We start from the raw sequence: 114,623 nt of genomic DNA on the forward strand, positions 1-114,623 counted from the left end.
GCGCGCCATCCGCCTGGTGCGCCATCGCGCCGGAGAATTCGGCATCGACCCGGCGCGGGTGGCAGTGTTGGGCTTTTCGGCAGGCGGGCACCTGGCCGGCAGCCTGGCGACGCGCTTTGCCGAACAGACCTATGCCCCGCGCGACGCGGCCGACGCGCTTTCGGCGCGGCCTGACCTCGCCGGGCTGATCTATCCGGTGATCACCTTGAGCGAGACATTCGTCCACGCCGGTTCGCGCGACAACCTGCTGGGTCCCGGCGCCACGGCGGCGGCCGCGCGGGCAGGCTCGGTGGAACAGCGGGTGGGCGCCGATACGCCGCCCACGTTCCTGACCGCCGCCTCTGACGATGGCCTGGTGCCGATCCAGAACAGCCTGGCCATGTACCAGGCGCTGCTGGCCAAGGCGCGGCCCTGCGAATTCCACGGCTTCGACCAAGGCGGCCACGGTTTTGGCGCGCGCCTGCCGCAAACCGTGCCTGCGCACGCCTGGCCCGACCTGTTCCACGCCTTTGGCCGGCGGCATGGGGTGTTCAAGGGCTGATCGCGAGGGTTGAGGGTTTCAGCGACCAGCCGAAGCCCTCACTGATCGACCGGCATTTCATCCATGCCGGGCGGGGTGGCGGGCACGGCGACTTCTACCACGCCATCGCTTTCGCGCACCGGGAAGCGGCGCAGGGATGGATAGGCGCCGCCGATGCAGTGGCCGTCAGCCAGGTCGAACCGCGCGCCGTGGAGCGGGCACATCAGCGCGCCGCGGCGGATGCGGCCGGTGGAAAGGCGCGCGGCGGCGTGGGTGCAGCGGTCGTTGACGGCCACGATCGCGTCTTCATGGCGCGTCAGCAGCACCTGCCAGCCGCCGACTGCGTGCACGCTGGCTTGGCCTTCGGCAATATGGTCTGCGCTGCCGATCGGGTGCCAGACTTGCTCTTCCACGGCGCGTTGCTCCTTGTCGGTGGTCGGTTGGTCAGATTTCCACCAGCGTCTTGCCGGTGGTTTGCCCCTGCATCAAGGCGATGAACGCGCCCGGCAGGCTTTCGAAGCCGTGGTGGACGTTTTCGAGCGGCACGAGTTGGCCCCGGCCGTGGAGATCATCGAGCATGGCCTGCGCCTCGGCCAGGCGATCGGCGTGGTCATAGGTCAGGAAGCCGCGCAGGGTCAGCCGCTTGACCACCAGTTGCCACAGCTGCGTCACGCCGTGGGGATGATCGGCATCATTGTATTGCGCGATCATCCCGCACAGCGCGATGCGTCCGCCTTCGCGCATGCGCGGCAGGACCAGATCGAGCAGCGGGCCGCCGACGTTGTCGAAATAGACATCGATGCCCTGCGGCGCGGCGGCATCGAGCGCGGCGGCCAGCGCATCGGGCGCCACGCGGTGGTCGATCGCAGCGTCGGCGCCCAGGCGCTGCACCAGCGCGGCCTTGTCTGCCCCGCCAGCCAGGCCCACCACGCGGCAGCCCATGGCGCGCGCCAGCTGCACCACCGTGCTGCCGGTGGCGCCGGCCGCCGCGCTGACCAGCACGGTATCGCCCGGCCGCGCCTGGCCCACCGCGACAAGGCCCACCCAGGCCGTTAGCCCCACCGGCCCCAGCGCGCCCATATAGGCACGCAGCGGCACGCCCGGTTGCGGCGTAACGCGTTCTAGCCCCAGCGCATCGGGCGTGATGACATAGTGATCGGACCAGGTGCCGAGCACGCGCACCAGCGTGCCCACCGGCCAATCGCCATGGCGGCTGGCCACCACCTCGCCCAGCGACATACCGGTGACCGGCGCATCGATCGCCACCGGCGGCAGGTAGGATGGGCGATCATCAAGGAAGCCGCGGATCGCTGGATCGACCGAGCCGACGCGCATGCGCACCAGCATCTGGCCATCGTCCAGCACCGGCATGGGCGTTTCCACCAGGGCAAAGCAATCGGGCGTGGGCACGCCCACCGGCCGGCGGCGCAACACGATGTGGCGCACCGTTGCGGGCAGGGCGGCCGTGGGGTGAGCAGCAGACGTCATCTGATCAGGCATCCGTCTTCCAGCGTTGTGTTCTTGTCTATCCATGCCTGATAGGCGCTTGGCCCGCCGTCGCGCTCTAGCTTTTTCGCTAGGTGGCGTGGCGCTGGGGCGGGGCGATGATGGCGCAATACCCAGCGGGAAGAGGAACGCCGGCCATGACGCCAGCCGAAATGATCGCCTTTGTCGATGAACTGTATGACCTGACTGCCACCGGGCAATGGGATGCCGTGGCCGCGCGGCTGACCGACGATTTCGTGGTGGTGGAGGCCGATGGCCTGCCCATGGCCGGCACCTATCGCGGGGTGCAGGGCCTGCAGGACCTGTTCACCAAAGTGATGGGATTGATGGATGTGGTGGCGATGGACCGGGTGGAAACCACCGCCGGCGCCAATCACGCGGTGACGATCCTGTCGCTGCGCTTTGCCGATCCCGCCCTGGCGCCGGCCGAGCTGTGCGAGCTGTTCCGTTTTCGCGATGGCAAGGCCTGCGCGATCATTCCCTATTACTTCGATCCGGCGCCAGTGCTGGCCGCCACTGCTGCCAAGCGCGCCGCGCTGGCCTGACCTCCAAGGACCATCCCGACCATGACCGACAAGCCCGACGACATCATGATCCTTGGCCCGGTGCGCACCGCCATCGGCGATTTTGGCGGCGCGCTGAAAAGCTTTGCCGCGGCAGAGCTGGGCGCGCGCGTGATGGCCGAGGCCGTGCGCCGCGCCGGGCTGACGCCGCAGGACATGGAGCACGTGGTGATGGGGCAGGTGATCCCGTCGAGCGGCAAGGACGCCTATCTGGCCCGCGCCGCCGCGCTCAAGGCCGGGGTGCCGGTGGAGGTGCCGGCCTTGACCGTCAATCGCCTGTGCGGATCGGGGCTGCAGGCGGTGATCTCCGCTGCGCAGATGATGCAACTGGGCGAGGCGGACATCACCCTGGCGGGTGGCGCGGAAAGCATGTCGAACACGCCCTATCACGATCACGGCCAGCGTTGGGGCCGCAAGATGGGCGATGCCACGCTGGTCGATGCGCTGGTGGAAACGCTGTCCGATCCGCTCGATGGCTGCCACATGGGGATCACGGCGGAAAATATTGCCGCGCGCCACGATATTTCGCGCGCGGACCAGGATGCGCTGGCAGCGCAAGGCCATGCCCACGCGCTGCGCGCGATTGCCGAAGGGCGCTTTGCCGAGCAGATTCTGCCGATCGAGCTGGTCACGCGCAAGGGCACCACGGTGTTCGATACCGACGAGCACCCGCGCGCTGGCACCACGGCCGAGGCGCTGGCGGGCATGAAGCCGGCATTCCGCAAGGATGGCACCGTCACCGCGGCCAATGCCAGCGGCATCAACGATGGAGCGGCGGCCATGGTCCTGGCGCGGCGCAGCGTGGCAGAGCAGCGCGGCCTGGCGCCGATCGCGCGCATCGTCAGCTGGGGCCACGCCGGGGTGGAGCCGGCCTATATGGGCATGGGCCCGGTCAAGGCCGTGCCGATTGCCCTGGCCCGCGCCGGGCTGACCCTGGCCGATATCGACGTGATCGAGGCGAACGAGGCCTTTGCCGCGCAGGCGCTGGCGGTCTCGCGCACGCTCGGGTTCGATAGCGAGCGGGTTAATCCCAACGGCAGCGGTATTGCCCTGGGCCATCCGGTGGGCGCGACCGGCGCGATCCTGGTGGTGAAAGCCGCGCATGAATTGCGCCGCACCGGCGGCCGGCGCGCGCTGGTCACGATGTGCATCGGGGGCGGGCAGGGTATCGCCATGGTCATCGAAGCGGCCTGATCATATGCAAGATTATTGAAAACGCCTTATTGCGTATGCGGTGGTGCGATTAAATGCGGTAGTGTATATCTCAGGGCCGGATATCGGCCTTGGGAGAATCACGCGCCATGCCGCTCGACCGATCGCGCCTTGCCCGCGACATTCTCGAAAGCCTGTTTCAACGCTGGCGCCGGCCGGTCGTCGGCAAGGGTGCGCCGGGCGTGGCTGCGGTGCCAGCCGATGCGCCGCTCATCGATCGTGCCGCAGCCCTGCTGGAAGAGCGCAGCCAGTCTTCGGGCGTGCATCTGGCGGCTGGCATCCTTGCCGATTATGCCGCGTGCGACGATGCCGGGCGCCACGCGTTCCTGCGCGCCCTCGCCACGCGCTTTGCCCCCGATCCGCAGGCCATTCGTGCGGCGCTCGATGCGCATGATGCCGATCCCGGCCCGGCGCGCCTGTCGGCAGTGACCCGGGCGGCAGAGGCGCCGCGCCAGGAGGTCTTGCGCCGGCTGAACCAGGCGCCGGCCGGCACGGCGGCGCTGGTGGCGATGCGGGCCGATCTGCTGCGCCACTTGCCGCAAGACCCGATGCTCGCGCCGCTGGAAGACGATCTCGTGCATCTGTTGCGCTCGTGGTTCAACCGCGGGTTCCTGGTGCTGCGGCGCATCGACTGGAGTAGCCCGGCCGATCTCTTGGAGCGGATCATCCGCTATGAGGCGGTGCATTCCATCGCCACCTGGGACGATCTGCGCGCCCGCCTGCTGCCGGCCGATCGGCGCTGCTATGGCTTTTTCCATCCCGCGCTTGGCGACGAGCCGCTGATCTTCGTGGAGGTGGCGCTGTGCGCGCAAGTGCCGGATTCGATCGGCGCGCTATTGGGGCAAGACCGCGCCGTGCTCGATCCGCAAGCCGCGCGCGTGGCGGTGTTCTATTCGATATCGAACTGCCAGGCGGGCCTGGCCGGGATCAGCTTTGGCCAGTTCCTGATCAAGCAGGTGGTCGAGGATCTCGGCGCCGAATTTCCCGGCCTGGAAAGCTATGTGACGCTTTCGCCGATCCCTGGCTTTGCCCGCTGGCTGCGGGATGCGGCGGCCAAGGGCGATGCGGCGGCCGGGCAGGCCCTGGCACAAGGCGCGCCCGATGCCGGCTGGGCAGGGGATGATCCCCGCCGCCACGCGCTGATGCGGCTGGGCGCGCGCTATCTGCTGGCCGAGCGCGATGGGCGCGGGCGGCTGCGCGATCCGGTGGCGCGTTTCCATGTCGGCAATGGCGCGCGGGTAGAGCGGCTGTGCTGGCTGGCCGACACCAGCCCGCGCGGGATGAAGCAATCGCTGGGGCTGATGGTCAACTACCTCTACGATCTTGCCAGCGTGGAGGCCAACCACAACGCCTATGCCCGCCACCGCGTGGTCAATGCCAGCGGCGCGATGCACGCACTCTTGGCGCCGGAGCGACACACGCATGCCAAATTGGTATTGCCAGCTGCCTGACCTGTTTTGCTGCTCTGTTAAGCCAGATGGTGGGCGCAACACGGCGTCTTGCCCGATCGCGCGCGGCATATGCAGCATTCTCGCCACATATTCGGCTTTGACTGCGGCGTGGCAACGCCGACTTTGACGCCTTTGCATGCATGAAACAGATGAATAACGATAAAATGAATTGATTTCCGTTCTCCCTAAAACCAAGTCAAGGATATTGGTAAGGCCAAAATGTGTGGCCAAATGAATGAGGGAGGAACCTGTGCGCACAATTACCATCGCGGCTTTGCTGTCGGCATCGATGCTGGCCGCACCAGCTGCCCTGGCCCAGTCCGCGGGCGCTGCTGACGCAGGTGGCGATGCCGTGCAGAACGGCGAGATCATCGTTACCGCGCAGCGCCGCAGCGAAAGCCTGCAGCGCGTGCCGGTCAGCGTTATGGCGCTGACCAAGGATGCGCTGGCGTCGCAGAACCTCAACGATCTGACCCAGATTGCCCGCGCTGCGCCCTCGCTGCAGGTGGGCGTGGACAATTCCTTTGCCGTGCGCGGCATCGGCACGCTGGCCTTTGCCGGCACGATCGACAGCAGCGTGGCCATCGCCATCGACGACGTGAACCTGGGCCGCCCCGTGCTCAACAGCCCGCTGCTCAACGATCTGGCGCGCGTCGAAGTGCTCAACGGGCCGCAAGGCCTGCTGTTCGGCAAGAATGCCTCGGCCGGCCTGCTCAACATCGTCACCGCGCGGCCCAAGCTGGGTGACTATTCCAGCTCGGCCAACCTCGAACTGCTCAGCCGCGACAAGCCCTCTGAATCGGGCAATGCCTTTGGCGTTATCGCGCGCGAGACGCTGAACATCCCGGTGACCGCCAATTCGGCGCTGCGGTTGAGCGGCCTTTATTCCTATCAGGAGCCGGCCACCACCCATGTCGGCGCCTATGCGCCCGGCTCGCGGCACGATCTCAATGCCACCAGCTTTTCCTTCAAGGGCAAATACCTGGCCGAGCTGACCGACCAGCTCTCGTTCTATGCCATTGGCGATTACAACGAAAACCACGGCATCGCCGGGATCTTCGACAACACTTATCGCCAGGTCGACGTAGCCAGCGTCAACCTGCCGTCGCTCAACTCTGTCGGGATCACGCCGGGCAGCCGCAATTTCCTGTTCGGGGGCGAAGCCAGCCAGTTCCGCGACATCAAGACCGGCGGCGCACAGGGCCAGCTGTCTTATCGCATGGCTTCGGGCATCGAGATCAGCAATCTGTTTGCCTGGCGGTTCTATACCCAGAACCAGGCGGTTGACGGCGATTACCTGCCCGGCAACGGCTTGAACACCAATGCCTCGCAATCGCGCTATGACCAATATTCCAACGAATTGCGCGTGGCGCTTCCGGCCGAGAACCGCTTGAGCGGCCAGGTCGGTCTCTATTGGTTCAAGTCGAAGCTCGATCTGGCGCGCCAGTTGGCCGGCAACAGCTACCTGCCGGATGCTGCCGTGCGCGGCTATCCCTTCTGCGTGGGTGCGGTTGCCGTTCCCGGCGCCAACCCGCCGACGTGTTCGCGGTCCAACGTGGCGCAGCTGGGCAGCGATCGCAACTATGTGCAGAACACGCAAAGCTATGCCGGCTTCGGCCAGTTGACCTACAAGGTGGTCGATGGGCTGCAACTGATCGCCGGTGGCCGCGTCACGCACGACAAGATCGACCTGGTCCTGTCGCAGAACCAGCTGAACTATTTCCAGGCGCTGGGCGGCCCGCGTGGCGTATTCTCGTCCAGCTACGCCAACACCGATTTCAGTTGGAAGGCCGGGGCGCAGTTCCAGGCGACGCCCACGATCATGGTCTATGGTTTCTATGGTCGCGGCTACAAGGGGCCGGGCTTCAACGATACGTTCCCCACCGCGACCGCCAATGTGGTGGTGCGCCCGGAAACTTCGCGCACGGCCGAAATCGGCGTGAAATCCAGCTTCTTCAACCGCAAGCTGACGGTCAACCTGTCTGCGTTCCATACCAAGTTCGACGATTTCCAGGTGCAGTCGTTCGACGCCACCCTGGCGACCTTCCAGGTGCAGAACGCCGCCAGCGTCACCTCGAAGGGGATCGAGGCCATGGTCATCGTGGCGCCGTTCACCGGCTTCACACTGACGAGTTCGGCCTCGCTGCTGTCTTCCAAGTTCGACAGCTTTCCCGGGGCGCAATGCTATCCCACGCAAACGACCTATGGGTGCTCTGCCACCCAGTCCACCTTCAATGCATCAGGCCTGACCTTGCCGGCCGCGCCGCGCTTCACCTCCAGCATGCTGGCGCGCTATGAAGTGCCGCTGGAAGGAACGGTCAAGCCGTTCATCCAAGGCAACTGGTATCACCGCTCGTCGATCAACTACACCGTCAACCAGGCGCCCGGCGCCACGGTCGGCCCGATCGACGTGTTCGGTGCCAGCATCGGTGCGAAGCTGTCCAACCGCGTGGAAATCTCGGTGTTCTGCAAGAACTGCACGAACGCGATCAACCCGACCTCGATCGGCGTCGATTCGGGTGACTCCAACGCCCGCAACGCGCGCGGCCAGGCGACGCCGAAGCTGTCCTACACCCAGCAGTTCGGGCTGGATTCGGTGCGATCGTTCGGCCTCAACCTTGCCATGAACTTCTAAGCCATTATCCGGTCAAGGCCCCTGCAGCGCCATCGCGGCGCTGCAGGTTGGTATTATTCCCCCCAGATTTTCCGTTCCACGCCATCGGGATCGCTCAACAGCGCCGGCACATGCTCCAGCACCATGGTGGCGTGTGCCCCGGCGTCATAGCCGTGCCAGGCGGGAAGCCCTGGACCGGCCGGTGCCTGTCCCTGCACAAAGCGCACCATCGCCCCATGCATGCCATCGGCGAGCGGCTGCTCTGCGGCCGAAAGGCCAAAGAACTGCGCCATGCCCGGCGATGTCAGGTGATCGAACGTGAACGGCAGATCGAGCACGTGGGGGCTGTGGCCCTTGAACGGCCCACCCGGCGCCGGAAACGCCAGGCGATAGCGCCACACCGGCGCGCCGCTGTGCGCATGGGCCAGCGCCAGGCGCAGGCACGGCATGCCGTATTCCTCGGCCGTGATCAGGCGCCAGTGGCGCTCTGCCGTGGAAAGATCGGGAAAGGCCTGGGCATAGGCGGCGTCGCGCGCCACCATCTCTGCGACCGTGGCATTGGACAGCGCCTGGGGCTGGATCGGCCCGGCGGCCTGTTCGGCGTTGAGGAACAGGCGGCTTTCATCGGCATTGCTGCCGATCAGCAGCGGCACGCGCGGTGCCTTGCCGGCGCGCAGACGCGCGAGCGGCACCAGCGGCAGCGCCTGGCCATCGACCACCGGGCGGAACGGGAAGTTACGCGGCCAGGCCGATCGCGCCGCGGCCTGTGCGGCCAGCAACTGATCGGTCGTGGCGGTCAGCAGGCGATCCGCACCGCCCAGCTTGGCCACGAACAGGCGGGCAAATTCCTGCGCTTCGGCCAAGGTGTGCACGGTCTGGCCGCCGCCGCTGAAGATCGCGGCGCGGGCATAGAGGCCATCGGCCATGGGCATGCCCATCAGCGTGCCGACGTTCTTGCCGCCGGCGGATTCGCCCGCGATCGTCACCCTCGCCGGATCGCCGCCGAACGCGGCGATATTGGCCCTGATCCAGCGCAGCGCCAGCACCAGATCGCGCATGCCGTTGTTGCCGCTGCCGGCATAGTCGCGGCCCAGGGCTTCGCCGGTTTCCAGGAAACCAAGCGCGCCGACGCGATAGTTGACCGTTACTGCGACCACGCCATCGGCGGCAAAGCGATCACCTGCTGTCAACGCCTCGCCGCTCCAGCCGCCTTCGTTGCCGCCGCCGTGGATATAGACCAGCACGGGATGGCGTCCCGGCGTGACCGGTGCCCAGATGTTGAGCGCCAGGCAATCCTCGGTCATCGTGCCGGCAAACGGCGTCATGCCGGGCTTTTGCGGGCAGACCGGCGCGGGCGCGGTGGCATCGCGCACCCCGGCCCAGCGCGGCGCCGGGCGCGGCGTGGCAAAGCGGGCGGCCTGGCCATAGGGAATGCCGGTGAAAACCCGCACGCCGCCGGCCAGCTTCCCGCGCACCAGGCCACTGCCGGTGGCGATGGTCAGGCCATCGCGGGCCTGCGGAGCGCGCGCGAGGGCGGGCGCAAAGGGCGGCGCGAGCAGCGCACCCGCGCCGATCAGGCCCAGCGCCTGGCGGCGATCGATCGTGGTGGCGCGCATGGTTCAGTTCACCTTGGCGGCAAAAAGGGTGGCATAGGTTTCGCGCAGGGCCTTTTTCTGGATCTTGCCCATGGTGTTGCGCGGCAGTTCGGGCACGAACACCACGCGGCGCGGCTGCTTGAAGCGGGCCAGCTGCCCCTGCAGCGCGCCCAGCACGGCTGCTTCGTCCAGCGCGGCATCGCGCGCCTGGACCACCGCCACGACGCCTTCGCCCATGTCGGGGTGGGGCACGCCGATCACCGCGCTTTCGGCGATGCCGGGGATGGCATCGATCAGCGCTTCCACCTCGGCCGGATAGACGTTGAACCCGCCGCAGATGATCAGATCCTTGGCCCGGCCGACGATCGCAACATAGCCGGCCGGATCGATCACGCCCATGTCGCCGGTGATGAAGAAGCCATCGGGGCGCAGTTCCTCGGCGGTCTTTTCGGGCATCTGCCAATAGCCCTTGAACACGTTGGGGCCGCGCACCTCGATCCCGCCGACCGCGCCCAGGGGCAGGACAGCGCCGGTCTCAGGATCGGTGATGCGCAGTTCCACGCCGGGCAGCGGCAGGCCGACACTGCCGGGAATGCGCGGCCCGTCATAGGGATTGGACGTGTTCATGTTGGTTTCGGTCATGCCATAGCGTTCGAGGATGGCATGGCCGGTGCGCGCGGAAAATTCCTTGTGCGTTTCGGCCGATAGCGGCGCCGAGCCAGACACGAACAGGCGCATGTGCGCAACCAGATCATGGGTGAACGCCGGCTCTGCCAGCAGCCGCGAATAGAACGTGGGCACCCCCATCAGCACGCTGGCGTGCGGCATCAGGCGGATCAGTTCGGCCACGTCGAACCGGGGGCACAGGATCATCGCGCTACCCGCCGCGATGGTGATGTTGGTGGCCACGAAAAGGCCGTGGGTGTGGAAGATCGGCAGGGCATGCAGCAGCACGTCGCCTGCGCCAAAGCGCCAGTAATCCTTGAGCGTGAAGGCATTGGAGGCCAGGTTGGCGCGCGTGAGCATCGCCCCTTTCGAGCGCCCGGTGGTGCCTGAGGTGTAGAGGATCGCGGCAAGATCGCCTGGGCTCGCGGCATATGGGGCCAGATCGGGCGCGTAATCATTGAGGCCAGCGGCCAGCGTGCCTTGCTCATCGGCGCCCAAGGTCAGCCGCGCGGGCACGCCGATTTCGGCGCACAGCGCGGCCATCGCGGCATCGTCCTGCGGGCGGTGGATGAACAGCGCCGGGCGCGCGTCTGCCAGGAAATAGCGCACTTCTGCGGCGGTATAGGCGGTGTTGAGCGGCAGATAGACCGCGCCGATCGCCTGCGCGGCCAGATAGGTCAGCAGGGCCGTGGGGCTCTTTTCCACCTGCACGGCCAGTCGGTCGCCCGGCTGCACCCCGGCGGCGCGGAACAGGCCGGCCATCTGTCCACAACGCGCCAGTGCGGCGCCATAGGTGATCGTCGAAAGATCGGGCAGGATCAGGAAGGGCGTATCGGGGGCATCCAGCGCACGGGCCTGGAAATTGGTGAAAAGGTCCTGCTCCATGCTCATCCCTTTGTGTGTCCGCGATATCGGCGCCGCGGCCGGTTCATATCCCGGCGGGGGCTCGGTGTGCTCTGTGGCACATACATGATGGTTGAATAGGCTTCTAGTGTATGCAAGATGTGTTGTGGAGAAAATTTGCGCATGCAGGATAATCCAATGAACTCCGTCGAGGAAGCGCCCGGCCTGCTCCTTTCCGAGCGGATCCGCATTGCCCTGGCCGACGAGATCACCGCCGGCAGCCTGGTGCCCGGCGCCACGCTGGACGAACAGCAGATCGGCGATCGCTTTGGCGCGTCGCGCACGCCGGTGCGCGAGGCGATACGCCAGCTGTCTGCCGTGGGCCTGGTGGAAATGCGGCCCCGGCGCGGCGCGGTGGTCTCGGGCTTTACCACCCAGCGCATCATCGACATGTTCGAGATGAGCGCCGAGATCGAGGCCATGTGCGTGCGCCTGGCGGCCTATCGCATGAACCCGATGGAGCGCAGCCGCCTGGCCCAGCTGCACGAGGATTCGCTGGCGATGGTGGAGGCGGGCGATCTCGATGCCTACGACCGCCTGAACTGGTCGTTCCACCAGGTGATCTATGAAGGCACGCACAATGCCTTCATCGCCGAACAGGCCATGGCCCTGCGCGATCGCATGGCCGCGTTCCGCCGTACCCAGCTGCGCGAAACCGGCCGCCCGGTGCGCTCGCGCGCAGAGCATGGCGACGTGGTGGCCGCGATCATGCGCGGCGATGGCGAGGAAGCCGCGCGCTGCATGCGCGCACACATGTTCAACGCCTCGATCGCGCTGGAGCGCTTTACCGCCAAGCGCGAGGAACTGGGCGGCGGCTGACGACACACACAAGCCGCTGTTTTTCAAAAACGATAATCGGGAGAGGGCAAGGCTATGGCAATTTATGGGACGGCGCTTCTGGCGCTGTGCACGCTCCTGGGGGCGGTGCTGGGGGAATTGCTGGGCCATGTCCTGCATGTGAAGGCCAATGTCGGCGGGGTGGGCCTGGCCATGTTGCTGCTGATCGCGGCCAAGGCCTGGCTGGCGCGCCGTGGCAAGTTGACGCCGGGCCTGCGCCTGGGCGTGGAATTCTGGGGCCTGATGTATATCCCCATCGTGGTGGCCATGGCCGCGCAGCAGAATGTGCTGGCGGCGCTGGAAGGCGGGCCGATGGTGGTGATCGCCGGGATCAGCGCGGTCACGCTGTGCTTTGCCTTGGTGGCCGTGCTGGGCCGGGTGATGGGCGGCCGCCATGGGTGATATCGTGCAGAAGATCCTGGCCGATCAGGGCTTGGTCTTGGCCTTTGCCGTAGTCGGCGGGCTGATGCTGGCCAGCGTGGCGGTGTCGCGCCATCTCACCGGCGGGCGCATCCACGCCAGCGCCATTGCCATCCTGGCCGCGCTGGCCCTGGCCTGGTGGGGCGGGGTGCTGACCGGCGGCAAGAAGGGCCTGGCCGATGTGCCGGGCCTGGCTGGCCTGGCCTTGATGGGCGGCGCGATGCTGCGCGATTTTGCCATCGTTGCCACCGCGTTCGAGGTTGACGTGATCGAGGCGCGCAAGGCCGGCTTGATGGGCGTGATCGCGCTGGCGCTGGGCACGATCGTGCCCTTTGTCGTGGGCGTGGGCGTTGCCTGGAGCTTTGGCTATCGCGATGCCGTGTCGCTCACCACGCTGGGCGCGGGCACGGTTACCTATATCGTCGGCCCGGTGACTGGCGCGGCGCTGGGCGCTTCGTCTCCGGTGATTGCCCTGTCGATCGCCACCGGCGTGCTCAAGGCCGTGTTGGTGATGACGTTCACGCCGATGGTCGCGCGTCTGATCGGGCTCGACAACCCGCGCAGCGCCATGGCCTTTGGCGGGCTGATGGGCACGGTCAGTGGCGTGGCGGGTGGCCTTGCCGCCACCGATGCGCGGCTGGTGCCCTATGGCGCGCTGACCGCCACGTTTCACACCGGCATCGGCTGCCTGGTGTGCCCCTCGATCTTTTTCCTGATCGTTCGCGCACTGGCCTGACTGCGTATACAGCGCGGTATGGCTGGGTCGCCCGCCAGGTGTTTGACGCGCCGGGCTGGGCATGTCGTGCGCGCTGTGTGCACATAAATGCCACATCACCCAAAACTGGCATACACTATGCCGATCAGGGTTTGACAACGCCGTCAGCGTGAAATACAAAATTACGAAATAGCCGCATTCGGTATGCCCAATCGTGCAGCGAGCCACGAATCAGCATACAGAGCTTGCGCGGTGAACCGGGTTGAGGGTGTGATGGGGGCAAAATCTGCCGGGGCCGAAGGCTGCCCGGCCGGCGCGTGCGCCTCCCTCATACCAGACATAGAAAAATGCCTGATGGGAGCAGACGCATGACAACCACCTTTGCCATGCCCACCGTATGTGGGCCGAAAATTTCCGCAGCGATTTCGCTGGGCGCGCTGGCGCTGGCCTTGGCCATGCCGAGCGCGGCACTTGCCGCTGCGCCAGCCGCGCCGGCTGCCCCTGCGGCTGACACGCTGCCCGCCGGCGTGACCGACATTGTCGTCACCGCGCAAAAGCGCAGCGAGCGCCTGCAGGATGTGCCTGTCGCGGTCAGCTCGGTCAGCGGTGACATGCTCAAGGCGGCAAACCTTACAAATATCACCGATATTCGCTTCCTGGCGCCCAGCGTGCAGTTTGCCGAATCCAACAGCGTGCGCGGCGAAGGCTTTGCCATTCGCGGCGTGGGTACGTTCGCCTTTGCCGATGGCACCGAACAGAGCGTGAGCGTGGTGGTCGATGGCGTGGTGCTCGGCCGGCCGGGCATGGGCACGGGCGATCTTGCCGATGTGGCGCAGGTTGACGTGCTGCGCGGCCCCCAGGGCATGCTGTTCGGCAAGGGCGGTTCGGCCGGCGTGGTCTCGATCTCCACCCGCAACCCGACCCAGAACTTCGAAGGCAGCGCGCGCGTGTCCTACGGCACCGACAACGAGACCAAGCTGGAAGGCGTGCTCAACGTGCCGCTGACCGAAAACCTCGCCTGGCGCACCACCGGTTATTTCAACCACCGCGATGGCTTCATCAACAATGTATACACGGGCCAGACGCTCGGCGGGCAGAGCGAGGGCGGCTTCCGCACCAAGCTGCTGTTCAAGCCGGATAGCGACCTGTCGGTGCTGGCCTCGTTCGATTGGGGCCACCATTCCTCGGCCTGCTGCCAATCGGTGATTGTCGGCACGGTGGGCGCGGCGGCCAACAATTATGTGGTGCAGCGCCTGGCCGCCTACAATATCGTGCCCAGCCTGGATAACCGCGAAACCAATGTGGGCGGTCCGGTCTATCTCAACATGACGCAGTGGGGCGGCTCGCTGCAGATCGACAAGTCGATTGGCGATTACACGCTCACCTCGATCACCGCGTTCCGCCGCTGGGTGCTGCACGACAACACCGACACCGGCTTTACCGATACGCCGTTCTTCCCGGTCAACGGCGCCGATGAAGCGCAGCAGCAGTTGACCCAGGAACTGCGCCTGGCATCGCCCAAGCGCGGCCTGGTCGATTACGTGGTGGGCCTCTATTACTTCAACCAAAACCTCAAGGCGGCCTATCCGCAGCAGGGGCAGCTGGGCCTGCCGGCGTCCACCGCGGTCTATAGCCGCAAGGCGCAGCCCGATATCCAGACGCTGAACTATGCCCTGTTCGGCCAGGGCAACATCAACCTGACGCCGCAGTGGAAGCTGATCGTGGGCGGGCGCTATACCCACGATGACCTGACCATGATCCGCTACAACCGCACGCTGGTCAGCCCCACCGACAATGCGTTCCCCGGCGCGCCGCCGCTGGCGTTTGACCAGACCACCTATCCCAGCAATCGCAAGGCCGACAATTTCAGCTACAAGCTGGGCACCGAATACAAGATCACCCCCGATGTCATGACCTATTTCACCTATTCCCGGGGATACAAGGGGCCGGGCATCGGCCTGGTCAGCGGCTATTCGCTGGGCCAGCCGCTGTTTTCCAACCCGGAAATTCCCACCAACTATGAAATTGGCCTGAAAACCGCGTGGTTCAACCGCCGCCTGGTGTTCAACATCGATGCCTTCACCACCGACATCAAGGATTTCCAGACGCAGATTTCCACGCCGTTCATCTTCAACGGCACCAACCTGGCGATCCTGCAGATCGCCAATGCCGGCAAGGTCCGCTCGCGCGGGATCGAAATGGACTTTTCCGCGCGGCCGACCGACCGGCTGACGATCAGCGGGAACGCGGCCTATATCGATGCCAAGTTTGCCTATTTCCCCAACGGCACGTGCAACTATCCCACGCAGCCCGGCTGCTTTGTCAGCACCACGATCCCCGGCACGACCACCACCGTGCCGGCCACGCGGTTCTTCAACAACACCGGCAACGTGCTGCCCAACAGCCCCAAGTTCACCTATTCGCTCAACGCCAATTATGACGTGCCAGTGACCAGCGAAATCACCGGCTTCATCAAGGCGAACTACAACTATCGCAGTTCGGTGAACTTCAGCGCCAACGGCGATCCGCTGACCTTCCAGCGCGGCTATGGCATTGCCGGTGGCCAGATTGGCGTGCGCGATGCCGATGGGCGCTGGAACGTGGCGGTGTTTGCCCGCAACCTGTTCAACACCCGCTTCGTCACCGCGATCAGCAACAACGGCAGCTATCAGACCGCCTGGCTCACCACGCAGGCCATGCGCACCATCGGCGTGCTGGGCGACGTGAAGTTCTAAGCGGCCGGCCGCGCGCGGGTTCCGTGGAGCCGCGCGCGACGGCCCTTGGCTCAGGCGGTGTGCTGGCCGGGCTGCACATCGCCGCTGGGCAGGATCGCGTCGGCCTCGCCGGCTTCCTCGTATTCGTGGGGGAAGCGCCGCTTGTGGCGGATCGAGGCATAGAGTGAGAGGCCGATGATCACCGCGCCGATCAGGCCGGTAACGATCTCGGGCACGTGCACACGGATGCTGATCAGCATGATCACCGCAAGCGCGACGATGGCATAGAAGGCGCCGGGTTCGAGAAAGCGAAACTCGCTCAAGTGCCCGCCGCGCACCAGGGCCACGGTCATCGAGCGCACGAACATCGCGCCGATGCCCAGGCCCAGCGCGATCAGCAGGATATCGTTGGTGATGGCAAAGGCGCCGATCACCCCGTCGAACGAGAACGAGGCATCGAGAAACTCGAGATAGACGAACGCCGCCGCGCCCGAGCGGACCACCTTGCCGGTGGCAGCATCTTCTTCGCCGCCCATCAGGTCACCGAATTTCTGGACCGCGAAATAGGTTGCCACGCCGGCGAGGCCCGCGATCAGGAACGTCTGCTGTTCGCCCGGGTGCAACCAGAACGAGAGCGCGCCAACCACGATCGCGGTGACCAGATAGGGCGCCAGGGGCAGCCGCGCGAAGGCCGCCAGCGGCCGTTCGATCAGGCCGATCCAGTGATGTTCGCGGTCGGTATCGAAGAAGAACGAGAGGCCCACCAGCATCAGGAATGCGCCGCCAAAGCCGGAAATGCCCACATGCGCGCCGGTCACGATCGCTTCATAGCGCGCATGATCGGCAATCGCGATGCGCGCCGCTTCCCATGGAGAGACGAGCGCGGCGACCGAGACGATCAGGATCGGGAAGACGATGCGCATGCCGAACACGGCAATGATGATCCCCCAGGTCAGAAAGCGGCGTTGCCACAGCGGGTCCATGTCCTTGAGAATGGAGGCGTTGACCACGGCGTTGTCGAGGCTGAGCGAGGTTTCCATCACGCCGAGCACCCCGGCGATGAACACCATCGAGAGCGCCGGGCCAAGCAGCCCGGTCTCGACATAACCGAGCACGCCGGCGAGGATCAGGCAGACGACCGTGAAGATCATCGAGCCGCGAAAGGCTTGCATGGGAATGACGCTTTCTTGTTGCACTATTGGGTCCCGCGCCGGGCGGGCCGGCACGCGTGCTGCGTTAACGGATCGTCGGCGCGGCGCCAACCAACGCTTCACCATGAAAAAAGGCGCGGGTGCCGAATTGTCCGGCACCCGCGCCTCAGGCGGTCCTGCTGATCGGGCGCGGTGCGCCGGTCAGAAGTTCTTGGTCAACGAAATCTGCACCGTTCGGGGCAGCGCGCCAAAGCCCATGAGATCGGCATGCAGCGCATTGGCCGTGCCGGTGCCGCTGCCGGTGAGCGGCGCATCGACACCGCCGTTGATATATTGCTTGTTGGTCAAGTTCTTGCCGATGATCGCCACCTGCCAGTTATCGTCGCTTGCGCCCAGGCGCACGCCCACGTCGAGCACGGCATAGGCGGGATTGCGCGAGAACTGCTCGCCAAAGCCGGAGACGAGATACGACGCGCTGTAGCGCGTATCGATGTTGAGCCCGGCCTTGAGGCCATTGCCCACCGGCGTTTCATAGTTCGCGCCCAGCGTGCCGGTCCAGTGCGGGGCCATGCCCAGCGGCTGGCCCGTCAGGTTCTGGCGCGCGCCGGTGCCGCCTGCGGCGATCGGGGTGCCGGCGGTGGTCAGGTTGCAGCCTTCGGCAATGCTCTGCCCGCCAAAGCACGGCGCGACGGGGAAGTTGCTGTAGGTGGCATCGTTGTAGTTCATGCTGCCATGCACGTTGAGGCCCGACACTGCGCGCGGAGCAAATTCGAACTCCAGCTCGACCCCCTTGGTCGTGGCATCGGCCGTCAGCGTCTGGAACGCCACCTTGACCGAGTCGAAATAGTCGGTCTGCAGGTTCTTGTACTTGTAGGAATAGATATTGAGGTTGAGGCGCAGCTGGTGATCGGCCAGCGTGCTCTTGATCCCGCCTTCAAAGCCCTGCACGGTTTCGGGGTTGAACACGAAATCGGCCGCCGGGTTGGCCGAGGCGAGCGAATAGATCCCGCCGTTGGAGAACCCGCCCGACTTGTAGCCCGTCTTGTACGAGGCATAGACCATCACGTCTTGCAGCGGCTTGTAGGTCAGCGAGAAATCGGGCGACCAGTTGTTGAACACCTGGTGCGCGGTCACCTGCGAGCCGGCCCCCATCGGCCAGACGCCGATGAACGTGGGGCTGGTATAGGGCTGGATGAAGAAGCTGTCCTTGGTTTCGTGGGTATAGCGCACGCCGGCATCGAATTCGACCTGGGGCACGATTTTCCAGATCGCCTGGGCAAAGCCGGAAATGGTCTGCCCGCGGGTATAGCTCGATTTGGTGCCGTCCTGGTACTGGTTGATCCCCTGGCTCGGGATGTTGTTATAGCTGTAGCTGACGAACTGCGCGAAATCGCGGCGGGTCTTTTGATAGAGCACGCCGGCCATCAGGTTGACCGGGCTGTCATAGTGGGTGAGGGCGCGCAGCTCGTTGGAAAAGGCCTGCCAGCTGGAGTTTTCCGTGGCCCAGACCGAGCTAGCGCTGGAATTGAATTCGCACGCGCACAGCCACTGGTTGTTGTTCCAGTTGTAGTTGGTCACGTTGGTGATCGTGACCTTGTCGAGATCATAGTTGAAATTGTTGGTGACGGCGGCGGATTTGTAGCGGTTGTAGAGGCTGCCATCGCCAGCATAGGGAAAGTTCTTGGCCACTTCGCTCGGCAGGTTGTTCTGGTGCGTCACGAAGTTGTAGCCGCAGGTATAGCCGTTGATCTGCGTCTTTCCGGTGGGGCAGTTGTACGCCACATAGTTATAGCTGGAATTGTTGGCCTTGTTGTAATCGAACGAGGCCTTGAGCGTATCGGTCAAGGCGCTGCTCGGTTCGTATTTCAGCGTTACGCGGCCGAGGAATTCGCGGTTGCCCGGCTGGTTGCTGCTGGTGGGATACGAGGTGTAGGTCGGGCTGGGCGTGGGCGAGAGCGGATAGGTGATGGCAAAGGGCTGCGACACGTTGTCATAGTAGCCGCCCCAGGCCTTGGTGCCGCGCACCGCCACGCGCAGGCCCAGATCATCGGTCAGCGGGCCCGATGCCACGCCTTCAAGCTGTGCCTGCTTGGCCTTGAATTCATAGCTGGCCTTGGTGCGGAACTGCCAGGTGGGGGTGGGATCGGCGGTCTTGATGGAAATGACCCCGGCCGTGGCGTTCTTGCCGAAGAACAGCACCTGCGGGCCCTTGAGCACTTCCACGCCGGCCAGGTCGAAGAACCCTTCTTCCAGCACGCGGCCCTGGCCGTAATAGACCCCGTCGACCACCGTCGCCACCGATTGCTCGATCCCGATCGACGTGGAGGACGAACCGATGCCGCGCAGCGCGATCTGCGCAGCCGATCCGTTGGAGGCGTGGCCCACGGTAAGGCTGGGCGTGGCGGCGGCGATCTTTTCGATGCTGGTGATGTCACGCTGCACCAGGGTCTGCGCGGAAATGGCCGTGACGGCGACCGGCACCGACTGCGCGCTTTCCACCCGCTTGCGCGCGGTCACGATGATTTCAGCAAGGCCGCTTTCGTGTTCGGCGGCAGGCGGTGCATCGGCTGCTGCGGGCGGTGGCGCTTCGGCGGCGAGGGCGGCGGTGAACGGAGCAAGGGCCAGCGGGCCAAAGGCGGCCGCAGCCATCAGGCAATGGGCTTTGCGAGGCATGGTACTCTCCCTGGCGAGCGCTGTGGTGCGCGTCTGTTGTGCGTGGCTGGGGTATGGTTGAACTGTTCTGGTCCCAAGCCTTGAGGTTAAGCCACGAGCGCCGCGCCGCGCCTGCCTCCGACAATGGATAGGCCTAATCCTTTGACTAGGTGGCGTGAGCCCGGCGCAGCGGGCAGCACATCGGCCAACGAACCGAGAGGATGATGGCTGGCCATGGCGCAGAACCGCTTCTGGAGATTGGATGCGCGCCCGCAGGGCCACGATTTTGCCAGCGCCCTGTCGCTCTGCACCGAAACGCTGGCGCCGCTGGGCGATGGCGAGGTGCGGATCGCGGCCGAATACCTGTCGATGGATGCCGGCACGCGCATGTGGATGAGCCCGCGCACCGATGGCTATCAACCGCCCCTGCCGCTGGGCGCCAAGATGATGGGGGTGGTGCTGGGCCGGGTGTGCGAGAGCCGCGATCCGCGCTTTGCCCGTGGCACGCTGGTGCGCGGCTTTGGCCAGTGGGCGCAGTTCAGCACCGTCATGCCCGATCCCGCCGGCCTGGTGGCGGTGGACGATGACGTGGCCGATATCCGCCAGCATTTCGGCGCGCTGGGGATGAATGCCTGGACCGCTTATGTGGGCGTGGCCGAAGTGCTGGGCCTGGCCGCCGGGCAATGGCTGGTGGTGTCGGCCGCCGCCGGGGCCACGGGCAGCCTGGCCTGCCAGATCGGGCGCAACCTGGGGCTGCGCGTGATCGGCATTGCCGGCGGGCCGGACAAGTGCCGCTATCTGCTGGAAACCCTGGGGGTTGACCAGGCGATCGACTACAAGAACGAGGATGTCGCCGCCCGCCTCGCTGCAGTCGATGGCGGAGTGCACGGCTATTTCGACAATGTCGGCGGGCCGCTGCTCGATGCGGTACTGCCCAACATGGCGCATTATGGCCGCGTTGCGGTATGCGGGCTGGTGGCAGGCTATGATGCCGACAAGCCGCTGCCCGGCCCGGCGCGTTTCGACCAGATCCTGATGCGCCGGCTGCGGGTAGAGGGCTTTTTCATTCCCGATTTCCTGCATCGCGGCGCCGAATTCATGCCGCGCCTGCGCGCCTGGTTCGACGCCGGCAAACTGGTGGCGACGATCGATGAAACCGTGGGCCTGGAAAACACCCTTATCGCCTATGATCGCATGCTGACCGGCAAGAGCCTGGGGAAAGTGGTGGTGAAGCTGTGACGCAGACAAGGCTGGCCACCCTGGCCGATCCCCTGACCGACTACGTTGCGCGGCGCGATATCACCGATGCGCTGCACCGCTATATGCGCGGGCTGGACCGGCTGGACGAGGCGCTGTTCCGCAGCGCGTTTCATTCTGACGCGCAGATCGATTGCGGCGTCTATGCCGGTGATCTTGATGGGTTCGTGACTTTTGCGTTTGGCTTTCTGGGGCAGATGCAGGCCAGCCACCACATGCTGGGGCAAAGCCGGATCGCAATCCACGATGCCGCCCGCGCCAGCGGGGAAAGCTATTTCCAGGCGTGGCACGGTATCCGCGACGCCGATGGCGCTCCGCGCGATCTGTTCATCGCTGGCCGCTATATCGATGCCTATGCCTGCCGCGACGGGCAGTGGTGCATCGTGCGCCGTACCCTGATCAGCGAATGGGCGACCGATATGGCCGCCACCGGCCAGGCGCACATGAATGCACCGCAAACCCTGCGCAGTGCGCGCGGCGGCCACGATCTCTCCGACAGGCCCGCCTGGTAGGCCCGGTTTACGGGCGCAGCTTGTTCTGCGCCACGCTCACCGCGATAAAGGCCACGATCCCGATCGGAAACCACAGGCCAAACTTGTGGGTCAACAGACCGATCGCAGCACAGATCAGCAGCGCGCCAAAAGGTGTGAGGTTCTTCATGCTTGCTGTCGTAACGTATTGAAATGTGCTTTGGCCACCGTAATTTCCGCGTGCCGAGCCGAACGCAGGTCAGCGTTGTGGCGTCACACCTTCCAGGGTGGCGATGCGGGCGCGCAGGCGGGCTATCTCATCCTGGAGCGGCTGGGTGATCTGCGCCAGGTCTGCCGCGCCGAACCGGGGCGTAATGTGTTGCGGGCAGTTCCAATCGAACCCGACGATGTCGATCACAAACGCACGCTCGCCGATCGCGGCATAGTCTGCGGGCATCAGCGCCGCGACATCATCGGGGTCGCTGGTGGTGCGGGCATGGCCGATCAGTTTCAACCGGCGCCGCGCGGGATAGTCCATCAGGAACAGGCAGACCCGATCGTGGGCCGCGAGGTTACCGGTCGAGAGGAACTGCCGGTTGCCCTGATAATCGGCAAAGCCGATGCGGTTGCCGGAAATCCGGCGGAGAAAGCCCGCCGGCCCGCCGCGATGCTGCATATAGGGCCAGCCGTGTTCACTGATGCTGGCGATATAGAAGCTGTCACGCGCGGCGATGAAGTCGAGCTCACGCGCCGTGAGGATGTCCGCGTCGCCCGCTTGCGCTTCCATGCGCGCATAGGCGGTGCGCGAGCCGTCCTGCTCTTGCAAGGCGCGGGAGTGGGGGCCGAACATGGTTCGCAGGAATGTCTGTGCCATCAGGTCTCGTCCTTGGTAACCGTGTCGGGCGCGGTCCCTGCGTGCGGGGAAGCGGCAAGGGCGGCCAGCAACGTGGCCTGGAGCCGCGCAACGATGCGTTGGAACGAGGCCGCCTCGTCCAGCGCCCGTGCCAGCACGATCGCGCCCTGGATGCCCGACACCGCTTCTTCGGCAAGCGCGAGCGCCAGGCCCTGTCGTACCCCGCCTTTTTCCAGGCATTGGGCCAGCGCCTTGATCCAGCGCGCAAAATACCCTGCCAACTTACCGGAAAAGGCCTGGCCGGCGCTGTTGAGGCCAAGGCACCCGACGATGCACACCCGCCTGCCCGATCGGAAGTAGGCGGTCACTTCAGCGAACATGGCGATGATCGCCGCTTGCGGGTCGGGCCCATCCTCCAGCGGCTGGAAGATCGCATCGACGAACCAGGCGTCGATATTGTCGAGCACCGCCGCCATCATTTCCTCCTTCCCGCCGGGGAAGAAGTTGTAGAGGCTGCCTTTGCCCAGGCCCGTCGCCTGGGACAGCACGGCGAGGCTCGCGCCCTCGAAGCCGTGCTCGCGGAATGCTTCGGCCAAGGCCGGCACCGCGCTCTGGCGATCGGTGAGCACGCGCCGGGTTTTCACAGGCCAAGCTCGCTCAGCGACGGATGATCGTCGGGCCGCCGGCCCAGCGGCCAGTGAAACTTGCGGTCGGCCTCGGCGATCGGCATTTCGTTGATGCTGGCGTGGCGGTTGGACATCAGGCCATCTTCGGCAAACAGCCAGTTCTCGTTGCCATAGGCGCGGAACCACTGCCCGCCATCGTCGCGGTATTCATAGGCATAGCGCACGGCGATGCGGTTGCCGGTGAATGCCCACAGTTCCTTGATCAGGCGGTATTCTTGTTCCTTGTTCCACTTGCGCGTGAGAAAGGCCTGCGCCTCTTCGCGGTTGGTCGCGAACTCAACGCGGTTCCGCCAGCGCGTGTCGGGGGTATAGGCCAGCGCCACCTTGGCGGCATCGCGGGTGTTCCAGCCATCTTCGGCCAGGCGCACCTTTTCAGCCGCTGTTTCGGCGGTGAACGGGGGGAGGGGGGGACGGGACACGTCTGTTCCTTTCGGGAAGCCGGCAGCGGTTCCAGCAGCGAGAGCCGTGGATGCAAGACCAGCATTGCAATGATGACGATGGAGCGATCGATCGCTCGACTCAGCACGACTGTGCCTTGTACTGATCAGTACATCATTTGACCGAATGGTACAAACGGAATTTCGTGCTGCGTTCGCGTGGTGTCAGGCCTTGGCCATGATCTGGGCCTTGTGCTCGGCCTCGGCCGTCTCTTCCTGGCCGCGCTGCCGGGCGAAATGGCGGATGATCCATTCGCGGAACAGGTAGATCGCCGGGTCTGAAAGATCTTCGGCATGAAGCTTGAGGTAATAGCCATAGCCATCGCCGGCCACCGCATCGTAAGGCATGACCAGGTTTCCGGCGGCGATTTCGGGGCCGAACATGTCGATATCAGCCAGGACCACGCCCGAGGCGCCAATGGCATAGCGCACAGCGGAAAAGGCAGTGTCAAAGGCCAGGCCATCGGTGCAGTTGAGCGTGAGACGCTGCTGGTCTGCATAACTGCTCCACAGCAGGCCGCGAGGTTCGTTATCCAGCTTCACATGCAGCAGTTCTGCGGAATTGAGGAATTCCTCCAGAGACTTGCCCTTGTGTTGTTCCCATGTGGCGGGCGAGCACAGCGGCGCGACACGCACCATCCACAACAGGTCGGTGACCATGTCGCCCACGTTGGGCCGGTCGAACACGATCGCCATGTCGAGATTGCCCGGCGGCGCGCCCGTGGCGTTGGAGGTGGACACATCGATGCGGATCTCGGGATGCTCGCGGCGGAAACCGTGGATCAGCGGCAGCGCCGTCTGATAGAGCAGCGAGGGCGGGATGTGCACGCGCAAGGGGCGGCTTTCCATGTCCTGGTTGCGCACCACGTTAAGCGTCTGCTCCATGCGGTCCAGACACTTGCTGACCACGGGCAGCAAGACTTCGCCCGCCGGGGTCAGCTTGAGGCCCGACGCACTGCGTTCGAACAGCGGCTTGCCGATCAGGTCTTCCAGGCTGCTGACATGGCGGCTCATCGCGCTTTGCGTCACCGTCAGCGCCTGGGCGCCGGCGGTAAAGCTCAGGTAGCGGCCCACCGCCTCGAACGCGCGCAGGGCGTTCAGCGGCAACCAGCGGCGATTGATGAGCCCGTTCGGTCCGATGGTGGTGGCTCCCGTTCTTGGCAGTCCGCCCGGCCGGAAAATGCCGGCACGGCCGAAAATGCGCGTTTCCTTGATCTGCGTCAATTCCATCGGATTTTTGTCGCGCGCCGGCCACGGCGAAAATCGCATGCGGGCATGACTTAATCGGATTCGCGAGAGCCGCGCCCCCCGTGCCAAGACCCATGGTGCCATTTTGAAAGGACGCACAAGGGTGAACCTGGTCGACATCAAGGCCAAGCTTGACGAACGCCGCCCCGGGCACAGCCTGCCCCAGGCGCTGTACAACGATCCGGCCATGTTCGATTTCGACATGACCGCGATCTATGGCCGTTCGTGGCTGATGGCCGGTTTTACCTGCGAACTGCCCGAGGCGGGATCGTGGTCCTCGCTCAAGGTCGGGCGCTGGCCGATCCTGATCGTGCGCGACAAGGGCGGCGCGATCCGCGCGTTCCACAATTCCTGCCGCCACCGCGGCGCGATGCTGTGCAAGGAAGGCACCGGCCGTTCGCCGCGCCTGGTGTGCCCCTATCACCGCTGGACCTACAACCTCGATGGTTCGCTGCTGAGCGCGGCGCGCATGCCGGCAGATTTCGACAATGCCGATCATGGCCTGCGCGAAGTGAAGATCGAGATCGTCGCCGGCGTCATCTATATCTGCCTGGCCGACGATGCGCCGCCGTTCGAAACTTTCCGGCGCGAGATGGAAGCCCTGCTGGCGCCGCATGACCTGGCCAATGCCAAGGTGGCCCATGTCGAAAGCCTGACCGAATACGCCAACTGGAAGCTGGTGCTGGAAAACGGGCGCGAGTGCTATCATTGCCAGGCCTCGCACCCCGAACTGGCGCGCACGTTCCCGGTCAGCGCATCGTCGTATTTCGAATTTGGCGAGGCCGATCACGCCGCGCAGTTCGAGGCGCGGATGCAGGATCTGGGCCTGGCCATGGGCCCGGTGGGCGAGGATTGGTGGCAGGCGATCCGCTTCCCGCTCAACCCCGGTATGCAGACCATGTCGATGGATGGGCAGCCGCTGGTGGCGCGGCCGATGGTGGCGGCGGGCGATGGCGACGTTGGCTCGCTGCGCTGGGCGCTGGAGCCGCACAGCTTTGCCCACGCCGTGGGCGATCACCTGTTCTTCTTCAGTGCCATGCCGGTCGGCCCGCGCGAAACCGTGGTGACGGCCAAGTGGCTGGTGCACAAGGATGCGGTGGAAGGCGTGGACTATGACCGCGCCAAGCTGGTGGAGCTGTGGAACACCACCAACCTGCAGGACAAGGAACTGGCCGAAAACAACCAGGAAGGCGTCGATAGCCCCGGCTACACGCCTGGCCCCTATTCGCCCGAGGCTGAAGTGCTGGTGGTGCGGTTCGTCGATTGGTATTGTGCCAAGGCGCGCGAATACCTGGATATGCAGCTGGGTGCCGCGACCTCCGATGGCGCTCCTGTGGCAGCGGCCAAGGATCTCAGCCATGCCGCATGATGCCGGCGGCGTGCGGCCCGAAACCCTGGCCGTGGCGGCGGGCTATGATCCGGCCCAGGCGGGCGGCGCGGCCAAGCCGCCGGTCTATCTGACCAGCACGTTTGTGTATGAATCCGCCGCCCAGGCCAAGGCCATTCACGAGGCCTATTTCGATGGCACCGGGCCGGAAGTGGGCCAGACGCACCATATCTATGCCCGCCTGGGCCATCCCAACCTCGACATGCTGGAAAGCCGGCTGGCGGCGGTGGACGGGGCAGAGGCGGCCGCGGTATTCGCCTCGGGCATGGCGACGCACAGCGCGATCGCGCTGGCGCACTTGCGCCCAGGTGACAGCGTGCTGCATTCCCGCCCGATCTATGGCGGCACCGATGGCCTGCTCAACCAGTTCATGCCGCAATGGGGCGTGACCACGGTGGACATCATCGATGGCTGCAACGCCGATCACGTGCGCGCGCAGGCCGATAAGGCGCTGGCCGCCGGGCCGCTGGCGATGATCGTGATCGAAACCCCGGCCAATCCCACCGCCGCGATCACCGACCTGCCGATGATCGTCGCCCTGGCGGACGAGATCGGTGCGCGCACCGGCCGCCGCCCAGTGGTGGTCTGCGACAATACCCTGCTTGGCCCCTTTGCCCAGCGCCCGATCGCGCTGGGGGTGGACCTGTGCATGACCTCGCTTACCAAGTATTGCGGCGGGCATAGCGATCTGCTGGCCGGCGGTGTTTCGGGCAAGCTGGACCTGATCGTACCGCTGCGGCTGCTGCGCACCACGCTGGGCAGCCACCTTGACCCGTTCACCAGCTGGCTGGTGCTGCGCTCGATGGAAAGCGTCCACGTGCGGTCGGAACGTGCGATGCACAATGCCCGCGTGATCGCCATGTTCCTGCGCGATCATCCCAAGGTGGCCGGCATTACCTATCTGGGCTTCCTGCCCGAAGGATCGCCGCAACGCGCGGTGTTCGATCGCCAGTGCAGCGGTGCGGGATCGACCTTTTCGTTCCACCTCAAGGGCGGCGAGGCCGAGGCGTTTCGCCTGCTCGACGCGCTGCGCCTGATGAAAGTGGCGGTCAGCCTGGGCGGGTCGGAAACGCTGGTGTGCCATTCGGCCAGCACCACGCACTATGCCGTGGCGCCCGACAAGCGCCTGGCCGGGGGGATTACCGATGGCACCATCCGCATGTCGGTGGGGATCGAGCATGAGGACGACCTGATCGCCGACCTGGCGCAGGCGCTGGAGGTGGTGTGAGCGTGGTGGACAGCAACAACGAAGGTTTCACCGGAACCGATGCCCACGCCGTCAATGGCAAACTGCCTGGCGCCGATGCGCATTACGACCTGGTCGTGGTCGGCGCCGGGCCGGCAGGCCTTGCCGCCGCGCTGGAAGCGGCCGCGAACGGCGCCAGCGTGCTGCTGGTGGATGAGCACCCGGTCTCGGCCGCGCAGATGGGCAACGACGTGCCCTATTGGTTCGGCGGGCGGATGACTGGCGCGGTGGCGGCCAAGGCGCGGATGATCGAGCAGGTGTTCATGGCCGAGCCGCTGTTCGAGCAGGCGTTCGACGCCGGCATCGATGTGCAACTGGGTGTCTATGCCTGGGGCCTGTGGCGCAACCGCGCCAATCTGGGCGCGCTGCCCGAGCCGATGCTGGGTCTGGCCGATGAAGAGCGTTCCTGGACCGTGGGGTTCAAGGCGATCGTCCTGGCCACCGGCGCGCGCGATCTGGCGCTGGCGTTCGATGGCTGGGCCCAGCCTGGCGTGATGGGCGCGCAGGGGCTGCATGCCCTGCTCACGCGCTATGACGCCTTTGCCGGGCGGCGTCTGGTGGTGCTGGGCTCGGGCGATCTGGCGCTCGATACTGCGCAACTGGCACTGGACAAGGGGCTGGAAGTTGCTGCCCTGGTCGAAGTGGCAGACGCGCCGCAGGGCGACGCGGCCAAGGCGGCGGCGCTGCAGGCGGCGGGTGTGCCGATCCGCTGCGCCAGCGTGATCCGGGGGGCGCCCAGCGGCATCGATGGCGTGCGCGCGGCGTTGATCGGGCCGGTTTCGGGCGAGGGGCCGGGCGAAACGCTCGAATGCGACACGATCTGCATGGCGGTGGACGTGGTGCCGGCGATCGAGCTGCTCGACGTGGCCGGTGGCCGCATCGTGACCGACAGCGCGCGCGGCGGCCATGTGCCCCAGGCGCTGGCCGGTATGGCGCTGCCCGATGTGTTTATCGCTGGTGATTGCGCCGGGCTGGGCCATGGGCGTGAGGCTGCCGCCGCGCAGGGCCGCGTAGCGGCGCGCCAGGCGCTGGGTCTGGATGTGGCCACGCCCGAATTGGCGGCGAACGAAGCCGATCGGCTGGTCTATCGCCAGGCATGGCTGCGCGCGCTGGTGGCCGCCACGCCCGATACCGTGCACGTGTGCCAGTGCGAGGAAGTGAGCCGCGCCGATCTTTTAGGAGTGCAGCCGCCGCAGTATCTCGCCCGGCCTGAAAAGCTCGGCTGCCGCAGCCTGGAAACGCTGCTGCACGATGGCCCGCCCGACCAGGAGCAGATCAAGCGTCTGACCCGTGCCTGCATGGGCGCCTGCCAGGCCCGGCGTTGCCGCGAGCAGGTAGGCATGCTCTTGGCGATGGGCGCCAACCTGCCGATCGACCAAGCCCCGCGCGCCGGCTGGCGCGCCCCGGTGCGGCCCCTCGCGCTCAAGGTTCTGGCCGACTGGGACGAGGCCGAGGCGATGCGCGAAGGCTGGGACGTGTGGTTCGGCATTCCCACGCAGTGGACGCCCTATCGCGACATCGGCACCGAGCGGGAGGCGATGCACCGCGAGGCGCTGGGCGGCAACATGCACCTTTGATGACGACGGGACGCGACATGACGAAATCGGCAAATGGCGCCTCGGTCATCGTGATCGGCGCAGGGGTGACGGGCCTTTCGGCGGCATGGTGGCTGGCCCGCTCGGGCGTGGACGTGATCGTGCTCGACAAGGGCGTGGTCGGCTGGGAAGCCTCAAGCCGCAACGGCGGCGGCGCCTCGCACTATCAAAGCCCGCTGTTCGATGAAGAACAGCGCCTGTGGCCGATGATGGATGAATTGCTCGGCTATCCCACCGAATACCAGCGCGAGCGCGTGATCATTGCCGTCAGCGAGCGGCAGCTGCACCACTATCACTATATCGCCGGCATGTGTGGCGACATGGGCTATCAGGTGGACAAGATCGACGCGCAGCAGGCGCGCGAGATGGTGCCACTGGCGGGCGACAATTGCCTGGGCGGCATCCACCTGCGCTTTGGCGGGCATGCCAACCCGCAGCGCACGGTGCAGGCCTATGCCTGGGCCACGCAGGATCTGGGCGGGCGGATCATCCAGCATTGCCCGGCGCTGCGCATCGAAACCAGCGCGGGCCGCGCCACCGGCGTGGTAACGCCGCAGGGCACCTTGTCGTGCGACGCGCTGGTGGTGGCGGCCGGGCCGCAGATCTCCGGCCTGATGGCGCCGCTGGGCGTTGACGTGCCGCTCGCCGCCGCGCGTGCGGAAATGATCGTGACCGAGCCGGCGCCGCTGATGCGCTGGGGCGGGGTGGATGGCAACGGCCTCTATGGCCGGCAGACCCTGCGTGGCAACCTTGCCTATGGCGGCGGGCCGCACGAATGGCTTGAAACCGATCCTGCCGGCCCCACCGCGCGCCCATCGACGCCGCTGGCGCGCAACCTGGCGCGGCGCGTGGCCGAACTGCTGCCGGGCGCCGCACATCTCAACGTGATCCGCTCGTGGTCGGGCATCATCGAGAACACGCCCGATGGGCGCCCGATCATCGACCGGCTGACTCACCCCGAAAACGTGACCATTGCCACGATGTCGGGCGTCGGCTTTGGCCTGTCGCCGGCTTCGGGCCATGCCATCCGCGATCTGGTGATCGATGGGCAGGTCAGCTTTGCCGAGATCGACAAGCTCGCCCTGTCACGCTTTGCCGACCTGGCGCCCGATTGGCGCAGCCAGCGCGGGTGGGAGGCCTTGGCCAGCGCGGCGTGAGGCGCTGGCCAATGTCCGTTTGTCTTTGCGCGATCGCGCGGTAGTAAGGTTTCCCGCGCAACCACCCTGCGCGCCTTCCTGCTGTTCGAAAGTTGCACCCCCATGCGCGCATTCCTGTCATTGGCAACGGCTTCCCTGTTTTCGCTCGCCATCGCCGGCCCTGCCCTGGCGCAAGGCGCCGCCCCGGCGGCCGATGCCCCGGTTACGCCGATGACGCCCGATGTGATCGCGCATTTTGACCAGGTGCTGCCCTCGGCCGATTTCATCCGGCGCGAGGCGATGGTGCCGATGCGCGATGGCACCAAGCTCTATACCGTGATCGTGATGAAGAAGGGCACGCGCGGCGGCCCGATCCTGCTCTCGCGCACGCCCTATGACGCCTGGGGATCGACGCACCGCGTGGCGAGCCAGCGCATCGTCGATATCCTGGAAACGATGGACGCCGAATTTGCCGAAGACGGCTATATCCGCGTCTATCAGGACATTCGCGGCATGCACCGTTCCGAAGGCACCTATATCATGAACCGGCCGATCGCCGGGCCGCTCAACAATACCGGCATCGATGAATCGACCGATGCCTATGACACGATCGACTGGTTGGTGAAAAACGTGCCGGAAACCAACGGCAAGGTGGGCGTGATCGGCTCGTCCTACCTCGGTTTCACCACGCTGATGGCCGAAATCAATCCGCATCCCGCATTGAAGGCCGCCGTGCCGGAAAGCCCGATGGTCGATGGCTGGATGGGGGATGACTGGTTCCACAACGGTGCGTTCCGCGTCACCTCGTTGAGCTATGCGACCACCCAGGTGGTCAACAAGGGCGATGGCGGCGGCGATTTCGCGCTGGGCAAGGGCGATGATTACACCCGCTGGCTGGAAGCGGGATCGGTGGGTGATTTTGCCGCCAAGCTGGGCATCAGCCAGGTTCCTGGCGTGCGCAAGTGGCTGGAAAACCCCGCTTACACTCCGTTCTGGTCGGAACAGGCGGTCGACAAGTGGCTGGCCGCCCGCCCCTTGACCGTGCCGACCATGCTCGAAGTGGGGCAGTGGGACCAGGAAGACAGCTATGGCGCGCCCGCAGTCTATCGCGCGCTGGAGCCCAAGGACAAGAACAACGACATGGTCACCCTGGTGATCGGCCCGTGGCGCCATTCGGGCGCGAACCACGGCGGATCGAGCCTGGGCGCGCTCGATTTCACCGGCGATACCGCGCACGAATGGCGGGTGAAGTATCTGAAGCCGTTCTTCGATCACTGGCTCAAGGATGCGGCCGATCCGCACACCCCGCCGGTGCTGACGTATGCCACCGGGATCAACCAGTGGCAGGAAAGCCCACGCTGGCCGATGGGCACGGGCCAGGCGCTCTACCTTGGGGCCAATGGCAGTGCCGGCTTTGCCAAGCCGGGCGTGGCCGGGCATGACGATTATGTCAGCGATCCGGCCCACCCCGTGCCGTTCATCCCGCGCCCGTTGGACATGGACGATGGCGCGCAGTGGAAGCCCTGGCTGGTGCACGACCAGCGCTTTGTCTCCGGCCGGCCCGACGTGGCCGAATGGCAGACCGCCACGCTCGACAAGCCGGTGCACATCATGGGCGCGCCCGAGGTGGACCTCTATGCCGCCACCACCGGCACCGACAGCGACTGGGTGGTCAAGCTGATCGACGTCTATCCCAACGACGTGCCCGAGGCCGCCGACCAGGGCGGGCGCCCGTCGATGGCGGGATACGAGCTGCCGATCGGCATCGAGATTTTCCGCGGCCGCTATGCGCAAAGCTTTGCCAAGCCCGCGGCGCTCAAGCCGGGGCAGGTGGTGCACTATCATTGGGCGCTGCCCAACGTGAACCACGTGTTCCTGCCGGGCCACAAGCTCAAGGTGCAGGTGCAGTCCACGCTGTTCCCGCTCTATGACCGCAACCCGCAAACCTTCGTGCCCAATATCATGTTTGCCAAGCCCGGCGACTATCGCAAGGCCACGCAGAGCGTGTGGTTCGGCGGCGACAAGGCCAGCGCGGTGGTGCTGCCGGTGGTCGCCGAATAGCGGTTTCCTGCGCTGGCGGTGGCCTTTTTGGGATCCCCGATGCTGTGTCGGCTGGGGGCAGGGAGCGCGTGCGCGGTAGCGTGCCAGCGCTTTCGCGCCCAGGGCCGATATGGCACAGTGGCGCGCAATCCCAAGCCTGTGGCAGACGCGAGGCGTTCAACCCGCTTCGCCTGCTGCGGCGCCGAAGGGAAGGTACGAAGGACTGGCTAACTTGCGCATCGATAAACCCAGGGGGGACAGGGGCCGTAGCCCGGCCGAGACCCCGGAGCCCCCGGTTCATCGCCTCAACCTCAACCTGCTTTATCCGCTCGACGCGATTCTTCATGCGCCGACGCTGACCGAGGCGGGGCGACGGGTAAGGCTCAGCCAGTCTGCCATGAGCCATGCGCTGCGCCGCCTGCGCGACCATTTCGGCGATGACCTCGTCATTCATCATGCGGGTGGGGACCAGCAATTGACTTCCCTCGGCATGGCGCTGCGTAGCGAGGTTCGCCGCGTGTTGCGCGATGTGGACGGGACACTCAACTTCGCATTGTCGTTTGATCCGTCGACCAGCACGGGTACGATCACCGTTGCCGCATCCGACGTGGTCGAGCAGATGTTGCTTGGCCCTGTGGTCCAGCGCCTGTTGGCGGCCGCTCCCGGCCTCGCGATCAACATCGTTCCGCTGGATATCGATGTGCCGCAACGCGCCCTGGATCGTGGCGCCGACTTGCTGTTGCTGCCGGCCGAACTGGCATTGCCCGACCTGGAAACGCTCCCCATCCTTACGGAATATATTTCCTGTCTGATATGGAGGGGCCATTCCGAACTTGCCGACCGGTTCGACATAGACGAGGCCCAGTATCGCGGCGCGCGCCACGTCATTGCCGGCGACGAGCGGATGCTGACCATGACGGTCGATCGCAGCACGGCCGACCTGCTCAAAGCACGTCGCATTGCGATGCGCACCAGTTCGCAGGCTGCCCTGCCGGGGATCATTATCGGCAGCGATCTGTTGGCGACCGGCAGCAGTTGGCTGTTTCAGTACTTCGCTTCGATCATGCCGGTCAGGGCCGTCGCGGCGCCATTCGTGCAGGAAGGCGTCGTGACCGTGGCGCAATGGCCAGCCTATCGGCGACGGGATCCCATGCTCGCCTGGTTCGTGGCCCAGATCGAGGCCTACGTCGCACTGTTTTCAGCCAACGTCAGGGCCAGAGATGGCCATTGAACGTGTTCATGCCCGGCATGAACACTTCGAATTTGCGCGTAACCCAAGTGACGCATAGCTTCGGCTTCGACAGCAAAATCCCGCTGGTGCCAAGGGCGCCAAGACAGGGAATGCCGTCGCGCAGGAGGACGGCCGCGGTCGCACCCGATCGGGAAGCGACTGATCTTTCGCCGTAAGGCGAGTCCGTTTTTTGTCACAGGGTCTTGGGTTCACCGGACGGGCAACTGCGCCCGTCTGGGGATGGCGCTCGACCGTGGGGGGAGGGAGTTGCATCGTGCACATGACTGCTAAACGCCGTTATCTTTTGAGCGCCGCAAGCCTGGGTATTCTCGCGCTGGGGGGCGCCGCAATGCCTTCGACTGCGTCGGCGCAAGGTGCGCAGGCCAGCACGGCCATCGACCTGCCAGCAATGCCGATGGCCGAAGCGCTTCAGGCGATTGCAGCGCGAACGGGTGAGCCGATCAATTACGATCCCGATGCGGTCAAGGGCCTGACCTCGCGGCCGATACGCGGTGCGACGGATGCGCAACACGCGGTCCAGGCGGCGATCAAGGGCAGCCACCTTGTGGTCATGCCGGGGTCACAGGAAGGGCTGGTTGTCGCCAACGACATCATCGTTACCGCCCGGCGTGACGAGGCGGAAACGAGCGTGCTCGTCCGCCAGGCGACCACGTCCGATCGCAACGGCCTGGGCCTGCGCAATCAACCGCGCAACACCCAGGTCATTACCGCCAAGACGATCGAGGAGCAGCAGGCCCTCAACATCACCGATATTCTGCGCAATGCCGGCAGTGTTTCGGTGCTGTCCAACAGCCCGAACAGCGGCGCCAGCTATACGATCCGCGGTTTTTCCGCCGCGGGCCTGGTCAATGGCCTATCGACGACATCGCAGTACGGTGTCAGCGCGGGTGCGGATCAGCCGGTCGCCAATATCGAGCGGGTCGAAATCCTGAAAGGCCCTGATGCGCTGATGGCCGGCTTTGGGAACCTGGGCGGCAACGTCAACGTGGTGACGAAAAAGCCCAGCGCCGAGCAGCGCCTTGCCGTCAGCTTTGATACCGGGTCGTTCGGGCTGGTGCGCGGCGTGGTCGATGGCAATAATGCGATCACCGCCGACAAGAAGCTGTCGGCGCGCTTCATCGCCAGTGCGCAGACGATGGATCATAACTATGGTGGCTATACCGGTGACAAGAGTTGGCTGGTTGCGCCTTCGCTACGCTACAAGGACCGCCTGACCGACATCATCATTGGTGTCAGCATCAACGAGGCGACGAGCGGTATTGGCGCGTTCACGCTGTTCGACAACAAGACGCGGCAACTCATCGATCGCGACCCGTCCCGGCCGATCTACGCGGCCAACCAGGGCATCAAGATCAACACCAACCGCTATTACTTCGAGGCGACGCGGCAACTCGTGCCCGGCATCGACCTCGTCGCGCGTGGATCGCACGATGATACCCTGTTAACGACCCGGGCCGCCAGCGTCGGCTACAGCCGCCAGGGCGCGTTGATAGCTGACACCCAAGGGTCGCAGCAGGATGGCTCGTCCAACGCGCTGGACACCTTCCTGCGCATCAAGACTCAGCCTGCCAAGGGCCTGAAAGCCAATTTCAACCTTGGCTACAACTACAGCGATGGTTCGGCCGCGCAGCGCAGCGGGCTGGTCTATAACCGCGCCACCAACCCATCACTGGGCGCCAATACTCCCTTGGTCGTGATCCCGTGGTCCTCGTTCGGCAACGTGCAACTTATCAGCGGCGGCAAGCAGAACGGCGTCTATGGCCAGGCCCTGATCGAGTTCTGGAAGCTCAAGATTCTCGGCGGCGTGCGCAAGAACTGGTTCGAGACTACGTCACAGACGTTCTTTGCCGTGCCTTCGTCCGTGCTGATGCAGCGCAAGAACGGCACCTCGCCCAGTGCCGGCATTATCCTGGATGCCACCCCCGACCTTTCGATCTTTGCCAATTACGCGCGCGGCGAGCAGGCCACGTTCACCGCGGCCAAGGACGGCAGCATCCTGCCCAATGTGATCACCACCAACAAGGAAGCGGGCATCAAGCTCGATCTCTTCCACAAGCGTGCGACGATCAACGCGTCGTATTTCGATATCCAGCAGGATAACATCATCATTCGCGATCCGGCTGACCCCACCAACCTGTTGCCCGGACCGGGCCAGCGCGGCCGCGGCGTGGACCTGAACATTGCCGGACAGCTGTTGCGGGGGTGGACGGTGCTGGCATCGCTTACCCGCACCAATTACAAGCTGTTGACGACCAATGCCCTGCAGACCGTCGTCGCGCAGCAACCGCGCGATACCTACAGCGTCTATTCGACCTATCGGACAAAGCTTTCGGACGACCTCAGCGGCGGTGTGGCGGCGGGCCTGTACGGACGATCAAGTTCCTTTGCCAATCTGCTGGGACAATATGTCGTGCCGGCGTCGCGGCAGGTGGACGCCAACGTGTTCCTGAGCTTCAAGGGTTTCAACCTCAATCTGGGCGTCCGCAACGTCTTCGATCGGCGGAACTACGGCTCGGCCTCGGTCTATACCTACGTGCCGGTGGGCGAGCCGCGCACGGTGCGTCTCAGCATTTCCAAGCGCCTTTTCTGACTGGGTATAATCGAGCGATGATGCCACCGCCTGCCAATGTCGAGGAGGCCCGCCACGAAGCGGGCCTCCAGTCCAACCAACCGGCACGGGAGCGCTGGGCCCACGCGTGGCGGTTGACCACGCGATACTTCGTGTCCGACGATTGGAAATGGGCGTGGTTTCTGGTGGCGTGCTATTGCGCGATCGAAGTGGGCACGACCTATGCGCTGTTGTTGGCCAATCAATGGCAGCGCCACTTCTATGATGCGATCGAGCAGCGCCAGGGTGGGCTGTTCCTGTCGCTGGTTCTTGCTTTCGCGACCATCATTGCAATTCAGATTGGCACGGCGACTGCCCACAATATCGTCGGCTGGACGCTGTCGATCCGGTGGCGGCAATGGCTGACGAACTGGTATCTGGGCCGCTGGTTCGCGCGCGATCGCTTTTACGAGATCGAGCGCCTGCGGATGATCGACAATCCCGACCAGCGCATCGCCGAGGACGTGAAGGAATTCACGTCCATGGGCCTGATCTATGGCACGTCCCCGCTCAGCATCCTGGTTTCGCTGGTGTTCAGCCTCATGCGGGCGATCGCGTTTGCCGCCATATTGGTGCAGACGGCGAGACCGCTTGCCATTCCCTTGTTTGGCTACCGCATCCCGCTGCCCGGTGGCGACCTTGTCTGGTTCGCCATCGGCTATGTCCTGTTCGGCACGGTGCTTATCACCTGGATCGGCAAGCCGTTTGTCCGGCGGCGCATGCGGGAGCAGCATTACGATGCCGATTTCCGCAGCGAACTGCTCCACGTCCGGCGCAACAGCGAACAGATCGCCTTTTCAGGCGCCCAGGGCATCGAACTGCACGGCCTTCGCCAGACCTTCGCCAACATCAGGCGCAACTGGTATCGGCTGATGCTGGCCAATGCCGGGTTGCAGGCGGGGCAGAGCGTCTATCAGCAGGTCATGGCGATCGTGCCGCTGTTCCTGACAGTGCCCAAGTATTTCGCTGGCGCCATTACGTTCGGACAGGTGCAGGCCGCCCGCGATGCCTTCACACAGTTTTCCAGCAACTTGTCTTATATCGTTCTCGGCTATCCGGGCATCGCGCGCCAGATCGCCAACTTCAACCGCTTGAAGGCCCTGGACGACGCGATCGATCACGAACGCCCGCGGGGCATCGGCTTTGCGCCGGGTGGCACGCCGGATGGCGTGGCCATCAGCGCAACCGGCTTGATGCTGCGCCGCCCGAATGGGGAGCCCCTGCTGTCGGTGGCGGACTGGACGATCCGCGACGGGGAGCGCTGGGTGATCGAAGGGCCTTCGGGTACGGGCAAGACCACGCTGCTGCGCGCCATGGCTGGCCTCTGGCCCGACGGGACGGGCCAGGTGGCGATGACCCGGCGTGGCACAGCGATGCTGGTGCCGCAGCGGCTCTACCTCCCGCTCGGCACGCTCAAGAACGCGATCTGCTTTCCCGATCGGTCGGAAGATCATGACGACGCGACCATCGCGGCATTGCTCGAACGCGTGCGGCTCGACGCCCATGTCGCGGACATGCACGCGCTGCGCATGTGGCAGGACGAACTGTCGCCAGGGGAGCAGCAGCGCGTGGCGCTTGCCCGCATTCTGCTGCAGCGGCCCAGCCTGCTGGTGCTGGACGAGGCGACGAGCGCGCTGGACGCCGACAATGCAGCGTATTTCTATCAAGCAGTCCTGGATGCGATGCCGCACGCGACCATCGTCAGCGTCGTCCATAACGAGCGGTTGGCGGCCTATCACACCCACCGCCTGACCCTGCATCATGGCCATGCCAGCTTTGCGCGGGTTGAGGGCGCGGCATGACCGCTTTGTTGACCCACGATGAGGCGGCCTTGCGCGATGCGGCGCAGTGGGCGGTCGAACAGGCGGCCAAGCGCGGCGCGCGGGCGCGCGCCTCGGTTCGGCATGAGGGCATCGCCAAGACGGCAGTGCGCGATGGCGAGATCGAGATGGCCGAGCGCAGCGGCAGCCAGAGCCTTGGCTTGACCGTGTTTCACAATGGCCGCCGGGGATCGGCCTCGACCGCGGGATTCGACCGGGCGGCGATCGACCGCGTGGTGGAAGAGGCGATGCTGATCGCCGCGCATGTCCAGCGCGATCCCGATGCCGATCTGCCGCCGGCCGATCGCCTGGCCTTTGCCGGCCCCGCACCGTTGCTCTATGGCGACAGCCCGCGCAGTGCCCAGGCGATGCTGGAAGCAGCGCGCGCGCTGGACCGGATTACCGCCGAAATCGCTGCGTCGGACAGCCGGCTGCGCGCCGGGGAGTCCGTGGCCTTGGCTACCGAGGGCCTGTGGGCCCTGGCGACCAGCGACGGGTTCTGTCGCACTGCATTGCGCTCCAACGATGCGCGCTGGACGGTGATGCTGGCGCAGGACGATGGTGGCAGCATTTCCGATTTCTGCCAGTCGCAGGAACGGCGGATTGAGGCCCTGATCGCGCCCGAAACGCTGGCGCGCGACGCGGCGGCGCGCGCGCGCCGGGCACTGGGTGCGCGGGCCGTGGGCAGCCGCCGTTGCGCGGTGTTGTTCGACCCGCGCACGGCCGCAACCCTGATCGACATCGTGGCTGGCGCGCTGAACGGGGCATCGCAATATCGGCGCATGAGCTTCCTGCCAGACCCGGTGGGGCGCTGCGTGGCCGCTGCGCATCTGGACCTGCGCGAAGATCCGTTCGAACCTTTGGGGCTGGCAAGCGGCGGCTTCGATAGCGAGGGGATCGCCGGCTCCTCGCGCGCGATCCTGCGATCGGGTGTTGCCGAGGGCTTGTTCCTGTCAAGCTTTTCCGGCCGCAAGCTGGGAATGGCATCGACGGGCAACGCCGATGGCTATTACAACCTTGCACTCACCAGCACGGCCGAAAGCGGCGATTGGGCCGCGATGCTGCGGATGCTGGGCAGCGGGCTGGTCGTCACCCACTTCCAGGGCGGAAAGACCGATCCTGCCAGCGGCAACTGGACGCAGGCAGTGCGGGGCTTCTGGGTCGAGGACGGCGAAATTGTCCATGCCGTCACCGACGTGACGCTTGCGGGCACTGTTCCTGCCATGCTGGCCGCCATTCGCAAGGTCGGGCGCGACGTGGCGCGGATCGGGGCGATCCGTACCGGCTCTATCCTGATCGACGACATGCAATTGGGGGGCAGGGCATGAACGGCGGCGACATTGCGCTCGACCGCGCGCGGGCGCGGTTGTTCGAACCGGCCGGGCTGGACGAGGCGGCGATCGGCCGCGCGCTGGGCGAGCTGGCTAGCGGCGGCGCCGATCTGGCCGATCTCTATTTCGAAGCAAGCAGCACGCGCAGCTGGCAGCTTGAAGGTGGCCGCGTGTCCCAGGGTATGTTTGCGATGCGGCAGGGGGTAGGCGCGCGAACGGTCCACCGGGGCGAGGTGCGCTTTGCCCATTCGGCCGATATCCGCCCGGGCGCGCTGCTCGATACGGCGCGTGCGGTAAGAACGCTGGCACCTGGCGGCGATGTCCAGCGCCATTCACCCGGTGTCGCACTCAGCCGCCGCACCGCCGGCCATGCGCTCTATCCCGCGCTCGATCCTGTCGCGGTTACGGAAGCCACTGCCTGGATCGCCATTCTGGAGCGGATCGACGAACGCGCTCGTGGCCAGGATCATCGCATCGTGCGGGTCGATGCCAATGTCCGTTTGACCGACACGACGGTGCTGGTTGCAGATGCCGATGGCCTGCTGGCGGGTGATGTTCGGCCGATGACCATCCTGTCGATGATCGTGATCGCGGAGCAGGGTGGCCGCCGCGCACGCGGGCAGGCGGGACTGGGACGGCGGGCGGGGCTCGATGGCTTCGATGCCGCCGCGATCGACACCATGGTCGCGACGGCGACGCGTATGGCGCTCAACAATCTCGAGGCGATCCCAGCGCCCGTTGGCGAAATGCCGATCGTGCTGGGGCCGGGCTATCCCGGCGTGCTGTTTCACGAGGCGGTGGGGCACGGTCTGGAGGGCGATCACCATCGCAAGCATCTCTCTGCCTTCGACGGCAAGATGGGCGAGCGGATCGCCGCGCCCGGTGTGACCGTGATCGATGACGGCGGCATCCCAGGGCGTCTGGGATCACTCGGCATCGACGACGAAGGCACCGCGCCCGATCGCACCGTGCTGGTGGACGACGGCGTGTTGACCGGGCTGATGCAGGACCGGCTCAATGCCGGGCTGATGAATGCCCGCTCGACCGGGAATGGCCGCCGCCAATCCTATGCGCACTTGCCGCTGCCGCGCATGACCAACACGTTTCTGGCGAACGGCCACGCGGACCCGACGGACATCATCGCCTCGATCGATCGTGGGATCTACGCCACCGAATTCGATGGTGGGCAGGTCGACATTGTCACCGGTCGGTTCAACTTCACCACGATCGAGGCCTGGCTGGTCGAAAAGGGCCGGTTGGTTGCGCCCTTGCGCGGCGCCACATTGATCGGCGTGGGTCATGAGGCGCTGCGCCACGTCTCGATGGTCGGCAATGACCTCGCGCTCGACAGCGGCATGGCGACCTGCGGCAAACAGGGCCAGTCGCTGCATGTCAGTGTCGGCCAACCTACGCTGCGCATCGACCGGATGATGGTCGGTGGGCAAGCCGGCTGACCTTATTTCCCCCCGAAAGGATCACTTCATGCGCAATGCCAACGAGCAGGATTTCGACGAGATCGTCATGAACAGCGACAAGCCCGTGCTGGTCGATTTCTGGGCGCCCTGGTGCGCGCCGTGCAAGGCGCTCGCTCCGACGCTCGACGAGATAGCCGAGGAATATGCCGAAGAGATGGAGATCGTGAAGGTCGATATCGAGGCCAATCCCGGCCTGGCCGAACGTTTCGAAGTGCGCGGCATTCCGCTGCTGATGATCGTGAAGGACGGGGCGGAAACCGCGCGGACGTTTGGCACCCTGTCGCGCAGCCGCCTCGACGCCTTTGTCGATGCGCATGTGGGAGCAGAGTAAGTGGCGGTGATTGCGTTTCACGGCGACCCCCTGGTCAAGGCGCAGGCGCTCGATCGCCTGCAGCGGCATGTCGCAGCGGGTAGCTTCGTCTATTTCCCGGCCTGGGAAAACGGAAACGCGAACGTTATCGGTGCGGTCGTCGAGGCCGATGATACGCCCGCTTATGCCGAGCGGCTGGGATACCCGCTTGCCTTGGCTGAGACCCTGCCGATGCTGGTCAACGGCTTTCGTCCGCAGCCTGAGGCGGTGCGTTTCGCGCTAGCCTGGCTAGAGCGGACACCGGTGGGCGCGGATCTTACGACGATCGTTTCGCAGCTCGTGCTTGACCTGCTCGCCAACGCGGACCTGGTGAAGCTGACTGAACGATATCCCGATGTCGAGCAGAGCCGGCAGGCGATCATGGCGCTGCACCGCCGCGCGATCGACGGCGACGAACCCGATCGCAAGACGTGGAAAGCCGCGCGCCTCGCCGCCGTTGCTGCGACGGATGCTGTAGATGAAGCGGCGCTGGAACGCCGGGCCGCACAGGTCGTGGAAGCTGCGGCTTGGCCGGGCACCATGCGGACCGTGCTGCGCGACACGCTGAACGGGCTGGGCACCGCCGAACTCCATCTGTCCCTGTCCGAGGCTGGCTGGACCGAGGAAAACGAGAGTCGCGTCTTCCATATTCGCCAGCAGGCAGAGACCGACGGATACAAGGCCGAACTTTCCGGGCTCGACCGCGTGCTGGCGATCCTGGATGCCGATCATCCGGCGCTGGCAGAGCAATTTCGCGTGCGGCTGGATCTCATGGAGGAATCGAGCGCGCGATATCGGGCCCTGGCCTGGAAGGCGATCGAACGGATGGAACAAGCGCCGATCGCCGCAACACGGCTTGCGGCGCAATGACGCTGGAACACGAAATCGCGGGGGGCGCCGGGGTAGACAGCCGGCACAGCAAGGTCTTGATCATCGGCTCTGGCCCGGCAGGATATACTGCGGCCATCTATGCCGCGCGAGCGGCGCTGGCGCCCACGCTGGTCGAAGGGCCGCAGCCCGGTGGGCAATTGACCATTACCACCGATGTCGAGAACTGGCCCGGCGACGCCAGCGTGCTCGGTCCCGATCTGATGGCGCGAATGGGCGAACAGGTGCGCAAGGCGGGCGTCGACGTGGTCGGCGACGTCATCGTCAAGGTCGATCTTGGGCGGGCGCCGTTCCTGGCAATCGGTGATGGCGGCGTACACTATACCGCCGACACGATCATCATCGCCACGGGTGCGTCAGCGCGCTGGCTGGGGCTGGCCAGCGAGGCCGAATTTCGCGGGCGCGGCGTATCGGCCTGCGCGACGTGCGACGGATTCTTTTATCGGGGGCGGATTTGCGCGGTGGTCGGCGGCGGCAATACGGCGGTCGAGGAGGCACTGTACCTGACCAATTTCGCTGAGAAGGTCTATCTGATCCACCGCCGCGACACCTTGCGGGCCGACCGGATCAACCAGGCGCGCCTTCATGCCAATCCCAGGATCGAGATGGTCTGGAACGCTGAAGTGGCCGAGGTGCTGGGCAACGGCGCTGGTGTAACCGGCGTGGCCCTGCGCGACACGCGTGATGGCGCGGTATCGCAGCTGGCGGTGCATGGGCTGTTTGTCGCGATCGGCCACGATCCGGCCACCGCTCTCTTCCAGGGGCAACTGCACATGGACGAGGAGGGCTACATCCTCGTCACCCCCGGTTCCACCGCAACCAGCGTGCCCGGTGTGTTCGCGGCGGGTGATGTGCAGGACAAGCAGTTTCGCCAGGCCGTTACGTCTGCCGGCATGGGCTGCATGGCTGCACTGGAAGCCGAGCGCTACCTGGCCGGGCACAACCGCCATGCGATCGCAGCCGACGGCGCCGACACCGGCCTGACGGTCTGAAAGGGACATCGATGACAACGAACCCGCTGCTCGATACGCTGGCACTGCCGCGTTTTGAGGATATCCGACCTGAACACATCGTACCCGCGCTTGATCAGGCGATTGCCGAACACCGCGCAGTGGTTGCCAGGATCGTCGAGACCCGGCCGACCCGATTTGCCGAGGCATGGATGCCATTGGAACGCGCCGACACGGCGATTGCGGGCATCTGGTCTGCCGTGTCGCATCTTCACGGCGTTGCCGACACGCCCGATCTACGCGCGGCCTATGCTGCCGGCGAAGTGCTGCTGGTGGAAAACCACCTTCAGGTCATGCAGAACGAGGCGCTCTATGCTGTGCTGGTCGCGCTGACCCGGACCAGCGAGTTTGCCGGGCTTGCCGATGCGGATCGCGCCGCCGTGCTGCACAGGGTCCGCGACTTCACGCTCGCCGGCGTGGCCCTCCCGCCTCAGGATCGCGCCCGCTTTGCCGCGCTTTCGGTGGAACTGTCGCAGCTCTCGACCGCGTTCGGCAATGCTGTGCTCGATGCCACCGACGCCTGGTTTGAACATATCGCGGACGAAGCGCTGCTCGCCGGGCTTGCAGATACGGACAAGGCGATGTTCGCCGAGGCGGCGCGGGCCAAGGGCCTTTCGGGGTGGGTCGTCACGCTGCAGATGCCGAGTGTCAGCGCCGTCCTGACTTTCGCGGCAAACCGCGACCTGCGCGAGCGGGTCTATGCCGCCGCCGGCACGCGCGCCTCTGATCAGGGGCCCCATGCCGGGCAGTTCGACAATTCGCAGCGGATCGCCGATATCCTCGTGCGGCGCCACGAGGCTGCCCGGCTGCTCGGCTTTGCCGACCCGGTCGAATGGTCGCTTGCCACCAAGATGGCGCCAGGCGCGGGCGAGGTCATTGCTTTCCTGCGTGATCTTGCTGACCGCGCGAAACCTGCCGCAACGGCAGAGATCGCTGCGCTGGCCGGCTATGCGGCGGCATATCTGGGCATCGCCGACCTGCAACCGTGGGACATCGCTTATGTCAGCGAGCGGATGCGCGAGGCGCAGTATGCGATCGACGAGCAACAGGTGCGTGCCCATTTCCCGGTGGAGCGCGTCGTCGCGGGCTGGCAGCGGCTGCTCTGCCGCTTGTTCGGCATTCGCCTGACTGCGCGGCCCGACATTGCCGTCTATCATCCCGATGCATGCTATTACGACGTAGCCGACGAACAAGGGACGGTCTTCGCGGGCGTCTATGTCGATCTGCATACCCGCCCGGGCAAGCGCGGTGGTGCCTGGATGGCGCAGGCGCGGCCCCGGTTGAACGACGGCAATGTCCGGCGCGTGCCGGTTGCCTACCTCGTCTGCAACTTCGCGCCGAAGACGCACGATGCGCCTTCGCTGCTCAGCCACAAGGAGGTTGTCACCTTCCTGCACGAGACCGGGCATTGCCTGCATCACCTGTTCACGCGCGTTGACCGCCCCAACATTGCCGGCACCAATGGGTTCGAGTGGGATGCAATCGAACTGCCCAGCCAGTTGATGGAGGATTTTGCGTGGCATCGCGCCACGCTGCGCGACATGTCGGGCCACCATGAAACCGGTGCGTCGTTGCCCGATGCGGTGTTCGACACGCTCGTTGCCGCGCGTCATTTCCTGTCGGGCATGTTCATCGTGCGCCAGGTCGAATTGGCGCTGTTCGACCTGTTCCTGCATCTCGGAACGCTGGGAAGCGACCCGATCGAGGTGATCGCGGCGGTGCGCGACGAGGTGGCCGTGGTGCATCCACCGGCCTGGCACCGCTTCCCGCATGCTTTCACCCATATTTTCGCGGGCGCCTATGCATCTGGCTATTACAGCTATCTCTGGGCAGAAGTGCTGGCTGCCGACGGGTTCCAACGCTTTGCCGAGGCCGGCACGATCGATCGCGCCACGGCGGAAAAGCTGCGCGACGACATCCTCGCGCGGGGTGCCAGCCGTTCGGCAGCGGAAAGCTTTCGCGCGTTCCGGGGGCGCGATGCGCAGCCGCATGCGATGCTGGCGCGGCACGGACTGGTCCGTGTGTGATTGCCGTTGCGGGCGGCGTCCTTGTGGGCGTCGCCACGCATTGGCCTTTGCCACGCGCGCTCCAACTTCCCTCCACATTTCCTCCATTGAAGCTCGGTACGGCGGGCCGGCTCAACGCGAGGAAATCCCATGGCGACAAGAGAAGGCCCGATAAAGTCGACACGCACGCCGATCTGGATCGGATTGGGCGGCGCCGGCGCAGCCTTGCTGGCCAGCGTCATCAATCCCCTGCTCGGCTCGGAAGCCAACGAGCAGGTGCAGATCTTTTTTAGTGAAACCGCGAAGTACATCGCCTTTGCGACTACCTTCTTCGTGGTGTTCTGGGTGCTGCTCGACAAGCCCCTGAAGAAACGCAAGCTGTCGCGCAAGCCTTGGCCCAAGCCCAGCCAGGTGTTTCGCGAGGCGCTGTTCAGCACCTGCACGCAGGTGATTTTCATTGCTGTCGATATCTGGACGGCGTTTCTCGTCCCGGCATCGGAAAAAAACAGCTATAGCGACATCGCCACCCACGGGTGGGCCTATTACGCGATGATCCTGTTCTTTGTGTTCGTGATCCACGATGCGTATTTCTATTGGATGCATCGCATCATGCACCACCCGAAGCTTTATGATCGGGTGCACAAGGTTCACCACGAGAGCACCGACCCGACGCCTTACTCGGCGTTCCACTTCCACCCGCTGGAGGCGCTGGGCGAAGCAGGCGCGGCGGTGGCCATGCTCCCCCTGTTTCTCCTCTTGCCGTGGCACGTTTCGATCCCGGTGGTCTGGGGGCTGGGCCAGCTGGCGTTGAACGTGATCGGCCACCTTGGTTATGAAGTCTATCCGTCCTGGTGGCTCAAGGTTCCGGTGCTGAAGTGGAAGAACACCGCGATGCATCACTACATGCATCACCAGATGGTCCGCGGAAACTATGGATTGTATTTCCGCTGGTGGGACAAAATCTGCGGGACCGAGTTCAAGAACCTAGAAACCAAGTATGACGCCCTGTTCAAGGACGCCAAGGTGGCCGAAGTTCCAGCCGGCCAGCCGGCGGGCCAAGCCTGATCGATACTGCTCGCTGCTGCTTGCCCGACGGAAGGCAGCAGCAGCAGCGAGAAGTCTCACTGGCGGGGCAACCCCGGCGCGGCGCCCAGCCCGCGTGGACAAATCCAGCGCTTCGGGAACGACCGAAAGTGGCGGCTGGCTGCCGCATGCGCGATGACGGCAGCCGAGGTGCAAGTTATCAAGCTGGACCCCGGACTTGATCCGGGGGCCAGCTGTTCTGCGTTGTGCAAAACGCCAGCATGGCCGCAACTGGCGTTTCCGGGCATCGCATTCGTCCACAGACCCTAGTCGTCCTGCGACAGTCTCACGACGACCTTGCCGATGGCCGAACGGTTGGCCAGCCGCGCGATCGCGGCGCCGCCTTCGGCGAGGGGGAAGACGCGGTCGATCCGTGGCTTGATCTGTCCGTTCTGCCACCAGTGCAGCAGTTCGCGCACATGGGCGCGATGGCGTTCCGGTTCGCGGGAAACGAAGCCGCCCCAGAAAACGCCGCGCACGTCGCAGGCTTTCAACAGCGTCAGGTTGAGCGGCAAATGCGGTATCCCCGCCGGGAAGCCGGTGACGAGGTAGCGACCTTCCCAGGCAATGCTGCGGAGCGCCGGCTCGGCATAGTCGCCACCCACGGGATCGTAGATCACATGCGCGCCGTGTGGGCCCACGGCCGCCTTGAACGTTTCGGCCAGCGCCCTGGACGCGGCCTTGTCCAAGGGGCCTGATGGATAGATCACCGTGCTGTCGGCCCCGGCCTGGCGCGCGGCGGCGGCCTTTTCCGCGCTGGAAACGGCGGCGACGACCGTGGCGCCAAGCGCCTTGCCGATCTCGATCGCAGACAGGCCGATGCCGCCCGCCGCGCCCAGGACCAGCAGCGTTTCACCAGCCTTGAGTTGCCCGCGATCCTTCAGCGCGTGGATCGTGGTGCCATAGGTGAACACGAGCGCGGCGCCTTCGACCGGATCTGCGCCGTCGGGCAGGCGGATGGCCGAGGCGGCGGGAACGATGACCTGTTCGGCCAGCCCGCCCCCAAGCGTGATCGCGATCAACCGATCGCCGATCGCCCAATCCTCCACGCCCTCGCCCAGCGCATCGACGACACCGCAAACCTCCGATCCCGGTGCGAAGGGGCGGGTTGGCTTGAACTGGTACTTGTCCTCGATGATGAGCACATCGGGATAGTTGATGGCGCAGGCGATGACGCGGATCCGCAGTTCCGATCGACCGGGCTGCGGTGTTGGCAGCTCGGCCAGTTCCAGCGTTTCAGGGCCGCCGGGCGCGCGCGAGATTAGCGCCTTCATCACAGCACCTCGAACAGGCCGGCCGCGCCCATGCCGCCGCCCACGCACATCGTCACGACAACGTGCCGCGCACCGCGCCGCTTGCCCTCGATCAACGCGTGACCGACCATGCGTGCGCCCGACATGCCATAGGGATGGCCGATCGAGATGGCGCCGCCATTGACGTTGAGCCGGTCATCGGGAATGCCCAGCGTGTCGCGGCAATACAGCACCTGCACGGCAAAGGCTTCGTTAAGCTCCCACAGCCCGATGTCGTCCATGCCAAGGCCGAACCGTTCGAGCAGCTTGGGCACTGCAAAGACGGGGCCGATGCCCATTTCATCGGGCTCTGTGCCGGCCATTGCCATGCCGACATAGCGGCCGAGCGGCGTGAGCCCGCGATCGGCAGCCAGCCTGGCTTCCATGACCACGCAGGCCGAAGCACCATCGGACAGTTGCGATGCATTGCCCGCGGTGATGACGCCGCCTTCGACCACCGGCTTGAGCGCGGCGAGCCCGTCTGCCGTGGTCTCCGGGCGATTGCCCTCGTCCTTGGTCAGCGTGACGTCGCGGTGCGAAATTTCGCCGGTGGCCTTGTCGGCAACAGCCATCGTCGCGGTTACGGGTACGATTTCCTGGTCAAAGGCCCCGGCGGCCTGGGCCCTGGCCGTCTGTTGCTGCGAGCGCAACGCATAGGCATCCTGCGCGGCGCGCGAGATGCCATAGCGCTTGGCGACAATCTCGGCGGTCTGAAGCATCGGCATGTAGATGTCTGGTACCATCGCGAGCAGCGCGCGATCGGGTTCCACCCGCATTTGCGGCGTCTGCACCAGAGAAATGGATTCAACGCCGCCGGCAACGACCACGTCCATGCGATCGACGATGACCTGCTTGGCAGCCGTGGCGATCGCCATGAGCCCGGAGGAGCATTGCCGGTCGATGGTGAGGCCCGAGACCGTTACCGGCAGGCCAGCGCGCAAGGCGGCGGTGCGCCCGATCGTGTGCTGCACGCCCTGCGGCAAGGCAGAGCCGATGATGCAATCGTCAATTTCGGCCGGGTCCACTCCGGCCCGCTCGACGGCGCTGCGGATCGCATGCGCGGCGAGCGTGGGGGAGGGGGTGGCGTTGAACGCGCCGCGATAGGCGCGGCCGATCGGCGTACGGGCGGTGGAAACGATGACGGCTTCGCGCACGAGAATCTCCTGATTTTTCAAATCGTGAATTGGGTGAGCCACATGGCGGCAAGAGCAGGCTTGGCGTGCCCCTCGATCTCGATCGAGACATCGAGTGTCTGCTGAAAGCGGCCGGGCGCCTTCTCGGTGATGTCGACAAGTGTCGACGCCAGGCGAATCCGGCTGCCAGAGCGAACCGGCGAGATGAACCGCACGCGGTCCAGCCCATAGTTCACGCCCATCTTGACAGGCGGCATGGCGGGGCGCGTGATCGAGCCATCGAGCCAGGCGAGCAATGACAGGGTGAGGAAGCCGTGCGCGATCGTGCCGCCGAACGGCGTTTGCGCCGCGCGCGCCGGATCGACGTGGATGAACTGGTGGTCGTGCGTCGCGTCGGCGAAGAGATCGATCATCTTCTGATCGACGATGACCCAGTCCGAATGGCGGGTGATGCCGATCTCTGCCTGGATGGCAGCGGTAAAATCGGTCATGCGAATGCCTCTTCCGGCAGGTTGCGCACCAGATCGCTGTGCGTGTCGACCACGCGGAGCCACGCCAGCCCCTGTGGCAGTTCGGTTTCGGCCATGAAACGGCACGCAGCGAGGATGCCGGGGCGCAGCGGACTATCGACGGCGGCCTTCCCGGCCTGGTCCAACCACAACCACATCACGACACCGTGGCCGAAGGCGCGCAGAAACAGCGTCGCATCGTCAAAGGTGTCAGCGCCGCTGCGCTTCTGCAGCCCGGCAATGGTCTGTGCCAGTCGGTCCCAGAAGGCAGTCAGGGCAGTGGCGCAACCGGCCAGGGCGCTATCCGCGCATACCGCCGTGGCGGTGATCCTGTCGCGCAGCATGGCAAGGCCGCGCCCGTCGGAAAACAGGATCTTGCGTCCCAGCAGGTCGATCGCCTGGATGCCCGTGGTGCCTTCGTGGATCGGGTTGAGGCGGTTGTCGCGGTAGAGCTGCTCGACATCGAAATCGCGCGTGTAGCCGTATCCGCCCAGAACCTGGATGGCGAGGTCGTTGGCGGCGAGACCGAACTCGGACGACCACGTCTTGGCCACCGGGGTGAGCAGCGCGAGCAGCGCCTCTGCATCCTCGCTCGCCTGATCGACAAGGTGCGCGCAATAGAGGCAGAGCGCGATCGCACCCTCGGCATAGACCTTTTGCCGCAGGATCATGCCGCGAACGTCGGGATGGTCGATAATCGGCAGCGGATCGCCGCCCTTGGTGCCGACAGCGCGGCCTTGCACCCGTTCGCGCGCATAGCGCAGCGATTGGCGATACCCGCGATAGGCCAGGGCGGCCGCGCCCATGCCAACCCCGATCCGGGCCTCGTTCATCATCATGAACATCTGGGCCAGCCCCTGGCCCGGCGCGCCGACGCGCCATCCGATCGCGCCCTCGCGCTCCCCGAAATTGAGCAGGCAGTTGGACGTGCCGCGAAAGCCCATCTTGTGGTTGAGCCCGGCCACGACGACATCGTTGGGCGATCTATCCGCAAGCCATTTGGGCACGATGAACAGCGAGATGCCCTTCGATCCGGCCGGAAGCGCGCCATTTTCGTCGGTGATCTTGGCGAGGACGAGGTGGACGATATTCTCGCTCACATCCTGGTCACCGCCCGAAATCCACATCTTGTTGCCGGTGATCCGATACCGGGCGCCGTGCTCGTCCTCGCCATCGGGGGTGGCGCGGGTGCGGATATCGCCCAGGCTCGAACCGGCTTGCGGCTCTGACAAGCACATCGTGCCAAACCAGCGCCCTGCGATCTGCGGCCGCGCGAACCGCGTGATTTGCACGGGCGTGCCGAACGCGGTGATGAGACGGGCATTGGCCGTCGTCAGCATCGGATAGGCAGAGGTCGACACATTGGCTGCGGCAAAGACCGCGTACAGCGCCAGCGACGTTGTCGTGGGAAGACCGAGCCCGCCCAGCTCTTCGGGGAAGCTGATGCCGAACAGGCCGAGTTCGGCATAGCGGGCCAGGGCCTGCTTGATCGCGGGCAGAATATGCACGCCATCGGTATCGAGCGTTGGTTCCTGGAGGTCGGCCTGGCGATAGTGCGGCATGAATTCGTCTGCCGCGAGCTTGTGCGCCATTTCCAGCATGGCGAGGAACGTGCCATGGTCATCCCCGCCCAGTGCATCCAGCCAGTCGCCCAGCTGGAAGGCAAGCAGTGCAGCCGAGGGCAATGCGTCGCTGCTCATCAGGCGTGCCCCAACGCGATGAAGCGGCCAAGATGATGGTCTTCGTCGCCGAGCTGGTGGCCAATCATCGTCAGCCGCTTGGCGTAGTGCGAGAGTGGCAGCTCCCACGTCATGCCGATGCCGCCGTGCATCTGGATGGCTTCCTCGGCCACCAGCGTGCCGACGCGGCCGATCGTGTACTTGGCGGCGGAGACGGCACGCTCGCGGGTGCGCCGATCCTGGCCCAGCGCATCGGCGGCACTGATCGCGGCAGAGCGCGCCAGCTCGATCTCCAGCGCCACGGTGGCCATGCGGTGTTGCAGCGCCTGGAACTTGCCGATCGGCACGCCGAACTGCCTGCGCGTGCGCAGGTAATCGAGCGTTGCGGTCTTGAGCACGTCCATCACCGCGACGGCCTCCCAGGCAAGCGCGACGATGCCGGCGGCGATCGCCTGCTCGATGAGGGGGTAGCCGTCCTCGGCCACCAGCGTGGCAGGCGTATTATCGAGGACCAGCTCGCCGCCGCGCCCACCATCGACCATGGGATAGCCGCGCACCTGGGCGGCCGCCTTGTCGAGAAGGAACAGGCCGATGCCGGCTTCATCGCCCGGTGCGCCGGCGATCCGCGCCGAAACGAGAATGCGATCGGCCGCCTCGATCTGCGGGACAACCGCCTTGCGACCATGGAGCGCCCAGCCCTCGCTGTTGGGCAAAGCATGGGTTTCGACGTCGTGGAGATCGTACCGGCTCTGCGGCTCTTCATGCGCAAAGGCGAGCAGGGTGGTCCCGGCGATCACCTCGGCCAGCACCTCGGCCAGCAGCGCGTCCTGCCCGCCCGCTGCCTTGGCCAGTGCCTGGCCGGCGATCAGCGTGCCAAGGAACGGCTCGACCACGAGTGCCTTGCCCAATCCTTCGAACACGGCCGCAATGTCAAAGCCGGTGCCGCCAAAGCCGCCCGCTTCCTCGCCGAACAGGGCACCCACGACACCCAGTTCCGCCAGTTCCGCCCAATGTGTGCGTGACCAGCCTTCGGGCGACGCGCTGATCTTGTTGCGGATGTCGAACGGGTAACGCTGCTGGAGGTAGCGGCCGAGCATGTCGGCCAGCATCTGCCGATCTTCGCTGTGGTGGAAATACATGGCTCAGAGCTCCAACAGGGCTTTGGTGATGATCTCGCGCTGCACTTCGTTGGAGCCGCCGAAGATCGAGAGCTTGCGGTTGTTGAAATAGTCCACCGCTACTGGCGCGGCATAGTCCGGCCCAATCGGCGCGCCGTTGAAGCCCTCGTCCAGCGCCTCGCTGACAAAGGGCTGGGCGTATGGCCCCAGCGCGCGCCGGGTGAGGCTGGTGATCTCCTGGCGGATCTCGGTGCCGCAGATCTTGAGCATCGCGCTCATTTCCAGCGGCGCCGACCCGCCGCTTCCCGAAGCGGCCAGCACGCGCAGGTTGGTGAGCTTGAGGTTCTCGAGGTTGATTTCCAGCCGGGCGAGACGCGCGGCGAACAACGGGTCTTCCGCGAGCGGCCGGCCCCCCTTGCGCTGACTCTGCGCGATTTCCTTGAGGTGGTTGAACGCCGCCATCGAGCCGCCAACCCCGGCCAGGCCCGCGCGCTCGTAAGTCAGCAGGTATTTGGCATAGGTCCAGCCCTTGTTTTCCTCGCCAACCAGGTTTTCCGCCGGCACGCGCACATCGGTGAAGAACACCTCGTTCACCTCGTGCTCGCCGTCGAGCAGGATGATCGGGCGAACTTCGACGCCAGGCGTTTTCATGTCGATCAGCAGGAACGAGATGCCCTCCTGCTTCTTGCCCTCGGTCGAGGTGCGCACCAGGCAGAAAATCATGTCGGCATACTGGCCAAGCGTGGTCCAGGTCTTCTGGCCGTTGACGACGTAATGGTCGCCATCGCGCACCGCGCTGGTTTTCAGGCTGGCAAGGTCAGAGCCGGCGCCAGGTTCGGAATAGCCTTGGCACCACCAGTCGGTACCGTCGAGGATACGCGGCAGCCAATGATCCTTTTGCGCCTGCGACCCATATTTGATCAGCACCGGGCCAAGCATCGAAACGCCAAACGGGACGATGCGCGGTGCGTGGGCCAGCGCGCTTTCGATGTCGAAGATCGCCGCTTGCGCCACCGACCAGCCGGGGCCGCCATATTCCTTGGGCCAGTGGTTGGCATACCAGCCGCGCTCGTTGAGGATGGCGTGCCATTCGACCATGTCCTGCTTGGTGAGCCGCTTGCTGGTGCGCACCTTTTCGGCGATGCGCGTGGGCAGCCGATCCTTCAGGAAAGCCCTGACTTCCTCACGGAAAGCCATTTCCTCGGGCGAGAAGTGGAGATCCATCAGATCAACCTTTCAAACAGGCCGCCATGCGGCTGGCGGGGGGCAGGGGCAGGGCGGAGGCCGCCGCGACAAGCGGAGCAGGGCATCAGGCCACGCCCGCCTGGGCGTTATCGGCATGGGTGGCGCGGATGAGCTTCTTGTCGATCTTGCCGACGCTGGTGCGGGGCAAGCCCTCGACCACGGCAAAGCGCTCCAGCTTGGCATAGCGGGTGATGGTGCCTTGGCTGATCGCTGCCTCGATCGGCGCGTTGAGCGTTTCGAGCGTCAGCGCGGCGCCGGGCCGTACGACCACGACCGCCAAGGGCCGCTCGCCCCATTTGGCGTCTGGCATGGCCACCACTGCCACTTCCACCACACCTTCGGCAGTGGCGACGAGTTCCTCCAGCTGGATGGAATCGATCCATTCCCCGCCGGTCTTGATCACGTCCTTCAGCCGGTCGCGGATGCGGATGTAGCCATCGGGATCGATCGTCGCGATGTCCTGCGTGTGCATCCAGCCGCCGTGCCACAACGTTTCCGAGGCCTTGGCATCGCCGGTGTAGCAGGGGGTAAGCCAGGGCGCGCGCAGCACCAGTTCGCCGCGCGTCTGGCCGTCATGCGGCAAATCATTCATGTCATCATCAACGATCCGCGCAGAAATCATCGGGGCCGGGACCGTTGCGGTCAATGCCTGGATTTCTGCCGCGTCATCGCCTTCGGTGCCGGGGCGGATACGCGCGACCGAGACCAGCGGCCCGGTTTCCGACATGCCGTACCCCGCGATCAGACGCATGCCCTTGCGGCGCCCTTCGGCGCAGAGTTGCGGCGACAATGCCGATCCGCCCACGGTGATCGTCCAGCCGCTGACATCGGTGCCGGTCTTTTCGGCCGCATCGAGCAGCATCCGCAGGATGGTCGGCACGCAGTGCGAATAGGTCACCTTGTGCTGCGCGTGCAGCCGGCACAGCATCTCGGGCTCGTACCGACCCGGATAGACTTGCGTCATGCCCAGCATCGTCGCGACATAGGGCACGCCCCAGGCATGGACGTGGAACATCGGCGTCAGCGGCATGTAGACGTCTTTGTAGGCAAAGCCGGTGCCGTCGGCCGCGCCGAACGGCGCGTTGCACGCCAGCGTGTGGAGGACCAACTGGCGGTGGGTAAAGCACACGCCCTTGGGATTGCCGGTGGTGCCGGTGGTGTAAAAGGTGGTGGCAACGGCGTTTTCGTCGAAGTCCTCGAACGGATAATCCGGCGAGGCTGCGGCCGACAGCGCTTCGTACTCGCCCTTGGCAAAGGCCGGCAGCGCGCCTTGCGTGCCATCCATGATGGCGACCACTGCCTTTACGCCGGGCAGCGATGGCAGCACGGCTTCAACCAGCGGAAAGAAATCATGGTGGACGAGCAGGATCTCCGCCTTGGCGTGGTTCAGCGTGTAGGCAACCTGCGGCGCGGGCAGACGCACGTTCACCGTCTGCAGCACAGCGCCCATCATCGGAACGGCGAAATAGGCCTCGAGATAGCGGTGGCTGTCCCAGTCCATCACCGCGATCGTCATCCCCTGCTCGGCACCCAGGTCCGCCAGCAGCGAGGCGAGCCGGCCGACCCGCCCGGCAAACTCGCGATAGGTCCAGCTGCCCTGGTCGCGATAGACGATCCGCCGGTCGCTCGCCGTGGTCAGGGCACTATCGAGCAGGTGGCGGATGGTCAGCGGGAAGCGATAGGCCTCGGTCGCCGGTTCAGCGAAGCGTAGCGGCATGATGCTCTCCTCTTGTCTTGTCTTTTTTGTGCGTCGCTTATCGGTCGAGCGGCTTGCCTTGCGCGGCGCAGTCCAGCAGCAGCGGCGAGAGCGTGAATTCGGCGCCCAGCGCTTGTTGGTAGCGTGTCAGGGCCTGCGCGATCTTGTCCAATCCGACCGTGTCTGCCCAGAACATCGGCCCGCCCTTGTGACGCGGCCAACCATAGCCATAGTTCCACACGACATCGATGTCCGAAGCGCGTTGGGCGATGCCTTCTTCCAGGATCTTGGCGCCTTCGTTGACCATCGAGTACAGCGTGCGCACCATGATTTCCTCGTCGGAAATATCGCGCGGGACGATGCCAGCCCTGGCGCGGAAATCATCGATGATCGTCGCGACGACAGGCGATGGCGTCGGCCGCCGCTTTTCGTCGTAATCGTAGAAGCCGGCCTGCTTCTTCTGGCCCCAGCGGCCCTCGGCGCACAGCGCGTCCTGAAGGCTTTCGATGCGGCTGGGATCGCGATGCCAGCCGATATCGACGCCGGCGAGGTCAGCCATCTGGAACGGCCCCATCGGCATGCCGAAGTCGGTATGCACGCGATCGACCTGTTCCGGCGTGGCGCCTTCCAGCAGCAGCGCGTTGGCGTTGGCCTGGCGCGGGATCAGCATGCGATTGCCGATGAAGCCATAGCAGACCCCGGCCACAACCGGCACCTTGCCGATTTTGCGCGCGATATCCATGCCGGTGGCCAGCGCATCGGGCGCGGTTTTGGCGCCGCGTACCACCTCGACCAGCTTCATCACGTTGGCGGGCGAGAAGAAATGGAGGCCAAGCACGTCCTGCGGGCGCGTGGTTGCCGCCGCGATTTCGTCGATCGAGAGATAGGAGGTATTGGACGCAAGCATCGCGCCCGGCTTGGCGATGCCGTCGAGCCTGGCAAAAATCTCCTTCTTCACGTCCATGTTTTCATAGACCGCCTCGATGATGAGGTCGCAGTCGGCAAGCGCTGAAAAGTCGAGCGTCGGGGTGATCAGGCCCATCGCCTTTTCGACCTGCTCGGCGGTGAGCCTGCCCTTGGCGGCAGTCGCCTCATAGTTCTTGCGCATGACGCCGATGCCACGGTCCAGCGCATCCTGCGCCATCTCGACCATGGTTACCGGGATATTCGCCGAGAGGAAATTCATCGAGATGCCGCCGCCCATCGTGCCCGCGCCGATCACGCCGACCTTGGTGATCGGGCGGAGCTGGATATCCTTGGGCAGGCCATCAATCTTGGCCGCGGCGCGCTCGGCGAAGAAGACGTGGCGCAGCGCCTTGGACTGCTCGCCGGCGACGAGTTGCTGGAACAGCGCGCGTTCCTTTTCCTGCCCTTGGTCGAGCGGCAGTTCGGTTGCCGCCTTCACCGCCGCGATGCAGGCTTGGGGCGCGTCGAGGCCCTTGATCTTGCGGGCATTTTGGGCCGCAAACTGTTCAAACACTGCCGGATCGGCCGAAACCGAACGATCGCCGGTGCGGCGGGGCGCAGTGAGCGTGCGGGCATAGGCGATCGCCTCGGCGGCAAGGCTTTCGTCACTTTCGGCCAGTTTGTCGACGAGCCCGGCCTGCGCCGCCTTGCTCGCCGCGATCGGCGTACCCGAGACAATCATGCCAAGCGCGGTTTCCACGCCGACGAGGCGCGGCAGCCGTTGCGTGCCACCGGCACCGGGCAGGATGCCAAGCGAGACTTCGGGCAGGCCCAGCCTGGCCTTGGGGCTGGCGATCCGGTAATGCGCGCCCAGCGCCACCTCCAGCCCGCCGCCCAGCGCCATGCCATGAATGGCGGCGACCACCGGCTTGGCGCTCGCCTCGATCGCATCGACCACCTGCGGCAGCCAAGGATCGACCGGCGGCTTGCCAAACTCGGTAATGTCGGCGCCACCCGAGAACATCTTGCCGGCGCCGCGAATGACGATCGCCTTGATCGCCGGATCGCCCTGCGCATCGGCCAGCGCCTTGGCCAGCCCCTGGCGGACCTGCGCCCCCAGTGCATTGACCGGCGGGTTGGCCATGACAATCTCGAGGACGTCGTCGTGAAGCTTGGTCTCGATCATGGGATATCTCTCGTCAGAAGGACGTCTCGCCCAGGCCGCGCGGCCGGGCGAAGGGATGGGAGGAGGAGAGGCCGGCATCGACGACCAGGGCATGGCCGTTGACGTAGCTGGCCTCGTCGGACGCGAGGAATGCGACCGCGGTGGCGATCTCGATGGGCTGGCCGCCGCGCTTGAGCGGGTTTAGTTGGCCCAGCTGGTCGCTTTTGCCCTTGGCACGGGCGCGTTCGTAGAATGACTGGGTCATGCCCGTCTCGATCAGGCCAGGGCACACCGCATTGACGCGAATGCCCGATCCGCTGAGCTGCTGTGCCGCGGTCTGCACAAGATTGATCACCCCCGCCTTGGATGCGGAGTATGCCGGGCCACCCGCGCCGGCCCGCAGCCCTGCGACCGAGGCGGTACAGATGATCGCACCGGCGGTTCCGGCATCGAGCATGGCCTTGGCGCCATGCTTGATCGCAAGGAACGGACCGATCAGGTTGACCTGCAGCAGGGCCTGCCAATCCTCCGCCGACTGGTCGAAGATGCCGGCCATGCCGCCGCTGATCCCGGCGTTGGCAAAGATCACATCGATTCCGCCATGCGTCTGGATTGCGGCGGCGATCATCGCGATGACATCGCCTTCATTGCCCGCGTCCCCGCGCATCGCGGTAATCGCGGAATGGGCGGCAGCCGTCGCTTCCACGCCATCGGAAAGGTCGACCGCCAAAACCCTTGCGCCTTGTTCGGCAAACAGGATGGCCGCGGCGCGGCCAATTCCCGATGCCGCGCCGGTGACGAGGACACTCTTGCCGGCAAACCGCGCGTTCACAGGCCGCCCCGGATAGTCGTGCCACCGTCAACGACAATGCCCTGGCCGGTGACATAGGCGCCGGCTTTCGAAGCGAGGAAGACCGCCGCGCCCGCGATCTCGTCGGGCTCGCCAATGCGGCCGAGCGGGGTGACGCGCTTGAGCGCGGCCTCTGCCTCCGGGTCTTCCCACAGCGCCTTGGCAAAGTCGGTGCGGATCACCCCGGGTGCGATGGCGTTGACGCGCACGTTGTGCCTGCCAAATTCGATCGCAAGGTTGCGGACCAGCTGGAAATCGGCGGCCTTGGACACGTTGTAGGCGCCGATCACGTCGGACCCGATCAGCCCGCCGATCGAGGAGACGATCACGATCGCGCCGTTCTCGCGCTCGATCATTTCGGGCACGACCATGTTGACCAGCCAGTGATTGGCCAACACGTTGTTGTCGAAGATCTTGCGGAACTGCTCGTCGGTGATCCCCGCCATGGGCCCGTAATAGGGGTTGGAGGCCGCGTTGCAGACGAGGATGTCGATCTTGCCGAACCGCTGGCGCGTTTCCGAGACCAGCGCCTGCAGCATCGCCTTGTCAGAGATGCTGGCAGCGATGGCGATGGCGCGTTCCTCGCCATGCGTGGCGTTGATGGCGTTGGCAACTTCCTCGCAAGCCTGCTGCTTGCGGCTGGAGATCACCACCTTGGCACCGGCATCGGCATAAGCCTCGGCGATGGCGCGGCCAATGCCGCGCGACGATCCGGTGATGATCGCGACTTTGCCGGTCAGATCGAACAAGTCCATGTTTATCGCTCTCCTTATGCGGTGGCGCCGGCCTGGCGTGCTTGTGCCCAGGCGGCCTGGGCCAGCGGCCGCAATTTGGCGACGGCTTCTGCGGCCCTGCTGCTCGAGGCATTGCCATCGATCAGACGCTTCTTGATGCCCTGGACGATGCCGACCAGGCGGAACAGGTTGTAGGCAAAATACCAATGCAGATCGGGCAAGGCGTCTCGCCCGCTTGCCGCGCAATAGCGGTCGACCATGGCACCAAGCGGGGGCAGCCCTTCGGCCGCGAGATCGAGGCCGGCGAGCCCCGACCGCCCGTCACGCGGCATCGCCCAGTTCATCGCGAAATACGTGAAGTCGGCCAGCGGATCGCCGATCGTGGTCAGCTCCCAATCGAGCACCGCTGCCACCTTGGGGGCAGTGGGGACATAGATCAGGTTGTCGATCCGGTAGTCGCCGTGGATGATCGCGGTGCGGGTCTGCGCGGGCACTGTACGCGGCAGCCAATCGATCAGCTTGTCCACCTCGGCAATGTCGTCCGTCTGCGCGGCGCGATACTGCTTGGTCCAGCGCTGGATCTGCCGCTCGAAATAGTTGCCCGGCGGTCCGAAATCACCGAGCCCGACGGCCTGGTGATCGATCGCGTGAAGCGCCGCCAGCGTATCGACCATCGCCTCGTAATAGGCATGGCGATCGGGCTTGGGGATATCGGGCAGCGTGCCATCCCACAGCGTGCGGCCCTCCACCAGTTCCATCAGGTAGAAGGCGGCACCGATCACGCTCTCGTCCTCGCACAGCGCAATCGGACGGGGCACGGGAAATCCGGTTGGGGAAAGGGCCGAGATCAGGCGAAATTCACGGTCGACCGCATGGGCCGACGGCAGCAACTGGCCAAACGGCTTGCGCCGCAGCACGAAATTTCCGGCCGAGGTTTCGATGCGGTAGGTGGGGTTGGACTGCCCGCCGGCAAACTTCTCCACCGCGCGCAGCTCGGCAGAGGTGGCCTGTTTCAGCCATCCCGCCAGCTTGTCCTGGTCGAGATCGCTCATCGCGCGGCGTCACGGTATTTGCCGAGTTCCGCGCGGGCGATGGCGCGGGCGTGCACCTCGTCAGGGCCGTCGGCAAGGCGCAGCGTGCGGATGTTGGCCCAGTCTGCCGCCAGCTGGAAATCGCCCGAGACGCCAGCGCCGCCATGGGCCTGCACGGCATCGTCGATGATTTTCAGGGCCATCATCGGCGCCTGCACCTTGATCATCGCGATCTCGTTGCGGGCGGCCTTGTTGCCGGCGCGGTCCATCATGTCGGCCGCCTTGAGGCATAGCAGCCGCGTCATCTCGATGTCGATGCGGGCACGGGCGACGCGTTCCTCCCACACACTGTGTTCGGAGAGGCGCTTGCCGAACGCGGTGCGCGATACCAGCCGCCTGGCCATGGCCTCCAGCGCCTCCTCGGCGGCGCCGATCGTGCGCATGCAGTGATGAATGCGGCCCGGCCCGAGCCTTCCCTGGGCAATCTCAAAGCCGCGGCCCTCGCCCAGCAGCAGGTTTTCCGCCGGCACGCGCACGTCGGTCAGCGTAACCTCGGCATGGCCGTGGGGGGCGTGGTCATAGCCATAAACCGACAACAGCCTCTCGACCTTCACGCCGGGCGTATCGACATCGACCAGGATCATCGCCTGCTGGCTGTGCGCGGGGGCATCGGGATCGGTCTTGCCCATCACGATCGCCAGCTTGGCGCGCGGGTCGCCCATGCCAGACGACCACCACTTGCGCCCGTTGATCACATAATGATCGCCGTCACGCCGGATCGAGGTGCGGATGTTGGTCGCGTCGGACGAGGCGACCTCGGGCTCGGTCATCAGGAACGCCGAGCGGATGGTGCCCTCCATCAGCGGCTTGAGCCAGCGATCCTTCTGCGCCCGCGTGCCATAGCGGTGCAGCACTTCCATGTTGCCGGTGTCGGGCGCCGAGCAGTTGAACACTTCCGAAGCCCAGCCAATGCGCCCCATCTCTTCGGCGCAGAGCGCATATTCAAGATTGCTGAGCTGCGTTCCCTCGAACACGAAGCTGTCGTCCACATGGCTATGGCCCGACGCCGGCGGCATGAACAGGTTCCACAGCCCGGCAGCCTTGGCCTTTGGCTTGAGCGCCTCGATCGTTTGTGATGGCGTCCAGCGATCGCCGGTGTTCACCTCCGCCCCATAGGCTTCGACCTGCGGCCTGACGTGCGCAGCGATAAAATCGCGCACCGCGCCTTGGAAGTGCCGCTCACGTTCGGTGAAGGTGAAATTCATGGATCCTCTCCAGAGGCTGGCCGACTCAAGGGCCATACCCTAAGTTCTAATTATGCCTGACCATGACGCATCTCTGCAGACCTGTCCAGCATGACTCGACAAGCAAAACGAGATATATTGCGTAAAATCGGCACGGCTCGTCGCTTTGTCAAAACTGACCCGATATTCGAATCGCAGTTTGGGGCGGTGCAATCTGTGGGTCGACAGCCGCGGCGCGAGTGGCGATAAGGCATGCATGTGCGACACCATCCCCCCCATGCCTGGCGCGGAAACCGGCGCTGCCTTGGTCGATAGCGCGACCCGCTTTGACAGGCAGAAGCAGCGCATCGTCGATGCGGCGACGGCGCTGTTGAACGACAAGGGCATGCGCGGGATGACGCTGTCTGACGTGGCGACCGAGCTGGGCCTGAGCACGACCAGCGTGACCTACTACTTCCGTCGCAAGGAGCAGCTGCTGACGGCGGTGTTCGAAGACACGCTCGGCCGGCTGGCGGCGATGGTGGATGCAGCGCAGGCAGAGGCGACGCCCCGCGCGCGCGTTGCCCGCTACGTCGAACTGCATTTCGAGCACTTTGCGGGAACCCTGCGTCAGTCGGAGCGGCCGCTGGCAAACCTTTCCGAAATTCGCTCGATGGACGAGCCGGCGCGATCATCGCTGATCGAGCAATATCGCGGCACGCTGCGGGCGATCCGCAGTTTCTTTGGCCCGGCCCGCGATGCCTCGCACCGCGACGTGCTGATCGCGCGCGCGCACATCCTCAACGAGGCGCTGCTATGGCAGCGCACATGGCTCGGGCAGTTCGCGATCGGGGACATGCCCAATGTCCGGCAGCGTTTTTTCCGGATTCTCGACGGCGGTATCCTCACGCCCGGCACGGCCTGGGACGTTCGCGTGTTCACGCCGGGGGCGGTAACCGATGCGGGCGACCAGGAAAGCTTCCTGCGCGTGGCAACGCGTTTCATCAATGCCACCGGCTATCGCGGCGCGTCCGTCAAGCGGATCATGGCGGAATTCAATCGCACCAAGGGCAGCTTCTACCATCATCTCGATTCCAAGGATGATCTGGTCGTCGCGTGCTGGCGGGCCAGCCACCGTCGCCTGGCCGATTTGCAGACCAGGGCCAGGGCCGAGCAGGCATCGGCGTGGAAGCGGCTTTCCGCTACGGTGCAGTCGGCGCTGCAGTTGCAGTTTGCCGACGAGTTCCCGCTGCTGCGCGTGACGGCCTATCAGGCGATGCCGCCTGCGGTCCGCGCGCTGGCGCTGCGCTATGCCCAGCGCACGGCGCTCGGCATGATGGGCGAACTGGTGGAGGGCATGGCCGAAGGCGCCGTTCGCCTGGTCGATCCGTTCATTGCCGCACAGTTTCTGCTGGCGGCCATCAACGCGGCTTACGATCTGCAGGGGTGGCGCAAGGATCGCTCGCTGGCCGTGGTGATGGACGCCTACAAGTCGGTATTGGGCAACGGCTTGTTCGCCCCGGAGTGAGGGGAGGGCATTTTCCGCGCCGCTCGGCTGGCTTGTATAATATAGTCAGGGCTATAATACCTGCGGCCATGTCGCAATCGCTGGGCAACACTGCATGACCGAGTCCGGGCCCCTGGTGCTGGTCGTCGAGGACGAGCAGAAAATCGCTGACATCATCCGGGCCTATTTCGAGCGCGAGGGCTACCGCGTGGTCCGCGCCGCCGATGGGGAGGAAGGCGTCCAGAACCACTACCGGCTGGCCCCGGACCTCGTCATCCTCGATGTTAAGCTGCCCAAGCTCGATGGGTTTCAGGCCTTGGCGCGGATGCGCGCGCATTCCGACACGCCGATCATCATGGTAACCGCGCTGGGCGAGGATTACGAACGGCTCGCGGGGTTGCGCATCGGGGCAGACGACTATGTCGTCAAGCCGTTCAATCCGGCCGAACTGGTGGCGAGGTCTGCCGCCGTGCTGCGCCGGGCAAGGTCGCAAAGTGTGCCGCAGCGGCTGCGGATCGGGGTGATCGAGATCGATTGCGATGCGCATCTCGTGTCGGTTTCCGCAGGCGAGGGGCCGCGCCGCCTGATCGAGACGACCATCACGCAATTTCGCTTGCTCGAATATCTCGCCCGCGCGAGCCCGCGGGTGGTCGGTCGCGGCGCGCTGCTCGATGCCTGCCTGCCGGAAGGAGAGGCGCTTGAACGGACCGTCGACAGCCACCTGTCGAAATTGCGGCGCAAGCTGGAGATGGCCGGGGCCGGTGACGTGCTCGAAAGCGTGCGCGGCGTCGGCTATCGATTGTCGGCGCGATGATGTGGCGCACGCTGCGCCTGCGCACGCAACTGGCGGCGGCGATGATCCTGGCCATCCTGCTGGCCATCCTGTTCGGCTATGTCGGGCTCAATCTCTTCGCGCGATGGCAAGAGCAGATGATGCTCAATGCACTCGATCCGGTTGCGCGCCAGACGCTGATGGAGGTCAACGCCGGGGGAAGGCCGCCGGCGGCAGCCGCTGTCGCGCTCTACAAGGAACGGGTGCGGATCGCGCAGACCATCGACCACGAACAAAGCGTGCTGCTGATCGGATTGGCTGCGCTGGCATCGATGTTCGGCATCGCGGTTGGCCTGGCGCTGGCCACCCGCCTGGCCCGCCCGATCGAGGCAGTGAGCCACGCGGCGCGCGCGATCACCTCGGGCGATCTATCGGCGCGGGCGGCCGAAGGGCCGCCTGGCGCGGGCGAGCTACGGCAATTGCTGTCTGATTTCAACAGTATGGCCGAGGCGCTGGAAGCCTATGACCGTGATCTGCGCGAAGGCTCTGCGGCCATCGCGCACGAGTTGCGCACCCCGCTGACGATCTTGCGCGGGCGGCTGCAAGGCCAGCTGGATGGCGTGTTTGCCACCGATGGTCCCGCGATCGCGGCGCTAATCCAGGAGGTGGATCTGCTCGCGCGCATCGTTGAGGATTTGCAGACGCTCAGCCTGGCCAATACCGGCCGTCTCGAACTGAATGTGCGTTTGGCCGATATGGCGCTGCTCGCCGCCACGCACCTGCACGCCCTCGAGCCGATCCTGGCCACGGCCGGTATGCGCCTGGAAACGCGCCTCGCGCCGACCCTGGCCGAGATGGATGAGCAACGGCTGGGACAGGTCCTGCTCGCGCTTGTCGACAACGCCCGCCGGCATGCCGCAACAGGTGGGGTGGTCGAAGTCGAAACGAAAATTGACGGCGCCAGCGCCTTGCTGATCATTACCGATCGTGGTCCCGGTCTGCCGTCGCACGAGCCCGATCAGGTTTTTCGCCGCTTTTGGCGGGGTGAACCGTCGCGCAGCCGGGTGCACGGAGGCAGTGGCCTTGGCCTCGCAGTGGTGAAAGCGGTTGTCGAGGCGCACGGCGGGACAGTCCTGGCAGGCGACCGCCCGGATGGTGGCGCGGTGTTCCACGTACAGTTGCCGCGGCAGCAAAGGCGGGGCAAAGCCTGATACGCTGCCCCGCCGTGGCCAAACCGGCAGGACCTCAGCTGTCGTAACCGGGCAAGCGGCGATCGAGCTGGCGCAGGAAACCCGGCCAAGCCAGCATCGCCGATTTTGCGCGTCCGGTACTCACCTGCTGCCGCACTTCTTCCTGCGCAGCGGCCGGCGCGAGCATCACCTTGTCCCGCCCGATCGACAGCGCAGCCACCTGCTGGGCACATGCCTTTTCAAGGTAATACATGCCGAGCCACGCCTCTGCCGCCGTTTCTCCCACCGCAAGCGTGCCATGGTTGCGCAGGATCATGGTCTTCTTGTCCCCCAGGTCGGCGACGATCCGCTCGCGCTCCTCAAGATTGAGCGCGATCCCTTCATACCCGTGGTAGCTGATCGAGGGCAGCGCGATGAGCGCATGCTGCGTCAGTGGCAGAAGCCCCTCGCTATGGGTGGACACGGCAACGCCGTGATCGGAGTGGAGGTGCATGACGAACCGGGCGTCTTCGCGCGCGCCGTGGATCGCCGAATGGATCGTGAAGCCGGCCGGGTTGACCTTGTATGGCGTCGGCTCGATGATCTTGCCATCCAGATCGATCTTGACCAGCGACGAGGCCGTGATCTCTTCGAAAAACATCCCATAGGGATTGATCAGGAAGTGGTGATCATCCCCGGGCAGTCGCGCCGAAATGTGGGTATAGATCGCGTCATCCCAGCCGTGCAGGGCGACAAGCCGATAGAGCGCGGCCAGCTCTACGCGGATCTGCCATTCCTGCGATGCGGTATCGGTCTGTGCGGCTGTCCGGTCTGCCGGGGCGAGCGTGTCCATTTCAGTTCTCCTGTCCATCAATCGCTATCGTTATTGCAACCGCGGCGCTGATCCCGGCTGGGCCTCGCCGCGCCCAGTTTCCGGGCCGCTATGCGTAGTGCGCATGCTACCGCACCGGCTTGACCCAATCAATAGCGATAGCTATTAATATGAGCGCCCGCCGCTTTGCCGGCCCGGAACCGCATTTCACAGGGTCAAGATGGCCGAGGCGCTGGGGCAGGGGCGGTGTTTGGCCACAGCAAAGGACAGCGATAGCATGGGGCTGGGTAACGCAGCGCGGATAATGCCGCGCGAGGACGCGATCGATCCCGATCTGCCGATCATCGATCCGCACCATCATCTTTGGCAGGATCATCCCGAAAGCCACTATGCGGCAAAGGCGGTGCATCCGTTCAACGATATCTTTGTCCAAGACCCTGTGTATCTGCGCGACGAGTTCGTGGCGGACTTGCGCACCGGCCATAACATCATCGCCACGGTCTATGTCGAATGCGGCGCATTCTACCACGAACACGGATCGGAGAACGATCGCGCGCTGGGTGAGATCGAACGGGTCGTGGAAATCGCGCAGGTATGCGCGGGCGATCCTTGGGGAGGCCAGCCGTGCGCGGCGATCGTGGGCTATGTCGATCTGACCAGCGATGATGCCGCTGCGGCGCTGGCGCGCGCGAAAGCGGCCGGCGCGGGCAAGCTGCGCGGAATCCGCAACATCGGCCCGCATGACGACGAACGCGTACTCGGCCCGGTCGCCCCAGCGCCCCGTGGGCTCTATGGCAGCGACGCCTTTCGGCGCGGCTTTGCCGCATTGGCCGAGGCAGACCTCTCGTTCGATGCCTGGGTATTCGCGCCGCAGATCGGGGAAGTGACGGACCTCGCCCGTGCGTTTCCGCACGTGCCGATCATGCTGGATCACGTTGGCACGCCGCTGGGAATCGCCCGGCATCGCGGCACGCTGGCAGCGACCTTTCCCGATTGGCAACGCGCCATCCGGGAACTGGCGACCTGCCCCAACGTCTACGTCAAGTTGGGCGGGCTGGGCATGCCCTTCACGATGCTCGACGGCCTCGGGCCTACGCAACGCGTTGGCTCTGAGACTCTCGCGCGCCTGTGGCAGCCCTATATCGAAAGCTGCATCGAAGCCTTTGGGCCGGACCGTGCGCTGTTCGAAAGCAACTTCCCGGTCGACCGCTGGGGCGCAGACTATGTCGAAATCTGGAACGCGTTCAAACGTCTGACGCGGTCCGCCTCGGCAGACGAGAAATCGTGGCTGTTCGCGCGCTCTGCTGCCAAATTCTATCGTCTCGACGTTCCCATCACCTGACATACCGTCGACCGCCAGGAACGGTCCTGTTGCGCGCCCAAATAAGAAGGCCTGCCCCGGCATGCGGTCGGAGCAGGCCTTCTCGCGACGGCGGTCTGCGCGCCTGCGTATCAGGCGGGGATCACGCCAGCCGCAGGCAGAACCGCTTCTGCACCGGTTCGGTCACTTTCCAGGTTCCGGTGAACCCTGCCTCGACCATGAAGGCATCCCCGGCCTTGACGCTGACCGTCTCGCCGCCATCCGCAGTCAGTTCGATCGCGCCTGCGATCAGATAGATATATTCGTGATAGGGCGTGTTCTCGGAATGCCAGGTGCCGGTGGTGGAATGCCAGGTCCCGGTCACCATGGTCTTGTCTGCCGTCTGGAATTCGAGCCACGTCTTCATCGTGGGAGACCCTTCGACAGGTTTCCAGTTGTCAGACGGGTTGGGATTGAAGAGCCCGGTTTCCGGGGCCGAAATTGCAACGCTCATATCGCATCCTTTTCATACGTGCTTGGGCAGGTTGATTTGGAATTGTGGGAGAAATTATTCAGCGCGGCGCTGCGCAGGTTTACCCCTGGCTGGCGTAACCGAGCACGGCTTTAACCTCGACGAACTCGTGGAAGCCGAAATCGCCCCATTCGCGGCCATTGCCGCTGCGCTTGTAGCCGCCGAACGGCGCCATCAGATCGCGGGCGCCATTGATCGATACCTGGCCCGCACGCATCCTGGCTGCCACCTTGCGCGCCGTGTCAATATCTGCCCCGCTGACATAGGCGGCGAGCCCATATTCGGTGTCGTTGCCGATTTCGATTGCCTCGTCGAGCGTCTGGTAGACCATGATCGACAGGACGGGACCGAAGATTTCCTCCCGCGCGATGGTCATGTCAGGCGTCACGTTGGCGAACACCGTGGGCTGGACATAATAGCCGTTGTCCAGGCCTTCGGGGCGCGCGACCCCGCCGGCGACCAGCGTGGCGCCTTCATCGATGCCTGACTGGATAAGCCCGCGAATCTTGTCGAACTGGGCCTGCGAGGCAACGGGGCCGATCTGGGCGTTGCCATCAGGCGGCCCGACCGTGATGCTGCTTGCGGCAGCCCGCGCACTCTCGATCGCTTCGGCCATGCGCGCGGCCGGCACGAGCATGCGCGACGGCGCATTGCAGGACTGGCCGGAGTTGATCATCATGCCCTGCACGCCGCCGGCAACGCTTTGCGGCAGATAGGCATCGTCGAGCACGATGTGCGGGCTCTTGCCGCCCAGTTCCTGCGCCACCCGCTTGACGGTTGCGGCAGCGTTGCGCGCCACTTCGATGCCTGCCCGCGTCGATCCGGTGAACGACACCATGTCGACTTCGGGATGCGAGGAAAGCGGCACGCCCACACCAATGCCGTCGCCATGAACCAGGTTGAACACACCAGCGGGAAGCCCGGCGGCCTCCAGGATCTCGGTGAAGATCTGCGCGGAAAAGGGTGCGATCTCCGATGGCTTGAGCACCATGGTGCAGCCTGTGGCAATGGCCGGCGCCACTTTGCAGGTGATCTGGTTGAGCGGCCAGTTCCACGGCGTGATCAGCCCGCATACCCCGATCGGCTCGCGCGCGATCAACGTCTGCCCGCGCTCCTGCGTGAATGGAAACGTCTTGAGAATTTCCAGTGCGGTGGCGAGGTGTGCCAGCCCGATCTGCACCTGGGCATTGCGCGCCAGCGAGACCGGCGCACCCATTTCCTCGGTCACGGCTGCGGCAAGATCGTCGGCGCGCTTCTGGTATTCCGCCAGAATGCTGCCCAGGATGGCGAGCCGGTCTTCCCGGCTGGTGGCAGACCAGCCAGGAAAAGCGCGCCGCGCTGCGTGAACGGCCTTGTCGACGTCGGCAGCGGTGCCCAGCGCAATACGGCCGGCGACAGCCTCGGTCGCGGGATTGAGGACATCGAGGGTCTCTTGGCCTGCCGGTTCAACCCATTGGCCGTCGATGTAAAATCGTGTGTACTCGCGCATGTCGGCTCCTCTCAAATCGGCGTGCCCGCGGTTCATCCGAACCAGGCGGGGGTGGTTGTGTATAGAGTAGCTATAAATATCGTTGTTGGTCGTGCCGGCGCTGCGACGGCAAGGCGTTGTGCAGTCAGGAAGCTGGCACCAGGCGAAGCGGAAAGCGCTCCATCTGGCCCATGGCGTGCGCCGGAATCCATTGCGGCGCTGCCGTTCCGGGGGTGAGCGTCAGGCCGCGGGCCATTACCGCGTCGAGCAGCACTTCGATCAGCATCACGGCCACATACCGGCCAGGGCAAATGTGCTGGCCACCGCCGAACGTCGTGCTGCCCTTGCGCGAGCGATCGAGGTCGAAGCGCAGCGGGTCGGCCACAGCCGCTGGGTCGAAGCCGCCGATGCCCCACATCAGCGAGACGATCGCGCCGCGGGGAATGCGAACACCCGCGAAGATGACCTCCTCCATCGCCCAGCGGGGCAGGTGGATCACGGGCGGCTCGATGCGCAATGCTTCGAAGATGGCACTGGTCACAAGTTGCCGGTCAGCAACCACCCGCGCCAGGGCGTCTGGATTTTTCAGCAGCGCGAACAGCGTGTTGGCGGCGGCAAGAGCCGCGGTATGAAAACCGTCGATCAGGTTGCCGGCCAGCATGGCGCCAACATCGCGCGGAACGATTCCCGCCTCGTCGGGATCGTCCGGCAGGTCGATCCGCCGGAGGTCGTCGGCCAAGGCAACGACGAAGAGATTCTCGCCCCGACGAAGGCTGCGCTCGGCCGCTGCCCTGATCACGCGCCAATATCCGCGCATGGCGTTGTCGAGCACGATGTAGTCTTCGGCGTTGCGGTTGAAGTGAAAAAGCCGGGTCAGGTCCTGCGTATAGGCCTGCATCGCCACGATTTCGTCAGCGTCCATCTCCAGCATGCGGCCCCAGAACCCGCAGGTGAGCCGTTCGGCGACGTCGCTCATGACGTCTATCTCGCCAAAAGGCGCAAGATCATCGAGGATTTGCTGTACGGTTTCCTCCGCCACCGGCCGCATCGCGCTCACCTCTCTGGGGCCGAGGCGGGAAACCAGCGCCTTGCGCACCGGCCGATGGATCGGCGGATTGGCGGTGAAGACCTGGTTTGCCACCACGCGCGCGACTTCGGCACCCAATGGCGGCGTGGGATCGTCCATCCGCGTGAGCGATTCGCCAAACAGCACCCCGGCGGGAACGTTGCCGATCTGGGGCAGGGCGCCCAGTTTCTGCAAATCCGCATTGCGGAAAACCGCCAGGTTCCCGTCCTGGTCCTGAAGGAAACGAGGCTCCGGGCCGGCAAAAACGCGCTCTGCAAAGGGGCGGATGCTATCGCGGCCGCCGGTGAAACCGAACTCGGCAAGCGTTCCCAGGCTTCCGATCTCGACACTGTCCATTCGTCGCATCCCTTCTCGTCAAGCGCAGCGGCAGAGTAGCGCATGCAGCCGACATAAACAATAGTCTGGACTATTCTATTGGCTGCGGTATCTGTGCATCTGGATGGAGCGAATCGTGCCTTTGAGAGGCGCTTTCGGCGGCGCGTTTCGCGCAAGGAGGGCTCATGAGCGATCAGACCGAAAAGCAGGCAAGAAACCAGCTGGCAGAGGCTTACCGACGGGTTGTGGACCTCGGCCTGACCGAGCTGTCTTCGGGAAACCTGAGTGTCCGTTTCGGTAATGGCATGCTTATTTCACCGGCGGGCGCTGATGGCGACAATATTTGCGAAGAGAGCATTGTCTATGTCAACGCATCGGGGGACTGGGACAAAAGTCTCAATCCGTCGAGCGAGTGGCAGTTGCATGCCGGCATATATCGCAACGATGTCAATACCACAGCAATCGTGCACACGCACTCCGACAATTGTGTTGCGGTGTCGTGCCATTGCCATTCGTTGCCGCCGTTTCACTACCTTGTCGGCTTGTTCGGTGGGGACGACGTTCCGTGCGTGCCGTATTCGACCTTTGGCAGCGAAACGCTGGCGCAAGATGTCTCGCACGCGCTGATCGACCGCTACGCCTGCCTCATGGCCAACCACGGCATGACCGCGCGCGGGCCTTCGATGCCCATTGCGATGATGTTCGCCCATCGGCTCGAGATCCTTTGCCGGCAATATCTCCTGGCGCAGCAGTTGGGTGAGCCAAACCACCTGTCGGCCGAAGATATGGATGCGTTTCGAGAAAAGATCTCGAAGATTTCCTACGGACGATAGGGTATATCTTCTTCAGGCGGAATTTTCCGTAACCGACTGAAAATCATATACGCCGCTGGCTTTTGCTGAAAGCTGATAGGTGCGTGATTTTATTATGTCGATCGTAGCGGATGATTTCTGTCGCTTCGTTGCAAATGGGGTTGGCCTGATTCGATATTTCCGACCTTTACGGAAAGCGAATTGACAATCTCGCAAGCTCAAAATTACATAGTCCACACTATCATTGTCGAGGTTTCTATGGATCGTACTGCCGATCGCGATCTCAAGGCTCGCGCACTCAAGGTCATTCCCAACGGCATGTATGGCCACGAGGCGGTGCATGCGCTGCCTGCCACGTTCCCGCAGTTTTTCGAGCGAGCGGAAGGCGCATACATCTGGGATGCCGATGGCAACCGCTATCTTGATTTCATGTGCGCCTATGGGCCGAGCTTGCTGGGGTATCGGGATCAGCGGGTGGACGCGGCGGCCGCTGCGCAGGCGGCAAAAGGCGACACCATGACCGGACCATCGCCGGTGATGGTCGATCTTGCCGAAGCACTGGTTTCGATGGTGACCCATGCGGACTGGGCGATGTTCTGCAAGAACGGCACGGATGCCACCAGCATGGCGATGGTCGCCGCCCGCGCGCAAACCGGCAAACGGATCGTGCTCCTGGCCAAAGGCGCCTATCATGGCGCGGCGCCCTGGTGCACGCCCAATCCCGTTGGCGTCGTGGCCGAAGATCGCGCCATGCTGCGCTATTACGAATACAACAATGCCGAGAGCCTCGAGGCCGCGGTTCGCGATGCCGGCGAAGACCTGGCCGCTATTTTCGCCACGCCGTTCAAGCACGATGCCTTTTTCGACCAGGCGCTGCCCGATCCGGTCTATGCGCGCCGGGCACGGGAGCTGTGCGACGAAACCGGGGCGATGCTGGTTGTCGATGATGTGCGCGCCGGTTTCCGGCTGGCGCGGGATTGCAGTTGGTCGCTTGTCGGCGTGCAGCCCGATCTGAGCTGCTGGGGCAAGGCCGTGGCGAACGGACAGCCCTTGTCCATCCTGCTGGGATCGGATCGCTGCCGCAAGGGCGCTGGCTCGATCTACGTCACCGGCTCCTATTGGTTCGCGGCCGTGCCGATGGCAGCCTCGCTCGAGACGCTGCGCATCATCCGCGAGAGCGATTACCTTGAACAGATGATCCGCATGGGTGACCGGCTGCGGGCCGGGTTGGCCAGCGCTGCCGAGCGGCACGGGTTCGGCCTGCGCCAGACGGGGCCGTCGCAAATGCCGATCATGCTGTTCGACGACGATCCCGATCTGCGCGTCGGCTTTGCCTGGGCAGAAGAGATGCTGCAGCGCGGTGTCTATATTCATCCCTGGCATAACATGTTCATCGCCGCCTGCATGACGGAAGCTGACATCGATATGGCGGTTGCTGCGGCGGATGGGGCGTTTGCCGCGACCCGGGGGCGCATGGCCGAGTTGCAACCTTCGCCGGTGATCCTGGCAATGGCAGCAGCGAAAGCTGCGGAAGAACTCCAGGCCCTGGCCTGAACGCATGCTGCGAGGAACAACCATGGACCAGTCGATTGATCTTCTCACTGTCGGCCTGCTGACAGTCGATATCGCGGTGCGGCCGGTGAACGAGTTGCCGCCGATCGATAGCGGCATGTTGGTGGAATCGATCCTGCTCTCCCCTGCGGGAACGGCCGGCGGGGCTGCCATGGTCGCCGCAAAGCTCGGGCTGAAGGTCGCCCTTGCATCGGCAATCGGTGACGATCTGCAGGGAGTGGCGGTTCGCCATGGCCTGGAAAAGGCCGGGGTTGATCTTCGTTTCCTCGTCACCAACGAGCAGTTTCCCACCTCCTCGACGGTGCTTCCCGTGCGCAGCATCGGCCAACGTTCGACCTATCATATGGTCGGCGCGAGCATGGTCACGCCCCTGCATGAGGACCTGGCAGCGGCGCTGCCCCAGATCCGGGCCATTCATTGGGGAGCGGTAAACTTCCCTGGCATTGGAGAACAGGCCGTCGCGATCCTGAAGGCGGCAAAGGCGGCGGGCGCGTTCGTGACCTGCGATCTTGTTTCCCCGCGTGAGGGGACGATGGAGGATCTTGCCCGCATCCTGCCTTATGTCGATCTCTTCATGCCGAGCCTTGCCGAAGTGCTGCACCTGCACGGCAATGACGATCTGCGCGCGGCAGCCGATCGGTTCATTGCAATGGGCGCGGGGGGATGCGTCTTCAAGCTTGGCCACGAAGGCGCCATCCTGTTGAAGCCGGATTACGCGGTGCAGGTGCCCGCTTTGCCCATCGATCCTGTCGACACGACAACCTGCGGCGATTCCTTCTGCGTGGGGTTCCATGCCGGGCGGCTGCGCGGCCTTGATGAAGAAGCGTCGCTTTGTTTCGCGACGGCAACCGCGGCGCAAGTGGCGATGGGCTTGGGCACTGTCGGCGCGCTGTCCAGCTTTGACGAAACCATGGCGCTGTCGCGGAGTGTTGGCGCGTCTTCCTAGCGATTGCTGGATATTGCCCGGCACTGCGGATAGTGGATCAGGAGGTAATCTGAAAGTTCAAGGAACAGCGATGGCACGGCCGAGAAGAGCAAAGAGCGGGAGCGACCAGGATGTCGAACTCAATACCAAGCTCGCGCCGTCGCAGGATCGCTCCAAGGTCACGTTTGAAATCATTCTCAAGGTCGCCGGCGAGTTGCTTGGCGAGGTGGGCATCGAACGTCTTTCGACCAATATGATCTGCGAGCGTGCGGGACTGACCCCGCCTGCGCTTTATCGTTATTTCCCAAACAAGTATGCCATTCTCAGGGAGATGGGCGATCGGGCGATGAAGGCCGAGGATCGTGTCGTGTTCCGCTCGATCGCGACCGGGCAGCTCGGTTTCGATGGTCCGCTCGAGCAGGTTGTCGAACATCGCCTGGATCTTTTGACGAAGGTGCGGCGGGCAGCGCGCAGAGTTCCGGGCGGCGAATGGATCTTGCGGGTCATGCGGGCGGTGCCTGTCTTGCAAGAGGTGCGGATCGGCTCGACGCAGGCTGTTTCCGACGTGCTCTTTGCCAAGCTCCACGCGCAATATCCCGGCGTGGACGAAACGCGGTTGAGAGCCGCGACCCTGCTGAGCACGGCGCTGGGCAGTGCGACGAATGATCTGATCTCCGACATGCCCGAGTGGGGCGAGGAGATCGGGCGCGAGTACGCGAACATGGTCAGTCTCTATTATCGCAACCTGCTGGGTGTGACCGTCGAGGCAGCAGCAGGCGACGAGAAGGCAAGTTGACCCAGGGCGGCGGTGGGCTTTGCGCGCCACCCGATGGCTATACTGTGTTGCCGATGCCGACGGAGCGAAGTTTGGAATAATAGTACCTTGACCTTGCAAAAAGGAGCGGCACGGTGACAGCAGATAGCCAGGCGAACGCGGGGCGAAGCGCCTCCAGCCGGGGCGCAATGGCAGCGGCGCTCTTGATCGGTACGGTCGGGCTCGTCATTGCCGGCGTCCAGCCGGTTTTCTTCGGGGCGCTGCTCGCCGCTGACCGTCTTTCGGCGGCCCAGGTGGGCCATGTCGCGGCAGCCGAACTCGTCTCGATCGGCATAGGCGTCGTCATTGCCGAGTCGTTTCTCGAGCGCGTTTCGGTCTGGCTCTCCACGCTCGTTGCCCTGGCGCTGGTCGCGTCGCTCAATCTCGCAACGGTTTGGACCAGCGGCTTGGGCGTTCTTTTCGTGCGTGGGCTGGTCGGCCTGTCGGCGGGTGTGCTGGTGTGGATGACCACCGGCGTCATTGTCCGCTCCGCGCGCCCTACGGCGTTGTCGGCTGCGTTTCTGTTGACCCAGGCGATCGTTCAGTTCGCAACCTCCACCGGCCTTGCCATCGCCGCTCCCAATGCCCGCGATGGCGTGCCGGTAACGATCGCCGTCCTGGCGGTCGTCGCGATGCTGCTGGTTCCATTGCTGCCCAAGCGCTTGAATCCGCTGCCGCGTGATCCCGCGCAGGTATCGGGTCTGCCCCCGCTGCGGGGGTGGGTTGTCCTGGCGGCGTCGCTCTTGATCCAAAGCTGCATCGTTGGGGCATGGGTCTATTTCGAGCCGCTTGGCCGCCAGGCCGGCATGACACCGCAGCAGGTTGCGTTTGCGGTGCCGGCGTCGCTGGGGGCGCAGGTGGTGGGCGGCTTTGCCGCGATATTTCTTGCCCGGCGCCTGCCCTGGTTTGTCTCGCTGATCGTCTCGAGCATCGCATTGAGCGCCGTGCTGTTCATTTTGTCCACTCCGCCAGGGGCCACGGCCTTCTTCGTGCTCGAAACGCTGTTTGGTGCGGTATGGATTTTCATCACCCCATTCCTGACGCCCTTGTCGATCGAAAACGACCCGACGCGCCGCACGGCACTGTTGGTCCCGTCCGCGGTCCTGGTCGGATCAGGGTTGGGGCCGCTCGCTGCATCCACGCTGGCTGATGATGCCAGTGCGGGCCGCGTGCTTCAGCTGTGCGCATTGCTGGCCATTGGCGCGACTCTGCTCATCGTCGGTCTCTATGTGACGCGATCACGCGTCGCAGGCGGCCAGGCCGCACCCCATGCATGATCGTCAGGCAGGTCGAAAGCGGCCGAAAATAACGATTGCATAGACTATCATAATATAAGGGATTCGGCAGTGCTCGGGGCTGCTTTTCAGCAGCGTCGCGGGCCTGTGCCACAGCGTCACCGATCCTGCAGCGATCATTCGTGATTCGATTCGCCAAATTTGTGGTGACATCGCCAGGGCGCGCCAGTCTGGCAGCGAGCCTGCAATCCGCAGTGATCATACTATAGTGCTGTAAATACGCACAAAAAGTGGCGATTCTACAGCGATCGAGTCGCCCTTTTGCCGGGTTTGGACGCGCCATCGGCGGTCCTGCTCAAATCGGGGCGACGGCGATAATTGCTGCGTTTGGGCACCGGGAAGGCGATACGGGATAGCTGGATTTTCGGCGGTCTTGTGCGGGTTGCGATGGGTCCAGTCACGCTAAATCCACCGCCCCATTATTCCCCTATTGCCAAGGTATGTCGAACATGTTTCAATAGCACTAGCTATCGCAATGAGGCCGCATTCGCCCACTGCGAAAAGGCCACGGTCCACAACAAAATATGAGGGGGGCTTATGTCCGAGCAGTTGCTAAATCGAACGCTGTTGATGACGAGCGCGATGATGGTTCTGGGATATGCTGGAAGCGCTGCCGCCCAGGCGGCCCCTGCGACCACGGCGGTAGCCGTGGCCCCGGATTCCAACCAGGTCGGTGTGATCGTGGTCACAGCGCAGCGCCGAAACGAAGATATTCAGAAGGTGCCGGTATCCGTCCAGGCGCTGTCCGGCCAGGACCTCCAGTCGATTGGCGTCAAGAGCACCGAGGATATCGCCCAGGCGACCCCGAACCTCATGATCCAGAGCCCCATGGGGGTCGGCAATCAGCCTTTGATCAGTATTCGCGGCATTGGCCTCAATGACTTTGACAGCAACAACGCTGGCCCCAACGGCGTCTATATTGACGATGTCTATATCAGCGCGCCCTCGGCGCAGAGCTTTGCGATTTTCGATCTCGACCAGGTGCAGGTGCTCAAGGGGCCGCAGGGCACGCTCTATGGGCGCAATACCAGCGGCGGCGCCCTGCTGTTCACGTCGAAAAAGCCGACCGACCAGCTGACGGCCGACGTCCATATCGAGCAGGGCAACTATAACACCACGTTTGTCACCGGCGCGGTCGGCGGGCCGATTACGGACAATCTCAGTGCGCGCATTGCGGTCGTCTACAATCATTCCGATGGCTTCATGCACAACGACTTCTACGGCATTTCCGCCAATGGCACGAACAGCAAGGCCGTGCGCGCACAGTTGCTGTGGAAGCCGACGCCGAACCTGAAAATCCTGCTTAGCTCGACCGCCGGCCTGGTCAACAACGTGCCCAACGAATATCGCCATATCGGCACGTTGAAGCCTGGCACGCAAAGCGATCCGGCGCCGGTGGTGTGCTCGGTCACCGATGCCTATGCCGGCAACTGCGTCGATATGTTCGGCTTCGGCACGCCGTCCAACTTCTATCGCGGCCAATACAACCGCACCCAGTATCTGCGGAACCTCAATCTCAACGAAACCGCCCGGATCGACTACGACCTCGGCCGCGTGACGTTGACCTCGATTTCGGCCTTTCAACACAACGACAAATACTTCCCCGAGGACAGCGACGCCAACCCGGCCAATCTGGTCGAAGCGACATTTGGCGTGAAAACCAACACCTACACCGAGGAATTGCGTGCGGCGTACACCTCCGCAAAATTCAACTGGGTGTTCGGCCTGTACTACCTCCACGAAGATCTCCGGCAGGATCAACCGCTTGATCTCTTCATCGATGGTGATCTCTACGGCGGCTTCGGCATTCCGGCCGGCGCCGGCAATTTCGATGGCATCGCTCAGCGTGCCTATGACCACAGCCATCAGAAAACCGATTCCGTGGCTGCGTTCGGCCAAGCCGACTATACGCTGGGCAACGTGACGTTCACGCTTGGGGGCCGGCTGACTCACGAACGCAAGACGTTCGAGTATGACGCGTCGCGGCAATACCAGTCCGGCGGTCGCGGCAATTTCGGCCCGCTGGAAGGGTTCATTTCTTCGGACCAGACCCAGACCAACACCAACGCCACCTGGCGCGCTGCGGTCAGCTATCGCCCGACCGATGCGATCCTGACTTATGCCAGCGTCGCAACCGGTTTCAAAAGCGGTGTGTTCAACGGCAGCTTCCTGAGCAGCGACCCCGAGCAAGCGCTGTTTCAGCTGCAGCCGGTCAAGCCCGAGCGGGTGACAGCCTATGAAATCGGGGCGAAGACGAGCTGGTTTGATCGCCGGCTGATCTTCAACGTTGCCCTGTTCTACAACGACTATATCGACGAGCAGATCTTCGCGCAGGTTCCGCAGACCGTGAACACCGCGGCCGGGCCGATCCAACAGATCACACAGGTTCTGGCCAATGCCCACAAGGCACGTACCGAGGGCGTCGAGGTGGAACTGACCGCCGCCCCTGTTCGCGGCTTGACCTTCACCCTGGCGCCGGCGTGGCTCAATGCCAAGATCATCAGCGCAGGCTTGCCGATGTTCGAGGGCGCCACGCCGCTCGATGGCAATCGTCTTGCCAATGCGCCCCGGTTCAGCTTTTCCGGAACCGCCAGCTACAAGATTCCGCTCGACGCGTTGAATGGGGATCTCAATTTCCGCTGGAATTCAAGTTATCGCAGCTTCCAGTATTTCGACTCGACCAACGACCCCTATATCACCCAGAGCGGGTACTGGATTCATAACCTGAACATCGTTTACCAGAACAAGCATGGCTTCGATATCGGTGCTTATGTCCGCAACGTTGCCAACAAGAAGTACGCGATCGGCGCGGCCGACCAGACGGCGCCGTTCGGGATGATTACGCAGACGGTCGGGGCGCCGCGCACCTATGGCGTGCAGGTTTCGTTCCATTATTGACCATCGTTGCAAGCATGGGTCGGCCAGGACGTGTGATCCCGCCGGCCCATGCGTGATGGATCTTTTGCAGGAGTGTTCGGCACGATGCCCTGGATGGCTGTTCGCGCTGCTGCGCTGATCGTGGCTGCCTTTGCGGCAGGAGCGCCGGCGGGCGCACAGGTATGGCGGGCGAGTTGGACGGCATCACCCGCGCCGTCGTTGCAGGCGGGCCCGGGTGTTCCGCCGGAAGTCGTTAGTCCGGTCATCGCGAACCAGACGATCGTTCAGGTCATCCGCCTGAGCGCGGGTGGCGATGCGGTTCGCCTCCGCCTGTCCAACGAGTTCGGTGCGGCGCCGTTGCACATTGGTCGCGTGACGGTTCGCCTGCTCGATGCGGCAGGGGCGAAGACGGTTGGCGAGCCGCGGGTGGTGACCGCCAATGGCAACGCCGACTTTACCGTGGCGCCCGGATCACCGCTGGTCAGCGATGCCATCGCGATCCGCGTTCCCGCGCGCGCCCAGCTCAGCGTGGCGATATACGTCGCAGACGAGAAGGTCGCATGCACGTGCCACGCCGATGGGCAGGCCTATACGCTGCTCTCGCCACCCGGCGATTACACCACGCGTGCGTTTACCCCGGCGTCCCGCTCTCCGGCGCGCCCGTTCTTGACGGCGGTCGAGGTGCAGGGCCCACCGGGCCGGGTAATCGCGGCATTGGGGGACTCGATCACCGACGGCTATATGTCGACCCCCGGCGCCGACCGACGGTGGCCAGACTTTTTCGCCGCGAGACTGCATGGCACGGCGGACCTTGCGTCTGCGGCGGTGGTCAACGTGGGGATCAGCGGCAATCGCGTCCTTGCGCCTGATCCTGTGGCGATCTTCGGGGTTCCAGCCCTGGCGCGGCTCGATCGGGATGTGTTTGCCATGACCGGGGTTACCGACCTGATCGTGTTGGAGGGTATCAACGATATCGGCAGCGCGCCCGAAACGCCGGCCGCCGCGCTGATCGCGGCCTATCAACAGATCACCGCGCGGGCCCACGCCCATGGGATCAAGGTTCACCTGGCGACCATACCGCCGTTCGAAGGCGCCGACTATTATTCCGAGGCGGGCGAAGCGACGCGGCAGGCGGTGAACGCCTGGATCAGAAACAACCCCGGCGATGGCCCCGTGATCGATTTCGACGCGGTTATACGCGACCCGCTTCGTCCCAAGAGGATGCGAACGGATCTGCAGTCGGGCGACTGGCTACATCCCAACGATGCGGGCTACCAGGCGATGGCCGATGCCATCGCAATAGACATGTTTCGGAAATAGTGGACAAGCCCGGCGCGGCGATCGATCCGCGCCGGGCTCGCGGCCTTATTCGGCAGCCTCGATCAGCCTGGCAACACGGCGGCGGGCCAGCACGGCGCCCTTGTCGATCGGCAGCATCTTTGGCCCCAGCGACCACAGGTCCGGCGTTCCCATCTGCCGCTGGACCTTCTCGATCATCGGTTTGTCCTCGACCTGGAAAGCGTGGATCAGCTGTTCGCGCAGGACAGCGTTGAACGCGGCGTCATCGATCAGGAAATTGCGCGTGTTGCAGCTGAAATAGTGCGTGCTGGTCAGCGTTTCGGGCGTCATGTTGTGCAGGTTGAGCGTGTCGATGCCGCGCTCGGGCTTGCCCACCGGATGCCCGCCAGCGCGCAGGACCATCAGCGCCGGCGCATACCAATCCACCTCGGTCCACAGTTTGGCCGGCGATTCCAGGTTGAAGGCCGGCGGCGCATCGTCGCTGTCCGAACGCCAGGCGATGGAGAAGTGATCGGCATGTTCTTCCACTGTCGACTTGGCCCGTGTGTTGAACCCGCTGCCCAGGCTGCTGGCGTGCAGATAATCGGCGTGGCTCAGATCGAGGATATTGTCGGCGAGCAGTTCGTAGTTGGCCTGGACCGCGGTGTGCAGGCGCAACTGTGCCGTTTCCGGCGCGGCATCGATAAAGGAAAGATCGGGCAGCAGGTTTTCGTCCGGCTCTTGTTGGCCGACCCAGATCCACACCGCCTTATGCCGCTCCAGCACCGGGAAACTGGCGACCGCAAGCGTCGAGGTCGCCGCGCCGTGCGGGTTGCGGACGCATTGGCCGGCGGTATTGAACACCAGGCCGTGATAGGGGCACGCGATGGTGTCGCCTTCCCGCTTGCCTTCGCTGAGCGGCGCAAAGCGGTGGGGGCAGCGATTGTCGAGCACGGCCATCTTGCCGGCGTCGGTGCGGAAGGCGACCATGGGAATATCCAGCACCGTGCGGGTCAGCACGGCACCATCGGCAATTTCATCGGCCCAGGCGAACTGATACCAGCGGTTTTGAACAAAGCGAGCCATCACGTCATCTCCACTGCTGCGTTGGGTGCCGTGTGATCGGCCACGATCGTGCGCTCCTCGACCACGAACAGCGCTTCCTGCCGGCGGTCCAGCAGGCCAGAAAGGTGTGATTGGGGTTCCTCGATCACCGCGCGATAGGCATCGATCGCGCGCCACGTGTCATCACTGTCGAACCACAGGCTTTCCACCCCGGCAAAGGGGCTGAGCGGCGCATTGGCGATGAAGTTGGCGGGAAGGTTGGCGTCGGCCTCTCCCGCGATGCTGATGCTGCGGGTCATGCGCCGGAGGAACGGGGCAAGGGCCGGATGATCGGCGATGCGGCCGGCTTCCTGCGCCCAGGCCTGGGCAAACGCGGCAGGCGGCGACGCGTGGTTGCTGGCAATGAACCGCATGAGCTTGAGTGGGGCGGCGCCCGGCGCGCGCACGCCAACCTCCTGAGTCCGGGTGGCCAGCAGGATGATGGCACTGTGGCAGACGAAGTTGAGCTCGTCGGGCTGGATGGTTTCGCGGTAATAGGGATCAGCGATCGAACGGGCAAACGCTGCCCCGTCGGGAAAGCTGATCTCGCTGAACGAGTCAAAATCAGGCCCGGCCACCCATCCTGCCGCATGGGTGCCATAGACTGCATCGAGAACGTGATTCTGGATGTAGCTCGTCATGTAGCCGGGGTTATGCGCCACCGTTGCACCATGAACCTGCTCGGCATAGCGGGAATAGTCGCGGTGAGTCATTCCCGCGCGGCGGCGCCCGCCGATGATCATCTTCAGCATCACGTTCTCTCCGGCTTGATCAGTACTTGTATCCAAGGCGCACGCCATACGTCCGGGGCGGGGCATAGACCGACGACAGCACACCGCCGGCTGGCGCCACGTACTGCGTGAACAGTGGCACCGCCTGGTTCGTGATGTTGCGAACATAGCCGGTGATCGACCAGCGTTCGTCGGTCGATCCGAACGTGGCCGAGGCATCGAATGTCCAGAACGAACCGCTGTTCTGCTGCGCGAGATATTCGAAACCGACGACGCTGTTGGACCGGTAGCGGGCATCGCCGTTCAGCACGAGCTTGCGATCGCCGAGCGGAATCGTCTGCTCGATCCCGCCGTTGAGCGACCAGCGCGGCGAATTGTAGCTGGGCTTGCCGGCGCAATCGATCGCGTAGACAGCCGCGCCGCCCGCAGTTGTCGGCGTTACGGCACAGCCCACGGCCGGCGGGGGTGAAGCCGCATCACGGGGCGTGTTGTAGGTATAGCTGGTGGCCTTGGCGTCGAGATACTGGACCGTCCCGCTCAACCGCGTGTTGCGCGTAACCAGAACCTGCGCTTCCACATCGACACCCTTGATGGTCGAGGTGCCGATGTTCTCTGTAAAGTAGTTGGTGGCGTTGTTGGCATCCAGGCCATAGTGCGACACCTGCTGGTTGCGATAGCGCCAGTGGAACAGCTCGATGTTCAACTGCACGCGGCTGTTGAAGAACCGGTTCTTCGAGCCGAGCGTCCACGCCTCGACATATTCCGGGGCGAAGGTTTCGTGCCCTGGGGCGTTGGAGAAGCCACCCGAGCGATAGCCCGTTTCATAGCTGGCGTAGAGCAGCGATGCGCGCGCGACATCGTATTCGGCGGCCAGGCGATAGGTCACGCGGCCCTTGCTGATCGCGGCATTCACCTGGTTGGGAATGTAGAACAGGATGTTGCCGGCCGAACCATAGGGCACCGCGTTGGCTGGCCCGGGCAGGGCAGGTACGCCTGGCACCTGGGCAAGGGTCTGGACAACCGGCAGCGATGGCCCGCCAAAGCAGCCGGTGCCGAACGGCGGCGGCGCATTGTTGCACAGTTCGACGAGCGTGTCGGAGCTACCGTTGAACGTCTTGCTGTCGTGCGTGTAGCGCCCGGCCGCGACAAACCGCAGGGCATCGCCAAGATGGGCGGTTACCCGTCCAAAGGTGGCGTAAGACTTGGTTTTCGACGTGAAATCCTGGAAGGAGATGATCTGGTACTGGTTGATGCCATACTGCCCCTTGACGGTTTCGTCGAAGTAGTAGCCGCCGATCAACCAGTCGAACGGACCGACCCGCGGACCTTGGAAGCGCATTTCACCGCTGAACTGGCTGTCGTTCTCGCGGTTGAGCGACCCTCTGAACGACGGGCCGTTGAACAGGTTGTCGAGTTTGGAGTGCCGGTAGGCCGGCACGATAGTGAGCGTGCCGCCGGCCAGATCGGCATTCACCTCGCCGGTCAGGCCCCAGTAGGTGTTGTTGAGATAGGGGCGCACCAGCGGCGCCGGATTGATGAACGTGCCGGGAATGACCGCTTGCGCAAAATAGGCGCTGCCCGAACGCGACAGGAGGCCGCTGTACGGATCAACGTTTGCCGGCGTGAACGTGTAGTTCGCCGGGGATGTCGCGGTTGCGGGCGTGCCTGGCGTGAAGTTTTCCGTGCCGACATAGCTGCCGCCAACGCCCCGGCCGCCCTGATGCGAATAGTCACCGCTGATCCTGACGGTCACGCCGGGGCTCGGACGGACGAGCAACTGGGCGCGGATGGCCTGGCCCACTTCATCAGACGTGCCGTCCTGGTTGTAGCCGTCCCGGTTCACGATCTTGCCGGCCAGGCGGAACGCGGCATCGTCACCGATCGGCAGATTGGCTGCTGCTTCGACGTCAATGGCATTGTAGTTGCCGAAACCGCCCGAAAGCGAGACGGACCGCTCGCCCAGCTTAGGCTTGGCCGGAATGACGTTGATGGCCCCACCCGTGGCGTTGCGGCCGTACAGCGTGCCTTGCGGCCCCTTGAGCACCTCGATCCGCTCCAGATCGAAGAACGTGCCGGTGGTCGATGTCGGCCGGCCCAGATAGACGCCATCGAGGTTGAACGCGATCGCCGGGTCGGAATAGCCGTTGTTGGTGAAGTTGCCGACGCCGCGCACGAAGAACGTGGTGTTGGCGCCGCCGCCTTGCTGCACCGTCAGCGCGGGAACCGTGGCGTTGAGCGTCGTTGCCGTCACCACTCCGGCGCGCGTCAGTTCCCCTGGCGAAACGACATCGATCGCCACGGCGGCGCGCTGCGCGTTTTCGACCCGGCGCTGCGCCGTGACGACGATCTCGGCAAGCCCGGTGGTTTGCCCGGATGGTTCGGCCTGGGTAGTGGCTGCAGGCGCCACGGCAGCGCCAGGCGTGGCGACTTGCGCGGCAGCGGTCATGGGAAGCGACACCGCCGCAAACGCAGTGCCGACCAGCAATAGTGCCTTCATCATTTCTCCCCTTCGTGGCTCTCTTGGGCCTTGTTGGGGTGATTAAGCCTGGTTTGCCGGGGTTGGGCAAATTGCATGTTCGCACCACATTATTCGCATAGTGAATGATCTGGGCATTTCCCTCGTTTTCAGTGATGATCCCTTGCTGCTATAGCCGGGGGCATGACGGCTCCGCTCAACCTGGCTTCGCTCGACCTCAACCTGATGGTCATCTTCGATGCGCTGATGAAGGACCGCCATCTCTCGCGCGCCGGTGATCGGGTCGGGCTGAGCCAGCCAGCGATGAGCCACGCCCTGCGTCGCTTGCGCGGGGTACTGGGCGACGATCTGTTTATCCGCCGCGGCGGTGCCATGGATCCAACCCCGCGCGCGCTGGCCCTGGCCGACCCGATCGGCGGTGCGCTCGACCGGCTGCGCGCCGCGTTGGACACCGAGCCCGAGTTCGAGCCGGCCACGGCGGAGCGCAGCTTCACGCTTACCATGTCGGATGCGAGTGCAGCGCACCTGCTGCCCAACCTGATTCCCCGCCTGCGGGCCAGCGCTCCTGGCGTGGACATCGACCTGCTGGCATCGGGCGCGCGCGAGGGGACCGAGCACCTGCTATCCGGCGCGGCCGATCTTGGCCTGGGCGTATTTCCCAACCTGCCCGAACGCCTGCACTGCGAGCCTGTCCAGACCCTGAAGATGGTCTGCATCGCCGATCGCGCGCACCCGGCACTGTCTGGCGGAATGACGCTTCAGGCTTTCCTGACGCTGCCGCATGTCGGCGTGGATATCGGCCAAGGCACTGGGGCGAATGTCGACTCGCTCATCGAAACCATGGGCCTGCGCCGCCGCATCATGCTGCGCGTGCCGCATTTCCTGATCGTTGCCAGCGTCGTGATCGGGTCAGATCTTCTCGCAGTCGTGCCATCGGCGATCCTGCGCGAGGAGGAGAAGGCCCATCTGACGATCCACGAGCTGCCGGTTGCCCTGCCGGAAATTGCCATCCACATCGCGTGGCGCGCGCGTCAATCGCAGGATCCCGCCCTCCGCTGGCTGAGGAAAGCGGTGGCAGAGGCCATACGTCAGCCGTTCTGGAGAGCCACGCCGATCCAGAATTGCGCCTGCCGCTGATTGGCCGTGGATCAAGGCACTCAAAAACCCGTCTGTTAACAATTCATTCTTGCAGCCGATGTACCCCGAAATGGGAGTTGCTGCGGGCAGACACGGGATGGACGACCTCCACGGCAAGAGTGCGGTCGATCTGCAATTCGCGCTGATCGATCAGGCGCTGGACAAGAGAGGCTTTGCGCTGCGCTTTCCGCGCGTGCTGGAAGAGCAGTTCGAGCAGGAGACCGGGCCGGTGCGGGTGCGCTGGTATGTGCGCATGGCGCTCTTGTCCCTGGCGCTGTTCGATTCGCTTATCGTGCTCGACTATTTTTCCCTGCCCGATGCATTTGGCTTGGCGTTGGTCCTGCGGTTCGGGCTGGTGACCAGCCTGACGGTCGCGGCGGTCTGGATAACCGCGCGCCATCCTCCCGCCGCCGTGCGCGAGGGGCTGCAGGTGGCACTCTCCACGATCATGGCGCTTTCCATCTATATGCTGGTCGTCGCCAGTGCGAGCCCGCTGCGCGAGAACTACCATCTGGGCATCCTGTTCGTCATGATGTTCACGGTGATGGTGCTGCGCCTGCGATGGCGCTACGCCCTCTTGGCAGCGGCCGCCACGGTGACTGTCCAACTCCTGACCCTGGCCAGTCTCCAAGACGCCTCGGTACAGTCGAAAGGCGCATCCGCCTTCCTCTCGCTCGCCTTTGCCGGTTTCGCGCTGGTGGCGCTCTACAGCCTGGAAAAGATGGAGCGGCGCGGCTGGCTGCGTTCGGTTCGCGATCGCCTGTGCGCGCAGGTTTTCGAGGAACTGTCGATCATCGATCCGCTGACCGGGCTGGGCAATCGGCGTGCCCTGGAACAGTGGGTCACTATCCAGCGGCAGGTTCATGTCGGCCGGCCGGTATCCGTGGTCATGGTCGATATCGATCACTTCAAGGCCTATAACGATACGTTCGGCCATCTTGCCGGGGACGACTGCCTGCGCCGCATTTCGGGGTTGCTGGTATCCGAGGCGCGCAAGACGGGTGACCGGGTATGCCGGTTCGGCGGGGAGGAGTTCATTGTCTTCCTCATCGACATCGATCAGCCGACCGCGATCCTTGTTGCCGAACGCATGCGGCGCGAAATTGCCGCGCGGCGCATACCGCACAGGGCACCGATCGGGCCGCCCTTTGTCACTGCCAGTTTCGGCATTGCGACAGGCGCATTGACGGATGATTTCGATCTCAATGTGCTGATCGAAGGCGCCGACGCCGCGCTCTACAAAGCCAAGCAGCGCGGGCGCAACTGCATCGAGCCGCCGCTGCTGGGCCTGGCCGAGCCCTTGCACGCCACCGGATAAGTGCTGGCGCTGCCTTCGCCCTGCGGCGGTCAGACGACCAGCAACGCGTCAGGTCGAAGGGAACAGCTCGGGATGGGACAGAAGCCGGCGCTGGCGGGCATGGAGGCCCATGACGATGACCAGGAAGCCGAGAAGACAGGCGCCCGCGACGATCAATGCCCCTCTGCTGTCGGTGGCCGTAACGCTCAGGGCACACAGCAGCGGGCCAAGGCTGGCACCGAGCGCCTGGGCGCCGGGGACGAGCAAGGTGGCCCGCCGGGTGGGATCGACTTCGGCGGTGAAGTTGAGCTGATACGGCATCAGCAGGCCCCAGAACACGCCGAAGCAGACGGCGCACAGCGCAAAGCCGATGGGCCCGGGCAATTGAAACAGGATGACGATCAGCGCCGCGTTGCACGCCACCGAAATGCCGTAGATCCGGAAAAACGAAACCTTCGGCGCGATCGCGGCGGTCAGCAGCGACCCCACGATCGAGGCTGCCACCGTCACTGCAAGGACGAGGCCGATCAGGTCTGATCCGAGGTGGGCTTCCGTGCCGATTTGCCCGAGGTAGGAAAAGAAGCCGAAGACGAAGGCGTAGACCAGCACCACGCCCAGCAGGCTGAGCGCGCCGGCCGGTGGCAGCTTTTGCGCGGGGTCCCCATCGGACTGATCGTCGGCGACGGCGGGCAGCCGGTTGGGCACGCCAAGCACGAAGACCGCCGCGAGCGTTGAAGTGCCGGCCAGCGCCAGGAACCCACCGTTGGCGCCCCAGGCCGGCATCAAGGTGAGCGGCAGGAGCGCCGAAAACGCCACCTGGACCAATCCCTGCAACACCATCAGCACGGCGCCGAGCTTGGAGGGATTGCGCGAGCGCGCCAGCAGAAGCGAAGGGATCGACAGCAAAACCCCCGCGCTGAATCCGGCAATCCCGCGATCGACGTACAGCAGCGGCGCTGCATGGCGCATGCTCATCACGTTGGCAGCGATCAGCGCCATGGCCGCAAGCAGCCCGCGCAGCCGCAGATGAACCGGCTGGAGCCTGGCACTGGCCAGCGCCACCCCGGAGGCAAGAGCAAGGAACTCCACCGTCACCGCGCCGCCCAGGCCCGCGGCCGATATCCGGCCTTCGTTTACCAATGCCCCGAACAGCAGCGGCTGAATGCCGGCGATCACCAGGGCAAATGTCCCCACCGCCATCACCGCTGCAAGCTCGCGGTGCGACGGCGGATCGAGCAGCCAGGCCTGCCGACGCTTCACCGATGTAGCCATACGCGCTCTCCTCGCCGGTGGACCGCCGACGCATTGAGGCTAGCTAAAACTATACACCTGTCAATGGCGTGTCGCCGCCGTCCGGCTCATGACGTGGTCAAGCGGCTCATGCCGGTGAGGATCAGGGCAGCTTCCTTGAACAGAGTCGAGCGGGCAACCCGGTCTTCTTCGAGGGCCAGTTCATCGACCACGAAGCCGAATTCGGCACGAATGCGCAGCCTGGCCCACAGCGTTTCATCGGAAAGGTCGGTAATGGCCGGGCGGTAAAACCGGAACATCTGGTCGGTGAACCGCCGCTGCCATTCCAGCCGCACATGGGCAAGATGGGGCAGCGCGCGCATCGCGCGGATGGTCCACACGCCGCCGGGCTGCGTTTCGATGATCTCGGACGCGGTGCGAAACCAGTCTGCCAGCAGGATCGGGTTTTCGCTGGTGTCCAGCGTCGCGCCATTCTTGAAAAGCCAGACGGCAAAGGCATCGAACTGCCGCTTTTGCAGCCGCGTGGCGAGTTCCTCGATGATTTGATACTTGTCATCGAAGTAGCGATAGAGCGCTGGTGGGGTGAGCTGCGCGCGTTCGCAGATCGCGTTGGTCGTCAGCCGCTCGAACCCGACTTCGCCCAGCAATTCGCCGGCCGCGGCGATTAGCTTCTCGTAGGTTTCGATCGCCCTGCGCGAGCGCGGAACCACCTTCGTGTCTTCCAGATCCTGGTTGCGCGCCGCGTCTCGCTTTGGAGTCGCGCGGGGGCGTGCGGCCTTGCTTCCAGCCGACGATGCGCGCGCTTTCTTGAGAACTTTATTCTCGCCTGTCGCTGTGTCTGCGACGGTTTCCGTTTTTCCTGCCATGCCTTCCCCTAACCGAAAAAGCGCCGCCACGCGACAGCTGGCGGTGGGAAATGCATCCATGCCCCCCCCTGTCGATCGGCCTATTGCCAAATGGATAGTTTTAGCTAACTTGTCACAAACAGATGAGGAGCAGATCGATGGGGAGAAGCACCAAGACCAATCGCATGATCGGCGCAGCAAGCGCGACGGCGCCCATGGCACTGATCGTCGCAGCCTTGCTACCCGGCCATGCGCTGGGCCAGACCGCACCGGCTGCTGCGGGCCAAACCACGCCAGTGTCGAGCCAGAGCGGCGCTGTCGGCCAGGGTGATATCGTGGTCACGGCACAGCGTCGTAGCGAGAACATTCAGGACGTGCCGATCACCATCGAGGCGTTCTCGGGTGACTCGCTCAAGAAGCTGGGCGTCGAGGCTGCCGCCGATCTCGGCAAGATTGCGACCAACGTTGTGGTCTCCCTGCCGCAAGGCGCAGGAAACCAGCCCGCGATCACCATCCGCGGGATCGGGCTGAACGTGAACAATTCCAACAATTCCGGGCCGAACGGCATCTATGTGGATGAGTTCTATCTCAGTGCTCCCACCTCGCAGGCCTTCGCGATGTTCGATCTGGATCGTGTCGAGGTGCTCAAGGGGCCGCAGGGGACGCTCTATGGCCGGAATACCTCGGGCGGCGCGATCAACTTCATCACGGCCAAGCCGACGAATACGTTCGAGGGCTATCTCGATGCGCGCTACGGCAATTTCGATACCTCGCAGATCAGCGGCGCGGTCAGCGGCCCGCTGAGCGACACGCTCTCGGCCCGCTTTGCCTTTGTCCGGAACTATTCGGAAGGGTACAATTACAACACGTTCCTCAATCGTCGCCAGAACGGCGCCGATGATGAGTCCTTCCGCGCGTCGCTGCTCTACAAGCCGACGCCGGATCTGCGCATTCTTGTTGTCGGGCATGTCTCCCATGTCGATCGGCTGCCTGACAATTACGCGCATCTTGGCGCGTTCGAGCCGGGCTCGGTCGAAACCGGATCGCCCGTGGTCTGTTCGGTTGCTGCAACCTATGCCTCGCACTGCGTCGACATCTACAACCAGCCGAGCGACCCCAAGCGCTATTCCATCGCGTCCAGTCGGACAGAGCATCTGAAAGTGACGGACAGGGGCGTTGTCGGGCGGATCGAATGGTCGCCGGGCACGATCACCGTCACGTCCGTGACTGGCTATAATTACAACCAGCGCATCCTGCCCGAAGACAGCGACTCCTCGCCCTATCGCGAGTTGGAGGTGAACTGGGGCAACAACAGCAACGAGTTCACCCAGGAATTGCGCGTCAACCAGACCAAGGAAAACTACAACTGGGTGGCGGGTGTCTATTACCTGCACGAGCGACTGAACCAGAACCAGGATTACGCGCTTCTGCTCGACATCGACCGGTTTTACGGTCCTGGCGCGGGCGATGGTCTGGCCAGCCGGCAGTTTGCCCGCAATACGCAGGTGACAGACGCCTATGCCGCGTTCGGGCAGGGCGAATACAACCTGACCCGCACGCTGCGCCTTGTGCTCGGCGGCCGGTTTACCCACGAGCGCCGTTCGTTCCTGTTCAACAGCCAGGTGCAGTACCAGAGCGGCGGCATGGACAACTTCACGCCACTGGCTCAGGTTGCCGACAGCACGAGCCGCCTGCAGAATTCCGCATTCTCCTATCGCATCGGCCTGAATTTCAAACCGATGCCTGGCGTTCTTGCCTATGCGACCCTGACGACAGGCTTCAAGGGCGGCGATTTCAATGGCGGCTTTCTCAGCCCCGACCCCGCCCAGGCCGCCTATCAGCAGCGCCCGGTGAAGCCGGAAAAGGTGACAACCTACGAAGTGGGCATCAAGACGACGTTCCTCGATCGCGCCGTCACGTTCAATGCCGCGCTGTTCTACAACGATTATCGCGACATGCAGCTGTTTGCCCTGGTGCCCAGCCCGATCGGGCCGCTAAATCTTGCGGCCAATGCCGAAAAGGCGCGCACCTATGGCGCGGATATCGACCTGACCGTTCGCCCGGTCCGCAATCTGACGTTGAGCGCGCAGGTGGGTCTGCTGAACACCAAGCTCGTGCGGTTCCTGCTGGTGGCCGATCCCACCGTGCCAGACTATTCGGGCAACCAGCTGGCGTTCTCGCCCAAGTTGAGCACGTTCCTGCAGGCGCAGTACCATATCCCGATCGGCGAAAGCCAGGCGATCGACCTGCAATACAGCGCCACCTACAAGGGCCGGCAGTTCCTGGACGCGACCAACGATCCCTATACGACGCAGCAGGCCTATTGGACGCAGGACGCACGCGTCGCGCTGACCATCTCGCAGCTCGAGCTGTCAGCCTTCGTGCGCAATCTCGGCAACACCTACTACGCCACCGCTGCGTTCAACAGCATCAGCCCGTTCGGCTACGTCCAGCCCAACTATGCGCCGCCGCGCACCTATGGCGTTGGCGCGAAGATAAACTTCTGATCCAGGCACAATCCCTCTTCAGCGAGCGAACCACCATGACCCATACCCTGACGCTGCTGGCCGACGATCTGGCCTTCGGCGAAGCGCCACGCTGGCACAACGGCGCGCTCTACCTTTCCGACATGCACGCCAACCGCGTGCTGCGCTATTCGGAAAGCACCGGGTGGGAGGTTGTGGCCGAACACGATGGTCCCGTCTCTGGCCTGGGCTGGTTGCCGGATGGCGACATGCTGGTCGTGTCGATGCACGACCGCAGGATCCTGCGCCACCGCAACGGCGTGTTCGACGTGCATGCCGATCTTTCAGGCATTGCCACGTGGCACGCGAACGACATGATCGTGGCGCCAGACGGGACTGCCTATGTCGGCAACTTCGGCTTCGATATCGACACTCATCCCATTTCGCCGTGCACCGCGAGCATCGCGCGGGTTACGGCCGATGGCACGGTGTCGACGGCGGCGGCCGGATTGTGGTTTCCCAACGGCATGGTCATCCAGCCCGACGGCGCCACGATGATCGTTGCCGAAAGCGGCACGCGCGTGCTGACCGAACTGACGATCGCAGCCGATGGCGCGCTGGTCGAACCGCGGCTCTGGGCGCGATTGCCCGACGATGCACTGCCCGACGGCATTTGCCTGGATGCCGCCGGCTGCGTCTGGGCTGCCTCGCCTACATCGCGCGAAGTGCTGTGCCTGCGTCGGGGCGGCGAAGTGGTCGATCGCATCGCGACCGAGCAGGAAGCGATCGCCTGCGTGTTCGGCGGTGAGGACCGGCGCACCCTGTTCATCCTCACCGCCGACAGCAGGACGCCGGCGATCGCGCGCGACGTGCGGACGGCCCGGGTCTATGCCGTGCGAATGGACGTGGCCGGCGCCGGCCTGCCCTGACCGATCATCGTTGCAGAAGGTGCCTCGGTCCGCGCACGCGGGCCGAGGCACGCTGTTTCAGGCCGCTTCGCTCTTGCTCTTGCGGCGCTCCGCCAGGTTATGTGCGCCCAACTGCTCGGCCTGGCCGGCAATCTTCAGCAGTTCGGCCGCATTGCCACCCAGCCGCCGCACGAACTTGGCACGGTCTGCGGGCATGAACACCTCCAGCTTGCGCCGGCGCATCGCCTCCAGCACCACTTGCGCGACATAGTCGGCACTAACCGCGTCAGAGAGGAATGCCATGGGCACTTCGTCGCTGGCCGCCTCTGCCTCCAGCATCGGCGTTTCCGTCGATGTGGGGTGGACGATCGTGAAGTTCAGCGGCGAATCCCGCTCTTCCATGGCCAGGCCGAGGTGGAAAGCGCGCAGTGCGAACTTTGCCGCGGCATAGCTGGCGAGCCCCGGGAAGGGCAGGAACGCGGTCATGCTGCACACCGTGACGAAGTGTCCATGCCCCTGTTCCCGAAAGCGCGGCAACGTGGCGACCATGCCGCGCATTGGCCCCATGGCATTGACTTCGAGTGTCAGCGCATGATCGGCCATCGCCACGTTGCGAACGTAGCCGGTCCGCACGATCGCCGCGTTGTTGATCAGCACGTCGAGCCGGCCGTACTGCGCCCATGCCAGGTCGAGCGCCGCAGACCATTGCGCGTCCGAGGTAATGTCGAGCGCGACGCTTTGCGCGCGCTCGCCGATGTCCTGGGCAACGCGTTCCGCGCCGGCAACATCGATGTCGGCGATCAGCACCCTGTGTCCCTGCGCGGCAGCAGCGCGCGCGATGGCAGCGCCGATGCCGCTTGCGCCACCCGTCACAAGGACAATCTTTTCCTTCGTCTTCCGCATTCGTCTTCCTCTCTGAACCGACGGCAATGGCACCCCCGCCCAAATGGGGCCGGCGTGCCGCCTGCGCGGAGACTCTCGCAAGCGGCGCAGCCCTGACGGAGGTGCCCCCAAGCCTTGGTAGGGCGTCCACGCGCGGATTGACAGATAAAAAATATAGTGAAAGCTATACAGATTGAATGGTCTGCGGATATGATGGTTCGTCCGGTGCGGACAGGAGAAGGAAGATGGGGATGGCGGAGCCAGAAGCACTCGCGGCAACAGCCGTCGGCGGCGGGCATTTTCGGATCAGGGGATTGTCGCATCTCGCGCTCGTCGTGGCCGACGTGGCGGTGACCACGGCCTTTTATCGCGATCGCCTGGGCATGGCGGTGATCCACGACGGCAGGGCCGAGGAGGTGCCGAACGCAAAGGGTATGATCGGGCAACTGCTGCTGGAACTGGAGCAGCGCGAGGCCAAGGCTGGCACCGATACCATCACGCCTGCGCTCACCGTGGACGATATCGATGCCGCGTTCGCGGCGCTGGCCGATGTGCGCATCGGCGTGGCGGACCAACCCGATGAGATGTTCGGCGTCCGCTATTTCTCGGTCCGCGATCCCGATGGGCGCGCGGTTGAGCTTATTGCCTTCCCCAACGGGGAGGCTGACCTGGGCGCCTTCGGGCGCAAATTCTTGGAAGGCAGCGCCGCATGACCCAATCGCTTTCACCCGAAGCCCGCCTGGAGGAACTCGGCCTCGTGCTGCCGCCGGCGATCCCCTCCATCGCCAACTTTGCGCCTGCCCTGCTCGATGGCGGCTTGCTCTATCTTTCCGGGCAAGGCCCGCGCGATGCGGCCGGCTACCGCTTTGGCAAGGTCGGTGCCGACGTTTCTGCGGACGAAGCGCGCGAGCATGCCCGGCTGGTGGGCCTTTCGCTGCTTGCCGTCATACGCCAGGAACTCGGCTCGCTCGATCGCGTCCGGCGCGTGGTGCGCCTGTTCGGCATGGTCAATGCGACGCCGGACTTCGTGCTGCATTCGCGCGTGATCGACGGCTGCTCTGACCTGATGTGCGCGGTGTTCGGCGAGGAGGCTGGCCGCCACGCGCGATCGGCAGTGGGCGTGGGCTCGCTGCCGGGGAACATCACGGTCGAAATCGAGGCCGTTGTCGCGGTGCATCCATGAGCGGCGCAGAGCAGACCCCGCTGCGCTTCGATGGTGATCTGTCGGGCACGCTCATGCCCTGGGACAAGGGGGTGCCGGGGGGCGGCGGACCGATCCCGCTGGCAGACGTGGCGGGCAAGCGCTGGAATCTCTTGCGAGAAGACCTTCCCCTGCCGGTCGCGGTGCTGGACGGAGACAGCCTAGAGCGCAACAGCCGCTGGATGCGGAGCTTTGCGGCCGAGCACGGCGTGGCGCTGGCCCCGCACGGCAAGACCACGCTCGCCCCGGCGCTGTTCGACCTGCAGATGCGCGATGGCGCGTGGGGGATTACGGTATCGACACCCCACCAGATCGCCGTTGCCGTGGCGGCCGGGCATCGGCGCATCTTTGTGGCGAACCAGCTGATCGGGCGCAGCGGCATCGCCTATGTGCTGGATCAGCTTGAGCGGGATCCTGAGCTTGCCATCTATTCGCTGGTCGATTCGCTCGATCTGGTCACACAGCTCGCCGCCGTCGCAGCCGGGAAAGGCGGTCGTCGTGCGCTGCCGGTGCTGGTCGAAATGGGCTTTGAAGGCGGGCGCACCGGATGCCGAACGGTGGAGCAGGGCCTTGCCGTCGCGCGGGCGGTGGCGGCCTCGCCGTACCTCGAACTTGCCGGGGTCGAAGGCTTTGAAGGTATTATCCGCAAGGCGGACCTGGAATCCACGCTCGACGCCGTGAACGCGTTCCTGGGCCAGGTTGTTATGCTTGCACAGGCGTGTGACCGGGAAGGGCTGTTCGCCTCGGACGATGTGCTGCTGAGCGCGGGCGGATCGGGCTTTTTCGATCTGGTCGTCACCGCGTTCAACGCCGCCCGGTTGGAGCGCCGTACCACCACGCTGCTGCGCAGCGGCTGCTACATCACGCACGACTCGGGCCTGTACACGTTCCTCTTCTCCCTGTTGAACATGCGGGCGCCCGAACTGCTGGCCGAGGATGCGCCAAGCCCGGCCTTGCGCGTCTGGGCCTATGTGCAATCCATGCCAGAGCTCGGCCGCGCGATCGTCACCATGGGCAAGCGCGATGTCGGCTTTGACGAGATGCCCAAGCCGGAGCTTTGGCATCGCCCCAGCGCAGACATGTCGGCGCCGCAGGCGCTCACGCCAGACCATCAGGTCATCGCACTCAACGACCAGCACGGGTTTCTCGATATCCCGCGCGATTCCCCGCTGCGGGTGGGCGACATGATCGGCTTCGGCATCTCTCATCCGTGCCTCACTTTCGACAAGTGGCGGGTGCTGCACGTGATCGATGGCGCGTTCGACGTCGTCGGATCGATCCGGACCTATTTCTGAGCACACAAAAAACTGGAGAGGAATTATGGCAAACCCGCTTATCGAACGCCTCAAGCGCGGCGAAGTCTGCGTCAACGGGTGGCTGCTGGCATCTGACAGCTATGTTGCCGAGGTCATGGCGCAGACCGGCTGGGACAGCCTGACGATCGATCTGCAGCACGGGCTGCATGACTATCGTTCGGCGGTGGAGAGCCTGCAGGCCCTGCATGGCCGCGGCCCGGTGCCGCTGGCGCGCGTGCCGTGGAACGAGCCGGGCATCATCGGCAAGATCCTGGACGCGGGCGCATGGGGCATCATCTGCCCGATGGTCAACAATGCCGAGCAGGCGCGCGCGCTGGTGGATGCCTGCCTCTATGCGCCGCAGGGTGCCCGCTCCAACGGGCCGGTTCGCGCCGGTTTCTATGGGACGGCGTCGCCCTATCAGGGGATCGCCAATGCCAATGTCCTGGTTCTGCCACAGATCGAGACGGTCGAGGCGGTGGAGAATCTGGAGGCGATCCTCGATGTGCCGGGCATCAGTGGCGCCTATGTGGGGCCGAGCGACCTTGGCCTGGCGATGGGGCTCGCGCCCGTGCTCGATCGTCAGGAGCCGGAAATCCTGGCGATCTACGATCGCGTGATTGCGGCCGTGCGTGCGCGCAATCTCATTGCCGGCATCCAGAACGGAACGGCCGCCTATGCCGCGGAAATGGCGGCGAAAGGCTTCCAGATCGTGACCGTGGCCACCGACGTCAATCTGATGGGCATGGCCGCGTTCCAGGCCGTGACGACGACGCGCACGCTGATCAAGCAGTCGGCATCCACAGAGGCCGCGACCGCCTGATCATGACCAAGAGCTGGTGCGCGGCCTGGCCCGCGCACCAGCTCTTTCGTCAGTCGCGGTAGCTGGGATCGATACGGTCGAGCTTGCGCAGCAGCGCCGGCCATGCCAGCCGCTCTGCCACCAGGCCCATGCCGGCAGGCGATGATTGCAGCGCGACCTTGGACAGCGTTTGGGGCGGCGGAGCATGCAGCGCATCGCGACCGGCCGACAGCATCAGGACCTGCGCCTCGCAGGCGCGCTCGAGGAAATAGAGACGCAGGAAGCAGGCAGCGACGCTCTTCCCGACCACCAGTGTGCCATGGTTGCGCAGGATCATCAGGTTGGCGTCTCCCAGATCAGCCACCAGGCGTTCCCGTTCCGCCAGATCCACCGCAAGTCCTTCATATTCATGATAGGCCAGGCCGCTGCCGGCGATCATCGCGGTCTGGGTGTGGGGCAGCAGCCCGCCCTCCATGGCCGAAACAGCCTGGCCATGCGGGGTGTGAAGATGCATCACCGCGGCAGCGTCCTCGCGCGCCATGTGGATCGCCGAATGGATCGTGAAGCCGGCGGGATTGACCGGGTGCGGCGTCGGGCTCACCGGATTGCCATCGACATCGATCTTCACGAGGCTGGACGCGGTGACTTCCTCGAACATCAGGTCGTATGGGTTGATCAGGAAATGATGCTCGGGCCCGGGGATGCGCGCGGACAGATGGGTGAAGATCAGGTCGTCCCAGCCGAAATGGGCGACGAGCCGATAGGCCGCGGCCAGGTCGATCCGGATCTGGCGTTCCGCCGCTTCCACGGAATCAGGGGCTTGCGTGGCGTTCAGGGTCATGCGTCTCTCCAGTGGTTATTGCCGCAAGGATGCCACAGACCGGCTGGTCGCTTTGTCGATTGGCCGACATTTTCCTGCGGCCCAAGGATGATCGAATGACAAAGGAAGCGCAGTTCCTTGCGGCCATGCAGGGCGAGAGCGAATGGTTTGCGAGCCTGGCCGATCCGATCCAGGCGCAGCTGGCCGCCGCCGCGCAGGTGCGCCGGGTCAAGGATGGCGAGGCGGTCTATCCCAGGGCGATGCGCCCGACGGGCTGTACGCCATGCTGCAGGGCCGCGTTCGCCTGATTGCGTGGAGCCCGGGCGGCGTCGGCTGCCTGCTGCTGCTCGCCGCCGAGGGCATGTGGTTCGGCGAAGTCTCGACCATCGATGCCGCGCCCCGCCAGCAGGACGCGATCGCGCAAGGGGCGTGCCAGGTTGCCCGGATACCGCTTGCCGCGATTGCGGAGATTGCCGCACAGCAACCCGAACTGTGGCGGCATATCGGCCGGCTGGCCTGCACGCATCAGCGCCAGGCGATCAGCCACATTCAGGATCTCCTCAGCATGCCGCGCGCCGCTAGGGTGGCCAAGGTGCTGCTCGCATCAAGCGCGGGTGACGATGCCCCGGTGGCGATGACCCAGGACGAACTTGCCGGCACCTGCGGCATGGGACGGCAGACTGCCAATGCCATTCTGGGCACGCTGGAGCAGGCCGGCATGGTGCGGCTGGGCTATCGCGTGATCTGGATTCTCGATGCGGAACGCCTGGCGCGCGTCGCCATGGGCGAAATCTGCCGCACCAACAAAGAATAGTATTTACTATATGAAATTTTGCGGTAGCGTGCGGCAACAGGCACACCGCTTGCCGGCGGGCAGGCGTCCACCGCGCGGCGAGCCAGGGAAGGAATATCTATGTCTGTTGCCGGAACATGGAACATCATCGTCAACTCGCCGATGGGGCCGATGAAAAGCGTGACCACCTTCACAGTTTCGGGGGATAGCCTGACCGGCACCGCCACCGATGCCGATGGCGCGCCGCACCCCATCCAGGACGGCAAGATCACCGGCGATAAGGCGCGTTGGAAGATCGACATCACCAATCCGATGCCGCTCTCGCTCACGTTCGATGGCACCGTGGCCGAAACCAGCCTGAACGGCAGCGTTTCGGCCGGCCCGTTCGGCGCGTTCTCGTTCACCGGCGAGCGCGGCTGAGCACCTTCCAGCGCACCTGCTTCGACCCTGGCGGGCCGGGGCGTGCGCGGATCATCCACCCATCCTTCCACGTCCGGTTCCGGCGCGCCCATCGCCCCGGGGCTTGCTTGTCCGGGACAGTGTTCCATGTCAGCGCAACCATTGCAGGGCGACGTCCCGCGCCAGTCGATCAGCGACCTTGCGGACCTGCCCCATCCTTTCGAAGCGGGTTTTTCCGAGGATTTCGCCGCGCTGTTCGGAACTGCCGAACGGCTGTTCAAGGCGGGTAGCAAGCGCATCGTCGTGTTTCGTGGCGAGGATCTGCGCAGGATCGCCGCGCTTCCGGCGGTGGGCAACATGCCGCTTCGCGCCCTTGCCGAGCGGGCGATGGAAGAGGCGGGGGACGATCAGGCCGAGCACGACCAGCCCGATGTGTCGAACTTTGGCCGCATCCTCTTCAATCAGATTTTCACCGCCAATCCGCCGCTCCACGGCCCGACCCGCCAATTGCTGGCCAAGCCGTTCGGCATGAAGCAGGTGGCCGCGTTCGACGATCTGGTACGCGGCGTGGTGGACAAGGTCCTGGCCGAGGTTGCCGGGGCGGGCGAGATCGATTTCGGGTTCGACTTCACCGAACAGGTCACTGCGGGATTCTGGGGCGCGCTGATCGGTCTTACGCCATCGGAGCAGCGCCAGGTCGTCGAGCAGGTGCGCGCGATGACGTCGTTCTTTTTCCTCGTGCGCACCGCTGCCGAGACGGTTGAGGCCAACGCGGCCATCGGCGCCTATCTGTCGCTGATGGCCACGGCGATCGAACGGACATTGGCCGAAGGCAACAATCCGCTGCTCGCCACCATGGCGGCGGAGTTCGATGCGATCACGATTGAAGGCAAGCCGGAAAGCGTGGCGCTGTCGCTGGCCGCCAATCTGATCGACGGGTTCCATACCGCCGCGCTCGCTGCCGCCAACGCCACATATCAGCTACTCCGCCATCCCGCTGCGGCGGCAGAGGTGCGGGCGGACGCGCAGCGGGTCGGCGCCGCGATCGACGAGGGCCTGCGGATGTCGTCCCCGGTCATCGTGACACACCGCTATGCGCTGGAAGACTTCGTGTTCGACGACGTGCTGGTGCCGGCCGGAACCGCGATTGCCATGCTGTGGGCGGCAGGCAATCGCGATCCCGATATTTTTGACGATCCCGGCACATACAGGCTGGAGCGGATGCGGCGCTATGACGCCACCTTTGGCGGCGGCATTCACCTGTGCCCGGGCCGCAATATCGCCCGGTTGATGGTTCATCGCATGCTCGCCCGGCTGTTCGCCCCTGACGTGCGGATCGAACTGGCCGGGCCGGTGGAGTGGATCACCCAGTCGACCATGCGCCAGCCTTACCGCATGCCGGCGCGGATCGACATAATGCCGGCCTAAAATTCCGCCAGCAGCCGCCCCATACCGGAAATGCGGTCCTTGATCCCAAAGCTGCGGAGCGCGTGCCAGTAGGTGGCGGTGTTGATCGCGATCACCGGCTTGCCAAGGCGGGCCTCGTGTCGCGCGGCGATGTCGACCATCGACAGGTTGGTGCCCACCTGCACGATGGCATCCACATCGTCGCCATCGAGATGGTCGATGACAGCGTCGAGCCGATCTGGCGTCACTTTGGCGATATCGGTCCAGCGGCGGCATTGCAGCGGGACATCACGCTTCACCGCAAAGCCGCTTTCCTCGAGAAACCGGCGGACTTCGGCGTTGGCGACAGGATAATAGGGCGAGACGAAGCTCACCGATTTTGCGCCATAGGCATGGAGCGCGGCGGCAACCGATTCCGCGCCGATGGACGCGCCCACGCCCGCCACCTCCTGAACCTGCGCCTTCCATGCCCGTGCGCCATCGACGCCGCCGTAAAAGGTGACGGCCGACATGCCGAGCACGAGGTAGTCGGGCTTGCAGGTCATCACCGATCGCACCGCATCGAGGGTGTTTTGCGCGATCGCCGTGGTGCCGGCGATGAAGTCCTCGTTGGTGAGGGCGTAGGGGTCTTCCACCCAGATGCGCGAGACGTGGTTGGTCACGCCGTCGGGGCGCATTCGCTCCATATCGGGTTGGACGACGGTGTTGGTCGAGGGCGCGACCACGCCGAACAGCGCGCGCCAGCCCAGTACGTCGGTCATTTTGGCAGGTCTCCTGTAGTCACCACGCCGTCACGCGATCTGCGCGGCGAGGTCGAGGCTTTCGAACATGGCCTGGCGCAGCATGTAGGCGCGGCGCTTGTCGTCATCGGCCAGGATATCGAGCATGGCGCGGCGACGGGCTTCATGCGCATTGTCCTGGTTGCCGCGGATGAATTCCATGTTCTGGCGGGTCTGCGTCTGGGTGAACGTGTGCGTCACCGTACGACGCTGGCGGTCGAACAGCGCCAGGCCTGCCTCGGCACTGGTGTTGCCGGTGATTGCCGGCGCCAGCTTGTCGAACAGGTTGAACGCGTCATGGATGCCCGAATTCATGCCGAAGCCGCCGAGCGGGTTGTTGAGGTGGGCGCTGTCGCCGATCAGCATCACGCGGCCTTCGCGGAACGACTTGGCGACGCGCTGGTGCACTCGGTACAGTGTGCGGTGTCGGGTTTCCACGCTCGCGCCGTCGCCGGTGATGCGGTCAAAAATGGCGTTCTTGTTGGCGTCCGAGCGCAGCGTCGTCTCGTCCACATCGCCGTTGACCGGCACCAGCACCCGCCACAGCGAGGGCACACGCAGCAGCACCAGCCACTCGGCGGGGTCGCTGACGTAGTTCACGTAGGCGAGGTTGGGCAGGTAGTCTGCCAGCTCCACCTCGGTGGACAATGTCAGGAAGCGCTCGGGATAGGTGAAGCCATCGAATTCGATGCCCAGCCACTTGCGCACGATCGAATTCGCCCCGTCGGCGCCGATCAGGTAATCGGCGCGGATCGTCTCGACGCCGGTCATGGTTTCTACCCACAGGTCGACCCCGGCCTCGTCCTGGCGGAATGTCAAAAGGCGGCTGTTGAAGCGGATGTCGGCGTGCGGCAGCTGGGCGAGACCTTCCGCCAGTGCGCGCGAGAGATGATACTGTTCGCACTGGATACGGAAGGGATAGCGAGTGACGTCGGCGATCTCGGAGAGGTCGAACGCGATCACTTCGCCGCTGGCGCGGTCGCGCCAGTGGAACACCGGTGCTTTCAAGCCACGATCGAGCAGCATTCGGGTGATGCCGATGCGGTCGAGCATCTCGAGCGTCGGGGGATGAAAGGTGGATGCGCGCAAGTCTTGCGCGCAGTCGGCGCCCGTCTCGAGCACGATTACCGAGATACCTTCCTGCGCCAGCAGAGTCGCCATGACCGTGCCGACGGGTCCGGCACCGGCGATGGCCACCTGGCAGCGATTATGCCCTGTCATTTCCGCATTCTCCGATCAGCACCGGCCCATCGCAGGAGCCGGTGAACACCCGGCGGTTATGAACGCGACCACGGTGCCAGGAGCAGGACGCGGGCACTCTATCCACCTGCCGGTTAGGCGATCAGCACGCGTGTTTTTCCAACCACTTGGCAGCGCTGGAGAGGCCTGGCCCGGGCGGCTGGCTCACCGCCTGTCGGCGATTTTTGGGGTAAGCGGCGGCGCGCGCAGCCGTGCATGCGAACGCCTTGGCCACGGGCCCTACAGTTCGGGGTCGATGGAAAAGGCAGGCAATTTCGATGGCGGACCCTCTTTTGCGTGCGCGCCTGGCCGAGGGCCGCTTCTTCATGGTGCCCGGCGTGCAGGACATGATCGCTGCCGTGATCGCGCGAAAGGTCGGTTTCGAGTTTGTCTACGGCACCGGCTACTGGCTGACTGCCTCGGCTTTTGGCCTGCCCGACGCCGGCATCGCGACCTATACGCAGATGCGCGACCGGATGGAGACCCTTGTGCGCACCAGCACCGCGGCTGTCATTGCCGATGGTGATACCGGCTATGGCGGCCTTATCAACGTGCATCACACGGTGCGCGGCTACGAGGCCGCCGGGGTCACTGCGATCCAGCTTGAGGATCAGGAGTTTCCCAAGAAATGCGGGCATATGCCCGACAAGCGGATCGTGCCGGTGGAGGATATGGTCGAGCGCATCAAGGTTGCCTGTGCGGCACGGCACAGCCGCGATTTCGTGGTGATTGCCCGCACCGACGCCCGCCAGTCCGAAGGCGAGCAAGGGGTGCTGCGGCGGCTGCGCGCCTATGCCGAGGCCGGGGCCGACGTGCTCTTTCCCGAAGCGCTGGTCGAGGAAGAGGAAATGGCACGGGTCTGCGCCGAACTGCCGCTGCCCTGCATGGTCAACATGGCAAACGGCGGGGCCAGCCCGATGCTGGAGCCGACGCTGCTGGCAAAGCTGGGCTTTGCCTTTGCGATCTACCCCTCGCTGACCAGTCTGGCTGCGGCGCAGGCGATGGAGACCGTGCTGCGCGCGCTCAAGGATACCGGCGCCGGAGACCCTGACGGACTGTTTGATTTCAGGGAATTTTCCGCATTGATCGGGATGGACGAGGTGCGCGAATTCGAACGCCGATGGTCGCGGCCATCCGTCTAGGCGGCGTGCAGGACGGCACGATCTCGGCATGGCGCGAGGCTGATTTATCCGCCTGTCGGATAAAACCTTGATAAAATCGGTGAAACGTCATTTTCTCGTCACTCTTTGATCCGGGTCAAAGACGTGGGGAAATTGGTCACATGGAAAAAGGCGTTCCGATTCGGTCCATCACCCGCTCGATCGCGGCGCTACGCGCGATCAACCGGGCAGGTTCGCTCAACATGATGGAGATCGCCAAGGCGTCGGAGGTGCCATACGCCACCGCCTGCCGGATCGTGCAGACGCTGCTGTATGAAGGGCTGATCGAGCAGGAGCCGGCGCGCAAGCGCTACCGTGCGACGATGCTGGTGCAGACGCTGGCCACCGGATACCAGCAGGACGATGCGCTGGTTCGTGCCGCGCGGCCGCACATTGTCGAGTTGACGCGCCGGTTCGGTTGGCCCGTGTCGATCGCCGTGCGGGTGGGGCGCGAGATGATGCTGCGCGATTCCACGCATTCCAACGCGTCGCTCACGTTCGAGCACTATTATCCTGGCTTTACCCTGCCGATCCTCGACAGCGCGTCGGGCAAGGTCTCGATGGCCTTTGCGCCGGACGAGGAGCGCGAGATGATCCTGCGCTTCATGCGTGTGTCGCAGGACATCGACCTCAATTACCTGGCAACGGCGGAAGTTGGCCTCGATGTCGAACGCATCCGGGCAGATGGCTATGCTGTGCAGGGGCGCAACTATCATAACCTGACACCGGGCAAGACCTCGTCGATCGCCGTGCCGATCTTCCGCCACGGTCGCTTCGAAGGGGCAATGACGCTGGCATTCTTCGTGGCGGCGATGAAGCTGTCCGAGGGGATCAACCTTTATCTGGCCGACATGAAGGCGACCGCCGACGCGATCAGCCACGCGCTCAGCAACGAGGTCATGGGTCACGCTTGAGCAGGCATGGGCCTGATGAAAATAGGGGGGCAGCATCGTGGATGCCGCCCCCCTATTTTGTCGCTCGCCCGGCCTCAGGCGTCGCGCGTCAGCTGGCCAGGAATGTGGCTTTCATGATTGGCGAGATACCATTCGGCGATTTCCTCGCGGGTGGCCCACCACACGCCGGGCAATGACTTGGCGTGCGCAATGAACTCGCGCAGCGCGCGCACCCGGTGCGCACGGCCCGATACGTGGGGGTGCAGGCCCACGTTCATGATCCGCCCGGTTTTGGCACCCTCGGCATAGAGCACGTCCAGTTCCTCGATCAGTGCATCGCGGAACTGGTCGGTGGTGTAGTTCTTGCGGGTAATGAAGGTAAAGTCGTTGATCTCGTTGGAATAGGGTACCGAAACGATCGGGCCGTGCGGGGTGCGCAGCAGGAACGGCTGATCGTCGTTCATGATGTCGCAGTAAAAGGTGCAGCCATATTCGGCGAGGATATCGGCAGTCTGCATCGTGCCGCGCAGCGACGAGGAGAGCCAGCCCTTCGACTTGCGCCCGACATAGTTTTCGAACTGCGCCAGGCTGCGCAGCACAATCTCGCGTTCTTTCTCAGGTGCTTGTGCAAAGCTGGTGAGCAACTCGCCCTGTTCCCAGTTGTGCGTCAGCAGCTCCCACCCGCGTTCGAGCACCGCATCGGTCATCGCTTTGCGGCGTTCGAACGTGACGGCATTGGTGGTGCAGCTGGCCTTGACGCCCAGTTCGTCGAACAGCTCGATCAGCCGCCAGATGCCCACGCGCTGGCCATATTCGCGCCAGGTATAGTTGGGGAAGTCGGGTGTATTGCCGGGCAGGGTGTCGGGCAGGATCGACGGACCACCGGCGTAGTAGGGCTTGTCGGTGTCCTTGGTAAGATCCCACGTTTCCAGGTTGAAAGTCAGGATCAGCGCGACGCGGGCCCCGTTCGGCCAGATCAGGGGCTTGCGCTGCGGCAGCGGGACGTAATCGTATTCCATGGTGCAACTCTCTGCTGAAACCGGGACCGAACCCCAATGGGGTGCAACGGGACGAATACCTACCTTTGCGGCCGTGGTGTCGATCCGGTCGCCCGCGATGACCACCAGTCGGATAGGCCGGGCGGGAAACCGGGCGCACCCGGGCCGGATGCTAGCTTGAAGGTGAATCGCCAAGGCTTTGCAATGGCCTGCATGCACGAAGGGAAGGCACGCCGATGCGCGACAATGATGATCTGATGGCCAACTATCGGAAAGCCTATGACAATCGCGTGGGATTTGGCCACCGTCCGGCGCTGATCCTGATCGATTTCTGCCAGGCCTATTTCGAGCCGGGCAACCTGCTGTACGCGCCCGTGGAAGCCGCGCTGGAATCCGCGCTGCGCCTGCGTGCGCTCGCCCGCGCGGCGGGCGTTCCGGTGGTTTTGACCAACGTGGTCTATCAGGCCGGTGGCTTGGACGGCGGGCGCTTCTTTGAAAAGGCAGTGCCCTTGCGCAATTTCCTCAAGGGCAGCCCCACTGCCGCGTTCGGCCCCGGGCTTACCCCCTTCGCCGACGAACTGGTGGTCTCGAAACAGTATCCCAGCGCGTTCTTCGCCACCTCGCTCGCATCCACGCTGACGGCGGCAGGCATCGATTCCGTGATCCTCACCGGGCTGACGACATCGGGCTGCGTGCGCGCCAGTTGCGTCGATGCCATGTCGCACGGCTTTCGCACCGCCGTGGTGGCCGAGGCCTGCGGCGATCGGCATCCCGACCCGCACGAGGCCAACCTGTTCGACATGAACGCCAAGTACGCCGACGTGGTCAGCGAGGACGAAGCCGCGCAGTTCCTGCGCTCGCTCGTCTCCGGGGCCGCAGCGGTATGACCGCGCCTGGCGCCGCGCGCGTGGCCCTGGTGACCGGCGCTGCCGGGGGGCTGGGTAGCGCGATCGTCGAGCGCTTCAGCGCCGATGGCTTTACCGTCGAGCGCGCTGACCAGATCCGCCCGGGCGGGGCAGAAGACATGCGCGCCCACGTTTGCGACGTGCGTGATCCCCGCGCGTGGGAGGGGCTGGCCGCAAGGCTTGCGGCGCGCCACGGGCAGATCGACACGGTGGTTCACGCCGCTGGGTGGTATCGTCCGAACCTGCCCTTTGCCGAACTGTCGCCCGATCTGTGGCACGACCATCTCGCCGCCAATCTGCACAGCGCCTACCTGGCCTGCCGGTTCCTGTTTCCGCTGCTGTCGCGCCACGGCTCGGTCTTGCTGTTCAGCTCCACCCTGGCCAGCCGACCGACGCCACTCTCGCTGGCCTATTCAGTGGCGAAGGCAGGCGTCGAGACCCTGGTCCGCGGGCTCGCTACCGAGGCGGGCGCCAAGGGCCAGCGGATCAACGCCATTGCCCCCGGCCCGGTCGACACCCCGATGTTGCGTGGCAATGCCCTGGGCGCGGAAGGCGCGGCGGCCCTGATGGCCCGCCTGGAAGCGCGGGTGCCGGGCGGCCGGCTGGTTACCCGCGAAGAAGTCGCGGCGCTCGCCGCGTACCTGTGTTCGCCCGCTGCAGCGATGGTCAACGGGGCAGTGATCCCGCTCGATGGCGGCCAGGGTATCTGAGACCAGACGCCCAGCGTCACGCCCTTACGGCAAGACCAGCGGCAATCCCCCCGTCACCCGGCGCCAAAACCCTTCCGCCCGCGTGGGCACGGACGGAAGGGCATGGTCGATACGGTGTGGACTAGAGCTTGTAGGACACCGCGATCTTGACCAGGCGCGGCTCGTTTTGCAGGCGCGACTTGCGGTTGACGCCATAGTTGGAGCCGGTGACGTAGAAGCGATTGTTGGTGAGGTTGTCGGCCGACAGCGTCACGTCCAGCTTGCCGTTGTCCGAGGTCCAGCCGACTGCGGCATTGAGCAGCGTCTGCGCCGGCATCTGCGAAATCGCGACGAGGCCCGGGTCCACGTTGTAGGAACTGCGATAGGCCAGGCTGCTCGACGCGTGCAGCGTCCCCATACCCTCACCGCCCAGGCTGTGGCGCGCGTTGAAGCCGATGTTGTATTGCCACTTCGACACACGGGGCAGGGCATCGGCGTTGGCGCGCGCGGCGGCGGTGTTGGCGTTTAGCTTGAGGTACTTGTCCAACGTCAGCGATCCGTTGCCGAACAGCGTGAGGCCGTGGACCGGCTCGGCCGTCACTTCCAGTTCGGGGCCATGGACCAGCGCCGTGCCTGCGTTCTGCGTCACCACCGAGGTGCCGATGTAGGTGTTGGTCTGAATTTCGCCAAAGCGATTGACGAACCAGTCCGCGTTGACACGCAGGTGATGGTCGAAGAATTCGCTCTTCATCCCCGCCTCATAAGCGGTCACCGTCTCGGCGCCATAGGGCGTGTTGAACAGCGTCGGGTTGGCAACGACCGAGGCGTTGAAGCCGCCGCTCTGGAAGCCGCGCGAGATGCTGGCGTAAATGAAGATGTCCCGGGTCGCCTGGAAATCGATCTCGCCCTTCGGGCTGAAGTTCGTGAACGACAGGTGCCCGCCAACGGCGGTCAGCGTCTGGCTGGGGAGGAACAGGCCGTTGGACAGCGTGGCGTCGATGTCCTTGGTTTCGCGGGTGTAGCGGCCGCCCAAGGTCAGCGAGAAACGCGGGGCAAAGCGCCAGGTCGCCTGGCCAAAGCCGGCATAGCTGTTGGTGACCTGGTGAATCGTGTCGGGCAGGACCTGGTAGCCCAGCACGTTGTCGTTGAAGACCTGGCGGATCGTCTCGTGGAAGTAATAGCCACCGAGAATGAACTGGACGTTCCCGCCGACATCGCCGGAGAGCTGCAGTTCCTGGCTGAACTGGTGGTTGATCATGTTGCTGCGGCGGTCGAAGCCCGCGGTGTACGCGCCGGTGGTGGCATTGACCTGCCCGCCATAGACGTCGAAGCGGAAGCGATCGTCGCCGCGGATGTAGCCGGTGATCGCCTTGAGTTTGAGGCCGTTGTCAAAGTCATAGCCCAGCGTCAGGTCTGCATTGATCTGCTCGTTGAAACTGGAAGACGGGATCGGGCTGATGTAGGTGCCAAAGGCGCCGCCGGTTTCCTTGAGCCCTTCGGTGAAGTTGATCTGCGCGGCGCCGTCGCCCTTTTCATGGGTGTAGGATACATTGGCCTTCGCGCTGAACGGACCGTCGCCGATCCAGGCCAGGCCAACACGCGCGCCATATTGTTCGTCCTTGCCGCGCTTCCCGCCGATCGCGGGCGCATCATAGTAGTCGCCCTTGTACTGGTGGAAGCCCGAGACGATCACGGCCAGCTTGTCGGGGGCGATCGCGGTGGAGAAGGTGGCCTTCTGGTCGTTGTAGTCGCGGCTGCCATAGCTGCCCTCAGCCGAGCCGAACGTGGTGCCGTCGGCCTGCTTGCGCACGACCTTGACCGCGCCGGTCAGGTTGTTGCGGCCATAGAGCGTGCCCTGCGGTCCGCGCAGAACCTCGATCCGGTCGATATCGTTGAACAGCAGGTTCGTGCCGGAAAGGCGCGCGTGATAGACATCGTCGACATAGAAGCCGACCGCCGAATCCGTGAAGGCGAAGCCGGCGTTGGCCTGGCCCGCGCCACGGATGAAGGCCGCCACGCTCGATGAACTGGCCAAGGCCGACGTGAAAGAGACGTTGGGCACATGCTGGGCCATGTCGAGGACCGAGCTGACCTGCATGGTCTTGAGGGAGTCGCCGGTAAAGGCGGTGACGGCGACCGGGGTGGACTGCAGGTTCTCGCTGCGGCGCTGCGCGGTCACGGTGATCACCTGCAGGCCGTCGGTGGCGGCTTCGTCCTGCGCGGCGCTGGCATTCTGGGCATAGGCCGAAGGGCTCGCCGTCAGGATGGCAAGCCCGGCCCCTGTCAGCAGGAGGCCCTTGAAGGAGAGTGCAGTCCTCATGTTGTCCTCGTCTTTCTCGTTGTGACGCCTTGGCAGCGTTTCACCGATGAATAGGCCCTATCAGCGGCGCGAAGGCCCGATGCTTGCGCAAGACTCTCCGACTGGCGATCAGCCGCGCGTAGGTGATGTTGCGTTGCGGCAACATTTTCCTAGGATCAGCTGGCAAACGGCACAGGAGCAGGCGGTACATGGATCAGCGCGTTGCAGCAAAACCGCAGGTGACGGCAACGCCATCGGCTCTGTCGGAATTTCGCCGCGGGTGGAGCAGCGTGCTGGCTGCCGCGCTTGGCGTGGGCGTGGGTACCACCGGGCTACCGTTCTACAGTTTCGGCCTGTTCATTGCGCCGCTCTCCGCCGCCTACGGCTGGTCGCGCGGCCAGATCGGGCTGGGCATGACCTGCCTCAGCCTGGGCGCAATCCTGCTCTCGCCGTTTCTGGGAACGGCGATCGACCGGCTCGGCGTGCGCCGCATCGCGCTGGTGTCGCTGGCAGGCCTTGCCGTCGGCTTTGCCTTGCTGGCCGCTGCGCTCGGCTCGCTGCCGGCCTTCTATGCGGCCTGGATCGCGTTGGCATTTCTGGGGGTTGGCACCACGCCGATCACGTGGACGCGCCCGATCGCACTGCTGTTCGATCGCGGGCGCGGCTTGGCGTTGGGCCTCACGCTGCTGGGCACTGGGCTTGTCGCGCTGACGGCGCCGCCGCTGCTGGCCGCGGTTATCGCCATCTGGGGGCCGCGCGGCGGCTATCTGGCGATGGCGGGCGTGGTCGTGCTGGTGGTCATGCCGGTGGTCGCGGCCGGCCTGCGCGAAGGCCCGTCAGGGCGCAGCGACGCCGTGCCGCATCCCCGTTCTGGCCTGACGCGCCAGCAGGCACTGCGCTCGCGCCAGTTCTGGCAGATTGCCATCGGCGTGTTCCTTCTGATCGTGGCCCAGTCGGGCGCGACCGTTCACCTCGTGCCATTCCTGGCTGACCACGGTCTTACCCCTGGCCTTGCCGCCAAGATGGCAGGATCGCTTGGGATTTCGGTTATCGTCGGGCGCGTGGTGATTGGCCTGCTGCTCGATCTGCTGCCGGGCACCCTGGTGGCGCGCTGCGTCCTGCTGATGCCCGCCGCTGCGTTGGCGCTGCTGTTCCTGGCAGGGCCATCGCTGCCGATGACGGCCTTGGCGATCCTGCTGCTGGGGTTTGCCGCCGGCGCCGAGACCGATCTGGTTGCCTACCTGACGAGCCGCTATTTCGGGATGCGGGCCTACGGCGCGATCTATGGCCTGCTCATGTCCTGCTTTTCGCTGGGCGCAGCCCTGGGCGCGCCGCTGGCGGGCTGGTCGTTCGACTTGACGAACAGCTATGACGGCGCAATTTTCGGCGGTATCGCCTGCTTTGTTGCCGCTGCGGCGCTGCTGGGAACGCTGGGCGCCTATCCCACAGACCGCGTGGACGAAGAGCCGGCCTGAACAGCGCCGCGATCCGGGATGCGGTCAGGCCAACAGCCCGATCGCCATTGTCAGCAGCCCCAGCCCGGTTGCCATCATCAACCGCAGCCTCTGCCATCCTGCCGGCCACTGCACGTGCCGCGCCAGCGCGCGGTCTGCCAGCGGGCTGGCCAGGATCAGCAGGCCGAGCGTCATCAGTTCCGGCCGTGGCCAAGGGGCGCCGACGCACCAGGGCAGCAGCATGGCCCAGCCGATCAGGCTGGGCACCACGGCCAAGACGTGGAACCAGGCTTCCTTCACCCCGGCCAGCATGCCGGCCATCCACCACAATCCGCCCAGAAACGACAGGATCAGCGCGGCATAGCAGCACGCGGCGGCCAGCGCAGTCCAGCGATCCTCGCCACCATGGAGCACCATCAACAGGCAGAACGCCTGCGGCGCAATGCCGGCAAGGCCAAGGACAACGAGCGGGCGGGGCAGGACAACGGTCGACATGGCCGAGCAAAGCACCATTCCCGCCATCCCCGGCAAGCTGCCCTTTCAGGCGAGATCAGGATTTCGGCAAGGCATAGGCGATGATGGAATCGCCCAGCCGGGTGCCGAGCGAGCCATGGCCGCCGGCCACCACCACCACGAACTGCCGCCCGCTGGCCGGAGAGCGATAGGTCATCGGCGTGGCCTGGGCGCCGGCGGGAAGGCGGGCGCGCCACAGCACGCGGCCAGTGGTGGTGTCATAGGCGCGCAGGTAATAGTCGAGCGAGGCGGCCATGAACGAGAGCCCGCCGCCGGTCATCATCGGGCCGCCCAGCGAAGGCACGCCCAGCTTGAGCGGAATGGGCAGCGGCGTTTCATCGCGGATCGTGCCATTGGCATGGCGCCATGCCACCTTGCCGGTGACAAGATCGATCCCCGCGACATAGCCCCACGGCGGTGATTGGCACGGCAGGCCAAGGCGCGAGAGGAACGGCCCCATCGACACGGCGAACGGCGCGCCAGCATTGGGGTTGAAGCCATGTTCGGCCGAACCGCCACGATCCGATGCACCGGCCGGCCCGTCCTTGCCATTGCCGGCGCCCGGCCGCTGCGGGATCAGGCGATCGACAAAGGCCATGTAGTTGGGGTGGGCAAAGGCCACCTGACGTACCGGATCGATGGCGAGGCCGCCCCAATCCATCACCCCGAAATTACCGGGAAACACCAATGTGCCGCGGGTCGAGGGCGGGGTGAACGGCCCTTCGTGGCGATAGCGGCGAAAGGCGATGCGGCAGGCCATCTGGTCAAACAGCGTGGCGCCCCACATGTCTGCCTCGCGAATGCGCGGCGGCATCAGCGAGATGGCCGAAACCGGCTGGGTAGGCGAGGTGAAATCGCCTGGCGCCGCGCCGCTGGGCACGCGCATTTCGTGCACGGGCTGGACGGGCAAGCCGGTGCGGCGATCGAGCACGAAGATATTGCCAGTCTTGGTCGATTGGACCAGCGCGGGCACGCGGCCCTTGCCGGGAATGGTCAGGTCAACCAGCGCGGGCTGGGCCGGCACGTCCATGTCCCACAAATCGTGGTGCACGGTCTGGAACACCCAGCGCGCCTGGCCGGTCTTGATGTCGAGCGCCAGGATCGAGGTGGCAAAGCGCTCGGTATTGGGCGGGCGGTTGCCGCCCCACTGGTCGATCGCGCCCATGCCCATCGGCAGATAGATGAGGCCAAGGTCTTCGTCGGCCGCCGCCGTGCTCCAGCTGTTGGGGGTGGAGGGCACGGGGGGATGGTTGGGGCCCAGGGGCGCTGTGTCTTCCGGCCGGCCGGGATCGAACGCCCACACCGGCTTGCCGGTGGCGATGTCAAACGCCTGGATCGCGCCCGAGGGCATATGGATCGATGCGTTGTCATAGATCGCCCCGCCCACCACGACGAGGCCGCGCGTCACCAGCGGGGCCGAGGTGAACTGGAACCAACCGGGCTTGAGGCCGGGGCCGGTGACGGCAAGGTTGACCGCGCCACCCTTGCCAAAGCCGGGGCACAGGCGGCCGGTGTGGGCATCGAGCGCGATCAGCCGCGCATCGGCCGTGGCCATGATGATCCGTTGCTGGCACGATCCATCGGCGCTGCGCGTGGCGCCGGGCCAGTTGGCATCGTGATACGATACGCCCCGGCAGGTCAGGTGCTGAACATGGCTGGGCACCTGCATGTGCGGATCATAGCGCCAGCGCACTGCCCCGGTTTCGGCGTCGAGCGCCAGCACGATATTGTGCGGGGTGCAGGCATAGAGCGTATCGCCGACCTTGATCGGGGTGAGTTCATAAGTGATTTCTTCCGGGTCCCCCGGGCGGCGGCTGTCGCCGGTGTCCATCCGCCAGACCTGCTTGAGTCCGGTGACATTGGCCGGGGTCAGTTGCGCGAGCGGCGACCACTTGGTGCCGGCCCAGGTATGGCCATAGGCCAGCCAGTCCCCGGCGTCGGTGCCGGCGGCCAATGCCGGCGCGGCGCCACGCGCACCGGGCAGGGCGCCGTCCCATTCGTGCGGGCTGCGCAGCATGGCGGCAAGGCCGATCGCGCCGGCCAGGATCAGGGCGAGCGCCAGCGGCCCGGCATTGCGCCACCAGCCCGGCCGGGCGGGCACCAGCCGCCGTGTGATCCAGGGCAGCAACAGCAGGGCGCCGAGGATAAAGATCACGTCGCCACGCGGCACCAGCGCCCACCAGTCCAGCCCGATTTCCACCAGTGCCCAAGCCAGCGTGGCCACCACCAGCGCGGCATAGAGGTGCAGCGCCGCCACCTGGCGCCGCCACAGCAGCACGGCGCAGGCGATAAGGGCCAGCCCCGCCGGGGCATAGAACCAACTGCCGCCTTCGATCGCAAGCCACAATCCCCCGCCCAACAGCACCATGCCGCACAGGGCCAGGACGATCGCCATGATCGCCAGGAGCTTGGAAGTCTTGGCCATTGCTGCTGTTTCCCTGTCTTCGCCGGTGGTTATGGGGCGCCAGGAGAGAACTCGTATTTGCACCCATTTATCCCTCAATTCTGCCACTTTTTTGGCAGCGATCTTCTGCATGGTACCCTAAGCGATACCCTCAAAATTTTCTTGGGGAGGTTTGAGTTCTTGGTGCCATCGACTCACCCCGCCGAGGGCGCAGCGTAACTATTACGGAGTCCGGACCGTGAAGATACAGTTGTAGGATAGTGGCGCCGGAACCTGGGGCCGCTGCATCATCGAATATGATGGGCCGAGCTACTTTTATACGATTCATCAACGATTGCACTTACGCTTCTCACACCGACATCGTGTCACACGGCGTGCAAATTTGGTTTGACGCACATTCCGTGCAATTCGGCTCATGTTGGCGCCATAACCCTGGCTTTGAGCAGGTCGATTTTGGCGCGCCCAGTACCATCTGGCGCGTGATGACCTTTAAGCGGTTGACCTTGCCCTCGACCTGACGGCTGGACCGCGGCGTCGAGATCGCGGCGGCCATCGCATCCTTGTCGGCCTCGACGCTAGCGGCGAACGCAGCGAGCTTGGTCTTCGCCGCCATGGCGATCCACGGATCGAGCCGTGCCTTCTCCTTCGAGCGCATCATCGCGTGGAAGCGATCAAGCGCATCGCGTGTGGCGATCAGCGCGGGCACGGCCTTCTCAATCACTGCGTTGATTAGGGCGGCCTGGGCCGAATCGGCATTGCGATCGGTAGTCTGGGATTAGTTCGGCCTATCGGTGACGCGCTTTACATTGAGACGCAAGCTGCAGGCGATGGGCTAAAGAAAGCTGTCCGCCCGTCCCCGTCGCCCTGGGGCCATATCGCCGGCCAACCTACGGAGTCAGCGGCTCGCTGAATGTGTACCGGGGGCAAAGCACGTGCGTGCAACGGAACCGTCAAAACGACAACTGCAGTCTGACGCCATTCCCGCTGATCGGCGCGCGGATCGGCTGTGAATCGACGTTGAGGGCATCGCACCGTCCGAGCAAATCGCGAGGGTGGCCGCCAGCTGGCGTGACATGTCGACAATCCCGTTGACCACAATCCGCCGTTCCACGAGCAAACCTGGTAGCCGCCAGTTCGGCGGCGTGAACAAATTCCACAACCCCTTCGGGGCTGGACCTAAAATCGTCATTTCCGCGTCGGCTCGTCGCACAATATTCCCGATATTGTGCTTCCTCGCCTCCTTGAACTGGCGGTTTTTGCCTCCAGCCGGGCGCTGTGGACAAATTTGAGCCAGTATCTGGTTGTGGCGAGATGGACCATGCCGAGGAAGCTGTTTGCCAGTTGGTCGTATCTGGTGGCGATGGCGCGGTTGATCTTGAGATGGCCGAACATACACTCGATGCGATTGCGCTGCTTGTAGAGCGCCCGATCATATTCGATCTTCACGCGGCGGTTTGACCGGCCGGGGATGACTGCCTTGATCTTTCGCTCGGCGAGATCGGCGCGGATGGCATCGGCGTCATAGCCTTTGTCCGCAAGGAAGGCATCGGGTGCCTGCTCAGGCAGGTCGATCAAATCATCATAGGCCTTGCAATCCGCCGCCTCGCCGCCCGTCAGGTGGAAGGCGACTGGCCGTCCATGGGCATCAGCCAGACAGTGAAGTTTACTGGTGAACCCGCCCCGCGAGCGGCCAAGAGCGCGTCGATGAGTCCCCCCTTTCCGCCCGCTGCCGAAACATGGGCGCGAACGGTGGTGCTGTCGATGCTGTAGTGGCCGCTGTCCGCCATGATCTCGGCCAGCGTCACGGCGACGGCCTCCCAGACCCCGGCCTCGCTCCACCGCCGGAACCGGCTATAGATGGTGTTCCAACTGCCATATTTGGGCGGGACATCGCGCCACGGAGCGCCGCAGCGGAGGCGCCACAGGATGCCATTGATGATGGAGCGGTTCTGCTCGGGCGGCATGCCTCGGCCACGGTTTGCAGGCTCGATGGGCAATAAGCCCTTCAGAACACGCCATTCCGCTTCTGTAAGATCGCCCCTGCTCAAGCCTGCCTCCAAAAAAGCAGCCTTGAATCAAGGCTTGGTGGCAGCGTCAGCTATAGATCCGGTGGCGATAGCGATCCGAACCATATATGCCTGCCATATGGCATCGGACCTCTTCACATTCATCTGCGAATACGAGGGCGGGACATACGTCTCCCAAGTCCTTGCCATCGATCACGAAAAAGCACTGGTCGAATGGGCCACCCTGCTGCGCAAAGAACAGCCGATCGAGGGGGCATCGGATCACATCGCACAAGCCGCCTGCGATGAGTTGTACAGCCATATTGTGCCCCTGACTGGACTAACAGGTGTTTGGTGCTGGAGCGCAACGGTCATGGATGACCTTGCTCTGGTCAACATCGTCCGTTCAGCGCAACCGTCATAACCGATAGTCCGCTTCAAGCGCCAATTTGTCCACGCCGCCTAATGTCCCATGCTTTTGAGGCCATTGCTGTGCACTCAATGCTGAACCCCAGTGGAGTGGGGTGGATAACGCGCGGAAATGTGTCGCGCGACGATCTGGATGAGAAAGCGCGACAATCAAGATGAGAATCCGGTGTGTCGGGACCGGCGCAGGGCGTAGCCCGTAGCCGGTCCCGA

The 114,623-nt window shown here is 64.7% G+C and carries 97 protein-coding genes and 1 pseudogene (1 of these 98 cut by a window edge); 55 read left to right on the top strand and 43 right to left on the bottom strand.

The window, feature by feature from the left end; all coding sequences use genetic code 11:
* Window positions 1-541: the 3' portion of an alpha/beta hydrolase gene (locus ABIC78_RS09915; protein WP_354489342.1), read on the top strand. Its footprint begins 455 nt before the window's first position; the window shows 541 of its 996 coding nt (coding positions 456-996); its start codon lies off the left edge, out of view; its stop codon occupies window positions 539-541.
* A gap of 38 nt (window positions 542-579) precedes the next feature.
* Here ABIC78_RS09915 and ABIC78_RS09920 read toward each other — a convergent pair whose 3' ends face one another.
* Window positions 580-933: a Rieske (2Fe-2S) protein gene (locus ABIC78_RS09920; RefSeq protein ID WP_354489344.1), complete on the bottom strand. Its 354-nt coding sequence runs from the start codon at window positions 931-933 to the stop codon at window positions 580-582.
* A gap of 31 nt (window positions 934-964) precedes the next feature.
* On the bottom strand, window positions 965-2,008 hold the full coding sequence (locus tag ABIC78_RS09925; RefSeq protein ID WP_354489346.1) for an NADP-dependent oxidoreductase: 1,044 nt from the start codon (window positions 2,006-2,008) through the stop codon (window positions 965-967).
* Between the two features lie 155 nt (window positions 2,009-2,163).
* Here ABIC78_RS09925 and ABIC78_RS09930 point away from each other — a divergent pair, with 155 nt between their 5' ends.
* The 4 genes from ABIC78_RS09930 to ABIC78_RS09945 all read left to right on the top strand — a co-directional run bounded on the left by ABIC78_RS09930 (window position 2,164) and on the right by ABIC78_RS09945 (window position 7,887).
* Window positions 2,164-2,571, top strand: coding sequence for a nuclear transport factor 2 family protein (locus ABIC78_RS09930; RefSeq protein WP_107715219.1), 408 nt, complete (start codon window positions 2,164-2,166; stop codon window positions 2,569-2,571).
* A 21-nt stretch (window positions 2,572-2,592) separates the two neighbouring features.
* The gene (bktB, locus tag ABIC78_RS09935) at window positions 2,593-3,783 is read left to right on the top strand and encodes a beta-ketothiolase BktB (RefSeq protein ID WP_354489348.1); all 1,191 of its coding nucleotides are present in this window, start codon (window positions 2,593-2,595) and stop codon (window positions 3,781-3,783) included.
* A gap of 107 nt (window positions 3,784-3,890) precedes the next feature.
* A complete protein-coding gene (locus ABIC78_RS09940; protein WP_354489350.1) occupies window positions 3,891-5,252 on the top strand; it encodes a malonyl-CoA decarboxylase in 1,362 nt (453 codons plus the stop codon).
* Between the two features lie 250 nt (window positions 5,253-5,502).
* Window positions 5,503-7,887 (top strand): TonB-dependent receptor, encoded by a 2,385-nt coding sequence (locus tag ABIC78_RS09945; RefSeq protein ID WP_354489352.1) that lies wholly within the window; start codon window positions 5,503-5,505, stop codon window positions 7,885-7,887.
* Between the two features lie 53 nt (window positions 7,888-7,940).
* On the opposite strand, the gene ABIC78_RS09950 is transcribed toward ABIC78_RS09945, so the two are convergent.
* Both ABIC78_RS09950 and ABIC78_RS09955 read right to left on the bottom strand, forming a co-directional pair.
* Window positions 7,941-9,482 carry a carboxylesterase/lipase family protein gene (locus ABIC78_RS09950; protein WP_354489354.1) on the bottom strand — a complete coding sequence of 514 codons (1,542 nt, stop codon included), beginning with the start codon at window positions 9,480-9,482 and terminating at the stop codon, window positions 7,941-7,943.
* Between the two features lie 3 nt (window positions 9,483-9,485).
* Window positions 9,486-11,012, bottom strand: coding sequence for a malonate--CoA ligase (locus ABIC78_RS09955; RefSeq protein WP_354489356.1), 1,527 nt, complete (start codon window positions 11,010-11,012; stop codon window positions 9,486-9,488).
* Between the two features lie 156 nt (window positions 11,013-11,168).
* Here ABIC78_RS09955 and ABIC78_RS09960 point away from each other — a divergent pair, with 156 nt between their 5' ends.
* The 4 genes from ABIC78_RS09960 (at window position 11,169) to ABIC78_RS09975 (ending at window position 15,737) form a co-directional block, all read left to right on the top strand.
* On the top strand, window positions 11,169-11,849 hold the full coding sequence (locus ABIC78_RS09960) for a GntR family transcriptional regulator (protein WP_169048478.1): 681 nt from the start codon (window positions 11,169-11,171) through the stop codon (window positions 11,847-11,849).
* Window positions 11,850-11,903: 54 nt separating this feature from the next.
* Window positions 11,904-12,269, top strand: a complete 366-nt coding sequence (gene madL / locus ABIC78_RS09965; RefSeq protein ID WP_062786580.1) for a malonate transporter subunit MadL — start codon at window positions 11,904-11,906, stop codon at window positions 12,267-12,269.
* Window positions 12,262-13,023, top strand: a complete 762-nt coding sequence (gene madM, locus ABIC78_RS09970) for a malonate transporter subunit MadM (protein WP_354489359.1) — start codon at window positions 12,262-12,264, stop codon at window positions 13,021-13,023. Before madL ends, madM begins: the two co-directional genes overlap by 8 nt.
* A 347-nt stretch (window positions 13,024-13,370) precedes the next feature.
* Window positions 13,371-15,737 (top strand): TonB-dependent receptor, encoded by a 2,367-nt coding sequence (locus tag ABIC78_RS09975; protein ID WP_354489361.1) that lies wholly within the window; start codon window positions 13,371-13,373, stop codon window positions 15,735-15,737.
* Between the two features lie 50 nt (window positions 15,738-15,787).
* Here the strand turns inward: ABIC78_RS09975 and ABIC78_RS09980 are convergent, their stop codons facing one another.
* Entirely contained in the window at window positions 15,788-16,888 is a 1,101-nt protein-coding gene (locus ABIC78_RS09980; protein ID WP_309805003.1) for a DUF475 domain-containing protein, read from the bottom strand.
* A 180-nt stretch (window positions 16,889-17,068) separates the two neighbouring features.
* Entirely contained in the window at window positions 17,069-19,540 is a 2,472-nt protein-coding gene (locus ABIC78_RS09985) for a TonB-dependent receptor (protein WP_354489363.1), read from the bottom strand.
* A 213-nt stretch (window positions 19,541-19,753) separates the two neighbouring features.
* On the opposite strand from ABIC78_RS09985, the gene ABIC78_RS09990 reads away from it, so the two are divergent.
* Window positions 19,754-20,758, top strand: coding sequence for an NADP-dependent oxidoreductase (locus tag ABIC78_RS09990; RefSeq protein ID WP_354489365.1), 1,005 nt, complete (start codon window positions 19,754-19,756; stop codon window positions 20,756-20,758).
* The gene (locus tag ABIC78_RS09995) at window positions 20,755-21,288 is read left to right on the top strand and encodes a nuclear transport factor 2 family protein (RefSeq protein ID WP_354489367.1); all 534 of its coding nucleotides are present in this window, start codon (window positions 20,755-20,757) and stop codon (window positions 21,286-21,288) included. The genes ABIC78_RS09990 and ABIC78_RS09995 overlap by 4 nt, the downstream gene beginning before the upstream one ends.
* Before the next feature lie 7 nt (window positions 21,289-21,295).
* Here ABIC78_RS09995 and ABIC78_RS10000 read toward each other — a convergent pair whose 3' ends face one another.
* The 5 genes from ABIC78_RS10000 to ABIC78_RS10020 all read right to left on the bottom strand — a co-directional run bounded on the left by ABIC78_RS10000 (window position 21,296) and on the right by ABIC78_RS10020 (window position 24,491).
* Window positions 21,296-21,436 carry a hypothetical protein gene (locus ABIC78_RS10000; RefSeq protein ID WP_022674645.1) on the bottom strand — a complete coding sequence of 47 codons (141 nt, stop codon included), beginning with the start codon at window positions 21,434-21,436 and terminating at the stop codon, window positions 21,296-21,298.
* A gap of 69 nt (window positions 21,437-21,505) precedes the next feature.
* Window positions 21,506-22,120 carry a pyridoxamine 5'-phosphate oxidase family protein gene (locus ABIC78_RS10005; RefSeq protein ID WP_354489369.1) on the bottom strand — a complete coding sequence of 205 codons (615 nt, stop codon included), beginning with the start codon at window positions 22,118-22,120 and terminating at the stop codon, window positions 21,506-21,508.
* Window positions 22,120-22,743 carry a TetR/AcrR family transcriptional regulator gene (locus ABIC78_RS10010; RefSeq protein ID WP_354489371.1) on the bottom strand — a complete coding sequence of 208 codons (624 nt, stop codon included), beginning with the start codon at window positions 22,741-22,743 and terminating at the stop codon, window positions 22,120-22,122. Before ABIC78_RS10010 ends, ABIC78_RS10005 begins: the two co-directional genes overlap by 1 nt.
* A complete protein-coding gene (locus tag ABIC78_RS10015; protein ID WP_354489373.1) occupies window positions 22,740-23,204 on the bottom strand; it encodes a nuclear transport factor 2 family protein in 465 nt (154 codons plus the stop codon). The genes ABIC78_RS10010 and ABIC78_RS10015 overlap by 4 nt, the downstream gene beginning before the upstream one ends.
* A 183-nt stretch (window positions 23,205-23,387) precedes the next feature.
* Window positions 23,388-24,491 carry a LysR family transcriptional regulator gene (locus tag ABIC78_RS10020; protein ID WP_169048483.1) on the bottom strand — a complete coding sequence of 368 codons (1,104 nt, stop codon included), beginning with the start codon at window positions 24,489-24,491 and terminating at the stop codon, window positions 23,388-23,390.
* An 82-nt stretch (window positions 24,492-24,573) separates the two neighbouring features.
* Here ABIC78_RS10020 and ABIC78_RS10025 point away from each other — a divergent pair, with 82 nt between their 5' ends.
* The 15 genes from ABIC78_RS10025 (at window position 24,574) to ABIC78_RS10095 (ending at window position 45,678) form a co-directional block, all read left to right on the top strand.
* On the top strand, window positions 24,574-25,839 hold the full coding sequence (locus ABIC78_RS10025; RefSeq protein ID WP_354489375.1) for an aromatic ring-hydroxylating oxygenase subunit alpha: 1,266 nt from the start codon (window positions 24,574-24,576) through the stop codon (window positions 25,837-25,839).
* Window positions 25,829-27,085, top strand: a complete 1,257-nt coding sequence (locus ABIC78_RS10030; protein ID WP_022674651.1) for a cystathionine gamma-synthase family protein — start codon at window positions 25,829-25,831, stop codon at window positions 27,083-27,085. The genes ABIC78_RS10025 and ABIC78_RS10030 overlap by 11 nt, the downstream gene beginning before the upstream one ends.
* Window positions 27,082-28,680: an FAD-dependent oxidoreductase gene (locus tag ABIC78_RS10035; protein WP_354489378.1), complete on the top strand. Its 1,599-nt coding sequence runs from the start codon at window positions 27,082-27,084 to the stop codon at window positions 28,678-28,680. Before ABIC78_RS10030 ends, ABIC78_RS10035 begins: the two co-directional genes overlap by 4 nt.
* A 17-nt stretch (window positions 28,681-28,697) precedes the next feature.
* Window positions 28,698-29,855 carry an NAD(P)/FAD-dependent oxidoreductase gene (locus tag ABIC78_RS10040; protein WP_354489380.1) on the top strand — a complete coding sequence of 386 codons (1,158 nt, stop codon included), beginning with the start codon at window positions 28,698-28,700 and terminating at the stop codon, window positions 29,853-29,855.
* Window positions 29,856-29,957: 102 nt separating this feature from the next.
* On the top strand, window positions 29,958-31,895 hold the full coding sequence (locus tag ABIC78_RS10045) for a CocE/NonD family hydrolase (RefSeq protein ID WP_354489382.1): 1,938 nt from the start codon (window positions 29,958-29,960) through the stop codon (window positions 31,893-31,895).
* 211 nt (window positions 31,896-32,106) lie between these two features.
* Window positions 32,107-33,105 carry a LysR family transcriptional regulator gene (locus tag ABIC78_RS10050; protein ID WP_354489384.1) on the top strand — a complete coding sequence of 333 codons (999 nt, stop codon included), beginning with the start codon at window positions 32,107-32,109 and terminating at the stop codon, window positions 33,103-33,105.
* A gap of 349 nt (window positions 33,106-33,454) precedes the next feature.
* Window positions 33,455-35,716: a TonB-dependent siderophore receptor gene (locus ABIC78_RS10055; RefSeq protein WP_354489386.1), complete on the top strand. Its 2,262-nt coding sequence runs from the start codon at window positions 33,455-33,457 to the stop codon at window positions 35,714-35,716.
* A gap of 17 nt (window positions 35,717-35,733) precedes the next feature.
* Window positions 35,734-37,536, top strand: coding sequence for an ABC transporter ATP-binding protein/permease (locus ABIC78_RS10060; RefSeq protein WP_354489388.1), 1,803 nt, complete (start codon window positions 35,734-35,736; stop codon window positions 37,534-37,536).
* The gene (locus tag ABIC78_RS10065; RefSeq protein WP_354489390.1) at window positions 37,533-38,882 is read left to right on the top strand and encodes a TldD/PmbA family protein; all 1,350 of its coding nucleotides are present in this window, start codon (window positions 37,533-37,535) and stop codon (window positions 38,880-38,882) included. The genes ABIC78_RS10060 and ABIC78_RS10065 overlap by 4 nt, the downstream gene beginning before the upstream one ends.
* Window positions 38,879-40,339 (top strand): metallopeptidase TldD-related protein, encoded by a 1,461-nt coding sequence (locus ABIC78_RS10070; RefSeq protein ID WP_107717773.1) that lies wholly within the window; start codon window positions 38,879-38,881, stop codon window positions 40,337-40,339. The genes ABIC78_RS10065 and ABIC78_RS10070 overlap by 4 nt, the downstream gene beginning before the upstream one ends.
* Before the next feature lie 28 nt (window positions 40,340-40,367).
* On the top strand, window positions 40,368-40,691 hold the full coding sequence (trxA, locus tag ABIC78_RS10075; protein ID WP_022677741.1) for a thioredoxin: 324 nt from the start codon (window positions 40,368-40,370) through the stop codon (window positions 40,689-40,691).
* Window positions 40,692-41,579: a hypothetical protein gene (locus tag ABIC78_RS10080; protein WP_169048491.1), complete on the top strand. Its 888-nt coding sequence runs from the start codon at window positions 40,692-40,694 to the stop codon at window positions 41,577-41,579. It begins immediately after the preceding gene.
* Window positions 41,576-42,589 (top strand): thioredoxin-disulfide reductase, encoded by a 1,014-nt coding sequence (gene trxB / locus ABIC78_RS10085; protein WP_354489393.1) that lies wholly within the window; start codon window positions 41,576-41,578, stop codon window positions 42,587-42,589. The genes ABIC78_RS10080 and trxB overlap by 4 nt, the downstream gene beginning before the upstream one ends.
* A gap of 11 nt (window positions 42,590-42,600) precedes the next feature.
* Window positions 42,601-44,634 carry a M3 family metallopeptidase gene (locus ABIC78_RS10090; protein ID WP_354489395.1) on the top strand — a complete coding sequence of 678 codons (2,034 nt, stop codon included), beginning with the start codon at window positions 42,601-42,603 and terminating at the stop codon, window positions 44,632-44,634.
* 129 nt (window positions 44,635-44,763) lie between these two features.
* Window positions 44,764-45,678, top strand: coding sequence for a sterol desaturase family protein (locus ABIC78_RS10095; protein ID WP_354489397.1), 915 nt, complete (start codon window positions 44,764-44,766; stop codon window positions 45,676-45,678).
* Between the two features lie 284 nt (window positions 45,679-45,962).
* Here the strand turns inward: ABIC78_RS10095 and ABIC78_RS10100 are convergent, their stop codons facing one another.
* The 12 genes from ABIC78_RS10100 to ABIC78_RS10155 all read right to left on the bottom strand — a co-directional run bounded on the left by ABIC78_RS10100 (window position 45,963) and on the right by ABIC78_RS10155 (window position 60,319).
* Window positions 45,963-46,970 (bottom strand): NADPH:quinone oxidoreductase family protein, encoded by a 1,008-nt coding sequence (locus ABIC78_RS10100; protein WP_354489399.1) that lies wholly within the window; start codon window positions 46,968-46,970, stop codon window positions 45,963-45,965.
* Window positions 46,970-48,142, bottom strand: a complete 1,173-nt coding sequence (locus tag ABIC78_RS10105; protein ID WP_062786832.1) for an acetyl-CoA C-acyltransferase — start codon at window positions 48,140-48,142, stop codon at window positions 46,970-46,972. Before ABIC78_RS10105 ends, ABIC78_RS10100 begins: the two co-directional genes overlap by 1 nt.
* Before the next feature lie 17 nt (window positions 48,143-48,159).
* Entirely contained in the window at window positions 48,160-48,612 is a 453-nt protein-coding gene (locus ABIC78_RS10110) for a MaoC family dehydratase (RefSeq protein WP_107717763.1), read from the bottom strand.
* Window positions 48,609-50,330, bottom strand: coding sequence for an acyl-CoA dehydrogenase family protein (locus ABIC78_RS10115; RefSeq protein ID WP_171792952.1), 1,722 nt, complete (start codon window positions 50,328-50,330; stop codon window positions 48,609-48,611). Before ABIC78_RS10115 ends, ABIC78_RS10110 begins: the two co-directional genes overlap by 4 nt.
* Entirely contained in the window at window positions 50,330-51,448 is a 1,119-nt protein-coding gene (locus ABIC78_RS10120; RefSeq protein WP_354489402.1) for an acyl-CoA dehydrogenase family protein, read from the bottom strand. Before ABIC78_RS10120 ends, ABIC78_RS10115 begins: the two co-directional genes overlap by 1 nt.
* A gap of 3 nt (window positions 51,449-51,451) precedes the next feature.
* Complete coding sequence (locus tag ABIC78_RS10125; protein WP_022677731.1) at window positions 51,452-52,651, bottom strand: acyl-CoA dehydrogenase family protein; 1,200 nt, start codon at window positions 52,649-52,651, stop codon at window positions 51,452-51,454.
* 85 nt (window positions 52,652-52,736) lie between these two features.
* Complete coding sequence (locus tag ABIC78_RS10130) at window positions 52,737-54,389, bottom strand: long-chain-fatty-acid--CoA ligase (protein ID WP_354489405.1); 1,653 nt, start codon at window positions 54,387-54,389, stop codon at window positions 52,737-52,739.
* 37 nt (window positions 54,390-54,426) lie between these two features.
* Window positions 54,427-56,460, bottom strand: a complete 2,034-nt coding sequence (locus ABIC78_RS10135; protein WP_354489407.1) for a 3-hydroxyacyl-CoA dehydrogenase NAD-binding domain-containing protein — start codon at window positions 56,458-56,460, stop codon at window positions 54,427-54,429.
* Window positions 56,461-56,473: 13 nt separating this feature from the next.
* Complete coding sequence (locus tag ABIC78_RS10140; RefSeq protein WP_354489409.1) at window positions 56,474-57,271, bottom strand: SDR family NAD(P)-dependent oxidoreductase; 798 nt, start codon at window positions 57,269-57,271, stop codon at window positions 56,474-56,476.
* Window positions 57,268-58,044, bottom strand: coding sequence for an SDR family NAD(P)-dependent oxidoreductase (locus ABIC78_RS10145; RefSeq protein ID WP_022677727.1), 777 nt, complete (start codon window positions 58,042-58,044; stop codon window positions 57,268-57,270). The genes ABIC78_RS10140 and ABIC78_RS10145 overlap by 4 nt, the downstream gene beginning before the upstream one ends.
* Before the next feature lie 14 nt (window positions 58,045-58,058).
* Window positions 58,059-59,075: a phosphotransferase family protein gene (locus ABIC78_RS10150; RefSeq protein WP_354489411.1), complete on the bottom strand. Its 1,017-nt coding sequence runs from the start codon at window positions 59,073-59,075 to the stop codon at window positions 58,059-58,061.
* Window positions 59,072-60,319: an acyl-CoA dehydrogenase family protein gene (locus ABIC78_RS10155; protein ID WP_022677725.1), complete on the bottom strand. Its 1,248-nt coding sequence runs from the start codon at window positions 60,317-60,319 to the stop codon at window positions 59,072-59,074. Before ABIC78_RS10155 ends, ABIC78_RS10150 begins: the two co-directional genes overlap by 4 nt.
* Before the next feature lie 235 nt (window positions 60,320-60,554).
* Between ABIC78_RS10155 and ABIC78_RS10160 the strand changes: the two genes are divergently transcribed.
* The 3 genes from ABIC78_RS10160 (at window position 60,555) to ABIC78_RS10170 (ending at window position 63,767) form a co-directional block, all read left to right on the top strand.
* Window positions 60,555-61,805, top strand: a complete 1,251-nt coding sequence (locus ABIC78_RS10160) for a TetR/AcrR family transcriptional regulator (RefSeq protein WP_327196008.1) — start codon at window positions 60,555-60,557, stop codon at window positions 61,803-61,805.
* 94 nt (window positions 61,806-61,899) lie between these two features.
* A complete protein-coding gene (locus ABIC78_RS10165; protein WP_082350005.1) occupies window positions 61,900-62,598 on the top strand; it encodes a response regulator in 699 nt (232 codons plus the stop codon).
* Window positions 62,595-63,767 carry an ATP-binding protein gene (locus ABIC78_RS10170; RefSeq protein ID WP_354489414.1) on the top strand — a complete coding sequence of 391 codons (1,173 nt, stop codon included), beginning with the start codon at window positions 62,595-62,597 and terminating at the stop codon, window positions 63,765-63,767. The genes ABIC78_RS10165 and ABIC78_RS10170 overlap by 4 nt, the downstream gene beginning before the upstream one ends.
* A 34-nt stretch (window positions 63,768-63,801) precedes the next feature.
* On the opposite strand, the gene ABIC78_RS10175 is transcribed toward ABIC78_RS10170, so the two are convergent.
* Window positions 63,802-64,578 (bottom strand): class II aldolase/adducin family protein, encoded by a 777-nt coding sequence (locus tag ABIC78_RS10175; protein ID WP_169048505.1) that lies wholly within the window; start codon window positions 64,576-64,578, stop codon window positions 63,802-63,804.
* 256 nt (window positions 64,579-64,834) lie between these two features.
* Between ABIC78_RS10175 and ABIC78_RS10180 the strand changes: the two genes are divergently transcribed.
* Window positions 64,835-65,899, top strand: coding sequence for an amidohydrolase family protein (locus tag ABIC78_RS10180; RefSeq protein ID WP_354489416.1), 1,065 nt, complete (start codon window positions 64,835-64,837; stop codon window positions 65,897-65,899).
* Between the two features lie 121 nt (window positions 65,900-66,020).
* Here the strand turns inward: ABIC78_RS10180 and ABIC78_RS10185 are convergent, their stop codons facing one another.
* The 3 genes from ABIC78_RS10185 to ABIC78_RS10195 all read right to left on the bottom strand — a co-directional run bounded on the left by ABIC78_RS10185 (window position 66,021) and on the right by ABIC78_RS10195 (window position 69,280).
* Window positions 66,021-66,371: a cupin domain-containing protein gene (locus ABIC78_RS10185; protein ID WP_022677720.1), complete on the bottom strand. Its 351-nt coding sequence runs from the start codon at window positions 66,369-66,371 to the stop codon at window positions 66,021-66,023.
* A 79-nt stretch (window positions 66,372-66,450) separates the two neighbouring features.
* Window positions 66,451-67,878 carry an aldehyde dehydrogenase family protein gene (locus tag ABIC78_RS10190; protein WP_354489419.1) on the bottom strand — a complete coding sequence of 476 codons (1,428 nt, stop codon included), beginning with the start codon at window positions 67,876-67,878 and terminating at the stop codon, window positions 66,451-66,453.
* 124 nt (window positions 67,879-68,002) lie between these two features.
* Window positions 68,003-69,280, bottom strand: coding sequence for a cytochrome P450 (locus ABIC78_RS10195; RefSeq protein WP_354489421.1), 1,278 nt, complete (start codon window positions 69,278-69,280; stop codon window positions 68,003-68,005).
* A gap of 164 nt (window positions 69,281-69,444) precedes the next feature.
* On the opposite strand from ABIC78_RS10195, the gene ABIC78_RS10200 reads away from it, so the two are divergent.
* The 7 genes from ABIC78_RS10200 to ABIC78_RS10230 all read left to right on the top strand — a co-directional run bounded on the left by ABIC78_RS10200 (window position 69,445) and on the right by ABIC78_RS10230 (window position 78,874).
* Window positions 69,445-70,092 carry a class II aldolase/adducin family protein gene (locus ABIC78_RS10200; protein ID WP_171798690.1) on the top strand — a complete coding sequence of 216 codons (648 nt, stop codon included), beginning with the start codon at window positions 69,445-69,447 and terminating at the stop codon, window positions 70,090-70,092.
* Between the two features lie 237 nt (window positions 70,093-70,329).
* Entirely contained in the window at window positions 70,330-71,625 is a 1,296-nt protein-coding gene (locus tag ABIC78_RS10205) for an aminotransferase class III-fold pyridoxal phosphate-dependent enzyme (RefSeq protein ID WP_354489424.1), read from the top strand.
* Between the two features lie 22 nt (window positions 71,626-71,647).
* On the top strand, window positions 71,648-72,589 hold the full coding sequence (locus ABIC78_RS10210) for a carbohydrate kinase family protein (protein WP_354489426.1): 942 nt from the start codon (window positions 71,648-71,650) through the stop codon (window positions 72,587-72,589).
* A gap of 70 nt (window positions 72,590-72,659) precedes the next feature.
* The gene (locus ABIC78_RS10215; RefSeq protein ID WP_354489427.1) at window positions 72,660-73,364 is read left to right on the top strand and encodes a TetR/AcrR family transcriptional regulator; all 705 of its coding nucleotides are present in this window, start codon (window positions 72,660-72,662) and stop codon (window positions 73,362-73,364) included.
* 167 nt (window positions 73,365-73,531) lie between these two features.
* Window positions 73,532-74,659 (top strand): MFS transporter, encoded by a 1,128-nt coding sequence (locus tag ABIC78_RS10220; protein ID WP_354489429.1) that lies wholly within the window; start codon window positions 73,532-73,534, stop codon window positions 74,657-74,659.
* Between the two features lie 555 nt (window positions 74,660-75,214).
* The gene (locus ABIC78_RS10225; RefSeq protein WP_354489431.1) at window positions 75,215-77,575 is read left to right on the top strand and encodes a TonB-dependent receptor; all 2,361 of its coding nucleotides are present in this window, start codon (window positions 75,215-75,217) and stop codon (window positions 77,573-77,575) included.
* An 84-nt stretch (window positions 77,576-77,659) separates the two neighbouring features.
* A complete protein-coding gene (locus ABIC78_RS10230) occupies window positions 77,660-78,874 on the top strand; it encodes an SGNH/GDSL hydrolase family protein (protein ID WP_183610800.1) in 1,215 nt (404 codons plus the stop codon).
* Window positions 78,875-78,919: 45 nt separating this feature from the next.
* Here ABIC78_RS10230 and ABIC78_RS10235 read toward each other — a convergent pair whose 3' ends face one another.
* Genes ABIC78_RS10235 through ABIC78_RS10245 form a run of 3 tightly spaced genes read right to left on the bottom strand, consistent with a single transcriptional unit; the run spans window position 78,920 to window position 83,164 of the window.
* Window positions 78,920-79,918, bottom strand: a complete 999-nt coding sequence (locus ABIC78_RS10235; protein ID WP_028658239.1) for a Rieske 2Fe-2S domain-containing protein — start codon at window positions 79,916-79,918, stop codon at window positions 78,920-78,922.
* The gene (locus tag ABIC78_RS10240) at window positions 79,918-80,688 is read right to left on the bottom strand and encodes an EthD domain-containing protein (protein ID WP_171794778.1); all 771 of its coding nucleotides are present in this window, start codon (window positions 80,686-80,688) and stop codon (window positions 79,918-79,920) included. The genes ABIC78_RS10235 and ABIC78_RS10240 overlap by 1 nt, the downstream gene beginning before the upstream one ends.
* 19 nt (window positions 80,689-80,707) lie before the next feature.
* A complete protein-coding gene (locus tag ABIC78_RS10245; RefSeq protein WP_354489434.1) occupies window positions 80,708-83,164 on the bottom strand; it encodes a TonB-dependent receptor in 2,457 nt (818 codons plus the stop codon).
* Between the two features lie 162 nt (window positions 83,165-83,326).
* On the opposite strand from ABIC78_RS10245, the gene ABIC78_RS10250 reads away from it, so the two are divergent.
* Complete coding sequence (locus tag ABIC78_RS10250; RefSeq protein ID WP_309804974.1) at window positions 83,327-84,280, top strand: LysR family transcriptional regulator; 954 nt, start codon at window positions 83,327-83,329, stop codon at window positions 84,278-84,280.
* A 97-nt stretch (window positions 84,281-84,377) separates the two neighbouring features.
* On the top strand, window positions 84,378-85,598 hold the full coding sequence (locus ABIC78_RS10255; RefSeq protein ID WP_169048515.1) for a GGDEF domain-containing protein: 1,221 nt from the start codon (window positions 84,378-84,380) through the stop codon (window positions 85,596-85,598).
* Window positions 85,599-85,646: 48 nt separating this feature from the next.
* Here the strand turns inward: ABIC78_RS10255 and ABIC78_RS10260 are convergent, their stop codons facing one another.
* The gene (locus ABIC78_RS10260; RefSeq protein ID WP_171796778.1) at window positions 85,647-86,849 is read right to left on the bottom strand and encodes an MFS transporter; all 1,203 of its coding nucleotides are present in this window, start codon (window positions 86,847-86,849) and stop codon (window positions 85,647-85,649) included.
* An 86-nt stretch (window positions 86,850-86,935) separates the two neighbouring features.
* The gene (locus ABIC78_RS10265; RefSeq protein WP_354489437.1) at window positions 86,936-87,724 is read right to left on the bottom strand and encodes a TetR/AcrR family transcriptional regulator; all 789 of its coding nucleotides are present in this window, start codon (window positions 87,722-87,724) and stop codon (window positions 86,936-86,938) included.
* 107 nt (window positions 87,725-87,831) lie between these two features.
* Between ABIC78_RS10265 and ABIC78_RS10270 the strand changes: the two genes are divergently transcribed.
* Both ABIC78_RS10270 and ABIC78_RS10275 read left to right on the top strand, forming a co-directional pair.
* Window positions 87,832-90,180 carry a TonB-dependent receptor gene (locus ABIC78_RS10270; RefSeq protein WP_354489439.1) on the top strand — a complete coding sequence of 783 codons (2,349 nt, stop codon included), beginning with the start codon at window positions 87,832-87,834 and terminating at the stop codon, window positions 90,178-90,180.
* A gap of 35 nt (window positions 90,181-90,215) precedes the next feature.
* Complete coding sequence (locus ABIC78_RS10275) at window positions 90,216-91,067, top strand: SMP-30/gluconolactonase/LRE family protein (RefSeq protein ID WP_169048516.1); 852 nt, start codon at window positions 90,216-90,218, stop codon at window positions 91,065-91,067.
* Between the two features lie 57 nt (window positions 91,068-91,124).
* Here the strand turns inward: ABIC78_RS10275 and ABIC78_RS10280 are convergent, their stop codons facing one another.
* Window positions 91,125-91,949 (bottom strand): SDR family NAD(P)-dependent oxidoreductase, encoded by an 825-nt coding sequence (locus tag ABIC78_RS10280; protein ID WP_354489441.1) that lies wholly within the window; start codon window positions 91,947-91,949, stop codon window positions 91,125-91,127.
* Window positions 91,950-92,179: 230 nt separating this feature from the next.
* Between ABIC78_RS10280 and ABIC78_RS10285 the strand changes: the two genes are divergently transcribed.
* The 4 genes from ABIC78_RS10285 to ABIC78_RS10300 are packed head-to-tail and all read left to right on the top strand — an operon-like array spanning window position 92,180 to window position 95,247.
* Window positions 92,180-92,641 carry a VOC family protein gene (locus tag ABIC78_RS10285; RefSeq protein ID WP_171798678.1) on the top strand — a complete coding sequence of 154 codons (462 nt, stop codon included), beginning with the start codon at window positions 92,180-92,182 and terminating at the stop codon, window positions 92,639-92,641.
* Window positions 92,638-93,111: a RidA family protein gene (locus ABIC78_RS10290; RefSeq protein ID WP_022677700.1), complete on the top strand. Its 474-nt coding sequence runs from the start codon at window positions 92,638-92,640 to the stop codon at window positions 93,109-93,111. Before ABIC78_RS10285 ends, ABIC78_RS10290 begins: the two co-directional genes overlap by 4 nt.
* Window positions 93,108-94,424: an amino acid deaminase gene (locus ABIC78_RS10295; RefSeq protein ID WP_354489444.1), complete on the top strand. Its 1,317-nt coding sequence runs from the start codon at window positions 93,108-93,110 to the stop codon at window positions 94,422-94,424. Before ABIC78_RS10290 ends, ABIC78_RS10295 begins: the two co-directional genes overlap by 4 nt.
* A gap of 25 nt (window positions 94,425-94,449) precedes the next feature.
* Window positions 94,450-95,247 carry an HpcH/HpaI aldolase family protein gene (locus ABIC78_RS10300; RefSeq protein ID WP_354489446.1) on the top strand — a complete coding sequence of 266 codons (798 nt, stop codon included), beginning with the start codon at window positions 94,450-94,452 and terminating at the stop codon, window positions 95,245-95,247.
* Window positions 95,248-95,296: 49 nt separating this feature from the next.
* Here the strand turns inward: ABIC78_RS10300 and ABIC78_RS10305 are convergent, their stop codons facing one another.
* Window positions 95,297-96,067, bottom strand: coding sequence for a class II aldolase/adducin family protein (locus tag ABIC78_RS10305; RefSeq protein WP_354489448.1), 771 nt, complete (start codon window positions 96,065-96,067; stop codon window positions 95,297-95,299).
* A gap of 95 nt (window positions 96,068-96,162) precedes the next feature.
* On the opposite strand from ABIC78_RS10305, the gene ABIC78_RS10310 reads away from it, so the two are divergent.
* From ABIC78_RS10310 to ABIC78_RS10325, 4 genes are all read left to right on the top strand, one after another.
* Window positions 96,163-96,354 (top strand): hypothetical protein, encoded by a 192-nt coding sequence (locus tag ABIC78_RS10310; protein WP_354489450.1) that lies wholly within the window; start codon window positions 96,163-96,165, stop codon window positions 96,352-96,354.
* On the top strand, window positions 96,330-96,860 hold the full coding sequence (locus tag ABIC78_RS10315; protein ID WP_354489452.1) for a Crp/Fnr family transcriptional regulator: 531 nt from the start codon (window positions 96,330-96,332) through the stop codon (window positions 96,858-96,860). The genes ABIC78_RS10310 and ABIC78_RS10315 overlap by 25 nt, the downstream gene beginning before the upstream one ends.
* Before the next feature lie 99 nt (window positions 96,861-96,959).
* Window positions 96,960-97,259: a hypothetical protein gene (locus ABIC78_RS10320; protein WP_022677695.1), complete on the top strand. Its 300-nt coding sequence runs from the start codon at window positions 96,960-96,962 to the stop codon at window positions 97,257-97,259.
* Between the two features lie 126 nt (window positions 97,260-97,385).
* Window positions 97,386-98,666, top strand: coding sequence for a cytochrome P450 (locus ABIC78_RS10325; protein WP_354489454.1), 1,281 nt, complete (start codon window positions 97,386-97,388; stop codon window positions 98,664-98,666).
* On the opposite strand, the gene ABIC78_RS10330 is transcribed toward ABIC78_RS10325, so the two are convergent.
* Together ABIC78_RS10330 and ABIC78_RS10335 are read right to left on the bottom strand one after the other, a co-directional pair.
* The gene (locus tag ABIC78_RS10330) at window positions 98,663-99,406 is read right to left on the bottom strand and encodes a maleate cis-trans isomerase family protein (protein WP_354489456.1); all 744 of its coding nucleotides are present in this window, start codon (window positions 99,404-99,406) and stop codon (window positions 98,663-98,665) included. The genes ABIC78_RS10325 and ABIC78_RS10330 overlap by 4 nt on opposite strands.
* A gap of 30 nt (window positions 99,407-99,436) precedes the next feature.
* The gene (locus ABIC78_RS10335) at window positions 99,437-100,621 is read right to left on the bottom strand and encodes an FAD-dependent oxidoreductase (protein ID WP_354489458.1); all 1,185 of its coding nucleotides are present in this window, start codon (window positions 100,619-100,621) and stop codon (window positions 99,437-99,439) included.
* A gap of 320 nt (window positions 100,622-100,941) precedes the next feature.
* On the opposite strand from ABIC78_RS10335, the gene ABIC78_RS10340 reads away from it, so the two are divergent.
* Both ABIC78_RS10340 and ABIC78_RS10345 read left to right on the top strand, forming a co-directional pair.
* Window positions 100,942-101,805, top strand: coding sequence for an isocitrate lyase/PEP mutase family protein (locus ABIC78_RS10340; RefSeq protein WP_354489497.1), 864 nt, complete (start codon window positions 100,942-100,944; stop codon window positions 101,803-101,805).
* A gap of 140 nt (window positions 101,806-101,945) precedes the next feature.
* Entirely contained in the window at window positions 101,946-102,737 is a 792-nt protein-coding gene (locus ABIC78_RS10345) for an IclR family transcriptional regulator (protein WP_354489460.1), read from the top strand.
* Window positions 102,738-102,811: 74 nt separating this feature from the next.
* On the opposite strand, the gene ABIC78_RS10350 is transcribed toward ABIC78_RS10345, so the two are convergent.
* Window positions 102,812-103,735 carry a polysaccharide deacetylase family protein gene (locus ABIC78_RS10350; protein WP_354489462.1) on the bottom strand — a complete coding sequence of 308 codons (924 nt, stop codon included), beginning with the start codon at window positions 103,733-103,735 and terminating at the stop codon, window positions 102,812-102,814.
* Window positions 103,736-103,950: 215 nt separating this feature from the next.
* On the opposite strand from ABIC78_RS10350, the gene ABIC78_RS10355 reads away from it, so the two are divergent.
* Window positions 103,951-104,601, top strand: a complete 651-nt coding sequence (locus tag ABIC78_RS10355; RefSeq protein ID WP_107717702.1) for an isochorismatase family protein — start codon at window positions 103,951-103,953, stop codon at window positions 104,599-104,601.
* Window positions 104,598-105,329: an SDR family NAD(P)-dependent oxidoreductase gene (locus tag ABIC78_RS10360; protein WP_354489464.1), complete on the top strand. Its 732-nt coding sequence runs from the start codon at window positions 104,598-104,600 to the stop codon at window positions 105,327-105,329. Before ABIC78_RS10355 ends, ABIC78_RS10360 begins: the two co-directional genes overlap by 4 nt.
* Before the next feature lie 121 nt (window positions 105,330-105,450).
* Here the strand turns inward: ABIC78_RS10360 and ABIC78_RS10365 are convergent, their stop codons facing one another.
* The gene (locus tag ABIC78_RS10365; RefSeq protein WP_354489466.1) at window positions 105,451-107,628 is read right to left on the bottom strand and encodes a TonB-dependent receptor; all 2,178 of its coding nucleotides are present in this window, start codon (window positions 107,626-107,628) and stop codon (window positions 105,451-105,453) included.
* 188 nt (window positions 107,629-107,816) lie between these two features.
* On the opposite strand from ABIC78_RS10365, the gene ABIC78_RS10370 reads away from it, so the two are divergent.
* The gene (locus tag ABIC78_RS10370; RefSeq protein WP_354489468.1) at window positions 107,817-109,082 is read left to right on the top strand and encodes an MFS transporter; all 1,266 of its coding nucleotides are present in this window, start codon (window positions 107,817-107,819) and stop codon (window positions 109,080-109,082) included.
* A 24-nt stretch (window positions 109,083-109,106) separates the two neighbouring features.
* On the opposite strand, the gene ABIC78_RS10375 is transcribed toward ABIC78_RS10370, so the two are convergent.
* From ABIC78_RS10375 to ABIC78_RS10390, 4 genes and pseudogenes are all read right to left on the bottom strand, one after another.
* A complete protein-coding gene (locus tag ABIC78_RS10375; protein WP_354489470.1) occupies window positions 109,107-109,556 on the bottom strand; it encodes a DUF3429 domain-containing protein in 450 nt (149 codons plus the stop codon).
* 55 nt (window positions 109,557-109,611) lie between these two features.
* The gene (locus tag ABIC78_RS10380; protein ID WP_354489473.1) at window positions 109,612-111,999 is read right to left on the bottom strand and encodes a membrane-bound PQQ-dependent dehydrogenase, glucose/quinate/shikimate family; all 2,388 of its coding nucleotides are present in this window, start codon (window positions 111,997-111,999) and stop codon (window positions 109,612-109,614) included.
* 328 nt (window positions 112,000-112,327) lie between these two features.
* On the bottom strand, window positions 112,328-112,684 hold the full coding sequence (locus ABIC78_RS10385) for a hypothetical protein (RefSeq protein ID WP_354489475.1): 357 nt from the start codon (window positions 112,682-112,684) through the stop codon (window positions 112,328-112,330).
* A 566-nt stretch (window positions 112,685-113,250) separates the two neighbouring features.
* Window positions 113,251-114,026, bottom strand: a pseudogene (locus ABIC78_RS10390) (IS5 family transposase); the annotation flags it as partial.
* Window positions 114,027-114,123: 97 nt separating this feature from the next.
* Here ABIC78_RS10390 and ABIC78_RS10395 point away from each other — a divergent pair.
* Window positions 114,124-114,408: a hypothetical protein gene (locus tag ABIC78_RS10395; RefSeq protein WP_062786745.1), complete on the top strand. Its 285-nt coding sequence runs from the start codon at window positions 114,124-114,126 to the stop codon at window positions 114,406-114,408.
* Here ABIC78_RS10395 and ABIC78_RS10400 read toward each other — a convergent pair.
* Window positions 114,403-114,623: hypothetical protein (locus tag ABIC78_RS10400; RefSeq protein WP_354489477.1), on the bottom strand; the 221-nt coding region annotated here is incomplete at its 5' end. The genes ABIC78_RS10395 and ABIC78_RS10400 overlap by 6 nt on opposite strands.

The sequence above is a fragment of the Novosphingobium sp. 1529 genome, from assembly GCF_040544855.1.
Lineage (GTDB): Bacteria > Pseudomonadota > Alphaproteobacteria > Sphingomonadales > Sphingomonadaceae > Novosphingobium > Novosphingobium capsulatum.

What these genes read in the sequence shown, in the direction of transcription:
- ABIC78_RS10165 (WP_082350005.1), top strand. Translation starts at nt 61,900, where the DNA reads ATGACCGAGTCCGGGCCCCTGGTGCTGGTCGTCGAGGACGAGCAGAAA.
- ABIC78_RS10195 (WP_354489421.1), bottom strand. Translation starts at nt 69,280, where the DNA reads ATGGACAGTGTCGAGATCGGAAGCCTGGGAACGCTTGCCGAGTTCGGT.
- ABIC78_RS10355 (WP_107717702.1), top strand. Translation starts at nt 103,951, where the DNA reads ATGCGCGACAATGATGATCTGATGGCCAACTATCGGAAAGCCTATGAC.
- ABIC78_RS10380 (WP_354489473.1), bottom strand. Translation starts at nt 111,999, where the DNA reads ATGGCCAAGACTTCCAAGCTCCTGGCGATCATGGCGATCGTCCTGGCC.
- trxB (WP_354489393.1), top strand. Translation starts at nt 41,576, where the DNA reads ATGACGCTGGAACACGAAATCGCGGGGGGCGCCGGGGTAGACAGCCGG.
- ABIC78_RS10240 (WP_171794778.1), bottom strand. Translation starts at nt 80,688, where the DNA reads ATGCTGAAGATGATCATCGGCGGGCGCCGCCGCGCGGGAATGACTCAC.
- ABIC78_RS10360 (WP_354489464.1), top strand. Translation starts at nt 104,598, where the DNA reads ATGACCGCGCCTGGCGCCGCGCGCGTGGCCCTGGTGACCGGCGCTGCC.
- ABIC78_RS10185 (WP_022677720.1), bottom strand. Translation starts at nt 66,371, where the DNA reads ATGAGCGTTGCAATTTCGGCCCCGGAAACCGGGCTCTTCAATCCCAAC.
- ABIC78_RS10320 (WP_022677695.1), top strand. Translation starts at nt 96,960, where the DNA reads ATGTCTGTTGCCGGAACATGGAACATCATCGTCAACTCGCCGATGGGG.
- ABIC78_RS10030 (WP_022674651.1), top strand. Translation starts at nt 25,829, where the DNA reads ATGCCGCATGATGCCGGCGGCGTGCGGCCCGAAACCCTGGCCGTGGCG.
- ABIC78_RS10230 (WP_183610800.1), top strand. Translation starts at nt 77,660, where the DNA reads ATGCCCTGGATGGCTGTTCGCGCTGCTGCGCTGATCGTGGCTGCCTTT.
- ABIC78_RS10070 (WP_107717773.1), top strand. Translation starts at nt 38,879, where the DNA reads ATGAACGGCGGCGACATTGCGCTCGACCGCGCGCGGGCGCGGTTGTTC.
- ABIC78_RS10150 (WP_354489411.1), bottom strand. Translation starts at nt 59,075, where the DNA reads ATGAGCGATCTCGACCAGGACAAGCTGGCGGGATGGCTGAAACAGGCC.
- ABIC78_RS10395 (WP_062786745.1), top strand. Translation starts at nt 114,124, where the DNA reads ATGGCATCGGACCTCTTCACATTCATCTGCGAATACGAGGGCGGGACA.
- ABIC78_RS10065 (WP_354489390.1), top strand. Translation starts at nt 37,533, where the DNA reads ATGACCGCTTTGTTGACCCACGATGAGGCGGCCTTGCGCGATGCGGCG.
- ABIC78_RS10255 (WP_169048515.1), top strand. Translation starts at nt 84,378, where the DNA reads ATGGACGACCTCCACGGCAAGAGTGCGGTCGATCTGCAATTCGCGCTG.
- ABIC78_RS10370 (WP_354489468.1), top strand. Translation starts at nt 107,817, where the DNA reads ATGGATCAGCGCGTTGCAGCAAAACCGCAGGTGACGGCAACGCCATCG.
- ABIC78_RS10315 (WP_354489452.1), top strand. Translation starts at nt 96,330, where the DNA reads ATGCTGCAGGGCCGCGTTCGCCTGATTGCGTGGAGCCCGGGCGGCGTC.
- ABIC78_RS10250 (WP_309804974.1), top strand. Translation starts at nt 83,327, where the DNA reads ATGACGGCTCCGCTCAACCTGGCTTCGCTCGACCTCAACCTGATGGTC.
- ABIC78_RS10345 (WP_354489460.1), top strand. Translation starts at nt 101,946, where the DNA reads ATGGAAAAAGGCGTTCCGATTCGGTCCATCACCCGCTCGATCGCGGCG.
- ABIC78_RS10120 (WP_354489402.1), bottom strand. Translation starts at nt 51,448, where the DNA reads ATGTATTTCCACCACAGCGAAGATCGGCAGATGCTGGCCGACATGCTC.
- ABIC78_RS10135 (WP_354489407.1), bottom strand. Translation starts at nt 56,460, where the DNA reads ATGATCGAGACCAAGCTTCACGACGACGTCCTCGAGATTGTCATGGCC.
- ABIC78_RS10005 (WP_354489369.1), bottom strand. Translation starts at nt 22,120, where the DNA reads ATGGCACAGACATTCCTGCGAACCATGTTCGGCCCCCACTCCCGCGCC.
- ABIC78_RS10245 (WP_354489434.1), bottom strand. Translation starts at nt 83,164, where the DNA reads ATGAAGGCACTATTGCTGGTCGGCACTGCGTTTGCGGCGGTGTCGCTT.
- ABIC78_RS10200 (WP_171798690.1), top strand. Translation starts at nt 69,445, where the DNA reads ATGAGCGATCAGACCGAAAAGCAGGCAAGAAACCAGCTGGCAGAGGCT.
- ABIC78_RS10130 (WP_354489405.1), bottom strand. Translation starts at nt 54,389, where the DNA reads ATGCCGCTACGCTTCGCTGAACCGGCGACCGAGGCCTATCGCTTCCCG.
- madL (WP_062786580.1), top strand. Translation starts at nt 11,904, where the DNA reads ATGGCAATTTATGGGACGGCGCTTCTGGCGCTGTGCACGCTCCTGGGG.
- ABIC78_RS09925 (WP_354489346.1), bottom strand. Translation starts at nt 2,008, where the DNA reads ATGACGTCTGCTGCTCACCCCACGGCCGCCCTGCCCGCAACGGTGCGC.
- ABIC78_RS10040 (WP_354489380.1), top strand. Translation starts at nt 28,698, where the DNA reads ATGACGAAATCGGCAAATGGCGCCTCGGTCATCGTGATCGGCGCAGGG.
- madM (WP_354489359.1), top strand. Translation starts at nt 12,262, where the DNA reads ATGGGTGATATCGTGCAGAAGATCCTGGCCGATCAGGGCTTGGTCTTG.
- ABIC78_RS09950 (WP_354489354.1), bottom strand. Translation starts at nt 9,482, where the DNA reads ATGCGCGCCACCACGATCGATCGCCGCCAGGCGCTGGGCCTGATCGGC.
- ABIC78_RS10115 (WP_171792952.1), bottom strand. Translation starts at nt 50,330, where the DNA reads ATGAGCAGCGACGCATTGCCCTCGGCTGCACTGCTTGCCTTCCAGCTG.
- ABIC78_RS09990 (WP_354489365.1), top strand. Translation starts at nt 19,754, where the DNA reads ATGGCGCAGAACCGCTTCTGGAGATTGGATGCGCGCCCGCAGGGCCAC.
- ABIC78_RS10095 (WP_354489397.1), top strand. Translation starts at nt 44,764, where the DNA reads ATGGCGACAAGAGAAGGCCCGATAAAGTCGACACGCACGCCGATCTGG.
- ABIC78_RS10175 (WP_169048505.1), bottom strand. Translation starts at nt 64,578, where the DNA reads ATGGACACGCTCGCCCCGGCAGACCGGACAGCCGCACAGACCGATACC.
- ABIC78_RS10225 (WP_354489431.1), top strand. Translation starts at nt 75,215, where the DNA reads ATGTCCGAGCAGTTGCTAAATCGAACGCTGTTGATGACGAGCGCGATG.
- ABIC78_RS10020 (WP_169048483.1), bottom strand. Translation starts at nt 24,491, where the DNA reads ATGCGATTTTCGCCGTGGCCGGCGCGCGACAAAAATCCGATGGAATTG.
- ABIC78_RS10210 (WP_354489426.1), top strand. Translation starts at nt 71,648, where the DNA reads ATGGACCAGTCGATTGATCTTCTCACTGTCGGCCTGCTGACAGTCGAT.
- ABIC78_RS09930 (WP_107715219.1), top strand. Translation starts at nt 2,164, where the DNA reads ATGACGCCAGCCGAAATGATCGCCTTTGTCGATGAACTGTATGACCTG.
- ABIC78_RS10260 (WP_171796778.1), bottom strand. Translation starts at nt 86,849, where the DNA reads ATGGCTACATCGGTGAAGCGTCGGCAGGCCTGGCTGCTCGATCCGCCG.
- ABIC78_RS10365 (WP_354489466.1), bottom strand. Translation starts at nt 107,628, where the DNA reads ATGAGGACTGCACTCTCCTTCAAGGGCCTCCTGCTGACAGGGGCCGGG.
- ABIC78_RS10285 (WP_171798678.1), top strand. Translation starts at nt 92,180, where the DNA reads ATGGCGGAGCCAGAAGCACTCGCGGCAACAGCCGTCGGCGGCGGGCAT.
- ABIC78_RS10310 (WP_354489450.1), top strand. Translation starts at nt 96,163, where the DNA reads ATGACAAAGGAAGCGCAGTTCCTTGCGGCCATGCAGGGCGAGAGCGAA.
- ABIC78_RS10220 (WP_354489429.1), top strand. Translation starts at nt 73,532, where the DNA reads ATGGCAGCGGCGCTCTTGATCGGTACGGTCGGGCTCGTCATTGCCGGC.
- ABIC78_RS10290 (WP_022677700.1), top strand. Translation starts at nt 92,638, where the DNA reads ATGACCCAATCGCTTTCACCCGAAGCCCGCCTGGAGGAACTCGGCCTC.
- ABIC78_RS10275 (WP_169048516.1), top strand. Translation starts at nt 90,216, where the DNA reads ATGACCCATACCCTGACGCTGCTGGCCGACGATCTGGCCTTCGGCGAA.
- ABIC78_RS10340 (WP_354489497.1), top strand. Translation starts at nt 100,942, where the DNA reads ATGGCGGACCCTCTTTTGCGTGCGCGCCTGGCCGAGGGCCGCTTCTTC.
- ABIC78_RS10000 (WP_022674645.1), bottom strand. Translation starts at nt 21,436, where the DNA reads ATGAAGAACCTCACACCTTTTGGCGCGCTGCTGATCTGTGCTGCGATC.
- ABIC78_RS10180 (WP_354489416.1), top strand. Translation starts at nt 64,835, where the DNA reads ATGGGGCTGGGTAACGCAGCGCGGATAATGCCGCGCGAGGACGCGATC.
- ABIC78_RS10305 (WP_354489448.1), bottom strand. Translation starts at nt 96,067, where the DNA reads ATGACCCTGAACGCCACGCAAGCCCCTGATTCCGTGGAAGCGGCGGAA.
- ABIC78_RS10110 (WP_107717763.1), bottom strand. Translation starts at nt 48,612, where the DNA reads ATGACCGATTTTACCGCTGCCATCCAGGCAGAGATCGGCATCACCCGC.
- ABIC78_RS10125 (WP_022677731.1), bottom strand. Translation starts at nt 52,651, where the DNA reads ATGGATCTCCACTTCTCGCCCGAGGAAATGGCTTTCCGTGAGGAAGTC.
- ABIC78_RS10375 (WP_354489470.1), bottom strand. Translation starts at nt 109,556, where the DNA reads ATGTCGACCGTTGTCCTGCCCCGCCCGCTCGTTGTCCTTGGCCTTGCC.
- bktB (WP_354489348.1), top strand. Translation starts at nt 2,593, where the DNA reads ATGACCGACAAGCCCGACGACATCATGATCCTTGGCCCGGTGCGCACC.
- ABIC78_RS09960 (WP_169048478.1), top strand. Translation starts at nt 11,169, where the DNA reads ATGAACTCCGTCGAGGAAGCGCCCGGCCTGCTCCTTTCCGAGCGGATC.
- ABIC78_RS10045 (WP_354489382.1), top strand. Translation starts at nt 29,958, where the DNA reads ATGCGCGCATTCCTGTCATTGGCAACGGCTTCCCTGTTTTCGCTCGCC.
- ABIC78_RS10280 (WP_354489441.1), bottom strand. Translation starts at nt 91,949, where the DNA reads ATGCGGAAGACGAAGGAAAAGATTGTCCTTGTGACGGGTGGCGCAAGC.
- ABIC78_RS10145 (WP_022677727.1), bottom strand. Translation starts at nt 58,044, where the DNA reads ATGGACTTGTTCGATCTGACCGGCAAAGTCGCGATCATCACCGGATCG.
- ABIC78_RS10170 (WP_354489414.1), top strand. Translation starts at nt 62,595, where the DNA reads ATGATGTGGCGCACGCTGCGCCTGCGCACGCAACTGGCGGCGGCGATG.
- ABIC78_RS10325 (WP_354489454.1), top strand. Translation starts at nt 97,386, where the DNA reads ATGTCAGCGCAACCATTGCAGGGCGACGTCCCGCGCCAGTCGATCAGC.
- ABIC78_RS10090 (WP_354489395.1), top strand. Translation starts at nt 42,601, where the DNA reads ATGACAACGAACCCGCTGCTCGATACGCTGGCACTGCCGCGTTTTGAG.
- ABIC78_RS09985 (WP_354489363.1), bottom strand. Translation starts at nt 19,540, where the DNA reads ATGCCTCGCAAAGCCCATTGCCTGATGGCTGCGGCCGCCTTTGGCCCG.
- ABIC78_RS10155 (WP_022677725.1), bottom strand. Translation starts at nt 60,319, where the DNA reads ATGAATTTCACCTTCACCGAACGTGAGCGGCACTTCCAAGGCGCGGTG.
- ABIC78_RS10235 (WP_028658239.1), bottom strand. Translation starts at nt 79,918, where the DNA reads ATGGCTCGCTTTGTTCAAAACCGCTGGTATCAGTTCGCCTGGGCCGAT.
- ABIC78_RS09980 (WP_309805003.1), bottom strand. Translation starts at nt 16,888, where the DNA reads ATGCAAGCCTTTCGCGGCTCGATGATCTTCACGGTCGTCTGCCTGATC.
- trxA (WP_022677741.1), top strand. Translation starts at nt 40,368, where the DNA reads ATGCGCAATGCCAACGAGCAGGATTTCGACGAGATCGTCATGAACAGC.
- ABIC78_RS10160 (WP_327196008.1), top strand. Translation starts at nt 60,555, where the DNA reads ATGTGCGACACCATCCCCCCCATGCCTGGCGCGGAAACCGGCGCTGCC.
- ABIC78_RS10330 (WP_354489456.1), bottom strand. Translation starts at nt 99,406, where the DNA reads ATGACCGACGTACTGGGCTGGCGCGCGCTGTTCGGCGTGGTCGCGCCC.
- ABIC78_RS10190 (WP_354489419.1), bottom strand. Translation starts at nt 67,878, where the DNA reads ATGCGCGAGTACACACGATTTTACATCGACGGCCAATGGGTTGAACCG.
- ABIC78_RS10100 (WP_354489399.1), bottom strand. Translation starts at nt 46,970, where the DNA reads ATGAAGGCGCTAATCTCGCGCGCGCCCGGCGGCCCTGAAACGCTGGAA.
- ABIC78_RS10270 (WP_354489439.1), top strand. Translation starts at nt 87,832, where the DNA reads ATGGGGAGAAGCACCAAGACCAATCGCATGATCGGCGCAGCAAGCGCG.
- ABIC78_RS10205 (WP_354489424.1), top strand. Translation starts at nt 70,330, where the DNA reads ATGGATCGTACTGCCGATCGCGATCTCAAGGCTCGCGCACTCAAGGTC.
- ABIC78_RS10350 (WP_354489462.1), bottom strand. Translation starts at nt 103,735, where the DNA reads ATGGAATACGATTACGTCCCGCTGCCGCAGCGCAAGCCCCTGATCTGG.
- ABIC78_RS10055 (WP_354489386.1), top strand. Translation starts at nt 33,455, where the DNA reads ATGCCTTCGACTGCGTCGGCGCAAGGTGCGCAGGCCAGCACGGCCATC.
- ABIC78_RS10060 (WP_354489388.1), top strand. Translation starts at nt 35,734, where the DNA reads ATGATGCCACCGCCTGCCAATGTCGAGGAGGCCCGCCACGAAGCGGGC.
- ABIC78_RS10215 (WP_354489427.1), top strand. Translation starts at nt 72,660, where the DNA reads ATGGCACGGCCGAGAAGAGCAAAGAGCGGGAGCGACCAGGATGTCGAA.
- ABIC78_RS09940 (WP_354489350.1), top strand. Translation starts at nt 3,891, where the DNA reads ATGCCGCTCGACCGATCGCGCCTTGCCCGCGACATTCTCGAAAGCCTG.
- ABIC78_RS10300 (WP_354489446.1), top strand. Translation starts at nt 94,450, where the DNA reads ATGGCAAACCCGCTTATCGAACGCCTCAAGCGCGGCGAAGTCTGCGTC.
- ABIC78_RS10295 (WP_354489444.1), top strand. Translation starts at nt 93,108, where the DNA reads ATGAGCGGCGCAGAGCAGACCCCGCTGCGCTTCGATGGTGATCTGTCG.
- ABIC78_RS09975 (WP_354489361.1), top strand. Translation starts at nt 13,371, where the DNA reads ATGACAACCACCTTTGCCATGCCCACCGTATGTGGGCCGAAAATTTCC.
- ABIC78_RS09955 (WP_354489356.1), bottom strand. Translation starts at nt 11,012, where the DNA reads ATGGAGCAGGACCTTTTCACCAATTTCCAGGCCCGTGCGCTGGATGCC.